Annotated in this window: 124 protein-coding genes, 2 pseudogenes, 2 riboswitches and 1 other annotated feature (1 of these 129 only partly in view); of the genes and pseudogenes, 100 read left to right on the top strand and 26 right to left on the bottom strand. The window is 38.8% G+C overall.

Features of this window, described 5'->3' with window-relative positions; translation table 11 throughout:
• A protein-coding gene (locus NQ540_RS09415) for a DUF7916 family protein (protein WP_005606531.1) crosses the window boundary here: on the top strand, nucleotides 1-595 show its 3' portion. It extends 302 nt beyond the left edge of the window; 595 of the gene's 897 nt are visible here — the last part of the coding sequence; its start codon lies off the left edge, out of view; its stop codon occupies nucleotides 593-595.
• Nucleotides 596-897: 302 nt separating this feature from the next.
• Here NQ540_RS09415 and cbpA read toward each other — a convergent pair whose 3' ends face one another.
• Nucleotides 898-1,536, bottom strand: coding sequence for a cyclic di-AMP binding protein CbpA (cbpA, locus tag NQ540_RS09410; RefSeq protein ID WP_039849006.1), 639 nt, complete (start codon nucleotides 1,534-1,536; stop codon nucleotides 898-900).
• 251 nt (nucleotides 1,537-1,787) lie between these two features.
• Between cbpA and NQ540_RS09405 the strand changes: the two genes are divergently transcribed.
• Both NQ540_RS09405 and NQ540_RS09400 read left to right on the top strand, forming a co-directional pair.
• A complete protein-coding gene (locus NQ540_RS09405) occupies nucleotides 1,788-3,161 on the top strand; it encodes a hemolysin family protein (protein ID WP_005606526.1) in 1,374 nt (457 codons plus the stop codon).
• Between the two features lie 216 nt (nucleotides 3,162-3,377).
• Nucleotides 3,378-4,457 carry a DUF2971 domain-containing protein gene (locus NQ540_RS09400; protein WP_005606525.1) on the top strand — a complete coding sequence of 360 codons (1,080 nt, stop codon included), beginning with the start codon at nucleotides 3,378-3,380 and terminating at the stop codon, nucleotides 4,455-4,457.
• Between the two features lie 30 nt (nucleotides 4,458-4,487).
• On the opposite strand, the gene NQ540_RS09395 is transcribed toward NQ540_RS09400, so the two are convergent.
• A complete protein-coding gene (locus NQ540_RS09395; protein ID WP_005606524.1) occupies nucleotides 4,488-5,012 on the bottom strand; it encodes an ECF transporter S component in 525 nt (174 codons plus the stop codon).
• Nucleotides 5,013-5,015: 3 nt separating this feature from the next.
• Nucleotides 5,016-5,417, bottom strand: a complete 402-nt coding sequence (locus tag NQ540_RS09390; protein ID WP_005606522.1) for a DUF4430 domain-containing protein — start codon at nucleotides 5,415-5,417, stop codon at nucleotides 5,016-5,018.
• Nucleotides 5,418-5,568: 151 nt separating this feature from the next.
• On the opposite strand from NQ540_RS09390, the gene NQ540_RS09385 reads away from it, so the two are divergent.
• The gene (locus tag NQ540_RS09385) at nucleotides 5,569-6,369 is read left to right on the top strand and encodes a formate/nitrite transporter family protein (RefSeq protein WP_005606521.1); all 801 of its coding nucleotides are present in this window, start codon (nucleotides 5,569-5,571) and stop codon (nucleotides 6,367-6,369) included.
• Nucleotides 6,370-6,457: 88 nt separating this feature from the next.
• Here the strand turns inward: NQ540_RS09385 and NQ540_RS09380 are convergent, their stop codons facing one another.
• Both NQ540_RS09380 and NQ540_RS09375 read right to left on the bottom strand, forming a co-directional pair.
• Entirely contained in the window at nucleotides 6,458-7,459 is a 1,002-nt protein-coding gene (locus tag NQ540_RS09380; RefSeq protein WP_005606519.1) for a hypothetical protein, read from the bottom strand.
• Nucleotides 7,460-7,642: 183 nt separating this feature from the next.
• Entirely contained in the window at nucleotides 7,643-8,638 is a 996-nt protein-coding gene (locus tag NQ540_RS09375; protein WP_005606517.1) for a hypothetical protein, read from the bottom strand.
• A gap of 228 nt (nucleotides 8,639-8,866) precedes the next feature.
• Between NQ540_RS09375 and NQ540_RS09370 the strand changes: the two genes are divergently transcribed.
• Nucleotides 8,867-10,486 (top strand): peptide ABC transporter substrate-binding protein, encoded by a 1,620-nt coding sequence (locus NQ540_RS09370; RefSeq protein ID WP_005606514.1) that lies wholly within the window; start codon nucleotides 8,867-8,869, stop codon nucleotides 10,484-10,486.
• A 122-nt stretch (nucleotides 10,487-10,608) separates the two neighbouring features.
• Here NQ540_RS09370 and NQ540_RS09365 read toward each other — a convergent pair whose 3' ends face one another.
• Entirely contained in the window at nucleotides 10,609-11,172 is a 564-nt protein-coding gene (locus NQ540_RS09365; RefSeq protein ID WP_005606512.1) for a GNAT family N-acetyltransferase, read from the bottom strand.
• Nucleotides 11,169-12,017 (bottom strand): AraC family transcriptional regulator, encoded by an 849-nt coding sequence (locus NQ540_RS09360; protein WP_005606510.1) that lies wholly within the window; start codon nucleotides 12,015-12,017, stop codon nucleotides 11,169-11,171. The genes NQ540_RS09365 and NQ540_RS09360 overlap by 4 nt, the downstream gene beginning before the upstream one ends.
• Before the next feature lie 252 nt (nucleotides 12,018-12,269).
• A riboswitch (THF riboswitch) is annotated at nucleotides 12,270-12,367 on the top strand.
• A 67-nt stretch (nucleotides 12,368-12,434) separates the two neighbouring features.
• Here NQ540_RS09360 and NQ540_RS09355 point away from each other — a divergent pair.
• The 39 genes and pseudogenes from NQ540_RS09355 (at nucleotide 12,435) to NQ540_RS09170 (ending at nucleotide 44,437) form a co-directional block, all read left to right on the top strand.
• On the top strand, nucleotides 12,435-12,974 hold the full coding sequence (locus NQ540_RS09355) for a folate family ECF transporter S component (protein ID WP_039849069.1): 540 nt from the start codon (nucleotides 12,435-12,437) through the stop codon (nucleotides 12,972-12,974).
• Between the two features lie 375 nt (nucleotides 12,975-13,349).
• Nucleotides 13,350-13,529, top strand: coding sequence for a 2-hydroxymuconate tautomerase (locus tag NQ540_RS09350; RefSeq protein ID WP_005606505.1), 180 nt, complete (start codon nucleotides 13,350-13,352; stop codon nucleotides 13,527-13,529).
• 325 nt (nucleotides 13,530-13,854) lie between these two features.
• The gene (locus NQ540_RS09345) at nucleotides 13,855-14,511 is read left to right on the top strand and encodes a hypothetical protein (protein WP_005606503.1); all 657 of its coding nucleotides are present in this window, start codon (nucleotides 13,855-13,857) and stop codon (nucleotides 14,509-14,511) included.
• 12 nt (nucleotides 14,512-14,523) lie between these two features.
• A complete protein-coding gene (locus NQ540_RS09340; protein ID WP_005606500.1) occupies nucleotides 14,524-15,726 on the top strand; it encodes a YqiA/YcfP family alpha/beta fold hydrolase in 1,203 nt (400 codons plus the stop codon).
• Nucleotides 15,727-15,734: 8 nt separating this feature from the next.
• Entirely contained in the window at nucleotides 15,735-16,133 is a 399-nt protein-coding gene (locus tag NQ540_RS09335) for a hypothetical protein (protein WP_005606499.1), read from the top strand.
• 16 nt (nucleotides 16,134-16,149) lie between these two features.
• Nucleotides 16,150-16,494: a hypothetical protein gene (locus NQ540_RS09330; protein WP_156780441.1), complete on the top strand. Its 345-nt coding sequence runs from the start codon at nucleotides 16,150-16,152 to the stop codon at nucleotides 16,492-16,494.
• 149 nt (nucleotides 16,495-16,643) lie between these two features.
• Nucleotides 16,644-16,940, top strand: a complete 297-nt coding sequence (locus tag NQ540_RS09325; protein ID WP_039849004.1) for a WXG100 family type VII secretion target — start codon at nucleotides 16,644-16,646, stop codon at nucleotides 16,938-16,940.
• A gap of 76 nt (nucleotides 16,941-17,016) precedes the next feature.
• Entirely contained in the window at nucleotides 17,017-20,250 is a 3,234-nt protein-coding gene (gene esaA / locus NQ540_RS09320; protein WP_005606493.1) for a type VII secretion protein EsaA, read from the top strand.
• A gap of 3 nt (nucleotides 20,251-20,253) precedes the next feature.
• Nucleotides 20,254-20,715 carry a hypothetical protein gene (locus NQ540_RS09315; RefSeq protein ID WP_005606492.1) on the top strand — a complete coding sequence of 154 codons (462 nt, stop codon included), beginning with the start codon at nucleotides 20,254-20,256 and terminating at the stop codon, nucleotides 20,713-20,715.
• Entirely contained in the window at nucleotides 20,708-20,962 is a 255-nt protein-coding gene (locus NQ540_RS09310) for a protein EsaB (RefSeq protein WP_005606491.1), read from the top strand. Before NQ540_RS09315 ends, NQ540_RS09310 begins: the two co-directional genes overlap by 8 nt.
• Nucleotides 20,963-20,979: 17 nt before the next feature.
• Entirely contained in the window at nucleotides 20,980-22,101 is a 1,122-nt protein-coding gene (gene essB / locus NQ540_RS09305; RefSeq protein ID WP_005606489.1) for a type VII secretion protein EssB, read from the top strand.
• A gap of 14 nt (nucleotides 22,102-22,115) precedes the next feature.
• Entirely contained in the window at nucleotides 22,116-26,507 is a 4,392-nt protein-coding gene (gene essC / locus NQ540_RS09300; RefSeq protein ID WP_005606487.1) for a type VII secretion protein EssC, read from the top strand.
• A gap of 13 nt (nucleotides 26,508-26,520) precedes the next feature.
• A complete protein-coding gene (locus tag NQ540_RS09295; protein ID WP_005606486.1) occupies nucleotides 26,521-26,898 on the top strand; it encodes a hypothetical protein in 378 nt (125 codons plus the stop codon).
• 92 nt (nucleotides 26,899-26,990) lie between these two features.
• Nucleotides 26,991-29,288: an SA1320 family protein gene (locus tag NQ540_RS09290; protein WP_156780440.1), complete on the top strand. Its 2,298-nt coding sequence runs from the start codon at nucleotides 26,991-26,993 to the stop codon at nucleotides 29,286-29,288.
• A gap of 473 nt (nucleotides 29,289-29,761) precedes the next feature.
• Entirely contained in the window at nucleotides 29,762-30,091 is a 330-nt protein-coding gene (locus NQ540_RS09285) for a DUF4176 domain-containing protein (protein ID WP_005606483.1), read from the top strand.
• Between the two features lie 3 nt (nucleotides 30,092-30,094).
• Nucleotides 30,095-30,517 (top strand): YwqH-like family protein, encoded by a 423-nt coding sequence (locus tag NQ540_RS09280; RefSeq protein ID WP_005606481.1) that lies wholly within the window; start codon nucleotides 30,095-30,097, stop codon nucleotides 30,515-30,517.
• A 9-nt stretch (nucleotides 30,518-30,526) separates the two neighbouring features.
• Nucleotides 30,527-30,823, top strand: a complete 297-nt coding sequence (locus NQ540_RS09275) for a TIGR04197 family type VII secretion effector (RefSeq protein ID WP_005606480.1) — start codon at nucleotides 30,527-30,529, stop codon at nucleotides 30,821-30,823.
• A gap of 3 nt (nucleotides 30,824-30,826) precedes the next feature.
• Nucleotides 30,827-32,596, top strand: coding sequence for a T7SS effector LXG polymorphic toxin (locus tag NQ540_RS09270; RefSeq protein WP_005606479.1), 1,770 nt, complete (start codon nucleotides 30,827-30,829; stop codon nucleotides 32,594-32,596).
• 14 nt (nucleotides 32,597-32,610) lie between these two features.
• A complete protein-coding gene (locus tag NQ540_RS09265; RefSeq protein WP_223429359.1) occupies nucleotides 32,611-32,901 on the top strand; it encodes an ABC transporter in 291 nt (96 codons plus the stop codon).
• A gap of 204 nt (nucleotides 32,902-33,105) precedes the next feature.
• On the top strand, nucleotides 33,106-33,492 hold the full coding sequence (locus NQ540_RS09260) for a hypothetical protein (RefSeq protein WP_005606474.1): 387 nt from the start codon (nucleotides 33,106-33,108) through the stop codon (nucleotides 33,490-33,492).
• Between the two features lie 153 nt (nucleotides 33,493-33,645).
• Nucleotides 33,646-34,059, top strand: coding sequence for a hypothetical protein (locus tag NQ540_RS09255; RefSeq protein WP_005606473.1), 414 nt, complete (start codon nucleotides 33,646-33,648; stop codon nucleotides 34,057-34,059).
• A 74-nt stretch (nucleotides 34,060-34,133) separates the two neighbouring features.
• Nucleotides 34,134-34,457, top strand: coding sequence for an Imm59 family immunity protein (locus NQ540_RS09250; RefSeq protein WP_005606472.1), 324 nt, complete (start codon nucleotides 34,134-34,136; stop codon nucleotides 34,455-34,457).
• Between the two features lie 27 nt (nucleotides 34,458-34,484).
• A complete protein-coding gene (locus tag NQ540_RS09245) occupies nucleotides 34,485-34,802 on the top strand; it encodes an Imm59 family immunity protein (protein WP_039848999.1) in 318 nt (105 codons plus the stop codon).
• Between the two features lie 63 nt (nucleotides 34,803-34,865).
• Nucleotides 34,866-35,195: an Imm59 family immunity protein gene (locus tag NQ540_RS09240; RefSeq protein WP_005606470.1), complete on the top strand. Its 330-nt coding sequence runs from the start codon at nucleotides 34,866-34,868 to the stop codon at nucleotides 35,193-35,195.
• Nucleotides 35,143-35,439, top strand: a pseudogene (locus tag NQ540_RS09235) (Imm59 family immunity protein); the annotation flags it as partial. The gene NQ540_RS09240 and the pseudogene NQ540_RS09235, both read left to right, overlap by 53 nt.
• Nucleotides 35,440-35,520: 81 nt before the next feature.
• The gene (locus NQ540_RS09735) at nucleotides 35,521-35,931 is read left to right on the top strand and encodes an Imm63 family immunity protein (RefSeq protein WP_039849057.1); all 411 of its coding nucleotides are present in this window, start codon (nucleotides 35,521-35,523) and stop codon (nucleotides 35,929-35,931) included.
• A 77-nt stretch (nucleotides 35,932-36,008) separates the two neighbouring features.
• Nucleotides 36,009-36,338 (top strand): Imm59 family immunity protein, encoded by a 330-nt coding sequence (locus NQ540_RS09230; RefSeq protein ID WP_005606468.1) that lies wholly within the window; start codon nucleotides 36,009-36,011, stop codon nucleotides 36,336-36,338.
• Nucleotides 36,339-36,450: 112 nt separating this feature from the next.
• The gene (locus tag NQ540_RS09225; RefSeq protein ID WP_005606467.1) at nucleotides 36,451-36,825 is read left to right on the top strand and encodes a hypothetical protein; all 375 of its coding nucleotides are present in this window, start codon (nucleotides 36,451-36,453) and stop codon (nucleotides 36,823-36,825) included.
• 110 nt (nucleotides 36,826-36,935) lie between these two features.
• Nucleotides 36,936-37,313 carry a hypothetical protein gene (locus tag NQ540_RS09220; protein ID WP_039848998.1) on the top strand — a complete coding sequence of 126 codons (378 nt, stop codon included), beginning with the start codon at nucleotides 36,936-36,938 and terminating at the stop codon, nucleotides 37,311-37,313.
• Nucleotides 37,314-37,446: 133 nt separating this feature from the next.
• A complete protein-coding gene (gene ifs / locus NQ540_RS09215; RefSeq protein ID WP_005606464.1) occupies nucleotides 37,447-38,334 on the top strand; it encodes an NAD glycohydrolase inhibitor in 888 nt (295 codons plus the stop codon).
• An 88-nt stretch (nucleotides 38,335-38,422) separates the two neighbouring features.
• Nucleotides 38,423-38,824: a hypothetical protein gene (locus tag NQ540_RS09210; protein ID WP_005606463.1), complete on the top strand. Its 402-nt coding sequence runs from the start codon at nucleotides 38,423-38,425 to the stop codon at nucleotides 38,822-38,824.
• Between the two features lie 87 nt (nucleotides 38,825-38,911).
• A complete protein-coding gene (locus tag NQ540_RS09205) occupies nucleotides 38,912-39,289 on the top strand; it encodes a hypothetical protein (protein WP_005606462.1) in 378 nt (125 codons plus the stop codon).
• Nucleotides 39,290-39,417: 128 nt separating this feature from the next.
• On the top strand, nucleotides 39,418-39,651 hold the full coding sequence (locus NQ540_RS09200) for an Imm74 family immunity protein (RefSeq protein WP_005606461.1): 234 nt from the start codon (nucleotides 39,418-39,420) through the stop codon (nucleotides 39,649-39,651).
• 44 nt (nucleotides 39,652-39,695) lie between these two features.
• On the top strand, nucleotides 39,696-40,025 hold the full coding sequence (locus NQ540_RS09195; protein WP_005606460.1) for an Imm59 family immunity protein: 330 nt from the start codon (nucleotides 39,696-39,698) through the stop codon (nucleotides 40,023-40,025).
• 138 nt (nucleotides 40,026-40,163) lie between these two features.
• Nucleotides 40,164-40,508 (top strand): DUF2185 domain-containing protein, encoded by a 345-nt coding sequence (locus NQ540_RS09190; protein WP_005606459.1) that lies wholly within the window; start codon nucleotides 40,164-40,166, stop codon nucleotides 40,506-40,508.
• Nucleotides 40,509-40,536: 28 nt separating this feature from the next.
• Nucleotides 40,537-41,406 carry a hypothetical protein gene (locus NQ540_RS09185; protein WP_005606457.1) on the top strand — a complete coding sequence of 290 codons (870 nt, stop codon included), beginning with the start codon at nucleotides 40,537-40,539 and terminating at the stop codon, nucleotides 41,404-41,406.
• 152 nt (nucleotides 41,407-41,558) lie between these two features.
• Nucleotides 41,559-43,802 (top strand): heavy metal translocating P-type ATPase, encoded by a 2,244-nt coding sequence (locus NQ540_RS09180; RefSeq protein ID WP_005606455.1) that lies wholly within the window; start codon nucleotides 41,559-41,561, stop codon nucleotides 43,800-43,802.
• A gap of 20 nt (nucleotides 43,803-43,822) precedes the next feature.
• On the top strand, nucleotides 43,823-44,020 hold the full coding sequence (locus NQ540_RS09175) for a heavy-metal-associated domain-containing protein (protein WP_039849054.1): 198 nt from the start codon (nucleotides 43,823-43,825) through the stop codon (nucleotides 44,018-44,020).
• A gap of 99 nt (nucleotides 44,021-44,119) precedes the next feature.
• Entirely contained in the window at nucleotides 44,120-44,437 is a 318-nt protein-coding gene (locus tag NQ540_RS09170; protein ID WP_005606452.1) for a heavy metal-binding domain-containing protein, read from the top strand.
• A 455-nt stretch (nucleotides 44,438-44,892) separates the two neighbouring features.
• On the opposite strand, the gene lacD is transcribed toward NQ540_RS09170, so the two are convergent.
• From lacD to pfkB, 7 genes are all read right to left on the bottom strand, one after another.
• Entirely contained in the window at nucleotides 44,893-45,897 is a 1,005-nt protein-coding gene (gene lacD, locus NQ540_RS09165; RefSeq protein ID WP_005606451.1) for a tagatose-bisphosphate aldolase, read from the bottom strand.
• A gap of 62 nt (nucleotides 45,898-45,959) precedes the next feature.
• On the bottom strand, nucleotides 45,960-47,117 hold the full coding sequence (nagA, locus tag NQ540_RS09160) for an N-acetylglucosamine-6-phosphate deacetylase (protein WP_005606450.1): 1,158 nt from the start codon (nucleotides 47,115-47,117) through the stop codon (nucleotides 45,960-45,962).
• A gap of 27 nt (nucleotides 47,118-47,144) precedes the next feature.
• On the bottom strand, nucleotides 47,145-48,311 hold the full coding sequence (gene agaS / locus NQ540_RS09155) for an SIS domain-containing protein (protein WP_005606448.1): 1,167 nt from the start codon (nucleotides 48,309-48,311) through the stop codon (nucleotides 47,145-47,147).
• A gap of 20 nt (nucleotides 48,312-48,331) precedes the next feature.
• Complete coding sequence (locus NQ540_RS09150) at nucleotides 48,332-49,060, bottom strand: GntR family transcriptional regulator (protein WP_039848995.1); 729 nt, start codon at nucleotides 49,058-49,060, stop codon at nucleotides 48,332-48,334.
• 217 nt (nucleotides 49,061-49,277) lie between these two features.
• Complete coding sequence (locus NQ540_RS09145; RefSeq protein WP_005606444.1) at nucleotides 49,278-49,727, bottom strand: PTS sugar transporter subunit IIA; 450 nt, start codon at nucleotides 49,725-49,727, stop codon at nucleotides 49,278-49,280.
• A gap of 34 nt (nucleotides 49,728-49,761) precedes the next feature.
• Complete coding sequence (locus NQ540_RS09140; protein WP_005606442.1) at nucleotides 49,762-51,165, bottom strand: PTS fructose transporter subunit IIC; 1,404 nt, start codon at nucleotides 51,163-51,165, stop codon at nucleotides 49,762-49,764.
• A gap of 20 nt (nucleotides 51,166-51,185) precedes the next feature.
• Complete coding sequence (gene pfkB, locus NQ540_RS09135; RefSeq protein ID WP_039848994.1) at nucleotides 51,186-52,106, bottom strand: 1-phosphofructokinase; 921 nt, start codon at nucleotides 52,104-52,106, stop codon at nucleotides 51,186-51,188.
• 112 nt (nucleotides 52,107-52,218) lie between these two features.
• Here pfkB and NQ540_RS09130 point away from each other — a divergent pair, with 112 nt between their 5' ends.
• Genes NQ540_RS09130 through msrA form a run of 4 tightly spaced genes read left to right on the top strand, consistent with a single transcriptional unit; the run spans nucleotide 52,219 to nucleotide 55,184 of the window.
• Entirely contained in the window at nucleotides 52,219-52,989 is a 771-nt protein-coding gene (locus NQ540_RS09130; RefSeq protein WP_005606438.1) for a MurR/RpiR family transcriptional regulator, read from the top strand.
• Between the two features lie 55 nt (nucleotides 52,990-53,044).
• Nucleotides 53,045-53,722: an L-serine ammonia-lyase, iron-sulfur-dependent subunit beta gene (gene sdaAB / locus NQ540_RS09125; protein ID WP_005606436.1), complete on the top strand. Its 678-nt coding sequence runs from the start codon at nucleotides 53,045-53,047 to the stop codon at nucleotides 53,720-53,722.
• 26 nt (nucleotides 53,723-53,748) lie between these two features.
• Nucleotides 53,749-54,651 (top strand): L-serine ammonia-lyase, iron-sulfur-dependent, subunit alpha, encoded by a 903-nt coding sequence (gene sdaAA, locus NQ540_RS09120; protein WP_005606433.1) that lies wholly within the window; start codon nucleotides 53,749-53,751, stop codon nucleotides 54,649-54,651.
• Nucleotides 54,652-54,662: 11 nt separating this feature from the next.
• Complete coding sequence (gene msrA / locus NQ540_RS09115; RefSeq protein WP_005606431.1) at nucleotides 54,663-55,184, top strand: peptide-methionine (S)-S-oxide reductase MsrA; 522 nt, start codon at nucleotides 54,663-54,665, stop codon at nucleotides 55,182-55,184.
• 48 nt (nucleotides 55,185-55,232) lie between these two features.
• Here msrA and NQ540_RS09110 read toward each other — a convergent pair whose 3' ends face one another.
• A complete protein-coding gene (locus NQ540_RS09110) occupies nucleotides 55,233-56,063 on the bottom strand; it encodes a hypothetical protein (RefSeq protein WP_005606430.1) in 831 nt (276 codons plus the stop codon).
• Between the two features lie 174 nt (nucleotides 56,064-56,237).
• Complete coding sequence (locus tag NQ540_RS09105; RefSeq protein WP_005606428.1) at nucleotides 56,238-57,404, bottom strand: aminotransferase class I/II-fold pyridoxal phosphate-dependent enzyme; 1,167 nt, start codon at nucleotides 57,402-57,404, stop codon at nucleotides 56,238-56,240.
• Nucleotides 57,405-57,662: 258 nt separating this feature from the next.
• On the opposite strand from NQ540_RS09105, the gene mnmE reads away from it, so the two are divergent.
• From mnmE to rsmG, 4 genes are all read left to right on the top strand, one after another.
• Nucleotides 57,663-59,051 (top strand): tRNA uridine-5-carboxymethylaminomethyl(34) synthesis GTPase MnmE, encoded by a 1,389-nt coding sequence (gene mnmE / locus NQ540_RS09100; RefSeq protein WP_005606426.1) that lies wholly within the window; start codon nucleotides 57,663-57,665, stop codon nucleotides 59,049-59,051.
• Nucleotides 59,052-59,353: 302 nt separating this feature from the next.
• A complete protein-coding gene (locus NQ540_RS09095; RefSeq protein ID WP_005606424.1) occupies nucleotides 59,354-59,830 on the top strand; it encodes an NUDIX hydrolase in 477 nt (158 codons plus the stop codon).
• Nucleotides 59,831-59,840: 10 nt separating this feature from the next.
• Nucleotides 59,841-61,739, top strand: coding sequence for a tRNA uridine-5-carboxymethylaminomethyl(34) synthesis enzyme MnmG (gene mnmG, locus NQ540_RS09090; protein WP_039848993.1), 1,899 nt, complete (start codon nucleotides 59,841-59,843; stop codon nucleotides 61,737-61,739).
• A 10-nt stretch (nucleotides 61,740-61,749) separates the two neighbouring features.
• Nucleotides 61,750-62,463, top strand: a complete 714-nt coding sequence (rsmG, locus tag NQ540_RS09085; RefSeq protein WP_005606421.1) for a 16S rRNA (guanine(527)-N(7))-methyltransferase RsmG — start codon at nucleotides 61,750-61,752, stop codon at nucleotides 62,461-62,463.
• Nucleotides 62,464-62,521: 58 nt separating this feature from the next.
• On the opposite strand, the gene NQ540_RS09080 is transcribed toward rsmG, so the two are convergent.
• A complete protein-coding gene (locus NQ540_RS09080; protein WP_005606419.1) occupies nucleotides 62,522-63,523 on the bottom strand; it encodes a nucleoid-associated protein in 1,002 nt (333 codons plus the stop codon).
• Nucleotides 63,524-63,609: 86 nt separating this feature from the next.
• On the opposite strand from NQ540_RS09080, the gene NQ540_RS09075 reads away from it, so the two are divergent.
• From NQ540_RS09075 to NQ540_RS09025, 11 genes and pseudogenes are all read left to right on the top strand, one after another.
• Nucleotides 63,610-64,140: a methylated-DNA--[protein]-cysteine S-methyltransferase gene (locus NQ540_RS09075; protein ID WP_005606417.1), complete on the top strand. Its 531-nt coding sequence runs from the start codon at nucleotides 63,610-63,612 to the stop codon at nucleotides 64,138-64,140.
• Complete coding sequence (locus NQ540_RS09070; RefSeq protein ID WP_005606416.1) at nucleotides 64,130-65,125, top strand: aromatic acid exporter family protein; 996 nt, start codon at nucleotides 64,130-64,132, stop codon at nucleotides 65,123-65,125. The genes NQ540_RS09075 and NQ540_RS09070 overlap by 11 nt, the downstream gene beginning before the upstream one ends.
• A gap of 163 nt (nucleotides 65,126-65,288) precedes the next feature.
• Nucleotides 65,289-65,426, top strand: coding sequence for a helix-turn-helix domain-containing protein (locus NQ540_RS09065; RefSeq protein WP_005606414.1), 138 nt, complete (start codon nucleotides 65,289-65,291; stop codon nucleotides 65,424-65,426).
• Between the two features lie 12 nt (nucleotides 65,427-65,438).
• Nucleotides 65,439-65,849 (top strand): annotated as a pseudogene (locus tag NQ540_RS09060) (sigma-70 family RNA polymerase sigma factor); the annotation flags it as partial.
• 64 nt (nucleotides 65,850-65,913) lie between these two features.
• Nucleotides 65,914-65,958: riboswitch (PreQ1 riboswitch) on the top strand.
• Between the two features lie 5 nt (nucleotides 65,959-65,963).
• Nucleotides 65,964-66,473 (top strand): QueT transporter family protein, encoded by a 510-nt coding sequence (locus NQ540_RS09055; protein WP_005606410.1) that lies wholly within the window; start codon nucleotides 65,964-65,966, stop codon nucleotides 66,471-66,473.
• Between the two features lie 96 nt (nucleotides 66,474-66,569).
• Nucleotides 66,570-67,208 carry an MBL fold metallo-hydrolase gene (locus tag NQ540_RS09050; RefSeq protein WP_005606408.1) on the top strand — a complete coding sequence of 213 codons (639 nt, stop codon included), beginning with the start codon at nucleotides 66,570-66,572 and terminating at the stop codon, nucleotides 67,206-67,208.
• A gap of 11 nt (nucleotides 67,209-67,219) precedes the next feature.
• Nucleotides 67,220-68,002, top strand: coding sequence for a TatD family hydrolase (locus NQ540_RS09045; protein ID WP_039848991.1), 783 nt, complete (start codon nucleotides 67,220-67,222; stop codon nucleotides 68,000-68,002).
• Entirely contained in the window at nucleotides 67,999-68,565 is a 567-nt protein-coding gene (rnmV, locus tag NQ540_RS09040) for a ribonuclease M5 (protein WP_005606405.1), read from the top strand. The genes NQ540_RS09045 and rnmV overlap by 4 nt, the downstream gene beginning before the upstream one ends.
• A complete protein-coding gene (gene rsmA, locus NQ540_RS09035; protein ID WP_005606404.1) occupies nucleotides 68,558-69,427 on the top strand; it encodes a 16S rRNA (adenine(1518)-N(6)/adenine(1519)-N(6))-dimethyltransferase RsmA in 870 nt (289 codons plus the stop codon). The genes rnmV and rsmA overlap by 8 nt, the downstream gene beginning before the upstream one ends.
• A 227-nt stretch (nucleotides 69,428-69,654) precedes the next feature.
• Nucleotides 69,655-69,921 carry a metalloregulator ArsR/SmtB family transcription factor gene (locus NQ540_RS09030; protein WP_005606402.1) on the top strand — a complete coding sequence of 89 codons (267 nt, stop codon included), beginning with the start codon at nucleotides 69,655-69,657 and terminating at the stop codon, nucleotides 69,919-69,921.
• A gap of 1 nt (nucleotide 69,922) precedes the next feature.
• A complete protein-coding gene (locus NQ540_RS09025) occupies nucleotides 69,923-70,576 on the top strand; it encodes an SdpI family protein (protein WP_005606400.1) in 654 nt (217 codons plus the stop codon).
• Between the two features lie 50 nt (nucleotides 70,577-70,626).
• Here the strand turns inward: NQ540_RS09025 and NQ540_RS09020 are convergent, their stop codons facing one another.
• From NQ540_RS09020 to NQ540_RS09010, 3 genes are read right to left on the bottom strand one after another with little or no spacing between them, the layout of a single operon-like run.
• Complete coding sequence (locus NQ540_RS09020) at nucleotides 70,627-70,860, bottom strand: hypothetical protein (RefSeq protein ID WP_005606398.1); 234 nt, start codon at nucleotides 70,858-70,860, stop codon at nucleotides 70,627-70,629.
• A gap of 2 nt (nucleotides 70,861-70,862) precedes the next feature.
• Nucleotides 70,863-71,147, bottom strand: a complete 285-nt coding sequence (locus NQ540_RS09015) for a hypothetical protein (protein WP_005606397.1) — start codon at nucleotides 71,145-71,147, stop codon at nucleotides 70,863-70,865.
• A complete protein-coding gene (locus NQ540_RS09010; protein WP_005606395.1) occupies nucleotides 71,144-71,431 on the bottom strand; it encodes a hypothetical protein in 288 nt (95 codons plus the stop codon). The genes NQ540_RS09015 and NQ540_RS09010 overlap by 4 nt, the downstream gene beginning before the upstream one ends.
• Nucleotides 71,432-72,081: 650 nt before the next feature.
• Between NQ540_RS09010 and cdaA the strand changes: the two genes are divergently transcribed.
• The 8 genes from cdaA to yidD all read left to right on the top strand — a co-directional run bounded on the left by cdaA (nucleotide 72,082) and on the right by yidD (nucleotide 77,569).
• Nucleotides 72,082-72,927, top strand: coding sequence for a diadenylate cyclase CdaA (gene cdaA, locus NQ540_RS09005; RefSeq protein WP_005606392.1), 846 nt, complete (start codon nucleotides 72,082-72,084; stop codon nucleotides 72,925-72,927).
• A complete protein-coding gene (locus NQ540_RS09000) occupies nucleotides 72,920-73,951 on the top strand; it encodes a CdaR family protein (RefSeq protein WP_005606391.1) in 1,032 nt (343 codons plus the stop codon). The genes cdaA and NQ540_RS09000 overlap by 8 nt, the downstream gene beginning before the upstream one ends.
• A 17-nt stretch (nucleotides 73,952-73,968) precedes the next feature.
• The gene (gene glmM / locus NQ540_RS08995; protein WP_005606390.1) at nucleotides 73,969-75,321 is read left to right on the top strand and encodes a phosphoglucosamine mutase; all 1,353 of its coding nucleotides are present in this window, start codon (nucleotides 73,969-73,971) and stop codon (nucleotides 75,319-75,321) included.
• A gap of 136 nt (nucleotides 75,322-75,457) precedes the next feature.
• Nucleotides 75,458-75,727: a 30S ribosomal protein S14 gene (gene rpsN / locus NQ540_RS08990; protein WP_005606389.1), complete on the top strand. Its 270-nt coding sequence runs from the start codon at nucleotides 75,458-75,460 to the stop codon at nucleotides 75,725-75,727.
• Nucleotides 75,728-75,758: 31 nt separating this feature from the next.
• On the top strand, nucleotides 75,759-75,869 hold the full coding sequence (locus NQ540_RS08985) for a putative metal homeostasis protein (RefSeq protein WP_168160678.1): 111 nt from the start codon (nucleotides 75,759-75,761) through the stop codon (nucleotides 75,867-75,869).
• Nucleotides 75,870-76,047: 178 nt separating this feature from the next.
• A complete protein-coding gene (locus NQ540_RS08980) occupies nucleotides 76,048-76,581 on the top strand; it encodes an acyl-CoA thioesterase (protein ID WP_005606388.1) in 534 nt (177 codons plus the stop codon).
• A gap of 79 nt (nucleotides 76,582-76,660) precedes the next feature.
• Nucleotides 76,661-77,269: a TVP38/TMEM64 family protein gene (locus tag NQ540_RS08975; RefSeq protein ID WP_005606387.1), complete on the top strand. Its 609-nt coding sequence runs from the start codon at nucleotides 76,661-76,663 to the stop codon at nucleotides 77,267-77,269.
• A gap of 15 nt (nucleotides 77,270-77,284) precedes the next feature.
• Nucleotides 77,285-77,569 (top strand): membrane protein insertion efficiency factor YidD, encoded by a 285-nt coding sequence (gene yidD, locus NQ540_RS08970; protein WP_005606386.1) that lies wholly within the window; start codon nucleotides 77,285-77,287, stop codon nucleotides 77,567-77,569.
• Between the two features lie 80 nt (nucleotides 77,570-77,649).
• On the opposite strand, the gene larD is transcribed toward yidD, so the two are convergent.
• Genes larD through larA form a run of 4 tightly spaced genes read right to left on the bottom strand, consistent with a single transcriptional unit; the run spans nucleotide 77,650 to nucleotide 81,817 of the window.
• Nucleotides 77,650-78,378 carry a D/L-lactic acid transporter LarD gene (gene larD / locus NQ540_RS08965; protein ID WP_005606384.1) on the bottom strand — a complete coding sequence of 243 codons (729 nt, stop codon included), beginning with the start codon at nucleotides 78,376-78,378 and terminating at the stop codon, nucleotides 77,650-77,652.
• Between the two features lie 13 nt (nucleotides 78,379-78,391).
• Entirely contained in the window at nucleotides 78,392-79,795 is a 1,404-nt protein-coding gene (larC, locus tag NQ540_RS08960; RefSeq protein WP_005606383.1) for a nickel pincer cofactor biosynthesis protein LarC, read from the bottom strand.
• Nucleotides 79,792-80,535 (bottom strand): nickel pincer cofactor biosynthesis protein LarB, encoded by a 744-nt coding sequence (larB, locus tag NQ540_RS08955; protein WP_039848988.1) that lies wholly within the window; start codon nucleotides 80,533-80,535, stop codon nucleotides 79,792-79,794. Before larB ends, larC begins: the two co-directional genes overlap by 4 nt.
• 1 nt (nucleotide 80,536) lies before the next feature.
• Nucleotides 80,537-81,817, bottom strand: a complete 1,281-nt coding sequence (gene larA, locus NQ540_RS08950; protein WP_039848987.1) for a nickel-dependent lactate racemase — start codon at nucleotides 81,815-81,817, stop codon at nucleotides 80,537-80,539.
• A 107-nt stretch (nucleotides 81,818-81,924) separates the two neighbouring features.
• On the opposite strand from larA, the gene NQ540_RS08945 reads away from it, so the two are divergent.
• The 5 genes from NQ540_RS08945 to serS all read left to right on the top strand — a co-directional run bounded on the left by NQ540_RS08945 (nucleotide 81,925) and on the right by serS (nucleotide 87,256).
• Nucleotides 81,925-82,638 (top strand): Crp/Fnr family transcriptional regulator, encoded by a 714-nt coding sequence (locus NQ540_RS08945; protein ID WP_005606380.1) that lies wholly within the window; start codon nucleotides 81,925-81,927, stop codon nucleotides 82,636-82,638.
• Between the two features lie 21 nt (nucleotides 82,639-82,659).
• Complete coding sequence (larE, locus tag NQ540_RS08940) at nucleotides 82,660-83,484, top strand: ATP-dependent sacrificial sulfur transferase LarE (protein ID WP_005606379.1); 825 nt, start codon at nucleotides 82,660-82,662, stop codon at nucleotides 83,482-83,484.
• A complete protein-coding gene (locus NQ540_RS08935) occupies nucleotides 83,484-84,020 on the top strand; it encodes a DUF924 family protein (RefSeq protein WP_005606378.1) in 537 nt (178 codons plus the stop codon). The genes larE and NQ540_RS08935 overlap by 1 nt, the downstream gene beginning before the upstream one ends.
• 238 nt (nucleotides 84,021-84,258) lie before the next feature.
• Complete coding sequence (locus NQ540_RS08930; RefSeq protein WP_005606377.1) at nucleotides 84,259-85,656, top strand: serine hydrolase; 1,398 nt, start codon at nucleotides 84,259-84,261, stop codon at nucleotides 85,654-85,656.
• A gap of 53 nt (nucleotides 85,657-85,709) precedes the next feature.
• Nucleotides 85,710-85,922: a binding site (T-box leader), on the top strand.
• Between the two features lie 56 nt (nucleotides 85,923-85,978).
• Nucleotides 85,979-87,256, top strand: a complete 1,278-nt coding sequence (serS, locus tag NQ540_RS08925; protein ID WP_039848985.1) for a serine--tRNA ligase — start codon at nucleotides 85,979-85,981, stop codon at nucleotides 87,254-87,256.
• A 65-nt stretch (nucleotides 87,257-87,321) separates the two neighbouring features.
• On the opposite strand, the gene NQ540_RS08920 is transcribed toward serS, so the two are convergent.
• A complete protein-coding gene (locus tag NQ540_RS08920; RefSeq protein ID WP_005606375.1) occupies nucleotides 87,322-89,112 on the bottom strand; it encodes a glycerophosphoryl diester phosphodiesterase membrane domain-containing protein in 1,791 nt (596 codons plus the stop codon).
• Between the two features lie 152 nt (nucleotides 89,113-89,264).
• Between NQ540_RS08920 and NQ540_RS08915 the strand changes: the two genes are divergently transcribed.
• The 15 genes from NQ540_RS08915 to NQ540_RS08845 all read left to right on the top strand — a co-directional run bounded on the left by NQ540_RS08915 (nucleotide 89,265) and on the right by NQ540_RS08845 (nucleotide 103,675).
• A complete protein-coding gene (locus tag NQ540_RS08915) occupies nucleotides 89,265-90,272 on the top strand; it encodes a hypothetical protein (RefSeq protein ID WP_005606374.1) in 1,008 nt (335 codons plus the stop codon).
• A gap of 191 nt (nucleotides 90,273-90,463) precedes the next feature.
• A complete protein-coding gene (locus NQ540_RS08910) occupies nucleotides 90,464-91,621 on the top strand; it encodes an ABC transporter substrate-binding protein (RefSeq protein WP_005606373.1) in 1,158 nt (385 codons plus the stop codon).
• 95 nt (nucleotides 91,622-91,716) lie between these two features.
• Complete coding sequence (locus tag NQ540_RS08905) at nucleotides 91,717-92,598, top strand: branched-chain amino acid ABC transporter permease (RefSeq protein ID WP_005606372.1); 882 nt, start codon at nucleotides 91,717-91,719, stop codon at nucleotides 92,596-92,598.
• A gap of 9 nt (nucleotides 92,599-92,607) precedes the next feature.
• Nucleotides 92,608-93,570, top strand: a complete 963-nt coding sequence (locus tag NQ540_RS08900; RefSeq protein ID WP_039848984.1) for a branched-chain amino acid ABC transporter permease — start codon at nucleotides 92,608-92,610, stop codon at nucleotides 93,568-93,570.
• Nucleotides 93,570-94,340, top strand: a complete 771-nt coding sequence (locus NQ540_RS08895) for an ABC transporter ATP-binding protein (protein WP_005606370.1) — start codon at nucleotides 93,570-93,572, stop codon at nucleotides 94,338-94,340. The genes NQ540_RS08900 and NQ540_RS08895 overlap by 1 nt, the downstream gene beginning before the upstream one ends.
• The gene (locus NQ540_RS08890) at nucleotides 94,341-95,045 is read left to right on the top strand and encodes an ABC transporter ATP-binding protein (protein ID WP_005606368.1); all 705 of its coding nucleotides are present in this window, start codon (nucleotides 94,341-94,343) and stop codon (nucleotides 95,043-95,045) included.
• A gap of 2 nt (nucleotides 95,046-95,047) precedes the next feature.
• Nucleotides 95,048-95,689: a CBS and ACT domain-containing protein gene (locus tag NQ540_RS08885; protein WP_005606366.1), complete on the top strand. Its 642-nt coding sequence runs from the start codon at nucleotides 95,048-95,050 to the stop codon at nucleotides 95,687-95,689.
• A 327-nt stretch (nucleotides 95,690-96,016) separates the two neighbouring features.
• Nucleotides 96,017-97,252: a MalY/PatB family protein gene (locus tag NQ540_RS08880; RefSeq protein ID WP_223429360.1), complete on the top strand. Its 1,236-nt coding sequence runs from the start codon at nucleotides 96,017-96,019 to the stop codon at nucleotides 97,250-97,252.
• Nucleotides 97,253-97,262: 10 nt separating this feature from the next.
• Nucleotides 97,263-97,649, top strand: coding sequence for a RidA family protein (locus NQ540_RS08875; protein WP_005606363.1), 387 nt, complete (start codon nucleotides 97,263-97,265; stop codon nucleotides 97,647-97,649).
• 32 nt (nucleotides 97,650-97,681) lie between these two features.
• Nucleotides 97,682-98,116, top strand: coding sequence for a hypothetical protein (locus NQ540_RS08870; RefSeq protein WP_005606359.1), 435 nt, complete (start codon nucleotides 97,682-97,684; stop codon nucleotides 98,114-98,116).
• 84 nt (nucleotides 98,117-98,200) lie between these two features.
• Entirely contained in the window at nucleotides 98,201-99,454 is a 1,254-nt protein-coding gene (locus NQ540_RS08865) for a BaiN/RdsA family NAD(P)/FAD-dependent oxidoreductase (protein WP_039848983.1), read from the top strand.
• Nucleotides 99,455-99,709: 255 nt separating this feature from the next.
• Nucleotides 99,710-100,420, top strand: a complete 711-nt coding sequence (locus NQ540_RS08860; RefSeq protein WP_005606355.1) for a hypothetical protein — start codon at nucleotides 99,710-99,712, stop codon at nucleotides 100,418-100,420.
• Nucleotides 100,421-100,440: 20 nt separating this feature from the next.
• Entirely contained in the window at nucleotides 100,441-101,190 is a 750-nt protein-coding gene (locus NQ540_RS08855) for a DUF4336 domain-containing protein (protein ID WP_005606353.1), read from the top strand.
• 152 nt (nucleotides 101,191-101,342) lie between these two features.
• Nucleotides 101,343-101,621, top strand: coding sequence for a DUF6110 family protein (locus NQ540_RS08850; RefSeq protein ID WP_039848982.1), 279 nt, complete (start codon nucleotides 101,343-101,345; stop codon nucleotides 101,619-101,621).
• Nucleotides 101,622-101,698: 77 nt separating this feature from the next.
• Nucleotides 101,699-103,675, top strand: coding sequence for a heavy metal translocating P-type ATPase (locus NQ540_RS08845; protein WP_259912515.1), 1,977 nt, complete (start codon nucleotides 101,699-101,701; stop codon nucleotides 103,673-103,675).
• Nucleotides 103,676-103,924: 249 nt separating this feature from the next.
• Here the strand turns inward: NQ540_RS08845 and NQ540_RS08840 are convergent, their stop codons facing one another.
• Nucleotides 103,925-104,704: a M15 family metallopeptidase gene (locus tag NQ540_RS08840; RefSeq protein ID WP_005606348.1), complete on the bottom strand. Its 780-nt coding sequence runs from the start codon at nucleotides 104,702-104,704 to the stop codon at nucleotides 103,925-103,927.
• 198 nt (nucleotides 104,705-104,902) lie between these two features.
• Between NQ540_RS08840 and guaB the strand changes: the two genes are divergently transcribed.
• The 9 genes from guaB to NQ540_RS08795 all read left to right on the top strand — a co-directional run bounded on the left by guaB (nucleotide 104,903) and on the right by NQ540_RS08795 (nucleotide 114,848).
• Nucleotides 104,903-106,381, top strand: a complete 1,479-nt coding sequence (gene guaB / locus NQ540_RS08835; protein ID WP_005606346.1) for an IMP dehydrogenase — start codon at nucleotides 104,903-104,905, stop codon at nucleotides 106,379-106,381.
• Nucleotides 106,382-107,477: 1,096 nt separating this feature from the next.
• Entirely contained in the window at nucleotides 107,478-109,286 is a 1,809-nt protein-coding gene (gene glmS, locus NQ540_RS08830; RefSeq protein WP_005606340.1) for a glutamine--fructose-6-phosphate transaminase (isomerizing), read from the top strand.
• Between the two features lie 430 nt (nucleotides 109,287-109,716).
• Nucleotides 109,717-110,916 (top strand): hypothetical protein, encoded by a 1,200-nt coding sequence (locus NQ540_RS08825; RefSeq protein ID WP_005606338.1) that lies wholly within the window; start codon nucleotides 109,717-109,719, stop codon nucleotides 110,914-110,916.
• Between the two features lie 173 nt (nucleotides 110,917-111,089).
• Nucleotides 111,090-111,542, top strand: coding sequence for a low molecular weight protein-tyrosine-phosphatase (locus tag NQ540_RS08820; RefSeq protein WP_223429361.1), 453 nt, complete (start codon nucleotides 111,090-111,092; stop codon nucleotides 111,540-111,542).
• 39 nt (nucleotides 111,543-111,581) lie between these two features.
• On the top strand, nucleotides 111,582-112,877 hold the full coding sequence (locus tag NQ540_RS08815; protein WP_039848981.1) for a hypothetical protein: 1,296 nt from the start codon (nucleotides 111,582-111,584) through the stop codon (nucleotides 112,875-112,877).
• A gap of 4 nt (nucleotides 112,878-112,881) precedes the next feature.
• On the top strand, nucleotides 112,882-113,388 hold the full coding sequence (gene tadA, locus NQ540_RS08810; protein WP_005606331.1) for a tRNA adenosine(34) deaminase TadA: 507 nt from the start codon (nucleotides 112,882-112,884) through the stop codon (nucleotides 113,386-113,388).
• A 115-nt stretch (nucleotides 113,389-113,503) separates the two neighbouring features.
• Entirely contained in the window at nucleotides 113,504-113,770 is a 267-nt protein-coding gene (locus tag NQ540_RS08805; protein ID WP_039848980.1) for a SemiSWEET family transporter, read from the top strand.
• A 189-nt stretch (nucleotides 113,771-113,959) separates the two neighbouring features.
• Entirely contained in the window at nucleotides 113,960-114,505 is a 546-nt protein-coding gene (locus NQ540_RS08800; RefSeq protein ID WP_005606327.1) for a DUF6609 family protein, read from the top strand.
• Nucleotides 114,506-114,722: 217 nt separating this feature from the next.
• Nucleotides 114,723-114,848: a hypothetical protein gene (locus NQ540_RS08795; protein WP_005606325.1), complete on the top strand. Its 126-nt coding sequence runs from the start codon at nucleotides 114,723-114,725 to the stop codon at nucleotides 114,846-114,848.
• The last annotated feature ends 495 nt before the right edge of the window (nucleotides 114,849-115,343 follow it).

Here is a 115,343-nt window from a genome sequence, read left to right as displayed (position 1 = left end):
AGTGGACGAGCATGCCGAAATGTTAGAGTCCAGAATTGAAATTGCCCCCGGAAGAAAATGTACAGCTGAAACAGTATCTAGAGCTGAAAAACTCGGTTTAGATTTTATTTGTTTAACTGGAAATCCTGGTACAGGGGTGACGAATGAAGCTATCGAAAAATGTATTTCGATGGCAAAATCCCATTTTACAGGAATGGTGATTGCTGGAAAGATGCATGGAGCTGGCTCAAAGGAACCCGTTATGAATGAAGAGATTGCGAAGAGATTTATTCAAGCAGGAGCGGATATTCTATTAGTGCCAGCGGTCGGTACTGTACCCGGATTCACGGATGAAGAACTAGTGGCTATCGTTAAAGTGGCTCATGCGAATGATGCACTTGTATTATCTGCGATTGGAACAAGCCAAGAAGGGTCTAGTAAGGAAGTAATCGAACAAATCGCTATCCGTAATAAGGTAGCTGGCGTGGATATTCAACATATTGGCGATGCCGGATACGGTGGTTTAGCAACTGTAGAAAATATTTACGCAATGTCGGTTGCAATTCGAGGGGTTCGTCATACGGTAGCTCGTATGGCACGCTCAGTAATTCGATAATAAAAAAGAAGAGCACACTAGCTTTGAGAGCTGGTGTGCTGGTTTTTTGTAGATGTAATTAGTGAAGTTGAGTTCGCAAAAGCAGAGACTCAAGCCTTTCTCGCTTTGTCCGCACGACTTTACAAGTCGCTTACGGCAAAGCGAGAACCGTCATCGTCTCTGAACGCTTTTGCTCACATCCTGTAGTTGAACTTGCCATCGCAGAAATGGCGTGCGTTTCCCGAAACGTCCGCACTACTCATTCCGAGTCCCTTCCGGCGTTCCGGTCCAACGTTCCATTTCTGAGCGCGATGTCTCGTATCCTAGTTGTTTTGCAAATCCTCCACCTCAGCGACTGAGTAGTCTTTTTTCTCGAGGCCATCGACGATTTGTTGAAGGGTGTCTTTTGAAACACCTGCTGGTAATGTAATCAACAAACGACGTAAGCTTTTATCTTTTTCAGTATCGATAGTCATTACATTTGCGATGGAAGCGTATTTGTTAATCACTTTTGAGATATTTGCAAGAGCCCCTTTTTCACCGCCAGAGATGATCGTTAATACATAAGAACCATTTTTCACGTTCCAAGATTCTTGAAGCATGCCAAGGAGACTGCTGTGTGTCAAGATTCCATAGAAGCGTTGTTGTTTATCTAAAACAGCAATATAAGGTAATTCTTTGATGGTAAAGAATACTTTGAAGAAAGAACTATCTACACTAATAAATTTCGTAGAATTCTTAATGAGATGTGTAACAGGAAGGCTCATATCACCGCCGTTTGCTTTGTGGCGATAAATGTGCATTTTATAAATGTTTCCTCTAAAGAAAGTTTCTGTTTCATCTAATACAGGTACACAACGATATCCTGATTCTTCTAAAATCGTAATGGCTTCTTCTAACGTACAAGATTCCTTCACAACCGTTAGATTCTTTTTTGGAACTACAAGAGATTTTAATAACATATTCATTCCTCCTATATATGTCTTTCTTAATAATAGTACCATTTTTTGAGAGAAATGTAACTAGAAAAGTGAAGAAATGATGAGAAAATGAGAATGGATAGAGAAGAAAAACGATAAAATGAAGATTCTAACATTAAAGAACCATTACAAAATAATACTAAATCTTGATTTTTCACCAAAAACTGATATGATATCTCTATACCATTTTCAATAATGGGTAAAATCTATAGTTAAAAGGGGTTAACAAAATTATGACAGCTGATTCAGATGGGAGTTCGTTGGGAGTCCAGATCTTAATCATTGTATTATTAACTGCATTAAATGCATTTTTTGCTGCAGCGGAGATTGCGTTTGTGTCCATTAATCAAGGAAAAATGGCACAAAGAGCGCAAGAAGGAGACAAAAAAGCGATTAAAGTAATGCGCTTATTAGAGAATTCAGATGAGTTTCTCGCAACGATTCAAGTAGCGATTACATTTGCTGGGTTTTTCTCGAGTGCGTCTGCCGCAACAAGTTTCTCTTCACGAATCCAACCATTATTAGGAAACATTCCTGGAGCAGAAGCGTTAGCATTAGTAATTGTGACGGTTGTTCTATCTTACCTCACTTTAGTGTTTGGGGAATTATATCCAAAACAAGTGGCGTTACAAGTGGCTGAACCCATTGCGTTACATACTGCAGGGATTATTTTGTTTGTCAAAAAGATTTCAAAACCATTCGTATGGATTTTGACGTTCTCAACAGGATTATTAAAACGAATTACACCAATCGAATTTTCGAGGGTGGAGGAAAAATTAACTCGAAGCGAAATGAAGTCTTTACTGGCCAATAGTCGTAACGACGGAGCGATTGATATTTCCGAATTTGCGATGATGCAAGGGGTACTTTCGTTAGATACTAAACTAGCGCGTGAAGTAATGGTGCCTCGTACAGATACATTAATGCTCGATGTGGATGATGACTTAGCGGAGAATTTAGAGACAATCTTGAATTGTTCTTACTCGCGTCTTCCATTATATGAAGAAGATAAAGATACCGTTATCGGTGTGATTCACGTTAAAGATGTTTTCCGAGCAGCCAGAGAGCAAGGATTCGATAATATTGACTTACGTGCCTTGGCGCATGAGCCAGTGTTTGTTCCATCGACGATTTTCGTGGATGATTTATTAGTAGAATTTAGAAAAACACGTCAACATTTGGCGGTATTGAAAGATGAATACGGCGGTGTTGAAGGGATTGTTACATTAGAAGACTTGATTGAAGAAATCGTCGGAGACATTGAAGACGAGTACGATATTGAGGAGAAAGAAGTCGTAGAAATCGATGAAAATAACTCAGAAATTGATGCGGGAATGTCCCTCGATCGTTTCAATCAAATTTATCAAACGTCATTAGAGTCTGATGAGGTGGACACAATGGCGGGTGCGATTATTGAGAAGCTTGGCTACTTCCCAGATGATGAAGAGGTAGTGAAGGTGAGATTCGAAGGGTACATGTTACAACCGACGGAAATCGAGAATGATCGTATTCGTAAAATCCATGTTACTAAGCTTTCTGAAGAAGAACTCGAGCAGATTCTTGCGGAAGATGCCCAGAATGATGACAGCGTTGAAGATGATGAATAATACAAAAGGAGGGGGTAACCCCTCCTTTTTTGTGCTGTAAGTGCTAAAAATAATAAAAGTAGACTTGCGTCTATCTTACAGATTCCTCGGATGTCTTCATAATAGTGATAACGGGGCACCAGATTGAGCCTACGTCTCAATTCCTACCAAGCTTCAAACTGACTTGGTGGGTATATTTAAACAAGAGAGAATAAATGATATACTTTTGATACGGGGGTGATTCGGTTGAAAATTATCTTAAAAGAAGATATTGAATTGTATCGTTATTTAATTGCTAAATTAACCTTTCTTCAGACACATACTCACTATAAGGTGGAAGAGTCCTATCCAGATAGTAATTGTTTTTTGTTGTTGAATACCTTAACTAATAAACAGGAGCTGGTCTCTCTTTTGAAACAACCACAGTTCTCTAAAAAGAATTCACCCGTTATTCCATTAGAGGCTCAAAAAAGAATCTTCATTCAAAATCCAAACGCAAAAGTTCCGAATGGATTTACTGTAGAAAAGGCGGATAAAGTGTTTAATGACGCATTGAATAACAATATTCGATTGGGATTTTTAGCTCCAGAGCAATTGATTAAACAATGTGGAGTTGAGTTTAAAGAGGACGTAACGTTCTACTTCAAAAAAGCGGAACAGAAGATTTTAGAAGAGAAAACCTATTTTGTAAAATACTACGGGAAAGAAACGGTGGAGAAAAATGCCTATCAGGTGGCAGAAGGCAATGTGTCCTTTAGTCATCCTAAGTGGTTTAATGATCCTTTTGATTGTAACTGTTATTATGCAGATGGGAATACGATGATGGATGTTTTTAGAGTTTTCTGCTTTACGCATGCATACGATAATATATTAATGTGGTCCTATTATGCTAATAGTCATGAAGGCTATGCTTTACAATATTCCTACTCTAGCTTGCTCGATAAAATTCAAGGAGTTACTCTTGATGGGTTATGTGTGTATGGGGAAGTCGAATATATCGATCAAAGGCCCAAAACAAGAAGTCACAGTAATCGATTTTCTTTTTCAAATTTGAATTTCTACATCCAAGCAACCTTCGCCAAATTCAAGGAATGGAGTCACGAGAGAGAGTATCGATTTGTATTTATTCTCGATAACCAGGAAGAGGAGGCTACTAAGAGAGAAGCCAAAGAAAAACTGTCTGATTGGGTCGTTCTTCCTAAAGTGGATATTCTTCAAGGATATGCGGGGTGTCAGGCAAAGAAAATCATGAAAGATACTCCTTACCCAATCCGTCAATTGAAAAAAGATATTGTTAATTATCAACTTAAAGGATAGAAAAAAGGAACAGAGGGCACTCTGTTCCTTTTATTTTTTTAGTTTTTCAAATGGATTTAATCGTTCAAAGATAGGAATTAGTAATATCCAAAAAGCAATGTTTCCAAGGGCATGATAAGTATCAAATAGAATTCCGTTGGCATAATAAATCCAGAAATTCAGACCAGGCATTGAAAGTACCCAAATCCCCGAGATGATAAATCCGTATAAATATCCCATCAAACCTGCAAAAATCGGGAAAATAAAGAAGCTTACTTTCGGATAGCGAGCCCTTTTCTTCCACAAAGGGGAGAGTAGGGTCGCACATAGACAAACAATTGAAAAACTGATCATCTGATAAAGAGTCCACGGTCCCATTGAAATGAGCAGATTCGATATTAAAATGGAAAGGATACTGATGGAAACACCGTATCCCCATCCTAATTCTAAGGTCATCCAAATGACGACTACAGTAATCGGTTGAACATTCGGGAAGGCAAGCATCCCGAGTCTACCAATCACGCAAAAAGCCGACATCATTGCAATAAATGCGATTTTTTGAGTCGAGATTTTCATAGATTATTGAAGTTTATTTAATTTCCAGTCGATGACATCTCCAGCTTTGAGGAGAACTTCTTTTGCACCAACAGGACTCATTTGTCCATTTACATCAAATAACCAGTATTTTTGTTCAGATGGAACTTGTTCAACTCCGTTAATAGAAGAGATGAATCCGTCTTTTTCAACGATTTTTAGTTGTGCCTTCATGACATCTAAGAGATTATCTCCCTCTTTAAAAGTGAGCGTAAACGGGCTTCCTTCAATCGCTTGTCCATCTTTTGTAATGTTGAGAGTCACACTTGTAGTTTGGACTGCTGTAGTCGTTTCAACACTTGTCGTCGTTGAGTTCGTATTTGCAGGGGCTTGTCCACATGCGGTTAATAATAAAGCCGCTGTTAAAATTCCAATAATCTTTTTCATAAGAATCTCCTTTATGCTATTTTAATCAGCCCTCATTCTAACAATCTTCATAAAACTTGTAAAGGATTTTTTGCCAAAAACAATAGAAAAGGCTTTGCATTTGTGAAAAAAATGGTATACTGAAGTGTAATTAATTTTTAGGAGGAATGTTATGGAACACACGAGTGAGTTCAATACAAAACTGCATAAAGCATGTCAAAAAAAAGAAGCGCTTTTTGATGAAAGCAAAATGCGCTATGCACTGCGTTCAATGTTTGCAGGAGCATTTTTAACAATGAGTACAGCCGCAGGAGCCCATGCGGCACAAATTATAGCTGGATTAAATCCTGCGTTAAGTAGATTTACTTTTGCATTTATCTTCACTTGGGGATTAGTGTATGTTGTATTTTTAAACGGAGAGTTAGCGACTTCGAACATGATGTTCTTAACAGCTGGAGCGTACCAAAAACATATTAAATGGTCTAAAGCAATTGCTATTTTATTCTATTGTACTTTATTTAATTTAATTGGAGCCATGTTTATAGGAGCGTTATTCGCGAATAGTTCAGCATTTAACGGAATCAATGCAAATGAGTTCATTGCAAAAGTTGCTGAATTGAAATTGTCTCGTTCAAACGAACTGATTTTATTGGAAGGTATTTTAGCAAATGTCTTCGTTAACGTAGCGATTCTTTCATTTATCTTAATCAAGAGTGAAGAAGCTAAATTATGGATTGTCATCTCAGCAATCTTCATGTTTGTTTACTTAGTAAATGAACACGTAGTAGCGAATTTTGCATCGTTCTCTATCGTGAAATTCTCACCAGTTGGAAACTCAATTGATGCTTTAAATTGGCTCAATATTATCCGTCATTGGGCAGTATCATTTGTTGGAAACTGGATCGGTGGAGGAATCTTAATTGGCTTAGCTTATGCATTCTTAAACCGTACAAAAACACCTTATGTAGATTAATTGTAAAGGAAAAGAATCTCCAAATTGATATGTACCCCCTTTACTGGGTAGTCCAGTAAAGGGGGGGTTGAACCAGTAGACCTTTTATTTAGAAAGGTCTCTTTTTATTTTCATATCCTAATAGAACCTCTGGGAATTCTTGGCTTACTGCATAGAAGAATGGTTGTAGTAAGTCATCGGTGTCTTCGCCCACATTCTTAATGAGAAGAGTAGTTTTCTTTCTGCGATAAGATTTATCTGAGGTTAAAATGATTAGTTGTGAAGTACGACTTACCGTTATTCCGTATGATTTTTGTGTGTAGATATAATGGTAAATGCGCTCAGCTTTTGTTAAATCATATACTTGGAAATTTTTGAATGTAGAAATAAGGTGATTTTTGTATAATATGATGCCTAATTGGTTATCTACATAAGTGGCATTTTCTAATACCGTATCCATTGAATAATTCAATTCTGGATAAGCTGCATAAAGTTCACCATAGGCTTTATCTTCTCCTCTACGAGTTGCGTAAGCTGAGTAGAAGAATACAAGACCGAATAACACAGCAATACCTGCTCCAGCCGAAGCATAGAGACGTTCGGTATTCGCTTCATCAGCTGAAACATAGTATTCAGTCTCAGCTAACTGAGAAATAGCTTTATTTTCTTTAATGGTTTCTTTGAACTCTCTCGTGTAGTTCTTAACGGCACCTTCTCCATCCGATTTACGGACTTTAGCGAGAACATAGACTGGATTGTCGACTAAGTCATCTTGTTTAGCTTTAAGTTCGTCAATCAGTTTATCGCCTTCTTTTATCTCAAGGCTTGTATAACCGTAATCTTCGCTATCTTTACGAGTAAACTCGATTAAATATAATTGAGTTCCTCCATCTACATTCGCAATTGGATCCGATAAAAATCCAGTAACTTTAACAGAAGTCGTTGCATTGTCTTTCATAGGACTCACACCGAAGATATTTCCTTGTTTATACAAATTATCTGCAGTTTGGAAGAAATAGAAGAAGCCCACAAGTCCAATAGCGATAAGAAATGAGACAACTCCCAAAACGATTAGTGAAATAATCCCACGAGTATTACGTTTTTCAGTCATAATAATTCTCCTTTTATAGGTATGTATAACAGAAATAATATATCATAAGATAGTTTGAAGTGCAAAGGTTTGTTTAAAGTTTCACTCACTGGAATGAAAGATTATTGGATAAAAAATCCCCCCTTTACTGGAATATCCAGTAAAGGAGGGACATATCAATTTTGCGAGACTTTTTAGTCCCTATTAAAACGGTCTATTTTTTTCGTAACCAACTTCTAAGTTAGGGAACTCTTGGTGAGCTGCAAAGAAGAAAGGTTGTAAGAAGTTATCGGTTTCTTCACCGATATTTACAATTTGAATTTTTGTCTTTTTGTTTCTATAACTTGTATTATCGGTTAAGAATACGATATATGAATCGCGGTTTGTTGTGATTCCATAACGTTTATGGTTGATTTGATAATGATAAATACGATTTGCTTGAGTTAAATCATAAACTTCTAACCCGCTAAGCGTTGTAAAGAAGTGATTTTTATAAATATAAACTCGTGTTTCGTCATCAGCATAAGTTGCGTTTTGTAACATTAAGTCTAAGTTACCATTTAGTTCTGGGTAAGCTGCATACAATTCATCGTAAGCTGCATTTACTTTCTTACGTTTTAGGAAAGCTAATCCAACGAAAAGAAGTCCAGCTGCTGAAAGCCCAATTGCTACATACATGCCACCTTGAGCTGAAGAAGATGATTCAGATGTAGATAGATAGTAAACCGTTTGTGAATTACCAGATAATAAATTATTATCATTCAAAACTTCTGTAAATTTAGAATCGTAGTCTACAATGGCTTTTTTATTACGGAAAGAATCGATGACAGTGACTTTAACTAATTCTGGATTGTTTGGCAAAGTATCATTTTTTGAAATTAAATCAGAAGCTAATTTTGAATCAGCAGGAACTTCAAGTCCGATAATTCCATGCGTATTATCTTCTTTTAAATATTCAATAATATACAGTTTTGATTTTCCACTATCGACCGTAGCCACAGGATTACTAGAAATTTGAGTGACCTTAACTACTTGTGTATCTCCGTCTTCCCTTCGAGCGACATCAAACACTTTCCCTGCTTTTTCTAAGTCTTCTGGAGTAGATTTATTTAAACTGAATAAGACAACACCAGCTAGGGCGATTAAAATGATTCCGAAAATAAGACGCAGCTTAAATCCGTGATTGCGATTTTCTTTCATAAATAAAGTTCCCTTCTTAAATAATATGTTTATAATACATCTATCATAAACTAGATTTTTAGGAAATGCAAGAACGAATATAGGTTCATAAAGGGATGGATTTTGTTCTACGAATGAAAGTTAGAGTTATTTTTTGATATGAGCAGAAAATTTTTTGCTTTCTATTTTCCATGCTATCATGTAGCTATCGTGAAATGCGATGTATTTTACCAATAAAGGAGAATTGTTATGAAAAAATCAACCAAATTATTAATGACAACACTGTTAATTTCGTTAGGTTTGGCTGCATGTGGTGGCAATTCAACTTCGACGACAGCAAATAATCAACAAAGTTTAACGATTACAACATTTGGAGAATTAGCAACATTGGATAGTGCTGACTATGATGATGTGCCAAGTTCAGATATGTTAGGACAAATTTTTGAAGGGTTATATCGTGTCGCAAAAGACAATAAAGTTGAATTAGGAATGGCTGCAGAAGAACCAACTGTGAGCGCGGATGGTCTTGTTTATACATTTAAACTACGTGACGCTAAATGGTCAGACGGTACTCCAGTAACAGCCGGAGATTTTGTATATACGTATCGTAAATTAGTGAATCCAAAAGAAGGGCATGTAGCTCAATCAGCGGATGTGTTCAAAAATGCTAAAAAGATTCGTACGGGAGAATTAGGCGTTGAAGAACTAGGTGTTAAAGCAATCGATGATAAAACACTAGAAATCACCCTTGAAAACCCTGCACCATATTTACCAAAATTATTAACAGGTTCTCGTTTCTTACCACAATCTGAAAAAGTGGCAACTGAAAAAGGAGAAGGGTATGGATCTACTGCAGATTCGATTGTAACGAATGGACCTTTTAAATTAGAAGGCTGGACAGGTTCTGAACTTTCTTGGAAACTTGTTAAAAACGAAGGGTACTGGGATGCTTCAAACGTTGCACTACAAAATGTCACAGTGAATGTGTCAAAAGAAGTCGCAACTTCTGTTCAATTATTTGAAGGAAAACAAGTACAATACACAACGATCAGCGAACAATTCGTGGATCAATATAAAGGGCAACCAACCTACCATGCGGTTCCAAAAGCAACAATGGGATATATGAGTTTCAACGTAGAACGTAAAGTGACAGGAAATAAACATTTCCGTCGTGCAATTGCGATGGCATATGATAAAGCCTCTTTAGTGAATAATGTCATGAAAGATGGTTCCATTGTTTCAAATGGATTAGTTCCAAAAGGATTTGGTGAAAATCCAGAAAGTGGAAAAGACTATGTAGAAGATCGTGGCGACTTACTCAGCTATAATGTAGAAGAAGCTAAAAAAGAACTAGCGTTAGCAAAACAAGAGCTAGGAACGGATACTATTGAAGTAACACTACTAACTTCTGATGCCGGTAGTGCAAAAGTAGTCGGTGAATACTTACAAGCACAAATTCAAAAGAATTTACCAGGTGTGAAATTCAACATTAAATCCGTACCATTGAAAAACCGTTTAGAATTACAAAGAGCGGATGATTTTGATATTTTCTTTGGAACTTGGGCACCAGATTACCAAGATCCAGTGAACTTCTTAGAGCAATACGTTACAGGTGGAGGCATTAACTTCGCAAACTATTCAAGCTCTACTTACGACGAAGCTGTGAATGCAGTGAAAACAAAATATGCAACACAACCAGCTGAACGTTATAAACAAATGATTGCTGCAGAAAAAATCATCATGGATGATGCTATTGTGGCGCCAATCTATCAAGCAAGCCAAAGCTACTTACTTGCTGAAAACGTAGATGGATTTGAAGTTCTTCCATTTGGACGTACAATCAACCTACGACAAGCTTCTGTAAAATAATCATAAAAAATAAGAGACTCGAAATTTCGAGTCTCTTTTCGTTTTGAAAAAGCAAAATGTAACATATAAGTTACAATTTACCAAATTCCTCTTTGAACGATTTCGTCCGAAGAGGGATTTTTTTATAATGTTTTTGTCATATGATAATACGGATGAGCGCTTAAGACACGTTCACTTTCTGGAGTGTAGCCTAGTTTTTCGTATAATTTGTAGGCTTTCGTATTTTCTTTCTCGCAGTTGAGGGCGATTTTTGTAGCCCCTTGCTGGCGCGCTAAGTTCTCTACTTCCACTAATAATTTACGACCAATCCCATGGCGACGATATTCGGGATAGACCGCTAAAATATCAATGTACCATTCTCCTGGCATCGTCTCCTTATCTTCATAGAGTGGGATTTGATGCTCAATGTTGTAAGCCTCGTATAAGCTGTGGAATGGATCATCAATCGTGTCTTCTAAGTGTCCGTGATAGCCGAAGACAGCTCCAGCCACTTTTCCCTCATGGATATAGACCAGGGTTTGGCTCAAACCGTAGCGAAACTGATCGTCGAGCATGGCTTCTTCTAGCATCGCATAGAGCATTTCTGGACTCGTGTGTTCCAGAATCGGCAATTCCATATCTTGCATAATTAATTCGATGAGCGGGATGATTTGACGGCGTTCATCGCGCTTTGGTTTTCGTATCATTGGGACTCCTTTTGATATTTCTCGCGGTAATCCGTTGGGGAAATTCCAGTTATTTTTCTAAATTGTTTTGAAAAGTAAGTTGGTGTTGTAAATCCAACGATGTCAGCCACTTGAGAAATAGAATAATTCGTTGTTCGCAGTAGAATTTTACTTTCTTTGATACGAATGGTCATTAAGTATTCCATTGGAGACATGCCGACTTCTTTTTTAAAACTGTGGGAAATATAGAAGCGGCTTAAGTGGGTCATTGACGCTAATGCTTCTAGCTGAATGCTTTCTCGGTAGTATGTTTTCAAATAATGTTTGATAAAAGCAATATCTTTTGTCGTTTTACTATGAGAACCGACTTCCAAATCAAAATGCTGGTGTCTTAAAATCTTAATCAATAAGATTTCTAACAGATTATGACAAACTAAATCATAACTGAGCGCTTGATTCGTGGCTTCTTGCACCATCGCGTTTAAGTAGCGCAAAATGTCCTTTTGTTCATCTCGTAAATTAAAGAACGAGAAAGGATGGCCACCTTGATCCACAGGTGTTAAATTAGAGAAGGACAGACCTTGGATTCCCACCACAATGTATTCTAGAGGAGAATCGGGTGAAGAAACTTCAGTGTGTTCTACCTGAGGATTAATAATGACAAAATCATTGGCTTTAACCGGAAAACGTTGGTGTTGAATAATAAATTCTCCTTTACCATCAATAACATAGAAAAGTTCAGTAAAGGGATGAGTATGTAGCGTACTATGCCAGTCGCTATCGTATTTGGATTTGGTAATAGACTCTAATCGGAAGGATAAATTTTTAATATCAGACTCTATCATTAAAAAACGTTCGTTACTCATGTTGCATCCTTTCTTTGGCAATCTTACTATTTAATTATACAGATTGTAGAAAACGGTATCAACAATATTTTCGGATTTTATCTTTTTAGAAAATATTTTTTCAGTCAAAACCGTTCAAAAGACGATGAGCATCGATTTTTCAAGCCCTAAAAATAGAGAGGACTTGACGCTAGGACACGAAGAAGGTATCCTTACCAAGAGTAAGAAAGGAGATTCATGGAAAGTAGGAACTAAATTTTCTAGAACCTAAAAATCAGAGTAGACTTTATTGCGTTAAGTGCCCGGAGGATGGAATGTTGCCACTGGGACGAAAATGGAAACATTGCGATAATTTAGTCGCATTCGCTGCATTTAAACAACACTAGAAATAGAAGAAGTTAAATGGAGCAACTCTTTACAATTAAAGGAGATGCTAATATGGAAAATACAAAGAAATATAATAGAAAACAAATACTTGATATTACAGTGATGGCGCTAATCTTGGCCATTCGTCTTGTGATGGAAATGCTGCCAGCAATAAAATTCGGCGTTTACGTACAACTTGGCTTCGGATTCATCGGAGCTGCCATTGCAGGGATCATGCTTGGACCGTGGCGTGCGGCGCTTGTGGGAATCCTAGTCGATATCCTCGGGAACTTCTTCCGCGGAGAGAGTGGACAATTCTTCCTCGGATACACACTTACAGCCCTAGTCGGAGGACTCATCTACGGATACTTCTTATATAAGAGACCACTCAGATGGGAACAAATCTTGATTGCAGTATTACTCGTCACAATCGTCTGTAACCTCGGATTGAATTCACTATGGGTGTATATGATGACAGGCAAAGCCTTCGCCGTCTTCATGCCACTGCGAATCATTAAGAACCTAATTTCATTCCCATTAAACACAGCCATATTAACCGTGCTGTTTTCTAACCAAACCATGAAAACCTTAATAGAAAAATACAGGGTGTGAGGCTTCGCGCCCAGAAATGGAACGTTGGACTCGAACGACGCAAAGGACTCGGTACGAGTCGTGCGTACGTTTGGGGAAACGCACGCCATTTCTGCGAAGCCGAACCCGACTACACAGGATATGAGGGCGAACGCTCAGGACTGAAACACTGGACTGATATGCCGCAAGGGACTCGGAACGAGTCGTGCGGACATATCAGGAAGTGGACGTCAGTCCTGTGAGCCCGAGTTCAACTACACAGGGTGTGATTCGAACCCGACTACACAGGGTGTGAGTCCTTTCCAGCACCACACCTAGTATTCTCTCCCGTTTAGGAGTAAAATAGAGCCAAAGAGCAACTATATTAATTAGTTCAAAGCGAAGGGAGGCACAACCATGCCATTTATTCATGTTGAAATGATCGAAGGAAGAAGCCGTGAACAAAAAGAAGCCCTTGTCAAAGAAGTGACAGAAGTGGTCTCTAAACACACTGGCGCTCCAACAGAACACATTCATATTATTATTCAAGAAATTAAAGCAGAAAACCTTGGCCAAAACGGCAAATTAAGAGGTTAATCAACTTCATAAAAAAATACAGAACAGCTCAAAAGTTAGAACGCTTTTGAGCTGTTTTTATTAGGAAAACTATCGAATGAACAGCAAATGATATAATTTAGCTAACAATAATTTTAATGGTATCTTTGTGATGATGTGAAATGATTACGAGATGAACAGGATATAAAATAGATGAAAAGACAAGGTTGTTGTAGTCTAAATTATATTATTTTTTGGTATCATAAGTCGACAAAATAAAATAGAAACTATTGGTATAATATTGTCTTTTTTTGTAACTATGATAATATTGAAGTAAACTAATAAACTCTTAAAGTGAGGGTTAAAAATGGAAATAAAGAAATTATTGCGTTTCATGATAATGGGAGGGGCAATCTTAATGTTACTTGGGTGTAATACAAGAAATAGTAGAGCATACTTAGAAGACCGAATTGGAGCGGAAGTTAGTCGCGTTTATCCTACTCAGAATTTAGAGGATTTATTTGAACAGTTTCCGAATGGGTTTAAACTTTATCAAGTTTATGATTATAAAGAAAATGAACATAATTATTTAGTGACTGTTGAGATGGACGGAGTAAAAAAAGGAGACCCTATTCGAGGGACTCTTATTTTGCAAGATAGTAATAGCGGAGAAAAATATAAAACTATTGACGTGGAATATCACGATAATGAATTTGTTTTTAATGATGAGAAAGAAGCCCTTAAACTTTGGCCGCAACAAGGATTTTTATTCCAGAAAATTACTTTAAATAAAGATTTTCTATCAACACTGAAACTGAAAGAGAAACACTATAATTCGATGAATGGTTCTTTTGGGATAAATTACGAAGTGAATCTACCAGAAATCAATGAGTATTTATCTTTTCCTACATCCAAGGCTATTGAATTATCTTTTGGAGGAAGTAACTCTAATATAAATTACTATTATTCTGTTGTGGTAGAGGATGAAGAGGGGTATTATTTTAGAGAAACAGTATCTGACTAGAAAGAAGGAACTATGGTGACAGTGGTAAAAACTACAGGAAGTATGATAAGTACATTAGACGCTTCAAATTTATCTTATGAGTTAGAAAGAGTGAGAGTAAAATCTCCAAATTTAACAGAAGTAAGTAAAGTCTTGGCAGCAGCTCAACAAGAGAAGAAAATACCTAGTAATTTAGAATATATTGATGATTTCTATGATGCATACACTGGAACTAGCGGAACAGCGTTTAAGGATAAAAATACGGGGAAAGTTGTTGTTTCGTATACTGGAACTAATCCATCTGGGGATTTTGGAATGGATATTTCAACGGATGTGTATAGTATCGGATTTGGTATAGGATACCACTATGATAATGCTTATACTTTTTATGAAAAGATGGCTGAAAAATATGGAGCAGATAATTTAATTCTTACAGGGCATTCACTAGGAGGAAATGTTGCTCAGAGAGTCGCATTAAAGTATAACGCGAGGATGACAATCGTGTATAATCCAGCTCCATTATATGTAAAGTCAATTGCTCTCAAAGATGATGAAAGAGTAGTGAATAATATTCAAGATATAGAGAAGGAGATGGAGAGTTTTACAGGCCGTGTTCTTCGCATTAATACGGAAGGCGATTTTCTCCAGCATTCGGCTTTAGTGGGTGGAGTTTATTTAGGGGAAAAATTTACCCTAGTAAATTCTGGAGACCATGGCTTAGATTCAATAGTTAACGATTCTGCTCAAGTTGCTGAGTTAGAGAGAATTTTAGCAATCGAATTTGGTATGAGTAGCATTACAGATAAAAAGTTGCAATTTATTCATTCTAGTCGAGAAGGTATATCTGGAGTGACAAAAAGTCAATGGATTTATTTGGATGCACTTCAGGCTCAAGTATTATCTGAGGGGCTTGTGGAAGTTAATAACGCAGCTATAGAATCGTTCAAACAATCTCAAGCAAAAGGAATCCAGGAAGCAAATGAACTATATAAAGAATTATCGAAAGTACCAGCTAATTATAAGTTGTCAGCTGAGGAAATAATGGCTGTGTATTATGAACAAGGCGTTCATTACGACTCCATTGTTGGTGATGTCGAAGAATACAGTAATAAAAAACTACAAACAGCTGTTGAAATTGCAGAAAATTTTGATACGTTAAGAAAGGTAATTAATGATGGTATTGCCGAATTAGTTGAAAAAGATCAAGAGTTATCAACTTTATTTGTTAAAGGATAGAGATAAATATGGATAAAAAGGGGACCTTACAGAGTAGGTTAAGAAAAATTTGTGCTGAAATTGATGAGATAAAAAATGAGGAGAAAAGAGAATTATCTAAAATAGAAGAAAAAACAAGAAGAGTTAATTCTTTCAGAAGAGAACTTGCTAATATGTTAGAACAAAAATATCAGGTTTCAGTACAGGAATTAAAGAATAATGAAGATCAAGTAGTGGATTACGAAAAAATGAGTCAATTATTCCAATTATATTATGAAGCGAATGATGAGAAATTTTATAGAACTCTAAACTCATTAGACAGAGAATCTGAAAAAATCCAACTGGAGTATAAGACAAAGCTTCGAAAGAAATCAGAAGAGATGGAAGATTTACAAATAGAAATTTATAGATTAGAAGATGAGGGATAGAATGGAAATAGGGTCGATGGCAACTCAAGTTTGGGAGACAATCGAAAATGCTTATCAAAATTTGATGAGAGGAGCAGCACAATCTACTAGTGAAATATTGCTTGAAGTGGAAAAATCACTTGAAAGACGGACGATAAGATTGTATTACGTACCTGCAAAAGTGGCGTTACGTGATAGATTAAAATACAAAATAGATAAAGAGTATGTTCAATCTGCAAAGAAAGTATATACCGAGATAGAACATATTAAAAATGTGGTGGATAAGGATATTAAAGGTAATTTTTCAGAAGCAATTCAAAAAAATATTGATCGAGAAAACGAAAGATGGAAAAAGTTATCTGATAGCAATATAACTTTTTAGAGAGTATTTCAAAATAAAGAGAGAAGATATTACTAAAAAATAACGATGATACGCACCATGAAATATTCATTTATATATTGCTAAATATTTATGAATATGCTACTATCGACGTATAAATGTAACAAAAATTTAATTTTAAGGAGTTCAAGATTATGGGACAAATTAGAGTATCACCAGAAACGTTACAAACACGTGCACGTGAATATAATAAAGCTTCAAACGAAGTGAATAGCATCTTATCAAACTTAACTGGTTTACAACAAACATTGGCATCAGAATGGGAAGGTCAAGCTTTCCAAGGTTTTGATCGCCAATTCAATGAACTAAAACCAAAAGTAAGAGAATTTGCTGAATTATTAGAACAAATCAATTTACAATTAGTAAGTGCTGCTCGTGCGATGGAAGAACACGACCAAGCATTATCTCAAAAATTTGGCTTAAATTAATGGATAGACCATCTATCCTTGAAGGTGGGAGAAGATCCCACCTTTTTCTATTTAAAAAATAATAAGGGAGAAGATTATGAAACATAAAAAAGTGTTCCTATTTTCAGGGGTTCTTTTAGTATTAGTATTGTTATTAGCTCTAGCTGGGGTTGTAAAGCCACAAAACACTTCTAGAACATCATCCACTCAAGAACATTCATCTGCAAAAAATGATGTTTCGATAGCAATCGTTAATGAAGACAGTGGGACGACATACAATGGAGACCAAGTGTCGATGGCCAATGTTCTCATTGACTCATTTGCCAAAACAACTCCTTATAAAGTGGAAACTGTTTCTCGCTCAACAGCAGAAAAAGGATTAGAAAACGGTAATTACCAGGTCATGGTGATTATGCCAAGTCATTTTTCTCAAGACGCACTTTCTTTAGAAGAGACCGCACCAAAACGCGCATTGTTTCAATATAAAGTTAATGCGGATAAGCAAGTGTTAGTGAAGCAGGCAGAACAAGCAGTATCTGATTTGAAGCAAGCATTTAATCAGGATATGATTCGAATCTATTTTAGTAGTGTCATTGCTAATTTAAAGACTGCCCAGAATCAGGTAATGGGAGTTGTTAAAAATCAAGGAGATACAGTAAGTCAGTTCGAAGATACTCTTTTGAATCCTTTGACACAGTATTCTCAACAATTCACAGGATTATCCAATTCTTCGAAAAATGCAACAGAAGTAATGGAGAACTTTAATACTGTCATCCAAAATACGAATACTTCTTTTACACAAATTATTTCTGTTAATAAGACTTACGATGAAGAAATCGCTAGAATTAAGCAACTTCAAGATGCTTGGACACAGTCCGTTTTAAAACGTGAAAATGAATTAGCGGTATATGATAAAGGAATTTCTAGTTTGACAGTGAATGATCCTTTAAAGATTATGCAAGATATTAATTCCAAAGATTTACCAAGTTTGAATAATAGCCAAGATTTAACAAAGATTCTAGAAAATTCTAATCAGCTAAATCAACGCTTAAACGATTTTCTTACAGATATCAAAAAGAGAAATGAAGAAATTAGCACTTATTTATCAACTACTTACAAAGAAAAGATTAAACAAGCTGTAGCGGAATCGTTGTCAGATAATAGTAATCAAACGAAAAAGACATTAGGTTTAATGGTATCAGAGCTTCGTAACAATATTGACAAACAAGTCATTTCTAGTGCAAAGCAAATCTCACTTTACGATGATGCTACGATTGACCGGATGGCTTTACCAGAAGCAGATAAGCAATTTTTGAAAAATACTGTTCATTTTGTTCAAAAAGTCAATCCTAGTGCGACCGTTCAAACCAGTCGTAAGGATGAGTTTGTAAATACGAAACAGAATGAAATCAAGAATAAGCCAATCTCTGGAGCAATGACGATTAATGACATCGCTGGGAAAGTGAAAAAAATAGTATTTACTGTGGATAGTCACTATAACTTACAAAGCCTAACAATTGATGGGCAAAATGTTTCATTTACTCAGAATGGGGCATCCGTTGAGGTAACTTCAGGATTCAATCCATCTGCCAAACAATTAAGAGTTGCGTATGAGTTGAAACATAAAAACGAGTCGATTTCGGACGCAGGATGGTTCGCTCCAATTGCTTCGAATGTTAAAGTGATAACAGAAGAATCGATTGCTCACTTGAGTGATGCTCAAAAACAAGCATTGTTGAGCAATGTTTCTAAACTCAATGAAAGTATTAAACAATCCAATAAAGTTATTCAGGCTTTTAATACGTATCAAGAATCTGGAGCAGCAACTCCGCAAAAATTCAACTCATTAAATGCTTTAGATGAAAATAGTGTGACTGTAAATGCTAGCGAACAAGCCATTCAAAGAATCTATTCAGAGAGTGATACGAGAACAGTATTTACGGATTCTAAGCAGTTTTTAGGAGAGCTTTCTTCAGCTGTATTCAATGATGTGAAATCATACCTTGAGTTTGCTGGACAGGTGAAGGCAGTCTATGGGGTTGATTTATATTCCAATAGACAGGCAGATCCAAAACAACCAGCTTCGGATTCTTTATATGCACAGTTAGCGTTAGATAGACTGGATGAAGTGTTAGTTGATTTAGTAACGAATACTCTTACGAATGATGTAAAAGATAAATTAGTAATTCCGTCAGAATTTACAACGGAAACAAGTGCTTTATCAACAGATGTTCAGGCTTTAAAAAATAATATAGACGCCTATCAAAAATTAATGAGGGATGTCAACTCAGAATTAACAAAGGCTGTAGCACAAACTCAAAAAGTTAAAGAAACTCTTGAAAGTAAACCTATTTTTGTAGATTCTGAAAAACGAGATAACACGGATTTAACGAATGTGGGATTAGCGATTAACAAAGATTTAGCTACACTAATGCAGGCTAGTCGTTCGTTAATGGATAACACGAAGAATCATCAGCAAATTGCGACCACTATTCGTCAAGAATATAATCGATTAAATGAAGATGTGAAATCGCTAGAAAATAAAGGAACTGAGTATAAAAATTCCGTAGCAACAATGGATGAAGTGATGGCAAAAGAATATGAATCAAACAGTTCGTTCTTAAAAGAATTTACTCAAGTAATGTCAAATACTCAGTCAGGAAATACGGCTAATACGGTAGTATATGACTATTTGTCACATCCAGTAGATGGTTCAATAGCGGATGTTCGTTCTTCTAGCAATTCTCGTCAACAAACCGATAACAGAACAGGTGTATTAATGGTGCTGATTATTGCTGTAATGACCTTAGCGTTTGTATATATGTTACAACACGGTAATTGGCAAATTCTCGAAACCAACAAGTACCTATCAAATCAGCCTACAGTTAACTTCCTACCGTTAGCGTTGTTAGCGGGTATCGGAGCACTTATCGGACTATTTGTAAGTGTTGTGGTAGGGATGAAGTTGAACCTTCCAGCAGACCAATTATTTGTACTCTGCGGTGTGTCCCTTGTTATTGGTGTAAGTATCATATTTATGCATCATGCACTGATGACATGGTTAAAAGCTTATGGCTTATTAGTAAGTTTAGCTTTTGTTGTAATCTATGTAATTTCACTAGGGCAATTGTTTGATACGTACTATGGTAGTGTTTCGCCACTCTTAACGTATCTCACACCATTTATATCTGCAGAAGAAATGCTGCATACGGTTATTAATCAACAACCTACCTCATGGATTTCAGTTCTTATTATTTCTCTTGTTGGAATTCTAGGATTTGTAGGTAGTATGTTATTTTATAGAAAAAATAATCAAACAATAAAGGAGTAGACAATGAAATTAATCAGTCGAGTGCTATTGTTAACACTTGGCATGATAGTTGTCCTCACGGGCAAAGTTTGGGCAGAAACAGGGTCATTAAAAATTAATGTTGATGTACCTGTCACACCACAAGTAACAGAGAAGACATATTTTGAACAAGACGTTTTGTTAAAACAACTGTTTGATGCCTCTTTGTCTCAAATGATTTCAAAACAACAGGCAGAAGAGTCATTATCTGGAACAGAAGATAAGGCTCTTCTTTTTTTATCGACAAACCCACAAAAATTAAATCCAATAGATACTACTCAATTCTTTCTTACACAGAGCACAGCATCTCCTTCTAAAGGAGTGACATTACGGCCTCCTCAAAAAGAATCTCCGTGGTTTGTGATAGCGTTCATTGGTTTGGGATTTTTGGTTAGTGGTGTATCGGTTTATCAATTTTTGAAGAAAAGGAAAACTCATCATGCGTAATACCTATATTAATATCACATTAAATTTAGAAAAGTTTGCCTATGGGAAATATGATCTTCGAATCCCAGTAGGAATAAGTATGAAGGAATTATTAAATATTGTGAAGGATGCCTATCAGTTAGCGTTTGAGGTGAATACCCCCAGTGTCCGCATTCATGAAAAAGGAATCGTATTAACAGCTTTACAAAGAATTGAAGATGTGAACTATTTACATGACGGAATCCAACTGATTGTTGAAACATTATAGAAAGCGAGCGAACGAAATTGAAAACTCTTGAAGTAACGAAAGAAGAATTTAAAGGCAATATTGCATTGGCTTTAACATTATTAGAAGTGAGCATTCCAGAAGCAGTATCTCTACAAATTGAAGAAACAGAAAGCGCCTATCTGTTTCATGCTGAAACAGATACCGTTCAAGATTACGGTGTAGTATATCAGCTTCCTTTAGAAGAACAACTACGGTATCTAATGAATATTGGTCAATTGTATGAAGCACTAAAAACAAGTGCCTACACGTATTCTTTAACCCCTGATAATCTTGTGTTCACTCAAAATGGGATTGCGAAGCTCATTTTCCGTGGAGTCAAAGGTCAAGTTCCTCCCTATGAAGAAATAACGGAAGCAACTTTCTTAAAACATTATAAATCTATGATTATTTCTGTCTTAGATACAAAAGCAAAGTATGAAGAACTCGCACAAGGCAAACTCGAATTTTATAAAGGACATAAATTTACTGAGAGTATCCTCTCTGCAGAAACCATTGAGGAGGTTGTAAGTTTACTAAATGAGCACTTGGAGTATGAAAAGCAACGTGTGGCAAAAGAAATGGTGCGTGTCCCTCGTAAGAGATTATTCACATGGAAATTAACAGGGATTCTATTTGGGATATTATCGGTAATCTTTGCCAGTCTTTTAGGATATCACATGTTGGTGACTCAACCACAACAGCAAACGATTGCAAATGTACGCTTATCCTTCATCCAAAAAGACTATTCTAAGGTAGTATCTTCTGTTAAAAATATGGATAGTAAAAGCTTATCACCAGAAGACAAATATATCGTTGCGTACTCTGTAATAATGACCGAACCGTTAACGGACGCTCAAAAAACAACGCTAGGGAAAATTACGACTCAAACGAATGAAGACTATCTACGTTATTGGGTTCTTATCGGTCAGAATAAGATTGATGAAGCAATGGATATTGCGAGTTATTTAGATGATCCGCAATTATTAATGTACGGTTTAACGAAGAAAATCGATGATATCCAACGAGATCCAAGTTTAACTTCTGAAAAAAGAACGGAAGAAATTAATCGTTATAAAGGTAAGTTAGAAGAACTCAAGAAACAATATTTACCAGCGCAACAAAAAACGAAAGAAAATTAACACGGAGGAGTAAGATGATTTGTTTAATTAAACTAAAAGATACGATATATGACATTTCACAGGAAAGACCCTACCGTGTAGGTGCTTTTATGAATGATGATATTGTCATTAAAAATCCTTATGCAGATAAACTAACCGTCAAGAATGGACTAGTGACGTATAATCATGAAACGTATTCTTACGGGAAGCATGCAATTTCTTTGAGTGATGACATACATGCAGAATTATTTATGTTTGAATACACGTTACAAACATTAATGACGAACGTGCCTATTACGATTGGATCAGAGGCTATTCATACGGTTCGAATCGAGGAAAGTGATGAGTTATTAATCCGACAAATCCCTACTGGATACGAAGTTGTAACTTCAAAACCTATCTTCTTAAATGGACAAAAAGTGAACGCGTCCATTCATATGAGTGAAGGAGACAGTGTATTTTCATCAAGTGGGTATTTTGTCAAAATGGATGGACAACGTGTTCTCATAGCTAGTATTCATCCTATTGAATCAGAATTAATACAATTGGATTTTGAAGAGAACGGGGAAGATAAATTCAGTGATTTCCACCGGTCCCCTCGTTTCATTTTACGTGAGCCAGATGATGTGGTGAGCATCTTAGCGCCTCCAACTGAGGATAATATGCAGAAGCAATCGCTATTAAAATTAATTATCATGCCACTTGCGATGATTGGGCTTACGGTAGCAACGCATTTTCTTACAGGAAATGGCGGTATGATGATTATGATGATGGGAATGTCGGTGATTACTTTAATCACCTCAGTCCATAGTTTCTTCTCAGACAAAAAACAAAATAAACGTCTGAAAGCGAAAAAGATGGAAAACTATAAAGCGTATTTGAATGAGAAATATAAAGAGCTTTATGACTTATCTAAAGAGCAGGAAGAAGCGTTGAATTATCATTATCCAAGTATGGAGCAGGTCATGGAAATGGCCAAAAATACCGATAGACGTCTCTATGAAAAGACACCTCATCACTTTGATTTTCTAACGTACCGTCTAGGGACAGGACGAATCATTCCAAGTTTTAAAGTCGATTATAAAAAATCTGAGTTAACAGAATACAATGAAGCCATCAGTGAACAAGTAACGGAATTAGTGGCTCATTATCAATTCTTAGAAAATCTACCCATTACCAATGATTTGTTATCGGCTCCTACAGGGTATATCGGCTCTCGTCGAACAGTCATTGAGCAAGTGCAACAAGCGATGATGCAATTGGCTACTTTCCATAGTTACCATGATGTACAATTTGTTCCAGTGTTTCGTGAAGAGGAACTCCCATTGTGGGAATGGAGTCGTTGGTTACCGCATATGAAACTTCAGCAGTTCAATTGCCGTAGTTTTGTATATCATCAACGCAGTCGTGATCAATTGTTAACGTCTCTCTATCAAATGATCAAAGAACGCAAACAAGCGGCTGAACAAGCAGGAAGTAACAAACAACTCACCTTTACTCCTCATTACGTATTCGTGATTACTGATTTGTCTCTGATGCTAGACCATAATATTATGGAGTTTATCAATGAAGATTTATCACACCTTGGAATTAGCTATCTTTTTGTAGAAGATGTGATTGAAAGCCTACCAGAACATGTAAACACTGTTGTGGATTTCAAAGGAAATCGTCAAGGAACATTACGCCTCCATAATGGCGAATATATGGATAAACCATTTGTGACTTTTGAGAAGCTATCCACTGAAGCTAAAGAACAATTTGCAAGAGACTTGGCTCAAGTAACGCATGTTCAAACATTACGAAACGCGATTCCAGATAGTGTCACATTCCTAGAGATGTATGGTGTCGATTCTGTAGAAGCATTAGATATGAACCATCGTTGGGCAACGAATGATACGTACCAAACGATGGCAGTACCATTAGGGCTACGTGGCCGTGATGAATTATTAATGTTGAATTTACATGAAAAAGCGCATGGACCTCACGGGCTAATGGCAGGGACAACAGGTTCCGGGAAATCTGAAACCATACAGTCGTATATTGCTTCGTTAGCGGTGAATTTCCATCCATATGAAGTGGCGTTTCTGTTGATTGACTACAAAGGTGGGGGGATGGCGAACCTGTTTGCAGACCTACCGCACTTAGTTGGAGCGATTACCAATCTAGATGTCGCACAAGCCAATCGTGCCCTAGTGTCTATTCAAGCAGAATTGAAGAAACGTCAACGATTATTTGCAGAATATGATGTAAACCATATTCATCAGTACATGAAATTATTTAAAGAGGGTGTAGCCACTGAGCCAATGCCTCATTTATTCTTGATTTCCGATGAGTTTGCAGAATTGAAAACGAACCAACCGGACTTCATGAAAGAGTTAGTATCTGCAGCGCGTATCGGACGTTCGCTCGGAATTCACTTAATCTTAGCGACTCAAAAACCAAGCGGAGTTGTGGATGACCAAATCTGGTCTAACTCGAAGTTTAAAATTGCCTTGAAAGTACAAGATGTGGCTGATTCGCGTGAAATTATTAAAACGCCAGATGCTGCAGAAATTACACAGACGGGTCGTGGATACTTACAAGTTGGGAATAATGAAATCTATGAATTATTCCAAAGTGCATGGAGTGGAGCCGATTATGAACCAGAAGCGGTACGTTCCACACATCGAGATACGACAGTGTATGCCATTAAAGATAATGGCCAGTATGAAGCAATCAATAAAGACTTAAGTGGATTAGATGATAGTGGCAACCAGAAACGATTACCAACGCAACTCGATGCGGTCGTTCAAGAAGCAAAGCGTGTATTCGAATCGCTACACCTTCCAAAAGTGGCAAGTCCTTGGCTTCCACCGTTAAAAGAGAGAATAGCAGCGGAAGATATCCAAGATATTCAATTTAAACATTATTGGGGAGCCGATAAACACCCTGAGTTTTTATTGGGATATCAAGATATTCCAGAACAACAAGCGCAATTACCGCTGACCGTTGATTTCAACGATTGTGGCCATATTCTGGTTGTTGGAAGCCCAGGTTATGGGAAATCTACCTTTATCCAAAATGCATTGATTGATGTAATGCGTAAAACAACGCCAGAGCAATCGCATATCTATTTATATGATTTCGGAACGAGTGGATTAATTTCTTTAGTAGATTTTCCACATGTGGCAGACTACTTTACAGCAGATGATAATGAGAAAGTGATGAAGTCATTACGACGTCTTCAAAAAGAAGTGAAGTTACGAAAGGCAGCTCTTAGTGAAGCACGTTCAAGTAATATGCAACAATACAACAGAGATGCCGCAACACCATTCCCTTCACTATTTATTGCAATCGATAGTTTTGATGGAGTGAGTGACGCTACTTTCAGCGAAGCCTTTAACGAAACCGTTAATATTCTAGCGCGTGAGGGAGCCTCTCTAGGAATCTATCTCATCACAACGATGTCTCGTTTCAATGCTATGCGTGTTCAATTACAAGCAAACTTTAAAACAAAAATTGCGCTTTACTTATTCGAACAGAGCGATGTTACAAGTATTGTTGGTCGTACAGACCAAGTGCTTTTGGATATCCGTGGGCGCGGATTAATGAAGCAAGATACAGTCGTTTCATTCCAAGTGTGTGTGCCGTATGCTGTGGAAGATAATTCATCCATGATTCAGCAAGTGAAAGCAGAAGTGCAAGAAATGTCACATTATTGGACAGGTGCATTACCACAGCCAATTCCAATGTTGCCAGAAGTGGTGACACCAGAAATGGTGGAAGCTCAAGTAGACCGAGCAGAACGAAACCATCAAATATTACTCGGGTTAACGAGAGAAATGGTCGAAGTGGCTGCATTTACATTAGATAAAGCCATCTCCTTAGTTAGCGATAATGTTCGAAGTGTTACTCAGTTCTACAAAGTATTAGCTTACCAGTTGAAACAATATACGACTCCTGTTCAAGTTGTGATTGTGGATCCATTAGGATTAGTACCATTAGATCAATTTAAGGAAGCGCATCGTTTCAGTGATACACTGAGCGCTAAAGAAGGAATGAATATCATCTTAGACAACTTGAAGGAACGGATGACGCAACCTGGCGAGTATACGCAATCACTCATTATCATTCCAGACATCCAAACCCTTGGACAAAGTCTCAACATTACAGAAAATCAGTTCAAAGAGCTTCTGTTAGAAGGGCCTAAGTACGGCATTACACCAGTATTTGTGGGGAACTATAAAGACTTAATGACGAATTACTCTACGCTTGTCACCTTACACAGACAATTGGCGACACAGGTGTTCATGGGAATGCGTATCAGCGACCAAGAATATGTTCGCTTCCCGTATATCTCAAACGAAAAATCTCCACGTCCAAACGAAGGCTATATTGTTGATGCAGAAGGTTATGAATTTGTACAATTAATGAGTATAGAAGAATAAAGGAGGCGGAAGGATGAAGAAGGTATTAAAGTTAGTTGCTATTTTGTTTAGTACATTTCTAATTGTTGGTTGTTCAAAACCTAAGATTACGAAAGAACAACAAGATAATATTGCTACTCGAATTTATAGAAACTACGATATCCAAGAAATCGAGTTCTTGAGTTTTACAAAAAATGAGAGCACAGGTAGTTATCGTTTGAAAATAAAGATTAATAATGATGAGAATATTGTAACATCGTTTCTAATAGAAAAGTTAGACTTTCTCGATAAGAGTGAAGGGGAACTAGTGTTAGGACCTATTCAAAAGCTTGGTCAGTTAAAAAGAACAGAATATTATACTGGAAATGTTGATATATCTAATATAAATGTTAAATACTTAGGTGAACAATAATGTTAACGGAAAAACAAAATAGATTTATTTCAGATATAGTTTATGAGCTTGATTATCTTAAAAACGGGAAGAACGAGGATCTTAATCCAGGAATGATACGCCCTTTCAATGTCGAGGATAAAAGTGTAGGTAGTTATAAAATATTAAAAATCGAAGATAACCAAGAAAATGGGATGCAGGCGATGGCGGTCGCACCCATTGGGGCTGATGGAAAACCAGATTATTCTCAAATAACCATCACGTATGCGGGAACTAATGCTGATGATATTAGAGATAAAGTAACTGATTTAAAGATGATAGGTTATGGTAATACCGATAGGATGGCTTATATAGATTCAAATCATAGAGGTAGAGTGGTTGAAATGCAATCAGCCGCTGCTCTTCGTTTTGCAGAAGAGGTTCGTAAGCAATTTCGTAATTCACAAATTGCTACAACAGGTCACTCACTAGGAGAAGCTTTAGCAATCTATGTCGCATTAAAAAACGGATGGGACAATATGGGCTCTCATGGTCCAGATATCCATAATATGATAAGTCCTGAAGAACTCGCGTATATGAGAGCTCATCCAGAACAATTTAAGAACTACCGAGGCAACTATGATTATATCGGTGGGATTACGGGAAATGCGACAGTTACGGGGATACATCTGGACTATGGATTTGATTCGTATACACATAATTTAACGTATTGGCAATTCGATCAGTTTCAACAAATCGTTTATGGTAATGGAGATGTTGTCTGGGGGTCTGCAAAGAAAGATATTGACATTGATGGAGATGGCATAGTCGATTTTCATGTTAAAGGAATTGATCCTAAACCCAGGGATTTACTAAGCACGGATGAAAACTGGATTAGTAGCGGAGATAAGATTCAAGTAAATCCAGAATTATTACGTATTCTAAAAACAAATATAACTAATCGGCTAGAAGATATGGCTTATATCGTGAAGATTCTAGAGGCAAGTAGAAATAAGAACGATAAGATAGGAAAAAATTTTAACGAACGAAAAGAAGAAATTTCCGAATCTATTAAATCAGTTTTTAAAGAAGCTGGGCTTCCATATGTATTGTTTAAACTTCATGATACAGTTGGAGTTGTCATGAAAAACCGTCAAATTTTGAATGATGCTACGTACACAGCAAAACTAGATAAAACGAGATTTTATTCTAATCAAGAAGCGCTTGTAAACGGCTTGCCAATTCAGTATGGACGATACAATACAGATTTGTACAGGTTGAAGTTATCTTGTGGGGAGTTGGCGAAGAAAATTCATCATGAGAGAATTGAGGGAGTTTCCTCTATCGCAGGTGATAGCACGCCAACTTTGATGAAATCCTGGGAAGTAATTGAAGAAGAAACTAAAAAATTACTCAAAGATAGTGTAACGATTTTTGAAGGAGAAGGTCTTCGCGAAGGGAAGCTCGATGGAATCAGGGAATCATTAACAGTTGTGTTAGAAGTCATTTCTAAGAATACTACTGAAATCACATTAGAGATTATGAATATAATTGAATTCGTCAATGGTGTAGCAGAGAATTTTGAACAAATTGATAAGTGGTTAGGTCAACATCTAGAAGAGGGAAGTGTTTCTCCTAGATTAGGAATAGGAACAGTTCCAGCTAACTATAAGGCATATCTTGAGCGACATGGAATTTTTGATGATGTAAAAGATGTGCTCCAAGCTTTTGATAAACAAGTAGAAAAGCGCAGTTCAGAATATGCGAAGAAAGTTGAAAATGCATATAGCAATTCACTAAATAAACTCATAAGTGGACTCCAAGCGATTATGTCGGAAAAGAGTAGATTGAAGGAATTAGTGACTAAGATTAGTTCTGATTTTACCGAGAGTATATTTGTTCGAGAAATTAAAGATAATTACAATCTGTTAGGTGATTTGACGGTAAAACCAAGTGCTTCTCCTGAGACTTATTGGGGAAAATTAGAACAACTGTATCCAGCTAGAACAAAAGAGAGTGTTCAAGGACTACAATCACATATCATTCCTGCGATGGAGCGTATAGAACACGTTATCTGGCAAATTCGAGATGTTAAAAATTCGATGGCGCTTCTTGAACCTCAATTGAAACCCATTATTGAAGAGGGTGTTTACCGTGCCTTTGATTTGGATGAGATTGTGAAAGGTCAGAAGCTGGTGGCTGCTATTGCGAATAGACTTGGGCAAGAGTTAAATCATGTGATTCAAGTGATGGAGGCAGAGGGGATGCAAGCTAGTGCAATTTCTACATTGAAAGCGAAACTATCCCAAACACATCAACTGATTAGATACTATGTACGATTTGTGAATGACTGTTTCGGAGATAATGAATATAGTGAATACGTAGCCTCAAGCGCGGGTCCAAATACTGAAGCGACTTTTACTTTAAATTAGCAAAACTAATTACGAGGAAGGAATTAAGCGATATGTTTAATTCCTTCTTTTTTTTATTTATCAAGAGCTGATTAGAACCGTAACGATAGCTTTTATTTGGTTTTGGAATTAACCAAAAATGCAAATGTATCATTTTTGATACAAAAATTGTAATTAAAAACTTTTTTAAGATAAAGTGCTTTTTATAGAGATTTATTAGGGGGCAAAAAGCGGTAGTCTTATTAAGTATATAATTAAACAAAATCAGTCAATTGAGGAAGAACTATATTAATACGATTTACAACAAATATATGATGTTATACTTAAGTATATTGTAAATCTAAGAGATAAGATTATTTCAATGAATTATTTTTGTGTATTTTGAGAATTATAGCAGGGAATACGGATGAATTAGTGAATGTGCTTATGCTATAATAAAGAAAATTATGCAAAGTAATAATAAAAAAGTTTGTTATATTCAGGGAGGTTAAAGAATGTCAGAAGTTAAAATGTTACCGTTAGGAAGTATCGTGATTCTCAAGGGGAATACGAAAAAAATGATGATTATTGCTCGTGTCATCGGCCTTCCTGTAAAAGGGGAAGTATATCGTTTTGATTACGGTGCTTGCTTGTATCCAGAAGGAATGGTTGGAGATAGCTTAATTTATTTCAATCAAGAGGATATTCTTAAAGTAGTTCAAGAAGGATACACCGATGATGATAATGAAATCATGTTAGAGAATATCGAAGTGATGTTGCAAGAAACAGATATTCCAAAAGGAAATGTTTCAGAATTAAAAGAATCTAACGGCATTGGAGGATAATTTATGGGGAAAATTGACTACCGCGAAATTGAGGACCTTCAAGGCCAAGTCAGCTCCCATTATAATAGTATATCCGAAGCCTCGGCGACGATTAGTGCTATTGATGCCAAGTTAGCAAAACTCCGTTCGGCAAAGAAGTCAGTAGGAAATATCCAAAGTGAAATTCATGAGATTAAGATTTCAGTTATGGGTAAAGATGACCAACCGGAATGGAAAGGGCAACGAAAAGAGAACTTTGTGCACCAATGGGAGGATTTCAGGCAGGATTTTAGTGCTTACCAAAGAGAATTGGATGCATTTTACGATTCTATTTGCGATGAAATTACGCGGTTAGAAAATCAAAAAATTAATCAACAAAGTCTGATCGGTTGGTTCCAAGCGCAGATTAATACGATTGGAAATTATATTGAAAAACTATTGCATTAGGGAGGAAAAATGATGTACGGAACGATTCAACTATCTCAAGTTGTATTTGGGATGCATGTGAGTAGTCTCTCGGGTGCGAAGAATAGTTTAATGAGTGTCCAAAAACCTAAGATTGAGAAGACGTCAACTTCACAAGTGTTAAATCTGTATCAGGAGCAGTTTGACCAGTTATATCAATTGGTGTCGACTTATGGTGCGTTGCTAGAAGCAGACATAACACAGGTAGCAGAAACTGGAAAAGAGTTAGATAAAACAGATCAATTATTAGGTCATACTTTATTTTCAGGGTTGAAATTAGGAGGATGATAAATGAGTTATCACGTAAAATTTAACGATATTACCTCCATGCATGGCCAAACGAATCAAACCATCCAACAATGGGGCGCGTCAATAACAAACTTAAGCAAAGCGGTTGAAGGATTTGCGGGGAATAGTAGTCTCCAGGGGAAAGCGATGACGAGTGCGCAAACCTATATGAGAGAAGTTCATGGAACACTTCTTCAAACTTTTCTCCAACTAATGAATGACTATTCTACGAGTTTGTTACTGTATAAAGATGGCTATTATCAAATCGACACTCATAACCATGCGGAATTGCCAGAGAATATCTATAAGGGGCTTCATTCAGACCTAGGAAAGTCTAAGCAGCGATTCGAACACCAGTTGGAGCAGTTAACAGCTGCCAAACTGAGAGTCGCAGGGTTAGTGAATTACCAAGGAACTAGTCATACAAAGACGAAATTCACATATGAGAAGCTGATGAAAGATATTAAGCATCTAGACGAATCCATTACGCAGTATGAAGAGATGCATGCTCGCCAAGATTTGCAGGCGTTTAAGGAATTACTAGATGCAACGAAAAGCTTGTTAGCGGAACATTCTAGTAGAAATCGTAGTCTTGAAAGTTATCAATCGGGTGCCTTTGGAAAACTACCCTCTGTCCAACGGTTTATGGTAGCCTATGAACAAGTGACAGCCCAACTAAATGATCGTATGGGCATTATTCAAGCAGCTCTTGAACGTGATCAAGTGCGCATGGAGGCACTTCATGCCGAAGAACGAACCAAGCAAGGGCTTATGAATCTCGTCTTTGGCGTTTTAACGATCATTGCGGGTGCGAGTGCTCTAGTAATGTCGGGTGGGACTATGTTGCCAATTGTAACCTCAGCTTTTAAGTATGGAGCAATGGCTTTGTCCATGTATGGGGCTTCAAATTCTATCGAAGCTGGACAGAATATTTATTATGGATTGTCTGGCGACGGAAAATCCGTTGCGGTAAATCCGATTCGAGATACACTTTTTTTAGGAAATGGTGAGTTATACCACAGTTTGGGGCAAATTTTCAGTCTTACAACAGGGGTGTTCATACCAATTGCGCAGACAAAAAGTATTGCCCAAGGAATCTCTCAGTTCTTCTGGGGGACAGTCGGAAGTATAGCAACGGGTCAAGCAGCCTATCATGGTACAAAGCTTCTCGGTGGAAGCGAAGAAACCGCACAACTGATGAACTTATTGGGGAACTTTGTTGGAGGATACGCAGTCTCTAAAGCCGTTAAGAACTTTAGTTTGAATGGAAAGACTGTGCCAAAAGTTGAAATAGTTGAATTTGAAAAAAAATTTCAGTCAAAATATGTAGATATAGATGGATATGAATATAATTCCTTTACAAACCCTGGCCCTTTATCAGAGTTAAAAACAACGCCAAATAGAAATTTTTACGGGGGGAGATATAATAAGATTGAATTCTTAGAAGACACTATATTGTATAGAGCCGGAAATAATCAAAATGCTTTAGGGCAATGGTTTACTAAAGATGCACCTGTGTCTAGGGCGCAGGTTAGGATTGATACGGCTGTGAAAGATATATGGCTCAAAAGAGATGGTTCCTACAGCGGGCAATCCGCCATTGATAAAGTTTATAAAATTTTGATTCCTAAAGGAACAATAGGTTTTGAGGGACCCGTGGGGAATCAAGGAGGAGTCTATCAAGGGGGGCTTAGTAAACAGCAAATATTTATTAATACGCCGTGGAAAATAGATGGTGTGAAAGTTTTAGATTCATGGATAATTACTCATTAAGGAGGAGAAATATTTTGAAAAATGTTAAGAATGCAATTGACAACTTATTACTAATAATTAAAAAATATCAATTGGGAGATATTAGACCTCAGGTGGAAACTTTGAAGTATTTAAGAGAAATTTTAAATAATGACGAAATACAAAGTACAAGAGAAAAGTTGAACCTATATAAATCTTTGTTTCCACCACATGGTGGCCTGTCAGATCTTTACTATTGGCATAATGATTTTCAGATAAGAAAGAAAGTGAATGATGATATATCTATTTTGGAGGAAATAATTGCTGATTATTTATTGGAACGATAAATAATTAAGATAAGAGATAGAATAAAAATAAATTTAGCTGTTTTCACTCTCACATCAGATGTATTGCTAGCAATTGTACAGATAGAATGTATTGCCCAAGGATTAAGGCAATTTACATGAAGATTTGTCGGAGGTGTAGCAACTGGTCAAGCAGCCTATCACGGAACAAAACTTCTCGGTGGAAACGAAGACACCGCACAGTTGATGAACTTATTAGGGAACTTTGTAGGTGGATACGCAGTTTCTAAAGCCGTTAAGAACTTTAGTTTGAATGGAAAGACTGTGCCAAAACTTTCAATAACCGAGAGGCAAGTTCAAGATCCTGAGTTGATGAAATCACCAATAAAAACGGTTTATGATGTAGTTGATGTCCCAAATAATCACATGTTTGGGATAAAATCTAAAACATATGGTTATTATGTAGGATTAATTGGTTTTCTAATTAATTTAAATAGTTATGGAATCTCTCTTTATAAAAAACGGTGTGGATATAGTGATATAACAGATTGGGACAGCTACTTAAAAGAGATCATGGCAGAGATTGAATTGCGTATCCTGGATGAGTATTTGAAAGCAAAGGGATGGCTGTAGAGATTAAAATACAATAATTGATGATACCACTGGGTTACCAGTGGTATTTTTGTGTATTAATTTTGAAAAAATACCGAATTTATTTTCATGAATATGGTATGATAAAAGTGCAGAAAAGTTAAATCTTATAACGAAAAAGGTAGGGGTGGGGAAATGAAGAAAAAACTAGCAATCATAGGAACCGTTACGCTGTTAGGTGTAGGCGCAGTAGTGTTAAGTAATCAAGAGTGGCGTACGAATACAATCTTTGCGACCGCAAAAGATAAGCAGTTAGCATGGTTGAAGGAACGTGAAAAACAAATCGTAGCATGGGTACAGGTGAAACATCCCAAAATTAAGTCTATACAATTTGATTGGAACACAATGACAGTTGAGCCTATTAGCAATGGAGTATCTACTGTAGGTTATAATTTATCAGTGGAAGGAAAGTTTAATGAGGATTCAAAAACAGTCATTTTTATCGATTTTAACTTAACCAAATCTGACGATATTCCAAGTATGTCTAAGATTAGAATGAATCAACCACCTAGTATAGAGAAGAGCAAAGGTTTATATATATATGAGTAATTCGAAATGGTTTAACAATAAAAGGTAGGGATGGCTGTAGAGTAGGGTGTGACTCTTAAAGGAGAAAAGTAACGATGGATCATAGAGAACAACAATTGGAACTTTTATCAGAGATTAAAGAACGGGGTCTTGAAAGCCTATCTTATGTGTTGTTTGATGAACATAGTAGTCAGCCGTATGCTTTTCATCTCTTTTATGACAACAATAAATACAAGATTAATACGCGGGATGAAAGGTCATATGTCATAGGGAATACCGTTGAATTTGATTCTTTTTCAAATGCAAAACAATATTTTATAGATAAGTTAGAAAGATTTGTTGAAGTGACTTTAAAAGGAAGAAAGTTAGGTTTCAAACCACCGTATCCTTCACCACTATGGGATACGCCGGAACAATAATTGTCGCTAACAAAAAGAGGAATAGAGATGGATATGGATATTTTAAAGCAGGAAATAGAAATATTAATTAGAAAGAATAACTTTCAAACGTTGAGATATGAGTTGTTTAATGAGCAGAGCAATCTTCCATGGGCGACACATCTATTTTATAGGGATAACAAGTTTATGATAAATAATAGAGATGAACGCTCATATGTTGTTGGAGTAACTTGGGAATACGATACTATTAATGAAGCTATAGACAAATTCATGAGTATACTAAAACAAACAATTGACGCTGAACATTTAGCATCAGAACTAGGATTTTCTCATCCATATTCGTCACCACTTTGGGAGGAGGATTAAAAATGATGTATCCCGCAGGACAAAGAGGACTGCAAAGTTAGGGTTCTTGAGAGAGGTAAAATAATGGTAAATTTAGATAAAGAGAAACAAGAACTAATAGAAGAAATTAAATTATTGGGATATGAAAGTTTGAGATATTGTATTTTCAATGATCATAGACCAGGTGAATGGGAAGTTCGAATTGAGTTTGATTCTACTAGTGAACATTATTTTGTTTACGCTACAATGGATCGAGCAAGTTATAACAAAAAATTGGAATTTGATAATTTTGAGGATGCAAAAAATAAATTTATAGAAAAACTAGACCTCACTGTGAAAATAAATAGAGCTGCTATAAAAAATGGAGAAGTTCCTGAATACTCCTCTCCATTATGGGAGAAAATCGATGATTGATATTGAGAACATGAAATATATAGTTGAACAAGAAATAAATAAACGTCATTTCGAGAGCTTACATTACGTTTTATTCGACGAAAACAAACGATTACCATGGGCATTTCACTTATTCTATAGAGATGGTAAATTTATGATTAATGGTCGAGATGATAGATCATATGTTATGGGGAATACGATAGAGTTTACTAGTTTTGAAGATGCAAAAATAGCTTTTTTGGAAAAATTAGAACATTTTATAAAATCTAATCAATTCAGAGTAAAGATAGGGAAAACCCCGGATTATTCCTCCCCCCTCTGGGATGAAAAAGAGGATCACCAGAAGATGAGAGACGAAACCGAGGTAAAAATAATGCAGTTAAAGCAAGAATTAATGGAATTACTATTAAAAATAGGGGAGACAAATCTTAATCAGTCGGATTTATTTACAGAAGAAAAACCATCTCTATTCTTACCGGAAGGGCGTACTATTTATTTAGAGGGCGATTATTACTACATTGTTGGTGTCGAACGTGGCAAAATAAATTCTGAGATAAAATTTGATAATAAGGAAGATATTCTTTATTATCTTTTGCAATCATATGTTACTAGAATTGCATCAAAAAATGCATGGACTAATGCTAATGGAGATTTTGACCGTTATAATACCCTTTTTCAAGAAGAACAAATTCGCTTATTTAGTATAATTAATCCTAAGTATGGAGAGAGAAGAAGGAAGGAAATAGACATAATTTAAATTGAAAGGAAAAATAAAGAATTTTAGAGTATATAAAAGTAGGAAATGTTGGAGATGTTCTACGTGGGGATAAAATAATGAGTAATTTAGAATTACAGAAAAAGGATCTTCTAAAGGAAATTGAGAAATTAGGTTACTCAAGTTTAAGATATTCAATATTTTCAGAGGAAAAACCTGGAGAATGGGAAGTCGTCATTGGATATAATCAAGTAGAAAATTTATATTTTGTATACGGAACAATGGATAGAGGAAGTGTTAATGGAAAGCATGTTTATCATACATTCCAAGAAGCAAAAACAAAATTTTTAGATTTTTTAGCAGATATAGTTATTATTAATCGATACTATGTCAAGGAAGGAATGCCGGTTAACTATCTATCCCCCCTCTGGGATGATGTCACAGATTAACAAATAACTCCTTCCTTTTATGATGGAATAAATATTGAAATCATTTTAAATTCTGAGGGGAAATTATTACTGCTTATCCACAAAAATAGAATAAATTTAAAGGTACTTATAAATGAAACGAAACTATATTGTAAAAGTAACTAAAAATAGTCAGAAATTTTTGCTAGTAAAATTCGATAGCTCTAGTTGTCAATCTCTATCAAGTTTTTTAAATTCTGAAGTCCATAATTTTTATCTGGATGTTCGAGAAGCTTTGGAGAATGTAATTTCTGGGAATATGGAAGAATATGCTTTTGATGGTAATTTGTTAGGGATCGAAATTGGAAAAGAAATAACAGAAGTTTACTTTCAATTTGAGGAAGAAATATTAGGCGTTCCATGCTTTATTCCTACAAATGAACTTTATAAATTGGTTTTAGAGTGGAAAGAAATGGAAGAAAAAATGCACAGAGGGGAAGATATTTTTCCGCTAATGATAGAGGATTGAAGATGAATAAACAGATTGATGTATTTAGACTCTGAGAAAAAGATTATTTCAGCACATCCTAGCAAATAATAGATAAAACATTGAATTATAAGATGGGAAAGGGGAGAAAAATGATTAAAAGAGCATACGATATATTCAAATATCAAAATAATAGCATTAGCTTAATGATAAGTTTTTTTGATCCCTATTATCAAACCTTATGTGAATTTTTTGATACAGAAGTCAATAATTTTTACCCTCATATTTATAAAGAATTAGAGGCGGTTGTTACTGGTCAAAAAGAAGCGTCTGATTTTGGCGGTAATATGCTGAATATTGATATCGGTAAAGAGGAAACAGAAGTATACTATCAAATGGATGATGAAAGTCTTGGGGAACCTTGCTTTATTTCAACTGACGAACTATATAAATTAGTCATTGAATGGAAAGAAATGGAAGATAGAATGTACAGAGGGGAAGATATTTTTCCTCTTACCCTAGAGGATTGAATACGATGACTTTCTATCTGCGATTGAACGTCAAGGCTATTATGAAATCAAAAATCCACGTGTCTATAAGCCTGGCACTAATGAAACTTATGAAATTAAAGGAATTTTTAGAATTAACCAATGGAGTAAATAAATGAAAAAATTTGAAATACCAGAGCCTAAAGAATATGAATCTTTTGTTAATTTTTATCGTGATACGATGAGAGAAGGGAAAGAGGAGGAAGCTTTTTTAGGCACAAATCCAAAATATCGTATATGGCAAAGGGATTCTTATGAACTTGATAGCACAGACATTTTAGTATTGATGGAATATTGCTTATATCCTCTGTATATGGAAGGTGATAGGGAAATAGCGCGCAGAACCTTTGATATCTTGAAAGAGTTTAGTTTATCTAATGATTTAATGAGATTAAAGAAAGTAACGAAATATATTTCTATTCAAAGTAGATGGGTAAAGAAATATACAAGCCTTCCCTTTGTTATTGAAACAGATGAATTGGTAAGAAATATTATAGAAAGCATTTCAAAATTATCAGATGAGCAGAAACGTACTTATACCTATGAAAGACTCTGTAATGTATTAGACCATAGTCCATTATACAGACAGTGTGACGAAGAAAAGGTAGAGAAGATTCTTAAGGAATTCAAGGAAAAATACTACAATCCCCCTAAGGTAGTAGAAACCATTAAAACAGTTGAGGAAATTGTACTAGACGTTACGAGTATCGATGCGATGGGTGTTTCTGATGACCATTTGGAGTTATTGTTGATTGATGAGAATAAATGGATAGAATCTCTGGAAGAAGAACACTTGTTGAAGCTTCAAGAAAAACTCAACAACTATATCTACTTCCTCGAAAGAAAGCAGTATGTGGCACGATATGGCGATAGCTTTGACAAAAAAGTTATCCATATTACTTTTCAATATTCTCCATCTGATAATGGGCTAGCCTTTCTTGCAGCAGTTCAGAAGGTATTACAACCGACGGATATGAGCTTGAAGGTAGAATTACCAGAGTGATAAAGAGAGCGAAAGACGCTCTCTTTTTTTATGTTATAATAAGACTATATTTATAAAAAGATTATTTCAGCTTTCCAAATGGAATAAAATGAATTTAGAGGTAAGATTAATGAAGAGAGTATATTCAATTTTGGTTTTTGGAAATGAAGAAAATGATGTAATGTTAGTTTTGAAATTTACAGATCAAAAATTTCAATCGTTGTCAGACTTTTTAAATTCTGAGGTTCATAATTTTTATCTGCATGTTCGAGAAGCTTTGGAGAATGTAATTACTGGGAAGATGAAAGAGTATGCTTTTGATGGTAATATGTTGGGAATCGAAATTGGAAAAGAAATAACAGAAGTTTACTTCCAATTTGAGGAAGAAATATTGGGCGCTCCATGCTTTATTCCTACAAATGAACTTTATAAATTAGTTTTAGAGTGGAAAGAAATGGAAGATAGAATGCACAGAGGGGAAGATATTTTTCCTCTTACCCTAGAGGATTGAAGATGAATAAACAGAATGATGTATTTAGACTCTGAGAAAAAGATTATTTCAGCTTTTCCTAGCAGTGAATAGAAAGGGACGTAACAAATGTTAAAAAGACGATATAGAATATTTAAATATCCTGACGGTGATATTAGATTATCAATAAAATTTTTGGATGAAAAATATCAAACTTTAGGCGAGTTTTTTATCGTTGAGGTTAATGATTTTTACCCTGATATTTATCAAGAATTAGAGGCGGTTGTTACTGGTCAAAAAGAAGCATCTGATTTTGGCGGTAATATGCTGAATATTGATATAGGGAAAGAGGAAACAGAAGTATACTATCAAATGGATGATGAAAGTCTTGGGGAACCTTGCTTTATTTCAACTGATGAACTGTACAAACTAGTCATTGAGTGGAAAGAAATAGAAGAAAAAATGTACAGTGGGGAAGATGTTTTTCCGCTAATGATAGAGGGTTGAGATGGATTAGAGAGCTTCTATCAGAGATACAGCGAACTACCAAGATTGAAGGCCAATCCAAATGTTACTAAGGTTACAACAATAGATCCTAAAACAGGGGTAGAAAAAATTATATTCGAGAGGTAGAAATGAAAATTACAGGAACAAGATCAACAATTACTTTTGATTTAGAGAATGGTTTCCTCTTAAAAGCACAAGGAGAATTGCTGAACAATAAAAAATTTGTTGTTTATAAAGATAGTATGACACAATGGGAGCCCCCTCATGAGAATCTTCCGATAACTCAAAGAGAAATAGAAAATATTATTAATACAGCTAAAAAAATGGAGAGCAATCAAACGATTCAATTAGACTTTGTATAATTATGTTGTATTCTAAGAGGAATGAATCTCAATAAGGTGAAAAGATGAAAAAGATGGAATTACTTAGAGAAAATATTCTGAACGAAATTAAAGAATTAGGTTATGAAAGTTTACGATACTCGGTTTTTAATGAGCATGGTCTCTCAGAATGGGAAACGCGAATTGAGTTCAATAATGAAACTGAAAAATATGAGGTATATCTAACAAGGGATCGAGCTGGGAAAGGAAAGATTTTTGAGTATACCGATTTTAAAGAAGCAAAAGAAAAATTTATGGAGTTATTAGAACATACTGTTTCAAGAAACAAGTACTATATTTCCAATGGTTGGGCTCCACAATATTCATCCCCCCTCTGGGATGATGCCACAGAATAACAAATAGATTCTTCCTTAGAAAAAGAGAATAGACTGAGGTAAGTAAACTAGATTAATTTTTTATTTAAAAAGTATATGGAATTTTCAACATGGTTTTTACACCAATATTGTTAATTCTTAATTTAATGGAGGAGTACAATGATTAATAATAGTGATTTTGGTGGTTTTATTGTTTCGAATAATATTCTTGAGGGTAAGCCGATTCGATATACTTTTCGTGATCAATCTTCAATCCCTCAATTAAACGGATGGAATCTATTATCCATTGAAGATGATGAAGAGTATCTTTCAGATGCAGCCAATTTCAAAATTCTAGGAGCCGATTCAATTTATGAAATTGCCCCAGTAATGCTTGAGATTTTCGAAGCACCGTATGGGACAGATTTATGTTGGCTATATGAAGAGGGTGTTCATGTTGGCTTTTACGATTTAATCGAAGAGAGAGAAACTACGATAGAAGAAATTTTATCTTCAGCAAAATAGAGGGTTTTCATGTTGGAGGAATTTAGATTTGTATACAGGAGTAACGATTTATTTTAATAAAGATCTAGGGTATATTTTGGGAGCCCATTCAAAGCAAGAGGAGACGAATGCGCCAATTATTGTGCCGCCAGTTTTACGCGTTGAAAAAGGCTGTACGGATCAAAGAATCATTGAAAGTATTACTGCAGCACTAGAGATTTCTAAGAAAACACCTCTTTACACAGGCGATTTATATGAATTTTGGACAGAATTGGGATGCAAGACTTTTAAAGCTTTTAGCCAAAAGTTCACTTCTGTCAAAATCTTTTTACGTGGTGATGTATGTAGAGTGCAAGGTTTGAAGTTGGCAACGAAAACAGGTGGATATGTAGCAGATAAAGAGGCCGTGTTCGAATGTCCCGTCACAGAACTTCATGCACATCTTTCCGAAATAAAGAGACTGTTATCTGTTGAAGAAGTACTGCCGAGTGCGGCACAGTTTTTGACACTTTCTGGAGCTAAGGTGACTTATGCGCCATTGACTGATGGATATAACGATTTAGGAGATGGCCATACGGATGCGTATCGCCTCTTTGCAGATACTCGTAATAAAAATAACGTTCTATCATTCATGATTGATAGTGGGTATGCAAGCTTTAGTAAAGCAGATATCCAGTCGGCGTTTACGAAATATTATGGCGAACTGTTGGAGTTTCATGTTGAAAAATTTACAGATCGTCTCTACCTCTATAAAATTTCAGCAAAGACAAGGGATTGGATTATTGTTTCCTATCTTTTTAAAGAGCACGATGAGTTATTAGAAGTCTTGTATCAAATAGAGTTAAACACATCTCAAGAAGAATTCAGTAGAGTTCAACGAGATTTTGAGCAATTAGTGAGCTCTATCAGAATCAATTAAATAGATTATACCGAGACTCAAGTCAGCAGAATTGCTGTTGGCTTGAGTTTTTTATTCAAAAAAAAGTTTTTGAGCTTCCTTGTTGACATTTGTAAATTACAGTTGTAAACTAACAATGCAAACGACAAACGTAAACGAAAGTGGTGAAAGTAATGAGCAAACAAAAAGAATACATTATCGAAGGAATGAGTTGTGCTTCATGTGCCATGACGGTAGAAAACGCCGTTAGCAAAATTCCAGGCGTTGATAAAGCCAGCGTCAACTTGGCAACCGAGATCATGACTGTTGAAGCAAACGATAGCGTGACCCCTGAAGACATCGCCAAAGTGGTTGATGGTGTGGGATATAGCGCTCGTCCTCGTGACAAATCAGTGGAAGAAGAACTCGAAGAAAAGAACGAAAAGAAAGAAGCGCACTTAAGAGAAATGAAGCGAAACCTAACCATTTCAGCGATTTTCACCGTGCCACTTCTCTTTATCGCAATGGCCGATATGGTTGGAATTCCAATGCCAGCCTTTCTAAGCCCAATGCAAAGTCCAGTTAGCTACGCGTTGATTCAATTGGCGCTCGTTCTCCCAATTCTCTGGGTCGGACGTCGTTTCTTCGTGGATGGATTTAAGGCCTTATCCAAAGGACATCCGAACATGGACAGCTTAGTCGCACTTGGCACAAGCGCTGCGTTCCTTTATAGCCTTTACGGAACGTACCATGTATTAGAAGGCCATGCGCATTTTGCGATGAACCTTTACTACGAATCAGCCGGCGTTATTTTAACCTTAATCACTCTTGGAAAATACTTCGAAGCCGTGTCAAAAGGAAAAACATCCATGGCGATTCAAACGCTCGTAGGACTCGCTCCTAAAATGGCGACTGTTTTACGAGACGGACAAGAAGTAGAAGTTCCTGTAGAAGAAGTGCAAGTGGGCGACCTCATTCGTGTCAAACCGGGTGAAAAAGTTCCAGTCGATGGCGTCGTGGCAGAAGGAAACTCAACCGTTGATGAATCGATGTTAACAGGGGAAAGTATTCCAGTATCCAAAGCAGTTGGCGATGAAGTGATTGGGGCAAGTTTAAATAAAACAGGTTCCTTCATTCTTAAAGCAACAAAAATCGGGAAAGACACAGCCCTTTCTCAAATCATTCAGTTAGTCGAACAAGCACAAGGATCAAAAGCGCCGATCGCAAAACTGGCCGACAAGGTTTCAGGCGTATTCGTTCCAATCGTAATCGCCTTGGCTCTTGTTTCTGGACTTGCTTGGTATTTCCTTGGACAAGAATCATGGGTGTTTGCCCTCACGATTACCATCTCAGTCCTCGTTATCGCCTGCCCATGTGCGTTAGGACTTGCGACACCTACCGCTATCATGGTTGGGACTGGTAAAGGGGCCGAAAATGGAATCCTTCTTAAGAGTGGGGAAGCGTTGGAAGAAGCCAACCACGTGAATATGGTTGTTTTCGATAAAACAGGAACTATCACAAACGGAACTCCTGTTGTCACAGATGTAGTTACTGCCGATCATACCGATGCAGATGCGATCGTTCGCCTAGCTGCGAGCCTTGAAGTAGCGTCAGAACACCCTCTTGGTGAAGCGATTGTTGCCAAAGCCAAAGAACAAGGGGCCGCATTTGATGAAGTGACGAACTTCGAAGCCATCCCTGGTTTCGGGATTAAAGGCCATGTTGGTGAAACACTCGTCTTCCTTGGCAATGAAAAATGGATGCGCGAAAATGGTCTTGCCGATGCTAAGATGAATGAAAAAGCGAACCGTTTTGCCGAACAAGGAAAAACACCGCTCTATATCGGATATAACAATGCTGTACAAGGCTTGATTGTTGTTGCGGACACTGTAAAAGAAAGCAGCGCGCGTGCTATTCAAACCCTACATGAAATGGGCATTCAAGTAGCCATGATGACAGGGGACCACGAACGAACTGCACAAGCAATTGCCACTGAAGTGGGGATTGACCGCGTATTTAGTGAAGTTTTACCGCAAGATAAGGCGAATTATGTCTCAAAATTGCAAGAAGAAGGCTATATTGTGGCGATGGTGGGAGATGGTATCAATGATGCTCCAGCTCTTGCACAAGCGCAAGTTGGTATCGCAATCGGTACCGGAACAGACGTAGCCATCGAATCTGCGGACGCCGTCTTAATGAAGAGCGACTTGATGGATGTACCAGCGATGTTAAAACTCAGCCGTGCAACCATCCGTAATATTAAAGAAAATCTATTTTGGGCATTTGCCTACAACGTTATCGGAATTCCATTTGCGATGGGGGTTCTTCACCTCTTTGGCGGACCACTCCTCAACCCAATGATTGCCGGAGCCGCAATGAGCTTCAGTTCCGTATCCGTTGTCCTCAACGCCCTTAGATTAAAACGCTGGAAAGCATAACTTTAAAGGAGAGATTTATGATGAAAAAAGAATATAATTTAGAAGGAATCAAATGCGCAGGATGTGCCAACACAGTGAAAGAACGTTTCTCAAGCGTCCCAGGCGTGACAAACGTTGAAGTCAGCTTAGAAAACAAAGTAGCTACAGTCGAAGGCGACGCAAGCGTTGACGCATTACAAGCATCCCTCGAAGGTACAAAATACAGCATTCAAAAGTAAAAAAATTCAGACCGCTTGAATGATATATCGGACCATTCTCCTATAGATTTTTTATCACAAGTGCAGTAATATGAAGATAGAACAAAAGGAGGAATTTCTATGATTATTACTACAACGCAAACGGTCGAAGGGTATCAAATTGTTGAGTATAAATGGATTGTTTTTGGTGAAGTGGTAGCAGGTGTTGATGCTATAAAAGATATCGCAGCTGGACTAAGAAATTTCTTTGGAGGCCGCTCTAGAGCTTATGAAGGAGAACTTTCAGAAGCCAGAGAAGAAGCACTACAAGAAATGGAAGAAAGAGCTACAAAAATCGGAGCGAATGCTGTAGTAGGCGTGAAAATGGACTATGAGTATATGGATGGCATGATTATGGTCACCTGTAGCGGAACCGCAGTCGTTATTGAAGAATTATAAAAATTAAGAAAGCTAGGCAGATAGCCTAGCTTTCTTTTTTGTTGTTCCTGTTTCATCTCATGGTTAGTAGAAGTAAAAAAGTAGAGCGTTGCTTACAACACCCAGTGTGGTTTCGATGATTCTACACCGGTCTAAGTGCCTGCTTCGTCTATCACCCTTCCTCTACAATCCATGGTTAGAAGAAGTAAAAGAAGTAGAGCGTTGCTTACAACACCCAGTGTGGTTTCGAAGAACCTTGCGGATTCTATAGTAATAGTGATGGGAGTTTGCATTAAAATGAATTAGGGGACGTAGGAATAACATTCCGTACGTCCCCTTTGAGGCTTTAAAGGCCGAGAGACTTTAGACTCGAGCCGGTGCCTCATCACTATTAATATGAAGATATCCGCAAGGATTTAAAGAAACCACAGCGGACATCAGGTGTTTAAGAGCAACGCTCTTTACTTATAAGGTAATTATTTTACTTCTGCACGATTTAACCATGGAGTTGCAGTTTCATCTAGAACAACGTTAAGGTCCTCGATGTTCTTACGTCCTTGGTTTGCCAACCACGCACGACCAGCTTCTTCCCCTTCAGTCGCAAACACAGCTACAGAATCTTTCCATGTTGCACGACCACATAACACACCATTGAAAGTAGAACCAGCTTCTTTAGCAAAGCGTAGAGTTTCTTGGAATAATTCAGCAGAAACACCAGCGCTTAAGAAGATGAATGGTAAGTGAGTGATTTCAGATTGTTCTTTGAATAAACGTAATGCTTCTTCACGAGTATAAACAGGTTCAACGCCTTCTTTAGTGAAGCCTTCTACGAAGTTCATGTTTACTGGAACTTCCACTTTTAATACATCAACGTTGTAACGTGGGTCAGAGAAGACTTTCATTGCGTCGTTTACTTTATGAGGTTTTACTTTAGCGTATGCAGCTGATTTCACATCATCGTCACTTGCTTCGTAAGAAACGATTTCTAAGAAGAATGGAATATCTTCTGCCACACATTCGCTACCTACACGTTCTACCCATGCATGTTTGATGTCGTTGATGGCTGGATCTTCGTCAATATCATAGTATAAAAGAACTTTTACAGCGTCAGCGCCTAATTCTTTAATACGTTTTGCAGACCAGATTGGAAGTAAGTCTGGTAAGCGGCCGATTTCAGTTGCGTCGTAACCAGTTTTTTCGTAAGAGATTAAAAGTCCGCAGTCTTCGTGGCGTAATTTTGCAGCTGGAAGACCATATTCTGGGTCTAAAAGAATTGAAGAAGAGTATTTTGTTAATTCTTCAGAAATTAATTCTTTGAAGCGGATGATGCCTTCGTCCCCTTTTACATTTGGGTTTCCTGCAGCAATCATTTTTTTCAATGAACCACGTTGGTCAATCGCTAAAGCACCGATGACATGGTTTTTGTTGGAAAGTTTTACTAAGTGATCATATTTTCCTTTTGTTAATACTAATTTTGACATAATAACACTCCTTAAGTTATGGATTGGGGCACTCTCACGCCTCGTACTCACTGTTTTTTTGATTATTTTGCTTCGAAATAAGGCTTACCATCTAAGTAAGTCGCTTTGAGTTGTAACTCATCGTCTAATACGATGAAGTCTGCTGCGTACCCTGGGTCGATGCGTCCGCAAACGTCGTCAATACCGACTGATTTTGCAGGAACAAGGCTGGCCATTGTAATAGCTTCGTGTGGAGTCGCAATGCCCCATTTCACAACGTTTTGAACCCCTTGGATAAGTTCCAAAATACTTCCGGCAAGGCTACCGCCGTCTTTTAATCGAGCCGTACCGTCTTTTACGATAACAGGGAATTCTCCAAGCATTGATTCGCATTCTCCCATTCCACCCGCACGCATGCAGTCTGTAATAAGGGCTACATGGTCGTGGCCGCAACATTTCATTACGATACTTGCGCTCACTGGATGTACGTGGTGACCATCACAGATTAGTTCGTCGAATACGTTTGGCAATGTGAGTGCCGCACCGACAACACCTGGTTCGCGGTGATGTAAGCCGCGCATTCCGTTGTATGTGTGAACGAAGATGTTCGCACCAGCTTCAACAGCGTTTTTACAATCTTCGTAAGTACCATCTGTATGTGCAAGAGCTACATAGATGTCTTTTGTTTTCGCGTGTTTGATGAAATCAACGGCACCGTCACGTTCTGGCGCAATCGCGATTTTCTTCACCCAACCGCCAGCGCGTTCTTGCCATTCATCCAAGATTTCAGATTTAGGGTCGCCCATGTATTTAGGGTTTTGCGCGCCTTTGTATTTTTCACAGAAGAATGGACCTTCTAAGAAAATTCCTCTGATTTTAGCCCCGCCAAGCGTTGTGGCGTTATCGCCGACTGTTTGGCAAACATCCGCTAATAATTCGCGAGATGCGGTTAGGGTTGTTGGTAAGTAAGAAGTAACCCCGCATGAAGGAAGTCCTTCTGAAATGGTACGAAGAGCTTCTACGTCATTATCCATGACGTCGGCGCCTTTGAATCCGTGAATATGTGTATCCACAAGACCTGGGGCAATTTGATAGTTGCCGTAGTCGATAATCTTAGCGCCGCTTTCTGGTTTTTCTGTTTGGAAGGCTCCGAAAGTTCCGTTGTCCAAGATTGGTAAGTATCCTGGACCTTTCACTTTGTCTTCAAAATAAAATGCTTTGGCATAAATATAAGTTGTCATAGGATCATCTCTTTTCAATAAAGTTATTTATGCTTCTAATGGGTGAATCGTTACACCTTTAACGACACGGTTAACAGTGCCTGTTGGTGAAGGAGTGTCTGGTTTGTTTCCAACTTTGATAGAAGAAAGTAGAGAAACGGTTTGGCCAAATACTGCATATGGAAGTGCAAGGTAAGCATCTGGAACGAAACGATATTCTTTATCAAAGCTGAAAGATAGACCTTCAAAGTCGCTCTCTGCATCCACTCCAACCGCAAGAACAAGGCGTGCGATTTGGTCGCCGTGTAATTCGTTTAAGATATCGATATCGTATTGACGAGTATAGTCGTCGTTTGATACGAATACGAAGGCTAGAGAAGAGCTGTTTACAAATGATTTAGGACCGTGACGGAATCCCATTGAAGAATCGAAGGCTGTCGCAATTTGACCAGCAGTCAATTCAAGAATCTTCAATTGAACTTCGCGAGCAAGTCCGCTTAGAGAACCAGAACCTAAGTAAATCACACGGTTGTAGTCTAAGTTCACGTAATGTTGAATCACGTCTTCACGTTCTAGAACGCTTGTCCCCATTTGACGGATAGCTTTCACGAAACCTTCTTTTTCTTCAAGTGAGTGAGCTTCGTCGAATACAAGAAGCGCTGTAAGAGTCATACATGTGAAGCTTCCTGTCATCGCAAAACCAGCGTCGTTAGAGCGATCTGGCATCATTAAGAGTAAGTTATTTGTATCGTCTTTAGCAGCAATGGCTAATTTTCCTTCTGGCGCACAAGTAATCGTGATTTGATAGAAGTCGCGCACGATTTGTTGGCCAAGTTGCACACTTGCAAGACTTTCTGGTGAGTTACCGCTACGTGCAAATGAAACAAGCACTGTAGGAATTTCTGCTTTGAAGTAGTCATGTGGATTACTTACAAGGTTTGTTGTTCCGACAGATTGGAAATCAAAACGATCTTCATTTCCTGTACGTTTTAAGTAAGGAAGAATCGTATCTCCCACATATTGTGATGTACCCGCACCTGCGAAAATCACGCGAAGGCGACCTTCAGGTAAGTTGTTTAAGAAAGCACTAATGCGTTCTAAGTTTGTTTTGTAGTAATCAAAAGCTTCTTTCCACAATTCTGGTTGTTGGCGAATTTCGCGCGTTGTAATTTCTGCAGATAAAGCTTCTAATTGACTGGTTGAAAATTGAAACATAATACCCCTCCAAAATTTTTTTATTGATTTGTTCGATAGTGTCTTACCTTGTAGAAGAATTGATCGCTTCTAGCTACACTAATGGTGTATTCAATGATGCGATTTTCGTGATTCAATGTCGTTCGTCTAAACCTTAAGCAAGCTCCATGTGGATCCACATCCAGCGCTTCAGCTTCTTCCGCACTTAAAATACTTGCGGAAAATTCTTCGTCAGCATAGTGGATTTGCTGATTGAACTTACTTGCAAACACATCGTATAAAGAATGACCTTCTAGAAGTGTTTTTGTTAACCCTTTAAAAACATCGTAAGGTAAAAATGTGGTTTCCTTCATAAGTGGAATTCCGTCTGCATACCGAATGCGTTTCAATCGAAATAGCTTATCACCCGCTTCAATCCCAATTAATGGGGCGATAAATTCATCGGCTTCATAACAGTCCAGAGAAGTAATTTTTGTCGTAGGGACTTTACCGAGTTCCTTCATCTGTTCTGTAAAACTATATCCTTCTAGTAAGTTTTGACGTTCTTTCCACTGATTTGAGATGAACGTCCCTTTGCCATGGCGTTTATAAATAAACCCAAGTGTCTCCAATTCTTTTAGCGCTGTTCTAACAGTGGTTCGACTCACATTGTATACTTTCGTAATTTCTCTTTCTGAAAGCATCTTTTCGTGCGCTTTCCCCTTTGTTTTAATGAAATCCATTAATGCTATACTTAGCGTTGAATAAAGAGGAGAGGGTTTAGCAACCATATTGAACCCTCCTTTCAAAAACATTCTACAACTGGTCACTACCAGTTAACTTTATTGTAAGAGTTTTTATCGGTTTCGTCAATAGAATTGGAGGAAAAAGAATGATAGTCTCCAGAAAAAATGAAAGCAACTCCCAAAATTCACTTATAAGTGAATTTTGGAAAAGGAGTAAAAAAGAGAGAATAGTCATCGTTATTCTCTCCCATATTATTGGAGACTAAGCTCCTAAATGACTATTTAATACCTCTTCAAGTTGTTCAGCAGTTTTAGCGCTTAATAAAGCTTCTTTCACATCAGCTTTCATTAACATCCGAGCTACGGTTGCTAGTAGTTTCAGATGGGTTGTTCCAGCTTCTCCGTCAGGAATTAGTAGACTAAAGATAAATAAAGTAGGGTTCCCATCCATACTATTCCAATCGATTCCTTCATTAAGTCGTACAATCACGATTTTCGGAGTCGTGATGGCACTTGATTTTGCATGTGGAATTGCGAATCCGTCCATCATTCCTGTTGTTCCTTGTTGTTCACGTTCTACAAGTCCGTTGTACACGGCATTTTCGTCTGCTGAAACGCCTAGTGCCACCGCTTTTTGTGCAATGAAGTGAAAGACTTCTTCTTGAGAAGTAAGATTTTCATTTAAGAAAATAGCTTCTTTACTAATTAACATTTCAAACCTCCTAAGTTTTTAAAACGATTGCCTATTATTCAGAAAGTGGTTTACGAGTGGCTCCAAGAACAACACCACCGATAACAGAACCAATCGCAATCGCTAATACCCATAAAAATGGATGTGTCACAACTGGTAATACTAGGAATCCACCGTGAGGAGCAGGGACTTGTACGCCGAAAAGGTAAGTTAAAATTGCGGCGATTGAAGAACCTAACATCATTGAAGGCATCGCGCGAAGGGGATCTTTTGCAACGAAAGGAATAGCCCCTTCAGTAATGTGTGTTGAACCTAAGATGAAGTTAACTAAACCAGCATTACGTTCGTTTGTGTCAAAACGGTTTTTGAATAATAATACGGCAACGGTTGTGATTAGTGGAGGAGCAATACATGCTGCAGAAACCCCAGCCATGAATGCAGTATTTCCTTCGCCAAGAAGAACGGTACCTGTAACGTATGCAGCTTTATTCACGGGACCACCCATATCAAAGGCACACATACATCCAATTACAAGACCAAGAAGAATAGGGTTTGAATCTTGGAATCCTTTTAAGAAGTCCATTAGTGATTGGTTGATATCTGCCATTGGACTAACAATAACACTCATAAATAGTCCGGTGATTAAAACACCCAATAGTGGATATAAGAAAATAGCTTTTAAACCGTCCAAGGCTTTTGGTAATGCTTTAAATAATTTTTCTAAAAGAACGACTAAGTACCCCGCGAAGAAACCACCGATGATACCGCCGAGGAATCCTGCGCCACCGTTACTTGCCATTAAACCAGCAACAAAACCACTCACTAAAGCGGGGCGATTTCCGATACTTTGTGCAATGTAGGCTGCTAGAACGGGAGTCATCAAGCCCATTGCTAAGCCACCAATTTCTTTTAATTGTGCAGAAAAGGCATTGTAAGTTTCATGATTTGGATCGAATGAGTATATTCCGAATACCGCAAATGAAATCGCGATGAGCACCCCACCACCAACGACGAATGGAAGCATATGTGAAACACCATTCATCAAATGTTTGTAGATTTCACGACCAATAGAGCTCTTACCAACGTTAGAAGATTGTGGAGCTTCTGAAGCTTCAACAACTGCATCGTCAGAGTGGTATTTCACAACGCCTTCTCCGCGAAGAGCTTGTGCCACTAATTCATCGGCATTTTTAATTCCTTGTCCTACTGAAACGTCGATAATTTTTTTGTTGACGAAACGTTGTGCTTGAACGTCCTTATCAGCAGCAATAATGACGGCTTTTGCGTTTGCGATTTCTTCAGGAGTAAGTTCATTTTCAACGCCGATTTGACCGTGTGTTTCAACTTTAATCGTTACACCTGCTTTTTTAGCAGCTTGTTCAAGAGCTTCTTGTGCCATATAAGTGTGTGCAATCCCTGTCGGACACCCAGTGGCAGCGATAATATCATATTTTGTCATTGTTTTTCCTCCTTTGTGTGCTATGAAATGCGTTTGATTTGTTGCATTAATGTAGGAACGTCTGAAAAATCTGTCAACCCAGGTCTAAATGCGGTTGAACTACCTGCAGCCACAGCTTTGATCAAAGCTTCTTCATTTGATAAACCTAATAATTGGCTTCCGACAAATGTAGCTAAAAGAGTATCGCCGGCACAGGCAGTATTTACAACTTCTCCTTTTGGAGCTGTTACATGGATTGTTTCTGTTGGCGTGAATAGAATTGCTCCCTTTTCGCCTAAGGAAACTAATACATTTTCGGCGCCTTTTTCGAGTAGTTTTTGACCACAGTCTTTAATTTCTTCAAGACTCGGATTTATCAAACCAAACCATTCAGCCAATTCTTCGTCGTTGGGTTTGATAAGATAGGGTCGGTATTTTAAAAGGTCGGGTACAAAGTCGGCAGAAGTATCAAGGATTAACTTAAACCCTCTAAGTTGAGAGGTCTTTGCAATTTTTTCATAAGTCGTATAGGTAATGCCTTCCGGATGACTGCCAGATACAAATAAAAAGTCCTCCGTATTCATATTCTCTATTATTTTGAGTAGTGCTTCTTCTTGGGGTTGGCTTACACTAGGACCTTGATTTACGAGTTTAAACTCTTCACTCGTTGACACTACTTGAGTAAATACATTGATTCGAGTAATTCCGTCTACATTAACGAACTGTGTTTGGATGCCTTCCTTATGTAGCTCGTCTTCGATGAATTGACCAGTAAAACCTGCTTTAAAACCTAATGCTGTGTTGTTCATCCCGAGTTTTTTTAGGATAAAGCTGACATTTACTCCTTTTCCGTTTGGGATGTAAACGGCCTCTTGCGTTCGGTTTACTTCAGAAGGCAACATTTGCAAGGTTTTAATAAACAAATCGATGGCTAGATTCATCGTACAAGTATAAATCATCATTTCACCTCCCATTATGATTTTTTGTTATACTTATTATTACATACAGCATACTGTAAATGTTTTCTAAAATGAGGTTAACATTTGTAAAACTTTACAAAATGGAGGGGTTCACATGTTCAACACGAAAGGCTTAACAAACACTGAAAAATATCTACTTGCCTATATTGAAGAACATATAGAAGAGATGCCTTCTATTTCAATTGTAAAGTTAAGCGAACGAGCAAATGTTTCAACTGCGTCCATTGTGCGAACAATGAGAAAGCTCGGATATGATGGATTTACGAGTTTTAAACATGATTTGAAGAAGCAATATCGATTTGCAAATGAAAATTTATCAACTTTCAAAAGTTTAGAGGTTGTGGATCAAAAGATTCGAGCCGTTGTAGTAAAAAATGAGCAAGAGGTCCGACGAACGATTGAGCAATTGGATAGCAGAGCAATAGAAGATGCTGTTCAAGCAATTTTTGGGGCACAACGCGTCTACTTATTCTCTCGAGGACTGAGTGAAATGATTGCCAGTGAAATGGAGATAAAATTCCATTTATTGGAACGGACGTGCGAACAATATGTAGACCCCAATATTATAAAGACAATTAGCCATCGATTAAATGCGCAAGATGTGGCGATTATTATATCTCTGAATGGACATACAGAAGAATTAGTCGAAGCGGCCAAAGTGTGTCAACAAAATGAAGTTCCTATCGTTTTAGTAACCGCTAATGGTGCGAGTCCTCTAGCAAAATTAAGTGATATTACTTTTGTTGGATATAAATCAGAAAGCTCGTACTTCCCAGATTATGAAGTTCGTTCGCGCTTGCCACTACAAGTGATTAGTCGAATATTGTTAGATGCTTATGCTATAAGGGTTGCCGGCCAAAAATAATTTACATTACAGGCGGATACTGATACGATAGTAAAGCAAAGAAAGGAGCGCCGACATGGAAAGTAATAAAGTACAAAATTATAAGAGTTGTTTTGATATTATTGGTCCGATTATGGTGGGCCCTTCTTCTTCACATACTGCGGGGGCGATTGCGATTGGTGCTCTTGCGAGACAATTATTCGGTGGAACGCCAAAGAATGTGCGTTGCGACTATTATGAGTCATTTGCTGAAACCCATAAGGGACATGGGACAGATTTTGCGATTATTAGTGGAATCTTAGGCTTTGCAACAGATGACGAGCGTGTGCCTCGAGCGGTTGAAATCGCTAAAGAAGAAGGAGTTCAAATCGAGTTTGTCGAGCGCAAAGAAATGAGTCCAGTCAATCATGCCAATACGGCAGATTTAACCTTGAGTGACGAGAAACGTACGATCCGCCTCATTGGAACTTCTGTTGGTGGCGGAGCGGTGGAAGTGAAGGTTATTGAGGTCGATGGCTTTAAGATGGAGCTTTCAGGCCCACTTCCAATATTGCTCGAAGTGGTATCTCTTGGTGAAATGCCAAAAGTATATCAACTATTACAAGAGCATGGGGTAACCATTTCGAAACAAAGAGTAGAAATGGCTGAAAATCGCCAAATGATTGGATATGAATTAGCGGATTTATTATCACCAGAATTCAAACAACAAATACAAACATTAAGACAAACGCATACGATTTATCTGTTTGCGTAATGAGATGATGAGGAAGGAAGTTTGCAATGTTTTCAACCATTAAAGAATTGGTAGCATTAGCAACAGAACAAAAGAAACCCATTTCTGAAATTATGATTGAACAGGAAATGGCCATGACCCAGCAAAGTCGTGAGTACATCTGGGAAAAAATGGAAAAAAACTTACAAACGATGAAGAATGCCGTTGAACGAAGCGTCGAAGGAGAAGGAGTCTTTTCTCCAACGGGACTAACCGGTGGCGATGCGTTGAAGATGAAGAAATATCGTGAACGTGGAAAGACATTATCAGGCGATAGTGTCCTAGCAGGTGTGCAATATGCCCTAGGAACAAATGAAGTCAATGCCGCAATGGGTTTGGTCTGTGCGACACCTACCGCTGGAGCCAGTGGAACTTTGCCAGGAGTTGTGTTTTCAATTGCAGATACAATGAACTTAAACCATGAACAACAAGTGCGTTTTCTCTTTACGTCTGCAGCCTTTGGGATGGTTGTTGCCAATAACGCAATGATTTCTGGAGCGATGGGCGGATGCCAAGCGGAAGTTGGAAGTGCCAGTGCGATGGCCGCAGCTGCAGCCGTTGAAGCGGCAGGAGGAACACCGCAAGAGAGTTCAGAAGCCTTTGCGACAGCACTTGGGAATTTATTAGGACTTGTTTGTGACCCTGTAGCGGGGTTGGTAGAAGTGCCCTGCGTGAAGCGAAATGCCATTGGTGCAGGAAACGCATTGATTGCTGCGGATATGGCGCTTGCGGGGATCACAAATGTGATTCCAGCGGATGAAACGATTGAAGCGATGCGCAGTATCGGGGTAAGAATGCCACGAGAATTGCGTGAAACCGGAATTGGCGGAACAGCAGGAACTAGAACGGGCGTCGCTATTAAGATGAGAATTTTCGGGGAAGATGTTTCATTGAACCCGGAACAAGAGTAGGAGGAGCACATATGGCAAAAGAAATTGCAACATTTGCAGGAGGCTGTTTCTGGTGCATGGTGAAACCATTTGATAGCCAACCAGGAATCGAGTCTGTAATCTCAGGATACACAGGCGGACACAAAGAAAATCCAACGTACAAGGAAGTTTGTAGCGGAACAACAGGACATACGGAGGCCGTGCAAATCACGTTTGACCCAGAAGTATTTCCATACGAAAAACTCGTAGAAGTTTACTGGCAACAAACGGACCCAACGGATGCAATGGGACAATTCGTGGACCGTGGAGATTCATATAGACCGGTGATTTTCTATCATTCGCAGGAACAAAAGAAGATTGCGGAGGCTTCTAAAGCGGCTCTGCAAGCAAGTGGTCGATTCAAAAAAGACATCGTGACAAAAATTGAGCCTGCGAGTACGTTTTATCCAGCAGAAGAATATCATCAAGATTTCTACAAGAAGGATCCAGAACATTACAAACGTTACCGCGGACTTTCAGGTCGCGACACTTTTATCAATAGTAATTGGAAATAAGAAAAAGAACTAAATTATCATATATGATAATTTTAGTTCTTTTATTGTTTATTCTACCTCAGTGTATTCACCGTCGATAATGGCTTCATCAGATTCCAAGTACTCTTTAAAGTCATCGGATAGATCATTGATAGAGACCTCATCTTCAATAAATTCACCTTTTAATAATTTTTCGAAGGTATTTGCTAAGCGCTCTGCGGAAGGTTTGAACGTGTAATAAGTCAATCCTCCTGAGAACACGCCCCCTATGATTGGAATGACCTTTGTAACGGTCTTGCCGACAGACATCTTCGTAATCTTCCATCCAAGAAAGGCACCAACCTTCTTCATAATCGGGTACCACATTGTTTTGGTAAGGGCCGTTGTAACGACTTTTTTACCTACTTTTTCTGCGATATTTTTCGAAACTTTGGTAATCAAAGCAGCAGCTCCACCTGCACCAAGCATGATTCCTAAATAGCCGATCATCCGGGCTTTTGCTTCTTCTGGTAATTCGTCAAATTCACCTGTAAATAGCTCATCTTCCCCAAAAAGATAAGCCAATTGTTGTGCTAAATTGAGTGAAAATCCAAAGTACTGAACGATATCTGCTCCTCCAGATAGAGTTGCTGTAATCGGATTTGAAGGCAACCCAGCAACGAAAGAGGTGAATGCCGTTTTCTTCGTAGTGTTATTGATAATTTTCGTAGCTCTTTTTCTTAAAGCTTCTGGTGTAAAAACGGATTGAGGTCCACTTTTTAAAATGACATCTAAATACTCGCTCCCCTTAAATTCCTGTCTAAGAAATTCTTCGCGACTCACCTTTACGAAAGGTAGTTTTGTCGTTTTTGATAATGTTGTTAGTAACAACTGATTGAAATCATCTGATTTATTACCCATTAGTTTTCCCAACTTTCTTTTTTTATCTTATTTGCCCATATTCTATCAAAAAGAATTATTGGTTACAATATTCTGTTGAGGACTTAAACATACAAACGATATAGTTTATAAGCTATATCGTTTAAAGCTGGAAGGCGAAAAAGACCATATATGGTCTTTTTCGCCTTCCAAATGTTAGATGTTTGCTAAGTAAGTGGTTAAACGAGCAACGACTTCTTTTAAGTTTTCCATTGAAGCAGCGTAACTGAAACGAACATAACTTTCGCCACCAGGTCCGAAAGATACCCCTGGAATCAGCGCTACTTTTGCTTTTGGAGCAAGGTCACGAACGAAAGCCCATGAGTCTGTACCGCATTTAGCAGGAATTTTTGCGAATAAGTAGAACGCCCCATCAGGACTTGCCACTTCGAAGCCAAGTTTCTTCAATTCCGCAGCCAGGTAGTCACGACGCTCGCTATATTCAACCATCATTTTCGCACAGTCATCTTGGCCATGTAACATCGCTGCAAGCGCTCCGTATTGCGCAAAGCTTGTTGGAGCTGTCACCATGTATTGGTGTGTTTTTACGACTTCGTTCATGAAGTGTGTTGGCCCTAAGATAAATCCGATACGCCATCCTGTCATTGCGTGTGATTTTGATAAACCAGTGATGACAATGGTTTGTTCCGGTAAGATGTTTGCAAGAGAGTAGTGAGTCTTGTCGTATGTTAATTCCGCATACACTTCATCACACAGCGCCCATAGTTGGTGCTCTTTAATCACTTCAGCTAAATCTTCTAATTGTTCTTTAGAATATGTTACGCCTGTTGGATTACTTGGGTATACAAGAACAACTGCTTTGAAGTTTTTATCTGGGTTTGCTTCGATGGTTTCGCGTAATTTATCCGCTGTTAATACGAAGCCGTCTTCACTTGTATCTACTGTAATGAAGTTCCCTTGGTTCACCAATGTGATTGGCAAGTATAGCGGGAAGACGGGTGTTGGCACGATCACTGTGTCGCCAGGGTTTAAGATGGCTTGTAAGCTAGCGTTAATCCCTTCCGTTGCCCCAATCGTTGTAATGACTTGGTCTCCTGTGTAATTGAAATTAAATTTCTTGTTGTAATACTCAGCCGCAGCTTGTCGTAATTCAGGAATCCCTGAGTTTGGTGTGTAGTGTGAATGATTGTCTTTAATCGCTTGGATAGCCGCTTCTTTAATATGTTCAGGTGTGTCAAAATTTGGCTCTCCAAGAGTTAATTTGATAATGCCAGGAATTGTAGAAACTTCTGCGTCGAATTGACGAATATCAGAAACTGCAATGCCTTCTACGATTTTGTTAAATGGATGTTCTACGGTCATAGGAATCCTCCTTTAAATTCATAGTTTGATTGTAGCTTGTTTTGTAAAGGAGTGCAATGACGAGTATAAAATTTAGAAATAAAAATACAACTCGCTCAGAAAAAAATCTAAGATTGGCTTTCTGTCTATGAATTCTACATAAAATAGTGTATAATCTCTTTGAGAATATCGGTTAGCAGTCAAAGTGCGAGCCACCCTAGAAATGAAGGGGTGGAGTGTGCACTTTTTTTGTGCAATAAAACGAAAGTGAGGGACAGTATGCAGACAGAATTTGATACGATTGCGGCGATTTCAACGGCACCTGGCGAAGGGGCGATCGGGATTGTCCGTATCAGTGGAGAGGATGCAATTCGCATTGCCGATGAAGTGTATCGATTGAAAGAAAAACGATTAAATGAACAACCCAGTCATACGATTCACTATGGGCATATCGTGGATCCAAAGAACGATGAAGTCATTGATGAAGTGATGGTGACGGTACTTCGCGCGCCAAAGACTTTTACGCGTGAGGACGTTGTGGAAATCAACTGTCACGGTGGGATTGTGGCGATTAACCGCATCTTGCAACTCGTTCTTCGCAGGGGAGCACGCTTAGCAGAGCCTGGTGAGTTTACAAAACGCGCCTTCTTGAATGGGCGAATTGACCTCTCACAAGCAGAAGCCGTGATGGATTTGATTCGTGCCAAAACAGATAAGTCGATGCAAATGGCAATGCGCCAACTTGATGGAGAACTCTCAAAGTTAATTCAGAATTTACGACAAGAAATCTTAAACACATTAGCGCAAGTCGAAGTAAATATCGACTATCCAGAGTATGATGATGTGGAAGAGATGACCTTGCAACTGTTGCGCGAGAAGACGCAGCAAGTCTCACAAGGCATTCGCGCATTGCTAAACACGGCAAGCCAAGGAAAAATTTTGCGTGACGGATTGAAGGCAGCGATTGTTGGACGTCCAAACGTAGGAAAATCGAGTCTATTGAACGTGTTATTACGCGAGGAAAAAGCCATCGTAACGGATATCGCAGGAACGACTCGTGACACGATTGAAGAGTATGTGAATGTTCGAGGAGTGCCACTCCAACTGATTGATACGGCGGGAATTCGTGAAACGGATGACGTTGTTGAACGTATCGGGGTGGAACGAAGCCGTAAAGCATTAAACGAAGCGGATTTCGTGCTCTTAATTTTAAATCAAAGCGAAGAGTTGAGGGATGAAGACCTCCGCTTATTAGAACAAACGAAAGACTTTAAACGTATTATTTTATTAAACAAAACAGACTTACCAACAAAAATTGATATGGATAAGGTCAAAGAATTTGCAACAGACAGCGAAATTGTCACAACGTCAATGCTGAAGAAAGAAGGCATCGACCAATTGGAAGAAAAGATTGCTGATTACTTCTTCCAAGGGCAAATGAATGAGCGCGACGCTACGTACTTATCGAACACGCGTCATATTGCGCTTCTTGAAAAGGCAGAACAAGCGCTGCAAGAAGTGGCGAACGGGGTCGACATGGGCATGCCTGTTGATTTAATCCAGATTGATTTTACCCGCGCTTGGGATCTCTTGGGCGAAATCACAGGTGATACGGTTCAAGACGAGCTGTTAACACAATTGTTCAGCCAGTTCTGTTTAGGAAAATAAGAGCTAAAACTTCAATTCTTTACGGATATCTTCATAGTAGCTGTAATGGCTGTACCGGTGGAAGCCTGTTGTCTTCCTACCTATCGAGCCTCAAAGATTCTCTAAAAATCAATTTTAAGAGAATCTAATTCGCATCGATTACAATCGCCATTACTGCTACTATAGAATCCGTAAGAATTTCCGTTTTCTCTCTTTCATTAAGAGAGAACAAATGAACGAGTGAACGCTCCTCGTTCGATTACTGTGATGTTCCCAAGGATCGGGCGCATCGATAGAAACGAAAGGTACAAGGAGGAAAGCTGATGACGAAGCTAGCGACAATCTGCTATATCGATAATGGCAAAGAATTTTTACTGTTATTACGCAACAAAAAGCCAAACGATGTCCATGAGGGCAAGTATATTGGCGTTGGTGGAAAGCTTGAAGCAGCAGAAACTCCAGAAGAATGTGCCGTGCGTGAAATTTTTGAAGAAACAGGACTAACGGCTACAAAGATGGAGATGAAAGGAATCATCACCTTCCCAGAATTCACCCCAGGACACGATTGGTATACGTATGTTTTTCGTGTGACGGAGTTTTCAGGAGAGCTGATTGATTCGCCAGAAGGGACGCTGGAATGGGTTCCTTACGATGAAGTCCTCCAGAAACCGTCTTGGGAAGGGGACCGCATTTTCCTAGAGTGGATTTTAGGAAACGAACCGTTCTTTTCTGCGAAGTTTAATTATGAAGCAGGCGAATATGTTAGTCACAATGTAGAATTTTATGGAGAAAGAAAGTAAAGGAGAGACTATGGTAACAACTTACGAAGCTGGAAATTATGATGTAGTGGTCGTCGGTGCAGGACATGCCGGCAGTGAAGCGGCGCTAGCGAGTGCACGTATGGGCGCAAAAACATTATTACTGACAATGAACTTAGAAATGGTGGCCTTCATGCCATGTAACCCATCTGTAGGCGGACCTGCCAAAGGGGTTGTGGTGCGTGAAATCGACGCTCTTGGAGGCGAAATGGGTCGCAACATCGATAAAACGTATATTCAAATGCGTATGCTGAACACTGGGAAAGGACCTGCTGTACGTGCCTTACGTGCGCAAGCGGATAAGCATTTATACGCGCAAGAAATGAAGAAGACAATCGAGAAGCAAGAAAACTTGGATTTACGCCAAGGGATTGCGGAAGAATTGATTGTCGAAGACGGCGTATGTAAAGGGGTTATCACGAATACAGGTGCCATTTACCGTTCAAAAGCGGTAGTCTTAACGGCTGGAACTTCTTCTCGTGGTCAAATTATTATCGGAGAATTGAAATACTCATCCGGTGCCAATAACTCACAGCCATCGATTAAATTATCAGAGAACTTACTCGAATTAGGCTTCGAGTTAGCGCGTTTCAAAACAGGAACTCCGCCACGTATCAAGGGCTCATCGATTGATTATAGTAAAACAGAAATTCAACCAGGGGACGACACGCCAAACTTATTCAGTTTCACTTCAAAAGACGAAGACTACCGCTACGACCAAATTCCTTGCTGGTTAACGTATACGAACGAACAAACGCATGAAACGATTCGTGAGAACTTACACCGTGCACCGATGTTTACAGGGATTGTTGAAGGAGTCGGCGCGCGTTACTGTCCATCGATTGAAGATAAAATCGTTCGTTTCAGCGACAAGCCTCGTCACCAAATTTTCCTAGAGCCAGAAGGGGAAAATACGGAAGAAGTGTATATTCAAGGGTTGTCAACTTCTCTTCCAGAAGACGTGCAAATCAAGATGATTCGTAGCGTGGAAGGGTTGGAAAATGCGGAGATGATGCGTACGGGTTACGCCATTGAGTACGATGTGGTCGTGCCGCACCAATTGAAAAATACTTTTGAAACAAAACTTGTCCAAAACTTATTCACTGCCGGGCAAATGAACGGAACGAGTGGATACGAAGAAGCAGCAGGGCAAGGGCTTTACGCAGGGATTAATGCCGTGCGTAAGATTCGTGGAGAAGAGCCATTTATTCTTGGCCGAAGCGACGCGTATATCGGCGTATTGGTGGACGACTTGGTTACAAAAGGAACGACAGAACCATACCGTCTATTGACCTCTCGTGCCGAATATCGTCTCTTACTTCGTCATGACAATGCCGATTTACGTTTGACAGAAAAAGGACGCGAACTTGGATTGATTGACGACGATCGCTATGCCGAGTTCCAAGCAAAACAAGAAGCGATTGAAGCCGAAATCAAACGGATGCAATCGATTCGCTTGAAGCCGACCACTGAATTACAAGCGTTCTTGGCCGAAAAAGGATCTGCAGAATTGAAAGACGGCATCCTTCTAAGCGACTTGTTGAAACGTCCAGAATTAAGCTATGACGAATTAGTAGGCTTTGCCGGAGAAGCGGTGGAAGTCTCTCGTGAAGTGAAAGAACAAGTAGAAATCTCGATTAAATACGAAGGTTATATTGCAAAAGCGATTGAAAAAGTTGAGAAATTGAAACGCATGGAAGCTAAACGTATTCCTGCCAATATCGACTATGATGCGATTAATGGCCTTGCAACAGAAGCGCGTCAACGGTTGAAATTAATTCAACCAGAAACGATTGCGCAAGCGAGCCGTATTAGTGGGGTGAACCCAGCCGACGTATCGATCTTGATGGTCTATATCGAACAAGGCAAAATCGCTAAAGTGCAAGAATAAGGAGGCGCGTATGAAACCAGAAGAATTTTATCAGAGACTCCAAGAAATACATGGGATTACACTATCGGACGAGCAAAAGAAGCAGTTCGACCAATATTTCCATCTATTAGTGGAATGGAATGAAAAGATGAATTTGACGGCGATTACGGATGAAGAGGGCGTGTACTTGAAGCATTTCTACGATTCATTGGCGCTTGGATTCCATCATGAATTGACCGACCAAACGCTTTGCGACGTTGGGGCGGGTGCAGGATTTCCAAGTATTCCGCTGAAAATCGTCTTCCCAGACTTGAAAGTGACGATTGTGGATTCGTTGAATAAACGTATTACATTCTTGAATACATTAGTGGAGACGCTTGGGTTAAAAGACGTGCAATGTTTCCATGACCGTGCTGAAACCTTTGGGCAAAACAAAGATTTCCGTGCATCGTTTGATGTGGTGACTGCTCGTGCCGTTGCTAAACTCAGTGTACTGAGCGAATTTTGCATGCCACTCGTGAAAAAGCATGGGTATTTCCTCGCATTAAAAGCGGCGCATACAGAAGTTGAGCTGGAAGAAGCGAAAAAAGCGATTGCGATTCTTGGCGGGAAAGTAGAAGGGGATGTCTCTTTCGACTTGCCATATGAAGGCGGAAACCGTCATGTTGTCACGATTTTAAAGACGAAGGAAACGCCAAATAAATATCTTAGAAAACCGGGGCTTCCATTGAAGAAGCCGTTATAAACGAAAACCTCCTAGAATTTTTCTAGGAGGTTTCTTGTTTTACATTAGATAGATGGTGTTACGCATTAAATTTATTTAAGATACTTTCGATGTTTTTAATCAGTACTGAAACAGATCCGTCTGGATTGTTAATGAATTCGACCATTTCCTTGTTTTCGTAGATTTCACTTGGAATGGTAATTTCGATGCCGTTGTCGAGTTTGAATTTTTGCTTGCTATATTTGCGTTCGTATTTTGGCACGTTCGTTACGGCGATTTTTTCTGGAACGCGTTCTTCGGTGATGGCCAACTGTGCAGCTTCACGTGCGAGCGGTTTTTCCTCGAATACCTTGTCGAAGATGGCTGCGGCATCGATTTCGTCCTGTTCTTCAAGCTGGTGGAAGATGGCTTGTTGCGTTGTTGCCAGTGCTTTGTACGGTTCCTCGTCGTGTTTTTTCGCGATATGAGTGACCGTTTTTTTGATTTCCTTGATTTGTTCTTTCGTTGTGACAGGGACCGTAATTTCTAAGAATTTTTCAGAGAAATAGGCAGTTTTTTGGCCTTCCATCACTACTTTTTTCTCGATTAAGTGGTAGTTTCCGTTTGATAAATCTACGATGAAAGCTTCCGAAGGTTTTTGCGTCGCGTTTGGCAAAATAGCGTGATTTTGTAAAATCGTATTGCTAACAGCTTCACCTTCATAATCGACAAAGTGAGTGACTTTTGAACTGTAATCGAGGCGAATCATTCCAAAGAGTGTGCCGCCTGTATCGCTTGTTCCTGTAAAGAATAAGTAGTCCGCTGGTCCGATTTCTTCTGCTGGAGCAATAAGCGCAAAGAGCTTATCGGCTAACTGTTGCGTCTTTTCTAAGAAAGAGATGCCTTCGTCTACCAGATATCCAAGAAGTGGTTCGCTAGAAGCTAATTGACCGATATGCGGGTCGACTTTTTTGATTTTATCCACGAGTTTTGTAATGTATTCAATGAGAAATGGATCGCCCAGTTGCAGCGGGGCCTGTGATAAGAGTAAGTTTCCTGAATTTTTATCTAAAATATGTAAAACGGCTTCGTTAATGAGCATGAAAGTGCTCCTTTCCTATTTCATTCGATAGAAAATATTATATAATAGAAAAATAGATTTGTAATGAGAAATGAGGAGAATTTGCCATGACGGTTTTGACGAAGATAGATACACCACTAGGGGTGATGATTGCTGCAAGTGATAAGGTGGCATTAACCGGTTTGTGGTTTGAAGGGCAAAAATATGAGTGTGCCTTTGTGAAAAATCCAGAATGGGATGATTCTTTAGCGCTGTGGGATTCTGTAAAAACATGGATTAATCAGTATTATCATGAGAAAACTCCAGGAACTCCTTTGTTTTCGATTGCTTATGAAGGAGGAACTCCTTTTCAACAAAGTGTTTGGAATACATTGCTAGAAATTCCGTTTGGAGAAGTATGGACTTATAATGAAGTTACTCACCGTGTCAGCGAGAAGATAGGTAGAAAAACCTCTCCTCGTGCTGTCGCAAACGCTATTGGGAAAAATCCAATTGCGCTTCTCGTCCCATGTCATAGAGTCGTTGCGACAACAGGAAAATTAACAGGATTTGCGGGAGGATTGAATAGAAAAACTACCCTTCTACAGTTGGAAGGGCATCAAATACAAGGAGATACAGTGATCCATAATGAAGCTTAAAATAATGAAGGTGATTGTTTCGGCATTTTCTGCCTTAATGATTGCACAAGCATTCAATTTATCGACCCCCTCTGCAGCTGCCATTATTGCGATTTTAAGTGTAATGGATACAAAGAAAATCTCTTTAGCGGCCACGAGTCAACGATTAGCTGCAGCCCTATTGGCACTTTTTGTCGGTGGAATTGTCTTTTGGATTTTTGGTTTCGATGCAATGAGTTTTGGAATTTACTTATTATGTTATATTCCGATGGCTTATATATTAAAAGTAGAAATTGGAGTCGCACCAAGTACGGTGTTAGTCATTCATCTTTGGACGCAGCAACAATTAACGTTCTCCCTGTTTGTGAATGAAATGCTTCTTGTGACGATTGGAGCGGGTGTTGCCATTTTATTCAACTGGTATATGCCATCGTACCGCGAACATATTATTGACATTCGTGAAGAAATTGAATCAAAAATGAGAGAAGTTCTATTGAAAATGTCTGGATTTTTATCCGTTGGAAATGGAAAAAATGATGGCGAAGTTCTTCAAATTGTGAAAGAAAAATTGAAAGCGGCTAGAGAATATGTTCGCTTAGAATCAGAGAACCATCTAACAAGTGAAATCACCTACGATGAACAGTATTTTGAAATGCGACGTGATCAAACAAAGTTATTAGAAATTATGGCGGTCAATTTAAATGAATTTCGCTGGGATGGGGAAGAAATGGCCATCTTGTCTGAAATGTTTAAACAGACGGCAGAGCAATTAGCAGAACAGAATACAGCGAGTCAACTCATTGATGAGATTGAAGCCATGTTAGAACATTTTCGAGAAAGACCTTTGCCGCAAACAAGACGCGAATTTGAAAAAAGAGCGCAATTATATCAATTATTAAGAGACTTGAAACGATTCGTACAGCTGAAAGTCGATTTCTATCAAACGTATGGTGTGCATTATTTCAAGAGAAAAGAGAAGAGTAGAAATTCTACCAAAAGCAATTAAGAAGGTTAGGAAATAATCCTATCTTTTATTTTCAAGAAGAAAAATGAATTTAATTCTTAAGAAGTCTTGGTTTTATCCGATAAAACTAGGGCTTTTTATGTTTGTTAATCAATATACTGAAGTGGAGAAGGAATGAGGGAGGAATTTATAGGGAGGTTATTTTATGGAAAAGAAAGAGTTGTCGGAAGTAGTTCACTTAGCTAAAGAAAATAATGAGGAGGCCATCACCGAGTTATTAAAGAGGTTTGAGCCTTTAATTGCCAGTATGAATCATCATTATTTCTTTCATGAGATGGATTAAGAAGATTTTGCTCAAGAAGCTAGAGTCATGATGTTACGAGCATTAGATAAATATAATGAAGACCATGCTGTTTCATTTGCAGGTTATTATCAACGGTGCCTAAAAAATTTAGCAGTGGAGTGTTTGAGAAGGGAGCATCGACAAAGAGTAGTTCCTCATAATCTTCTAATCCACGGGGATAAAGGGGAGCTAGCGTTGATGTCAGCTTCCGTAGAATCTTGCGAGAAACAAGTATTTTTACATGAGGATGCGGAGGAATACTTCCATCACTTATCTCGCTTTGAAAGAGAAGTGTTTCTAGGGGTGTTAGACGGACAGACGTTTGAAGAGATGGCGGATTACTTCGATAAGTCGGTTACCTCTGTAAAAGGGGCTCACAAACGGTGTAAGAAGAAATTCAAAGAACAAATTTGTAGAGGATAAAGAAATTCAACTTAAGACTACCAATCTTACGCTGTTTATAGTACAATAGCACATGGCGTTTTTTGCCGATGAGGTTCGAAACCATCCCTCAATAAAAAACTAGGAGGCAGTAACATGCAAAATAAAAAATCAAAATTGATTGTGATTAACGCAATCATCGCAGCGCTTTATGTGGTCGTTACATCATTAACAGCATTTATGGCATTCGGAGATGTTCAATTTCGTATTGCGGAAATGTTGAACCACTTATTCGCTTTTGACAAAAAATACGGAATCGGTGTGGTTGCCGGGGTATTACTTGTCAACTCAGTATTTATGTCAGCGTCTGGTCTAGGTTTGTATGACTTAGTATTCGGATTAGGACATACAATTGCTTCATTCGCTATCAGCGCACTTTTCTTCAAATCAGTGAAAGACGTTAAAACACGTATGTTTGTTTTAGCAGGTGTCTTCAGTGTGATGATTTTCTTAGTAGCGATTGAATTGAACTTAGCATTAGGTTTACCATTCTGGTTAAGCTACGCGCAAACATTCTTTGGTGAAATCGTCGTATTATTAGCGGGTATTCCGTTGATGACGGCATTAAACAAAGCCATCGATTTGAAAAAATTAATCAATGATTAATCAACAGACGTCTGGGCTCTATGCTTGGGCGTTTTTTGATTGCAAGAACCCACTATTTTATGTAGAGTTAAGAGGAGACCTAAAGGAGGAATATAAATGGAGTTATTAAGCATTCCAGTAGGGCGTTTAGAAGAAAATGTCTACTTTTTAATTGATGAGAATAAAGAAACCGTGATTTTTGACCCAGGCGCACAAGCCGAGGATATTAAACAATTAATTAAAGAAGAAGGGTTGAAGCCAGTAGCGATTGTATTAACACATGCACACGGAGACCATATCGGTGCAGTAGATGCACTTCGTGAAGAATACAATATTCCAATGTATATGAATGAGTTGGAAAAAGTATTTTTACACGATCCTGAATTGAACCGTTCATATTACTCCGGAGAAAATATTACCACTAAGCCAGCGGATGGTTATTTCCCTAAAAAAATGGGCAAATGGAAAGTTGGAAGTTTTGAACCGGAATTAGCGCATATTCCAGGGCACTCACCTGGTGGAACCATCTTTATTTTCAGAGAAAATGGATTTGTTATCGGTGGGGACGTGATGTTTAAAGGAAGCGTTGGACGTAGTGATTTCCCATATGGAAGCCACAAAGAGTTAATGGAAGGGATCCACAAATACTTATTGCCATTACCTGCTGAAACAGTGATTTTCCCAGGGCATGGGGAGCCAACAACGCTAAAAGATGAAATTGCGACAAACCCATTCTTAAATGGGGCAACAAGATAAGAGGCGAAATGATGATTTTTGATACGCATACGCATTTAAATGTATCTGCGTTTACAGGAGAAGAAAAAGAGGTTATCGCGCGTGCAAAGGAACTCGCCGTAACGCGTTTTGCGGTGGTGGGATTTGATACGGATACAATTACGCGAAGTCTTGAATTGAGTGAAGAATTCAAAGAAGTAGTTTCAATTATCGGATGGCATCCAACTGAAGCCTATCAATACAATAAAGAAATAGAAAGTTGGTTACAAGAACGTTTGACGCATCCGCAAGTGGTCGCAATGGGGGAAATGGGGTTGGATTACTATTGGAAAGATTCAACGCCCGAGGAACAAGACAAGGTGTTCCGTCGCCAAATCGCGATTGCCAAAGAAATGAAATTGCCGATTGTGATTCATAACCGCGATGCGACAGAAGATTGCTACAAGATTCTAAAAGAAGAAGGCATTCAAGACATCGGAGGCATTATGCATAGTTATAATGGCGACGTGGAATTTATGAAGCGTTTCTTGGACTTAGGCATGCATATTTCCTTTAGCGGTGTGACGACCTTCAAAAATGCACCGCAAGTTCGTGAGTGTGCAAAATTAGTCCCATTCGACCGTATGTTAGTGGAAACCGACGCACCGTATTTAGCCCCTGTGCCATACCGTGGAAAGAGAAACGAACCCGGCTATACGCGCTACGTGGTTGAAACGATTGCCAAAGAACGCGCCCTTGCTTGGGAAGAAGTGGCCCATCAAACAACACAAAATGCCATCAAGCTATTCCGCATGGAAGAAAGAGGCTTGCTATGAATCCAGTCATTGTTGTAGAAGGGCGAGATGATACAAGACGCTTGAGAGAAATCTATCCGGATATCGAAACGATTGAAACGAATGGCTCAGCGATTGACGAAGAAACGATTGCACTCATTCAAAAGGCACTTCAAACGCGTGAAGTGATTGTGTTTACGGACCCAGATTATCCTGGGACTCGCATTCGAAACATTATTCAAGAGCACGTACCTGGTGTAAAGCATGCTTTTATCGAACGTGCAGAAGCCGTCAGAAAGGACAATCATAAGAGTCTAGGGGTGGAACACGCGAGTACCGAAGCGATTCAGCGAGCACTCGAATCGGTGCATGAGATTTCAACAGTAACGGGAGAACCAGTGATTTCGCAGGCAACCCTGATGGCGCTTGGGTTTGTCGGACGACCAGATTCAGCAACAAGACGTCAAGCGGTGGCGGATTTTCTAAAAATTGGCCATACGAATGGAAAACAGTTCGCGAAAAGATTACAATTATTTGGTATTACAGAAGAACAATTAAGGACGGCACTTGAGGCTGTCTTAGAAAATGAGGACAAACATGAATGAAATAAAGGATATCGCGACGCCGAAAAGAACGCGCGAGATTATGGAACGTCATGGGCTAACAGTGAAGAAGAGTCTAGGGCAAAATTTCCTAATTGAACCGAATATTTTAACGCGTATGCTAGAAGTGGCGGGAGTCGACAAAACGACAAACGTCATTGAAATCGGACCAGGGATTGGTGCGTTGACCGAACGTCTAGCAAGAGAAGCCAAACAAGTGCTGGCGTTTGAAATCGATGGCCGTTTGTTGCCAGTGCTCGATGAAACATTGGCTCCATACGATAACGTAACGGTGGTTCATAGCGACATCTTGGACGTCGACTTGGAGCAAGTCATCGGAGAGCATTTCGACATTAATGAGCCGTTATTAGTCGTGGCCAACTTGCCGTACTATATTACAACGCCAATCATTATGAATTTATTGGAATCGAAATTACCAATCGATGGTTTTGCGATGATGATGCAAAAAGAAGTGGCGCAACGAATGACGGCTGAGCCAAATTCGAAGGCGTATGGATCGCTCACGATTGCGATTCAATATTTCTGCGAAGCAAGCATCGGATTTATCGTGCCGAAGACGGTCTTCAATCCAGCTCCAAATGTGGATTCTGCGATTCTAGTGTTAAAACGTCGGGAAAAACCACTCGTGGAAGTAAAAGACGAAGCGAAATTCTTCGCGCTCGTGAAAAACAGTTTCGTGCAACGCCGTAAAACGCTATGGAATAATTTAGCTAAAGCCTACGTTGGAAATAGCCATACAAAAGAAAGCTTAGCTGCTGCATTAGAAGTAGCAGGTATCGACCCAACTAGACGTGCAGAAACACTGACAATTGAAGAGTTCGCACGCTTAAGTGACGCACTTTAGTGGCAGATACACTCTCAGGAGAAGAACAAGTTTAAAAAGATGATACCGAAGGAACTTACGGATTGGTTTATTACCGCGATGATAAACCAATCCATAAGAAATCATAGGTATCATCTTTCTTTTACACGAAAATCTATTAAAAAATATTTTAAATAGGTGTTGCATTTTACATCCCTCAGGAGTATAATCTACTTAAAGATAAATTTAAATAGAAAGAAGTTGAGGAGATGGCTGTTAATGAAGTAATGTCTGCTCTTTCGGACGAAACGCGCCGTCAAATTTTAGAAATTCTGCGTAAAGGGAAGACCAATACAGGTGATTTAGCGGAGTTAATTGGGATGACGCCGCAAGCTTTGTCTTATCATCTTAGAAAATTAAAACAAGCAGATTTAATCTACGAAACACGTTATAAAAACTTTATTTATTATGAATTGAATTTGACCGTACTGGATGAAGCGATTGTATGGATCAATCAAATTATTGGGGGAAAATAACATGGAACAAGTAAAACAAATAAAAAAATATACTTATATTGCATTGATGTTCGCACCACTCGTTGTGGCTCTAGTGGTGGTGTGGTTCTTACCGGAGACCATTGTATCTAATTTCGACTTTTCTGGAAATGTTACCGGCACCGCCAATCGATTTACGATTTTAATATATCCGGTGATTGTGGCCATTGTTGGATTTATCATTCGTATTGCTAGCACTTCTCCTAAATTAACAGGGGGGAATGTGAAAACCGCTCGTTCTATTAGTTGGTTAGTTCTGCTATTGCTGAATGTTGTTGCTTATTTTCAATTTTGGTTGTTTTTAAATGGAGTGACGATTGGGACACAAATAGGACGTTTTTTGACATTCATCCTTGGGATTTTCTTTATCCTGATTGGAAATCTCTTTCCTAAGATTAAAGACAATACAAAATACTTTGGATTCCGTGCGTCATGGCTAAAAAATAATGATGTAGCTTTCCGAAAAACACAACGATTCTTTGGTTTTGCTTCTATTATTGCTGGAATATTAATGATTTTAACAGCAATCTTTATGGTAAATAATATTGCAATTTTGGTAGCTACGATGATTCTAGTAGTGGTGGTAGCAGTGACTGGTGGGTATTCTTACTACATTGCAAATGTTGAGGAAGCATAAAAGAAAATAAGCGTTCATCTTGAAAGGGATGAACGCTTATTTATTTTATTCTAGTCTAGGCCTTCTGGAAGTATGACTGTAATATCTTTTTCATGCATTTCAAAGTCGGTAGCCCATCGGCAGTTAAATTTTATAGTGTCAGTTTGCTCGTTATAAGTGAGCAAGCCAATCGTATTTAACGAACTCTTGTGACAAAGCAATAGTTTTTTATGACTAACATCCATTACTGTGTCGATATTAGGTGAAATATGAATAGAATAAGTTCCTAATTTTATTGTCTCCATTTTTACTCCTCCATTAAATCAATATAATCACGATTCAGATTCAGAAAAGAGTATTCTTCTTGTTTTAACGGAATTATTTGAATGATATCTTCCGCAATTCTTACTTTCATCAAACCGAGATTCGTGAAGTGTAATTGTTTGGTTTCTGGGCAGATGTATATACGTGCGGTGCTGTGATAAGTAGGTGGGCTTAATAACATTAGTTCTTCGTTTTCTTGATGAATCACTTCAAAAGAAAGAGGAATTTGAAGTGTATAATCTCCAATGAAAAATTTTTGGAATGTCATTCTATCCCTCCTGAATGATTAATGAGTCCTTCAAAATTAGGATGAAGGATGTATTGAAATTCATCAGGAAAGGCTATCTCAACGAAAATTTGATTTTCGTTAATAGTGTAAGATGCGTTACCACCATTTATAATATCACAGCTGTCTGCGTCAGAGTTATTTAGGATAAATAAGTAAGTTTGAAGGGTACAAGAAGATATAATCTTTAACCCTTCTGGTAACTGAAACCCAAGTAAACCTGTGCCTAGATGCACTGTATAATTTCCTAGAGTAAAAACTGACATAGTTGACCTCCTGTTACGGCCTTAGGTAATTTCCATACATATCATTCTAGAGAGTATCTGCGATTAATGAGTAAGAAGATAGTAAATGGTAGTTCCTACAAAATAGGTGAGCAATCCTAAAACTCCAGCAATAATATATCCCTTACGATCGTCTTTCATTATAAATTCCTCCTGTCACATTTCTCATCACGGAAAAAATTTTTTATTGTAGCTGGTCATTCAATTAGTTTGTTGAATCCCTGTTCTCAAAAATAATATTTTTTGTTAACTATAAGCGTTCGAGAAGTCAAAAAATTTATAGTTATACTTCGGCTTTGGAAAGAAAGGGGCTAAACAAACTAAAAAACATGATTAAGAAAAATAGTAAAAACATAATTTTTGATATATTCAACTCCTAAATAGTATTTTTGAGAAGATTGCTACACTTAAGTCCTCCTTCTGTAACAATTGTTATTTTATAGTGATCATCTCATTGCCAGTTTAACAAATGTAAATGTTTTTGTAAACGTTTTAATTTTTGGTTTTGTATGAATATTTACGAGCGTATTAATTTGTTTTAATTGTTTTAATAATAATCGTGCACTTTTTAGTTTAGGGGCTATCTGTGCTATAATAGAAAGGTACATATTGGTGGAAGAGAGGTTAACTTTATGCAAATAAATTGGAATAGTTTATTTTCATGGGGGAGTTTTCGCAATCTGATTGATATTTTGATTGTTTGGTACATTCTCTATAATATTTTAGTGATTATTAAAGGAACAAGGGCAATTCATTTAATGAAAGGAATTGCGGCAATTGCTGCAATGAAGTTTATTAGTTTTTTCCTTGGGCTAACTACTTTAGACTGGATTATGAACTTCGTGATTCAGTGGGGGGTTGTGGCTGCATTGATTGTGTTCCAACCAGAGATTCGCCGCGGATTAGAACATATTGGACGTTCGAATTTCTTCTCACGTAAATATGAAAGTGCCAATGAAGCAGAAATCATGATTAATGAGTTGAATACAGCCATTCAATATATGGCAAAACGAAGAATTGGAGCTTTAATTTCGATTGAACAAGGGAATTCTCTAGAAGAATTTATTAATACCGGGATTCCGATTCACTCTGAGATTTCTAATCAATTGATTACGAATATTTTTATTCCAAATACACCATTACATGATGGGGCAATGATTATTCGTGATTATCATATTGCTGCAGCGGCTTGCTATTTACCGCTATCTGAGAATATGATGATTCCAAAAGAATTAGGAACACGTCACCGTGCTGCGATTGGTCTAAGTGAAGTGAGTGATGCGATTACGATTATCATCTCTGAAGAAACGGGGAAAGTGAGTGTAGCGATTCGAGAAAAATTACATCGAGAACTTTCTTCTGAAGAATTAGTTCAAGTTTTGTCACAACATTTAGTGGTAGAAGGACACGACGAGAAGGATCCAGCAGTCGTTCGTTGGATACGTGCGCTCTTTAAAGGGGGTCGTTCGAATGGCTAATTGGATGAATAAAAAATCATTTCTCATGTTGATGTCTTTAGTACTAAGTATCTTTCTATTTATTTTAGCTAAAGACGCTAATTCCGGATTACGTTCCAGCACTTTAAATCCACAATCAAGTTCAAACACGATTACAAATGTGCCAATTTATGTGGATATCAACAGTGAAGAATACTCGGTAACAGGATTACCAGACTCTGTTGCTTTACGTCTTGAAGGGCCAAGCAGTTTGATTTTAAGCACATCTAGCAATGGTTCGTACAAAGTGACTACGCCAAATTTAACAGAGTTAGGGGAAGGAAAGCATACAATTTCTCTTTCAGTATCAGGACTTCCAACTGGAGTAACAGGTATTGTTTCACCAGAAAGTGTTGAAATTACCATCGAGAAGAAGAATGCTAAAGAGTTTCCTGTTAATGTAACGGTCGATTCTTCAAGTATTGGCAATGGCTATCAAGTTGGAGATGGCTTGACCTCTCCAGGAACAGTTACAGTCAAAGCTGCGGATTCGATTTTAAATCAAGTGGAAAAAGTAGTCGCAAAAGTTACGATTCCTGAAGGAACAAAATCAGACTATACGACTACAGCACAACTACAAGCTTTGGATGCCACAGGAAAACCTGTTGCGGTGAAAATTGAGCCAGAACGTGTACAAGTTCGAGTGCCAATTTCTTCTAGCTCCAAAACAGTCCCTCTTGTCTTTACGACAACTGGTGGCACTTCACGTTATTCATATTCATTGAATTCTACTACTAAGCAAGTTACAATCTTAGGAGCTCAATCGATTTTAAATCAAATTACAGCTATTCCAGTAGTGGTAGATGTGAGCAACGTGACTCAAACCACGAAAAAAACAGTAACATTAACACTACCATCTGGTGTCAATAGTATTACCCCAGAAGCAGTTGAGGTCACTATTACGGTGGTAGATCATGGTATTTTGGATTCACGAGAAACAACTAAAGAGTCCGAAACAACACAAGAGCAAACAACGACACAAGAACAGACAACACAAGCCAGATAAGGCTAAAGGAGAAATTTATGGGCAAATATTTTGGAACAGATGGTGTTCGTGGCGTAGCTAACGCAGAATTAACACCAGAATTAGCATTTAAACTAGGCCGTTATGGCGGTTATGTATTATTACAACAAGCAGAAGGAAATGCACATCCACGAGTATTAGTGGGGCGTGACACTCGTATTTCTGGTCAATTATTAGAGCATGCTTTAATCGCTGGATTACTCTCTGTAGGGATTGAAGTAATGCAACTTGGAGTGATTCCTACTCCAGGGGTAGCTTATTTAACACGAGTACAAGGCGCTGTAGCTGGGGTTATGATTTCAGCATCCCACAATCCTGCTCAAGATAATGGAATTAAATTCTTCGGGGGAGATGGATTTAAACTAACAGATGAAACAGAAGCGCAAATCGAAGCATTATTAGATGCCGAAGAAGACACATTACCACGTCCTTCTACAGACGCATTAGGAACAGTAGATGAATACTTAGAAGGAACATTGAAATACAGCCAATTCCTACAAAATACGGTAGATTCTCTATCAGGAATGAAAGTCGCTTTAGACGGCGCAAACGGAGCCACAGCTTCCATGTTAACGCGTTTATTCGCTGACTTAGACACAGACTTCCACACAATGGGTGACAAACCAAACGGCGTGAACATTAACGATGGCGTAGGGTCAACACATCCAGAAGCCTTAGTGGAGTTCGTAAAAGAAACAGGAGCAGATATCGGTTTGAGTTTTGACGGAGACGGAGACCGCTGTATCGCAGTTGATGAAAATGGAACAATCGTTGATGGTGATAAAATCATGTTCATCCTTGGTAAACACTTCAAGAACCAAGGGACTTTAAGCAAAGATACGATCGTATCAACCGTTATGAGTAACCTAGGATTCCATAAAGCGGTAGAAGCTGAAGGAATGGTTGCTCTTCAAACAGCAGTTGGTGACCGTTACGTGGTTGAAGAAATGCGCAAAAACAACTACAACTTTGGTGGGGAACAATCAGGACATATCATTATCCTTGATTTAAACACTACAGGTGACGGATTACTTTCAGGAATTCAATTAATGAATGTTATGAAACAAACTGGCAAATCATTAAGCGAATTAGCCAGTGAAGTACCAACATACCCACAAGAATTAGTAAACATTCGTGTGAGCGATAAAAATGGAGTAATGGAAGTTCCAGCGATTAAAGAAGTCATCGATGCTGTAGAGGCTGAGATGGATGGAAACGGACGTGTGCTTGTTCGTCCAAGTGGTACTGAGCCGCTTGTTCGTGTCATGGTTGAAGCACCAACAGATGAACTCGTTCACGACTACGTAACACGTATTGCTGACGTTGTTCGTAAAGAAGTTGGGATTGACTAATTTTAAATAAATACGATTTGAAGGAGAGCTTTGAAAAAGGCTCTCTTTTTTTATTGGGATAAACCACTTGATTTTAAAGGAAACAATTGATACAATGTAAAACGTAACAATTACGATTTAGAAAGAAGAGAAGAAAATGGCAAAGAAATCTAAAATTGCAAAGTATGAAAAACAAAAAGCGCTCATCGAACGTTACGCTGAAGAACGTTATACCCTAAAGCAAGCTGGAGACATTGACGGGCTAAGAAAACTGCCTAAAAATTCAAATCCGAACCGATTGAAGTTTCGTGATCAAACGGATGGCCGTCCAAGAGGATATATGCGTAAATTTGGCTTGTCACGTATTAAATTCAGAGAATTAGCGCATATAGGACTAATTCCTGGTATTAAAAAAGCAAGTTGGTAAACTACGAGAGAAGCAATAGGAGGTGTATGTTATGAAACAAGATTTAGCAACAGCATATCGACAAATGAAGAGCCCAAATATCAAAACAAGAAAGAGAGCATTGAAACTGATTCACGAAGCCAAACGCGCAAAGAAAAAATAACAGGGATTACCGGACTCACACTGTGGGTCTTTTTTTCTACGTACAGCTCGAACCGGTGCAACGTTACCGCTATTATAATTCAATCCGAAGGATTCTCCAAAACACAATTTGAGTGTCTTTGAACGCATTTTAGTTTCGTGTTAGAATGAAACAGTAAACTATCCAAGGAGCTAAACAAATGAGTACAAAAACATGTAGCCAAACTCGTGCGATTCAAGCACGTAGAATTTTCCCATTCGATGTGAATATGCATAATACTTTATTCGGAGGGAATCTAACACGAATTATTGATGACTGTGCATCGATTACGGTCTCTCGTCATTGCCGTCGTCTTGCGGTAACAGCATCGGTGGACGCGATGAACTATTTAAAACCACTTCCATTAGGGCATTCTGTCTGCGTAGAAACGTATATCTCAGGAACAGGGAAGAAGAGTATGGAAGTTTTCTGTAAAGTGGTCGGAGAAGATGTGTTAAACGGCGAACGCTATTTAGCGGCGACAAGCTTTTGGACATTTGTGGCACTTCCTCGTGAAGGAGAAACAGATTTTATGGTAGATGCTATCGTTCCAGAAACAGATGAAGAGAAGTTCATCTGCAGTGGCTACGAAGAACGTCGTAAGGCACGTCTAGAGCAACTAGGACGCCAAGAAGCATTAATGGATCATATTACCGTTGTAAAACCGTGGAACCTAGAGAATCACGAATCTTAAGCAAAACGTAAGAAACTTTCGAAGGATTTTTTAAGTTTCTCTGTTATAATGCAACTATCAATAGTTTAAGGAGTTCATTGTGGATACATCAAAAGCAATCGAATTAAATCGTAAAATTATACGAATCGTGACCGTTATCGGGATTATTTTAACCATTATTTTAGGATGGCTAGTCGCAAAAAATGATTATTTTGCGATAGACGGACCGTTCCGTGAAAGCATTGCCCACTCAGGTTGGGTAGGAATTTTGATTTTTATCCTGATTCAAATTACGCAAGTGGTTTACCCGATTATTCCTGGTGGCCTAACGTGTGTGATTGGACATATTGTATTTGGGCCGTTCTACGGATGGGTGTATAATTTTGTGGGAATCATGATTGGTTCTTGTATCAACTTCTGGTTAGCTCGTCGCTACGGTGAGACGTTGGCGAAGGCGTTCGTGGATGATGATACGTACAATAAATACATCGGTTATTTGGACAAAGGAAAGCATTTCGAGCGCTTCTTCTTTGGTGCGCTGGTTCTTCCTGGATTCCCAGATGATTTCCTATGTATGGTGGCAGGCCTCAGTCATATGACCTTTAAGAAATTCGTGGCCATTTGTTTAATCGCAAAACCAGTGACATTATACGTTTATACAGTAATTGCAGCAGAAGGAGTAGAAGCCTTCTTCAGATTCATTAATTAAGAAAGCAGTATAGAGATGAAAAAAATCATGATTGCACTCGTGCGTGGATATCAAAAGTGGATCTCTCCCTTATTCCCGCCTTCATGTATCTACAGACCAACCTGCTCGAGCTATACGATTCAGGCGGTTGAAAAGCATGGAGCGCTGAAAGGCGTATTGATGGGGTGCGGACGCATTTGCCGATGCCATCCATTTATTCGCGGTGGCCAAGATCCCGTTCCAGACTATTTCACGCTAAGACGAAACAAGGATTACCGTAAGAAAATTATCGATGCAAGTAAACACAACACAGCTGACTAGAAATAGTCGGCTGTTTTTTGAGACAAAATGAAAAAGGCACAAGAGAATTTCTCTTGTGCATTTCTTTTTATAATTGGATTTTACATAAAGTAACCTAAGTAGTAACGAACGAAGAATGCAGCACAAACAGCACCAACGAAGGGAGCAGTACCAGGTACTAATAATCCATATTGCCAGTCGTTATTCACTTTGTTTTTGATTGGTAATAATTGGTAAGCAAGACGAGGTCCTAAGTCACGAGCTTGGTTCATCGCGAATCCAGTTGTACCTCCAAGACCCATACCGACAGCCCATACGATTAAACCAACCACAATTGGTAATAATTCTTTGTTTACATTTTCAGTTGCTAAGATAGCTGTTAAGAAAATGAAAGTTGCAAATGCTTCGACGAAGTAGTTACGTGGTAAGTTACGGCAATTAGGGTTGGTTGAGAAGATGTTACGGATTGCAACGCCATCAACAAGTCCTTCAGAAGCTGTGAAGTGGTCTGCGTACATGAACCATACGATTACCGCACCAACAAATGCGCCTAAGAATTCAGCGCTGGCAATTGGAATGAATTGTTCTGCAGGAAGTACTCCTAAAACCACTTTAGCAAGCGCCATAGCAGGGTTGATACTTACACCACCGAAGATGAATAAAGCAACAGTGATACCGAATGCCCATGTTGTGATGGCGAATAAGTGACCTGATCCAGCGTATTTTGTTTTCTTCAAAACGTCATCACAGTGTACGCCGACCCCGAAGATAATCATGAGGGCAGTTCCCATAAATTCTGATAATAATAAATGCATAAATGTTTGATCCATTGGTTGATTCTCCTTAATGTATTTCTTTTATTAATTGTTGATAGACGGCTTGAATCGATAATCCTGTTTCGTGGGCGATTTTGGCGCAGTCTTCATATTCTAATGTTGATTTTGTAAAAGTACCGTATTTGTTTTTCTTTACCTTCACCGCTCCGAGGCTCGTTTGTTGCGTCTGGAAAGTGCGGGTCATGACTTTACGTTGGACGTTTTGATAACGAAAGCCAATGGTTGAAGTTTGCTTAAATAAAATGGCTGTAAACCGTTCGAGGTCTCCTTCTTGGATGAGAAGTGTGAGATGTGTTGCCGGACGGTTTTTCTTTGTGTAAACGGGAGTGTAATGCACATCTAGCGCGCCTTCTTCTAATAAAAGGCTCATGATGTAGCCAAGTTCCTCACCGCTTTGGTCATCGATAGTTGTATCGATTTGAATGATTTCATCGTTATTAGAAGTCACGACTTGATGAGAATGTGTGCTTTTCTCTAAGAGTGTTCCGCGTAACGCGTTGAATTTACCCGTGTCACGTTTCCCAAAACCATAACCGACTTTTGTAGCAGTTAGGTTTGAAGGTTGTGCAAATACTGGGCGGATGGCCTTAAAGAGAGCGAGGCCGGTTGGTGTCACAAGCTCTGTATGAATGTCAAAGTCTTGTGAGAATGGAATGGCAGTTTGGAGTCTTAACTGCATTACAGCAGGTACTGGTACAGGCATGACTCCGTGTGCAACGGTAATTGTTCCGCTACCTTCTGTGACAGCAGTGCTGTAAACCGTATCGATGTCGAGTGTTTCCCACAAAATGAAGAAGCTCATGATGTCGATGATAGAGTCTGTTGCGCCAACCTCATGGAAGTGAATTTCCTCCACAGGCATTTGGTGTACGTTCGCTTCCGCTTGTGCGATGTCACGGAATACTTCCAAACTTTTTTCTTTTACAAAGTCACTGACACCACTTGAAAGAATAATCGTTTCGATTTCTTTCAACCCACGAACTTCTCCGTGATGGTGATGATGACTATGTGTATGCTTATGAGAATGACCGTCGTGAGTATGTTCGTGGTCATGATGATGATGATCGTGTGGCTGTGAATGTTCATGCGTGTGTGCATGTGTGTGTTCTTCGTGCGCATGTGAATGAGCATGTTCATGTGTATGTTCGTGCTCATGGTGATGGTCATGATGGTGATGGTCAAAGTCACCAGCGATGCCATGGTCTTTTTCACCATGTTCCATATGCACATCGAAGTCTGTTCCCCAAATACTGCTTTTCGCGATGCGGTCTACATGAAGATGGTAACCGTCGAGCGAAATGGTCGTAAGGGCTTCTTCTAGATGCTTGCGGTCGGCTCCTAAATCGAGTAGAAGAGCATTTAGCATATCACCGCTCAGCCCAGAAAATGGTTCTAAATATAATGTGCTCATGCGAGTCCTCCTCGAATGTTGTTAATCATGCTTGCTGAATAGGCTGCGCCAAAGCCGTTGTCGATGTTTACGACAGTAACGCCGCTTGCACAAGAAGTCAGCATGCTGAGTAAAGTCGTCACGCCTTGAAGATTCGTTCCGTATCCGATGCTGGTTGGAACGGCAATTACAGGAACGTCTACTAACCCACCGACAACACTCACAAGAGCACCTTCCATACCGGCGATGACAATCACGACGCTAGCGCCTTGGATGTCTTCGAGACGATTGAAGAGGCGGTGAATACCTGCAACTCCGACGTCGTAAATACGTTTGACGTGATTTCCGAATGTCTCCGCAGTGACAGCCGCTTCTTCGGCAACAGGAATGTCGCTTGTACCCGCTGTAACGACTGCGATGTAGTGTTCATGTTTGGGTGCGATTGGGTTAAGGACGAAGGTACGTCCGAGAGGTTCATAGACGCCCTCAGGGAAAGCCTGTGACAGAGCTTCACCTTTTTCAGCGTTCACGCGTGTCGCAAGAATGGCTGTTTTATGTTCATTCATTGCACGGATGATGCCAATTAATTGCTCAATGTTTTTTCCTTCACCATAGATGATTTCTGGAAATCCATTGCGCTTTTGGCGAGAAAGATCAATGGCTGCGTACCCAATGTCTTCAATCCCTTTCAGAAGGGTGGACGCTTCTTCAACTGAGAGGCGTCCATCTTTAACTTGTTGTAGGATTTCTTCTTGTTTCATATTATTTATCTTCGACGATGACAGATAATCCATCGCGGATAACTGTTACTTTTGCGTCTGCTCCTTGAAGTTCGAAGGCACGTGCAAGAGCTTCGTCAAATGTTTTCGCTAATTCCATATGCATGTTTGTAATAAGACTTGGTTCAACTAAGTCAGATACAAAGATTACATGGTGGTGCACTAGGATACGCGCTAAGATTTGAGAAGTCCATTGGTCTGGAACTGTTTCAAGTCTTGGAGTGTTAATTGCTTGGTCTAAGAAATCTTTAGGGTCTTTAACATCTGCTAAGTTACGGTAGAAACCTTCACCACCGTGACCATCTTGACATCCAGCAACCATGATAATCACGCCGCCTTCTTTGTTTGTTGCTTCGGCAGCAGTCATCCCTTTAACAGCTTGATAGATGTTTTGGTCTAGTGGAAAACCACCATTTGTTGAAACGGCGATATCACAAGGGATTTTAGTTACATGCGCTAATTCACGAACGAATTCGCAACCCACTTTATGAGCTTCAACCATATCTCCGGCAAATGAACCGATGATATGTTTTTCACCATCTAATACAACATTTACGATGAAGGCTAAATTTGCAGTACGTGCTGCGTATAACATATCTTCGTGGATTGGGTTATGGTCTAAGTTACCAGTACGTGATTTGTCTGAGTCGATAAAGTCACCACTGTGGTTTGCCATAATTGTTTTATAGGAAGCAACACCAGGAAGAACTGATTTACGTCCGCCAGAGAATCCAGCGAAGAAGTGGCTTTCGATAAATCCTTCAGCAATTAGTAAGTCTGCTTCAGCAGCGATACGGTTGATGATGCAGTCACCACCTGAAGGAAGTTGACCGATTTTAACCATGTCTTCGTCGTTTGTAGAAATGTGCATTACGATTTCTTCATTGTCCACGATTTCTTGACCGTATTTGTTAATTAACTCTTCGCGAGTTGAAGGACGGTGGAAACCAGTCGCAACTAAAATACGGATACGAGCGTCAGGGTTCACGCTACGGATACGACGTAAAATGATAGGGGTAATGATATGTGAAGGGACTGGACGTGTATGGTCAGAACTGATTAATACGATATCTTTTTTACCTTTTGCTAATTCTTCTAATGTTTGGCTACCAATTGGGTTATCCATTGATTTTTCCACTGTTTCTTGTTCAGAAAGTGGGTTGTGGTAGTTTTCCGCTTTCGATTCAAGTAATCCTGCAAAGTTTTTGTCAGGAATTACAGCAGTAATTGTCTTTTTGTCGTAAGGTAGTTTAATTTCAACCATGATAACATCTCCTTTAATTTGTTTGTCGATTATAAGTATACTCAAATAACGCACAGCAGAAGTCTCAAAGGTTAGTAACATTTGTTAACGTATATTTTCGTGGTAAGATGATAATAGTGTGTATAGGAAATTGTCTTAGAGGAGTGTTCAATTTGAACAGTGAAAAATATTTAATCGATTTTTTAGAAAAAGAAAATACCCCTATTATAAAGAAGAAAAAACACATGTACCTGGCATACCGTGGATTGGAGCAGGCCTATACTTATGTACTGATTGATGGAGTAGTGAAGACTAGTATCATTATGAAAGATGGCCGAGAGTTCAATTTAGAGTACGTTACGCCCGTGGATATCGTTTCACTTGTTCGTGATGAGGTTTCTAACTATACATCAGCACCTTTTAACGTACGCATTGAGAGTGACGAGGCAACTTTCTACCGTATTCCACGCATTAAATTCTGGGAATATGTAAGAGATGATAAACACTTACAAGATTATATTCGGGAATATTACCGGAATAAATTGTCTGAAACCATTGAATCATTGCAATATATGACGATGAATGGGAAGAAAGGGGCGGTCTGTTCCTTCCTATATAAATTGATGAATCAATTTGGCGTGGAAGTAGAGGATGGAATTCTTATCGATTTTAACGTTACGAACGAAGATATTGCTGGCTTTTGTGGAATCTCCACTCGTAATAGCGTAAACCGCATTATTCATGATTTAAAAGAAGAAGGCGTCGTTGAAATTCATAATCAGAAATTACTGATTTTAGATAAAGCATACTTGGAAGAATTTACAGGTCGAGAAAGCTTTTAGGATAGAAAGAAGGAACAAATAATGGATGAAAAAGAAGCACGATTACGCGAATTGTTAAAAGAAGTGGGAAAAATTGTAGTACCTTATTCTGGAGGAATCGATAGTAGCTATTTATTGAAGATTGCAGTGGATACTCTAGGACGTGACAATGTGATTGCGGCAGTCGTGAACTCGGAATTGTTTTCTGACCGAGAGTTTAGTGAAGCAATCGATTTAGGAACAGAAATGGGTGCTCGTGTATTAGGGCTTGAAATGGAAGAGTTATCCGATCCGCACATTGCTTCAAACACTCCGAATAGTTGGTATTACAGTAAGAAAATGCTCTATCAAACCATCAAAAAGAATGTAGAAGGAGAAGGATTTACTGTTCTTTCAGATGGATTAATTATGGACGACATCAACGATTATCGTCCCGGTGTGAAGGCGCGTAATGAGGAAGGCGTGCGTAGTCTCTTACAAGAAGCTGGATTATATAAATCAGAAATTCGTGAATTAGCCAAACGTGCAGGAGTGACGAACTGGAATAAGACTCCTTCTTGCAGTTTAGCTTCTCGTTTTCCATATGGAACTCGCATTACTCCTGAAAAAGTAGAAGCGGTGTTTAAGGCGGAAGAATATTTTGCAAAACGTGGATTTGAACCAGTGCGTGTTCGAGTGCATCAAGATTTGGCTCGTATTGAAGTAGGGACAGACCAAATTGAAAAATTAGTTAAAAACCACGAAGAGATTAATCAGATGATGCAAGAGTTAGGCTTCTTATTTGTAACGGTCGATTTGCAAGGCTATAAATACGGAAGAATGAACGATCAGCTAGATGAAAAAACGAAGAAAGAAGCGATTGGATAATGATTGTTTCGCCCCAAGAAGTATTAGAGTTCTGGTTTAAAGAATGTGAAGCTTCAGATTGGTTTAAAAAATCGGAGGAGTTTGATGCAGAAATTCGAACGAGATTTCTTCCCACTTATGAGGCTATCGTTTCAGGCGAAACGGTTCACTGGCGCAAGACCTCGCGAGGTCGTCTAGCCGAAATAATTGTTCTGGATCAATTCTCAAGAAATATGTTTCGTGAGGATGCAAAAGCGTTCTCTGCGGATTCTTTAGCCTTAATGCTTGCCCAGGAAGCTTTGCCTTATTGGAAGGAATTGACGGTGGACGAGCAAGGATTTCTTGTGATGCCTTTCATGCATTCAGAGTCTCTTTGGATTCATGATTGGGCTGCAAAATGGTTTGACGAACCTGGATTAGAACGTCGAAAAAAATATGAAATGGCTCATCGTGCGATTATTGAACAATTTGGTAGATATCCTCATCGAAATCAAATTTTAGGAAGAAAATCAACAATAGAAGAAGAACAATTTCTCGAAAAACATAAAGGGTTTTAAAGAAAACACAACAAGAAAAAAACACTTTTCTTTTTGTGTTTTTTTCTTGTTAAAAGATGGAAGGGCATCCATTGTTGATGTGGATACATTAATATTTTTTCCTCGAACAGCAAGCGAATATGAGATTAAAAATAAGCGCAATTTTGTAATAAAAGATTAATCAGATTACCATTGTTTTTCCTTTATTTTTTCGGTAACATGAGTAAGCAGATTTGAGAGATTTAGGAGATATAAAAACATGAAAGGTCCTCGTAAATGGATGAAAAAATTCGTGTGTGCCCTTAGCATTTTTGCTATGAGTGCTACGAGTTTTACTCCAGTTATTTATGCGCAAGATGCCGCAAAAGAAAAAGAAGAAGCAGCTGCGATTCAAGATGTACAAAGCTACATTGCAATCGAGCAAACGAGCGGAAAAATTTTGATGCAAAACAATCAAGATGAAGTTCGTGGAATTGCTTCAATGAGTAAAATGATTTCACAATATTTAATTTTAGAATCGATTAAAAAAGGAGAAATCACTTGGGAAACAAAGATCCCAATTAGTGCCAGAGCCAATCAATTAAGTGCCAATTATAATTTATCCAATGTGCCACTATGGCCAAATGAAAAATATACAATCAAAGAACTCTTTGATGCGATCTCAATCTATTCAGCCAACGCAGCAACTCTTGCAATTGCCGAATACATTGGTGGTTCCGAAGCGAATTGGATTGAACGGATGAAAGCAAAATTAAACGAGTGGGGCATTAAGGACGCGACAATTATTAATGTAACAGGATTACCGAATAAATACGGTGGCAGCGAAAAAAATCCAGCTTTTGGAGACGAAGACGAAAATAGTATGTCTGCTCGTTCGGTTGCGATTATTGCTAAAAATTTAGTGAATGATTTCCCCGAGATTTTGAAGATTTCATCAATTCCAACCCAAACTTTCCGTCCAAATGGATCAGGAACGACTAAAATGGATAACTTCAATTACTTACTTCCAGGGCTCTTATTTGAGTATGAAGGGGTAACAGGATTGAAGACAGGAACGAGTGAATCCGGTGGAGCTTCAATTACGACAACAGCAACAAGAAATGGATTTTCTGTGATTGTGGTAAGCATGGGTTCTAAAGAGCCACTAAACCGATTTAAAGTCACCAGACATCTTTTAGATGAACTGTTCAAAAAGTATGAAGGACTTATTGTCGGTTCTCCAGGGAAATCCGTTCAAAATTTAGCGCCGATTCCTCTGGAAGGTGGAACGGAAGAAACACTGAGCGTTGACTATGGAAAACCTTTTGTTGCAGCCGTTCCAAAAGGGACAGCCCTTAGCCAAATTAAAATAGGCTTTATTCCGTTAGATGAGTTGAAAACAGAAGATGGAAAAGTAAAAGCGCCTGTTCAAGCAGGACAAACGGTCGGAACATTGACCTTTGAAATGCCAGGTGAAAATCTAGGATATGTAGATGGTAAGGATCACGGAACAGTAGAAGCATTAGCTGCTTACGATGTGGAGCAATCGAATGTGGTCACAGAAAGTGTCCGTGGAGCAAAAGGTTTTGTTGGACAAGTTGTTCAAAAAGTTCAAAACTTCTTTGGAAATGTATGGAGCGAAATTCAAAATGTATTTACGCCAACAGCCTCTAAATAAAAATACAGTAAAAGGCTTGCACTTTTTGCTTAGGGCGTGTACAATCTTAGACAAATGATACAGTATGAATAGTACCTGCGATCCTTTAGTAGAGAGCTAGTGGTTGGTGAAAACTAGCAAAGAGAGACCAGCGAATCCACATACGGTGCGAGAGCGAAAACATTGATTAAGCTATCCGGAGAAAACCGTTATCTCACAAATGAGCGCAATGGCAACATTGAAACCGGGTGGTACCGCGAAGACAATTACTCTACTTCGTCCCTAAGACTAGAAATAGTCGGGGGCGGAGTATTTTTTTATACAGAAAATGGAGGGAAAACATATGTTAGATATGAAACGCATTCGTGAAAATTTTGAAGAAGTGGCAACAGCTCTAGAAAACCGCGGTGTAGACCGTGCGACAGTAGAAGAGTTACGCAACTTGGATGAAGAACGTCGTGCACTCATCACGAAAACAGAACAATTAAAACAATACCGTAATACAGTGACGGAAGAGATTTCTCTTCTTAAACGAAATAAGGAAGATGCTAGTGCTAAAATCGCTGAAATGAAACAAGTCGGTGAAGACATCAAAGAAACAGATGTTTTATTAGCAGAAGTGGAAGAAAAAGTAGAATACATCGCATCTCGCTTACCAAACACAGCTGCAGAAGGTGTACCAGTAGGGGCAGATGAAACAGAAAACGTAGAAGTTCGTCGTGAAGGAACTCCACGCGTATTCGACTTCGAACCAAAACCTCACTGGGAAGTAGCAGAAGCGCTAGATATTTTAGACTTCGAACGTGGAGCTAAAGTATCAGGAAGCCGTTTCTTATACTACAAAGGCCTTGGAGCTCGCTTAGAACGTGCCATCTACAACTACATGCTTGATTTACACGTGGAAAAACATGGCTACACAGAAATGATCACACCATACATGGTAAATGAACAATCAATGTACGGAACAGGTCAATTCCCTAAATTCAAAGAAGATGTGTTCCAATTAACAGACGAACGCAACTTAACATTAATCCCAACAGCGGAAGTGCCATTAACAAACTACTACGCAAACGAAATTTTAGACGAAGCGCAATTACCGATTTACTTCACTGCGCTTAGCCCATCTTTCCGTTCTGAAGCAGGTAGCGCCGGTCGTGACACTCGTGGTTTAATTCGTCTTCACCAATTTAATAAGGTAGAAATGGTGAAATTCGCGAAACCAGAAGATTCATTTGATGAATTAGAAAAAATGACAGACAACGCGGAAGATGTACTGCGCGGATTAGGATTACCATTCCGTACGATTGTGTTATGTACAGGAGACATGGGATTCTCAGCAGCGAAAACATACGATGTAGAAGTGTGGATTCCAGCGCAAGATACGTACCGTGAAATCAGTTCTTGCTCAAACTGCGTGGACTTCCAAGCGCGTCGTGCGAAAATTCGTTTCCGTCGTGAAGATAGTGGCAAGATTGAATTAGTGCATACATTAAATGGATCAGGACTTGCAGTTGGACGTACAGTTGCTGCTATTCTTGAAAATTACCAAAATGAAGATGGTAGTGTGACGATTCCAGAAGCGCTTGTACCATACATGGGCGGCGTTACAAAAATTGGATAAATCATCCGCTTTGAAATAGAGAAGAGCCGCTGTGGAAACTCCACAGCGGCTCTTGTTTTTGTCATTTATTTACTGAACACTAAAGTAATTCCGAGGGCTCGTAAAAACTGATCCATCAACGTATTATTCTTTTTAAAATCATCTTTGAAATCCTTCACAAGTTGGACTTCATCAGTAATAATCCCATTCACAGGACTGTTCAAATATTTTTGAATGACATCTTCACTATTGATGGTCCAAACATAGACTTCATGTCCTTGTTGTTGCGCATTTAGAACAAGCAATTCTTGATAAGAAAAGTCTTCTATGACGAAGAAATCCACTTTTGGATTGCCAAACCCTCCGAATTGGAAGGGAATGACATAACCCGTATTTATTTCTGGAGCTTTTTCTTCCAGTTCTTCCATCACTTTCAAATCAAGGGACATCACTTTATTAGAAGAATCGATACCTAACTCTTTATATTTTTGGATAAAGAGATCTACATAATTTTCAGGTTCGCCTCCATGGGGTTTTAATTCAATGATGAGAGGGATGTTCAAATCTTTAGCTTCTCGGTAAAACTCCTCGAAGGTCGGGATATGGCTAGCAAATCCCGATTGATAAATCGGTAATCCCCTCACTTCATCCAAGGTCATATCTTGAACCCGTTTATTCAGACGAGCGAGTCGTTTTAAATTGTAATCATGCATCACCACAAATTGATGATCTTTGGTAAGGAGGATATCCATTTCTACCATGGTAGCTCCTGCCTCTTTTGCAGCCTTAATTCCTTCAAGGGAATTTTCGACTGCCTTTGAAGTATATCCACGATGGCCGATAATTGCTTGGTCAGGCATGGCGTCTTTGGCATAGGTTGATAGCGTTGTAGAGGCCGCATTTCCAATCACAAAAATGAGAGCAACGGCTGTGACGATTTTTCTCTTATGTTTCACTTCAGGAAGATGTTGATATAAATGAAGGGAAACGAGTTTTCGCTTGTGAATCACTTTTGTCATGACGATAAATGTAGCCATTTTCGTATAAATGATAATGAACTCTTGAATAAGTTTGGCAATCGTGAGGACACTGCTGAGTAGAAAAACATTATCTCCTTCAGGGTTGATAAGAGATACCAAAGCAACACTTAAAAAGGAAATAGCCACAACAAAGATGAATAAAACAGCCTCAACGACACCAACGATAAAGAGGAGTCTCCACGTATTCCCTTTTGTAATCTTCCAACTTTGTAGAATATTTTTAGTAAAAGGTTGATCTGTCAGGATTTGTAGTGGAATTGCAAAGGAACTTCTAGCGTGAAAGTAAAGGAGCAATACAATTAAAATCGTGTAGATTATGACGCCACTCCCAGTTTTGGTGATTTCTCCCGTTATGAAACTAGGAATATAAATGTTTTTGGAAATAAAGGTTAAATCTCCTAAATTGATAATCGGAAGAAGCGTTATAAAATAGAGTAAAAATGCAATAAAATGTCCGTTTAGCAGTTGCTTTAATTCAATAAAGGCATTTTTAACACTGGTTCGCCATGAAAAATGTGTTTTTCGAATCGTTCCATAGATCATAAAAATTAGAATCGAGAACTCTAAAAATAAAATAAAAGCAAACGCGAGTAAGTACATAAGGATGAAAGGGATCATCCAAGGGTTTAATAAAACATGTTTAAAATTTGAAAAGGTTAGATTGGCTTGACCTGCAAAAAAGAGCATTCCTTTAAAAATTAGAGATAATAATCCAAATCCAAAGACGGAGATAAATAGCTGTAGGAATAAGGAATTGCGTAAATACATCCAACTATGCTTGGTTAAATTGCTGAAGGTAAAGCGAATCGTTTTCCAGACTGGAATCTTGGTTTTCATGGTGCCTCCAATAAATTTCTTTCTATCAACATAGCATGAACAAAAGCTTCTATCAAGTTGAAATCCGGAATCTTAATAAGATTGACACTTATTAAGGCGATTTAATATAATAAAACATATTTAAGATTTTTTTATACTTTAGGAGGACTAAAATGAAAAAGAAGTTATTAACATTTTTATGCTTAATGGCAACGGTTGTATTAGCTGCCTGTGGATTTAAAAAAGTAGATGCCGGAAACTACCTTAAAACGTCTTTTAGTGGCGTTGATACAAAAGGACGTATTACGTATCAATTCAATACAGAGGAGTTAATCACCGCTTTCTTAGTAGAAAATCCTAAAGCAGACGCCAAAACAGAATCAGAATTAAAAGCGGCTATTGCTGAAGTTAAAATATCTCCAAGCAAGACTGAAAATTTATCAAATGATGAAGAAGTTACTTTAACGTTTGCGAATACAAAGAATCTAGAAAAATTTGTGACAATTCCTTCAGAGAAAAAAGTGAAAGTAACGGGATTAACAGCTGTTAAGAAACTAAATTCTGAAGAATTAGCAAAATTAGTGTCTTTAGAAGCAACAGGTTTCAACAAAAAAGGAAAAGCGAAAGTTCGCATAAACGACCCTCGTGTAGCTTCCATTCGTTTTGTAGTTGAAAATGATGGTCAATTAGAAAATGGAAAAGATGCTAAAATTAAAATTGACGGAAACTTCGATAAAGTTTTAGAATCAAATGGTTATATTTTAGAAGGCGATGGAAGCTTCACTCTTCCAGTAAAAGGCTTAAAAACAGTTGCTGACAAATTTGAGGATGCAAAAAACAAAGATGAAGTTGTTAAAAAATTAAAAGAAGAAATCAACAAAAAGTACACAGATGCGACCATTACTTTTGATAAAACTTATTATCGTGGTTTATCAAGCGGTGTAGGTGAAAGTGGATATGGCGACGGTTTAATCGAAGGAAACGGAAATCTTGTAATGCTTGTTCGAGTAGAGTATAAATATGCTGGCAAACGTACGCTTGCAATTGGTCTTTCAAACTTAGTAACGAATGCAGAAGGAAATATTGAATTGAAAGATGCTCAGCTAGTGGATAAATATTTTGATGATTTTGCAACTGCTGCTCAAAAATTAGAAGCAATTGGATATACAGAAGTAAAATAAGATAAGATAAGATAAGAGATGTTAGGAGAGACTGCCTTATGTAAAGGCGGTCTCTTTTTCTGTAAACAAAAGCACTTTTTTCATTTTTATGAAAAAATTTTTATAAATGAATAGAAAATAGTTGCGAGAATTGTCAGAATATTATATACTACTCTCATCTTAGAAATTTAAAGTATGAAAAGAGGGATCTTATGAAATTAAAACAATTCACATTAGGAGCTGTGGTTGCAGCCATTTTAGCAGGTTGTGGAAGTGCAGCAGATAGCAACACAGTCAAAATCGGAGGAAACTTCGAATTAACAGGGAACGTAGCAACTTACGGAACTTCAATGAACAATGCAGCACAATTAGCGGTTGAGCAAAAAGGGAAGTTACTTGATAAGGAATTAAAATACGTTTCATATGACAACAAATCAGATAAGACAGAAGTAGCTTCTGTTGCGAAAAAATTAGCTTCTGAAAAAGTAGTCGGGGTTGTTGGACCAGCAACTACAGGGGATGCAGCAGTATCAATCCCTGTAAATGAACAAGCTAAAATCCCAACAGTATTCCCAGCAACAACAGGAGACGGTGTAACATTGAAAAACGCTGGAGATGCATCTTCAGTATATGAATACATCTACCGTGTATGTTTCTCTGACAGCTACCAAGGGGTTGTAGGAGCAAACTTCGTTAACAAGAAATTCGGAAAAGCTAAAGTAGCCATCTTACAAGATACAGGTAATGACTACTCTAAAGGTTTAGCAGATGCCTTTGAAAAAACTTATACTGATAGCAAAATCGGTGGGTCAGTTGTAGCTCGTGAATACTATCAAACAAAAGATACAGACTTCCAAGCGGTATTAACAACATTGAAATCTAAAGACTTCGATGTATTATACGTACCTGGTTACTATGAAGAAGTTGGTCTAATCATCAAACAAGCTCGTGAAATGGGAATCACTCAACCAATCGTTGGTGGAGACGGTCTTGCAAGTGACAAGTTAGCAGCATTAGCTGGAAACAGTTCAAACCTTTCAAACGTTTACTACACATCTCACTTCTCAACATTGAGTAAAGATAGTGATGTTCAAGAGTTTGTAAAAGCATATAAAGAAAAATTTGGTACAAACCCAGATACTTTCGCAGCTTTAAGTTATGACGCAACTCAATTATTAATGAAAGCTATTGAGACTGCTGGTTCAACAGATCCACAAGCAATCACAAAAGCTTTAGCAGAAACAAAAGAATTTGATGGTGTAACAGGTACATTCTCAATGGGTGCTGACCACACACCAGTGAAATCAGCGGTTGTAATCGAGTTCCAAAATGGACAAGAAGTAAGTGCTCAAGAGTACTCTGCTGAGTAATGATAAGGATATTAATATATTGAAGAGAGGCACGGAGAGTTTCTTCCGCCTCTCTTTTCCACTAAATAGAGGATAGAAATGAAAGGAGAAAATATATGGAGTTGTTAATTCAACAATTGGTAAACGGGCTCGCAGTCGGAAGTATTTATGCCTTAATTGCGCTCGGGTATACCATGGTTTATGGGACGATTAAACTGATTAACTTCGCACATGGTGATGTGTACATGATGGGGGCATTCATTGGTTACTTTGCGGTAATGGTTTTGAAATTGAATATTTTCCTAGCCTTATTATTAGCCATGGTAGCATGTGCCGTTTTAGGAGTGGTGATTGAACGTGTCGCGTATAAGCCGCTTCGTAAATCAACTCGTGTGGCTGCATTAATTACAGCCATCGGGGTTTCTTATTTGTTAGAAAATGTGATGAGTTATTTCTTTGGGGCGGAATCACGTCCATTCCCTTCAGACTTTGGAACAGAAACATTCACCTTATTCGGAGATATTTCTGTGAATGGAAAACAAATCCTGATTTTTGGGATTACAATTTTATTAATGGCTTTATTACAATTTATCGTTCGTTATACAAAAATGGGGAAAGCCATGCGTGCCGTTGCTGTTGATGAACAAGCCGCTCAATTAATGGGGATTGACGTAGATGGAGTGATTTCATTTACGTTCGCGCTTGGTTCAGCACTTGCGGGGATTGCAGGTGTCCTTGTTGGGATTTACTACAATACGATTTCTACAACAATGGGAATTACAGTTGGATTGAAAGCCTTCGTAGCAGCTGTACTTGGGGGTATCGGAAGTATCCCTGGAGCGATGGTCGGTGGCTATCTCATCGGTCTATTAGAAACAATGGTAAGCTTCTTCGGATATTCCCCATATCGTGACGGAGTGGTTTATCTTCTATTATTTATTATTTTAATCGTATTACCAGCTGGATTGTTTGGTAAAAATGTCAGAGAGAAAGTGTAGGTGAAGAAGATGCAAAGATTTCATAAAAAGAATATTCGTTGGACATTGTTCGCATTAGGAATGTACGCACTTCTTTTCGTACTTGTACAAACAGGAGTAATCAACTTCTACTACGAAAGTACCTTCATTAATATCATGATTAATATCATCTATGCTGTTGGATTGAACCTCATCCTTGGGGTTGCCGGACAGTTCTCACTTGGACATGCAGGATTTATCGCCATTGGTTCTTATAGTGGAGCTATTCTTGGAAAAATGATCAATGGGCTTCCTGGACTATTTGCTGGAATGGCAGTTGGGGTTGTTATTTCAGTTATCGTGGCATTTCTTGTTGGATTACCAACGCTTCGTTTAAAGGGAGACTACCTTGCGATTGCGACTCTAGGGGTTGCTGAAATTATTCGTGTAGCCGTGACCAATATGAAAATCACAAATGGGGCTGCCGGAATCAGTGGGATTCCTTTAACCAATACATGGACGATTACTTATATTTTCTTAGTGGTAACAACGATTTTAATCTTAAATTACACTTTCAGTAGTGCCGGCCGTGCAACTTATGGGGTGTTACAAGACGAAATCGCAGCTGAGTCCATGGGGGTTCAAGTGACGAAGTATAAAATCTTAGCTTTCGTATTAGGAGCAGCCACTGCAAGTATCGGTGGAACTCTTTCTGCGACAACGCTAGGAGCAGTAACACCTGGTGACTTCACGTTCATGAAATCCATCGATGTATTAATTATTGTCGTATTCGGAGGAATTGGAAGTTTCACTGGTTCATTTGTAGCAGCAGTATTGCTTGGCATTATCAACCTTGTCCTACAACCATTTGGACAATTACGGATGATCATCTATGCAGTAGCGTTAATTTTAATTATGATCTTCCGTCCGGGTGGATTACTTGGAACATGGGAATTCAAACTAGGGAACTTGAAGTTTTCTAAGAAAAAAGAGGCAAAGGAGAGTGGGAAGTAATGTTATTAGAAGTAAATGGACTAACTAAAAACTTTGGTGGACTTTCCGCGGTATCTAATGTTTCTATGAAAGTAAACAAGGGAGAACTTATCGGACTCATCGGGCCAAATGGTGCTGGGAAAACGACTTTCTTCAACTTGTTAACAGGGGTGTATGAGCCAACAGAAGGAACAGTGAGTTTAGAAGTAGACGGACAGTTGAAAAACTTAAACGGGCTTCCTCCATATAAACGCACCACTCTTGGAATGGCACGTACTTTCCAAAATATTCGTCTCTTTAAAGATATAACGGTACTAGAGAATGTAATGATTGCGATGCACTCGCACTCAAGTGACTCATTATTCTCAACCTTATTCCGTACGAAAAAATACTATGATACAGAAGCAAAAATGCGCGAAGAAGCGATTGAGTTGCTAAAGATTTTTGAGTTGGATACACTTAAAGAGGAAAAGGCGAAAAACTTAGCTTACGGACAACAACGTGAGCTTGAGATCGTTCGTGCGTTAGCGACAAAACCAAAAATCTTATTCTTGGATGAGCCAGCAGCGGGGATGAACCCTCAAGAGACGGCTCAATTAACAGAACTAATTGCGAAAATTCAAAAAGAATTTGATTTGACAGTGGTGTTAATCGAACACGATATGTCACTTGTGATGAAAATTTGCCAACGCATTTACGTGTTGGAATATGGAAGACTTCTTGCAGAAGGAACTCCAGAAGAAATTAAACAAAATCCTGCAGTGATTAAAGCGTACTTAGGAGGTGAGTAGATGTTAGAAGTTAAAAATTTATCAGTTCATTACGGAATGATTCAAGCCGTACGTAATGTTGATTTTAAGGTGAATGAAGGCGAAATCGTGTCTCTAATCGGGGCAAACGGTGCTGGAAAATCAACTATCTTGAAGACTTTATCGGGACTCATTCATCCTTCAGAAGGCGAAATCGTATACTTAGGTGAGAACATCGCTTCAACATCTGCGAAGAAAATCGTTGAGAAAGGACTCGTGCAAGTGCCAGAAGGACGTCACGTATTCCCAGGATTAACGGTAAAAGAAAACCTTGAACTAGGGGCATTTCTACGCAAGGATAAAGAAGCGATTCAAAAAGATATGGAAGACGTCTTCGAGCGTTTCCCAATCTTGAAAGAACGTAAAGACCAAGATGCGCAAACACTCTCTGGTGGGGAGCAACAAATGTTAGCAATGGGGCGTGCGTTAATGAGTCGTCCAAAACTATTATTGTTGGATGAACCGTCAATGGGGTTAGCACCGATTTTTATCCGTGAGATTTTCAAAATCATTCAAGAAATCCAAAAGACAGGGACAACGGTTTTACTCATCGAGCAAAATGCGAAAATGGCCTTATCGATTTCAAATCGTGCGTATGTACTCGAAACTGGATCAGTGGTATTAAGCGGTACAGGACAAGAGTTGTTAGAAAGTGATGAAATTCAGAAAGCATATCTAGGAGGGTAATCATGGAAGTTAAAGATTATATGTCAACCAACGTCATTACAGTAACGCCTGAAACGACGGTTATGAAAGCTCTAGACTTAATGAAGGAACACGACATTCACCGCTTGCCAGTTGTAGAAGATGGCAAGTTAGTTGGCTTACTCACAGAAGAACTTGTTGCGGGGCATTCACCTTCAATGGCAACAAGCCTATCGATGCATGAGCTGAACTATTTATTGAATAAGACTACAGCAAGCGAAATTATGCAAAAGCAAGTCTTAACCGTGAAGGCTCATACATTATTAGAAGAAGCTGCGTCCCTTATGCGTCAACAAAAGGTCGGCGTACTGCCAGTAGTAGATGCACGTGGCCACGTGGAAGGAATTATTACTGATAAAGATATTTTTGATGCGTTTATCGAAATTTCTGGATACAACACACCGGGTTCTCGTTTATTCATTGAAATCAATGAAGATAAACCAGGTCCTCTGGAAGAAATTTCGGATGTGTTGCGTGAAAACAACGTGAACGTTTCGACGATTTCGGTATATCACCGTGATGGGAAAGTGCAAGTGGTGCTTCATGTGGATTCAACGAATCCGGATGAAGTGGCGGACTTTATCGCGCAAAAAGGCTATCGCGTGATTTCAGCGATGAAGAAATAGGTTAAAGGGTTAAAGCGTTGCTTTAAAATCCTTGGACATCTTCATAGTTATAGAAACAACTGCACCGGACTGAGCCTTGGTCTCAGGCCTTGCGAAAGTCAAAGAGCTCCAAAGAGATTCTCGCTATGGAGCTCTAATTCTTTTCGCATGCGACCGTTATTTCTATGACTATAGAGTCCAAGGATTTTTTTGCAACGTTAACCTAGGATGTTTTTCTTCACCAAGAATTACGCTTTTTATGAAAAAACTTGCACCGGACTGAGTCTTCGGCGGGCGTTGAGTGGATGCGGGGGACGGTGTATAATGAAAGTGAGATTCTAGGAGGTTATGCGGATGAAATATGATTTTACGACAGAATTTGATCGACATGGAATGGACGCTCTGGCGGTGGATGGGCTAGGGTTGATTCCAGGAAAGTCGCCAGATAGACCGAAGAAAGGTTTCGATGTGATTCCGATGTGGATTGCGGACATGAGTTTCCCAACCGTGCCAACGGTGATTTCGGCGATGCAAAAACGATTGGAACATCCGATTTTCGGGTACTTTATACCTTCTAAAGTGTACTACGAAAGCATTATTCAGTGGCATGCGCGCCACCATCAAGTGACAGGATTAACGCGTAAACATATTGGTCATGAAAATGGCGTGCTTGGAGGAGTCGTATCGACTTTAACATCGTACGCTGCGCCTGGGGATGCTGTGTTAGTGCATAGTCCAACCTATGTCGGCTTTACGCAGTCGTTAAATGATAATGGCTTGAAGGCTGTGCATAGCCCGCTTGTGAAAGACGAAAAGGGCGTTTACCGTATGGACTTTGAGGATATGGAACAAAAAATCAAAGCACATAAGATTCATGTGGCGATTTTCTGTTCTCCGCATAACCCAAGTGGTCGTGTATGGGAGAAAGAAGAAATTGAACGCGCGATGGAGATTTACCGCAAGTACGATGTGATTGTCGTGTCGGATGAAATTTGGTCCGATATTATTTTTAAAGGCCACAAACATATTCCAACACAATCGATTTCAGAAGATGCGAAGAATCGCACCGTGGCCATGTATGCGCCAAGTAAGACGTTTAACCTGGCAGGACTCGTGGGAAGTTATCATGTGATTTACAATGATGCTTTAAGAGACCGTGTCGAGTCAAAAGGGATGAAGCCGCATTATAACGCGATGAATGTGATGTCAATGCATGCTTTAATCGGGGCGTATCAAGAAGAAGGATATGAGTGGCTGGAAGAGTTGCGTGAAGTGATCGAGAAGAATGCGGACTACGCGTGCGACTTTATTCACCGTGAATTGGACGGCGTAGAAGTCACAAAACCTGAAGGCACGTATATGCTTTTTATCGACTGTTCACCGTTCTTAAAAAAACACAATCTGACGCTGGAGCAGCTCGAAAAACGTGGCTGGGATGTCGGCGTGGCTTGGCAAGATGGCAAGATGTTCTTCGGCGAAGGCTGTATCCGTATCAACCTCGCATTGCCGTATGCGCGTCTTGTAGAAGCGTTTGACCGTATGAAAACATATGTATTCGTGGACACTGTGCCACCATTAGACTAGGAGGATTTCCATGACAAAGAAAGTAATTCAAACAGAACAGGCTCCAAAAGCAATCGGGCCTTACTCACAAGGAGTAGCCTATAAAGGAGAAACGATTGTCGTCTCTGGACAGTTGCCAATCGTTCCTGAAACAGGGGAATTCGCAGGAAGTGATATTGTGAGCCAAACGCATCAATCATTGAAAAATATCCGTGCGATTTTAAAAGAAGCAGGGGTAGGAATGGATGCGGTCGTATCGACAACGGTGCTACTAGCGGATATCAACGACTTTGCACAAATGAATGGAGTGTATGGAGAGTATTTTTCTTCTCCTTATCCAGCACGGATGGCATTTCAAGCAGCGGCCCTACCTAAAAATGCCCTAGTGGAAATCCAAGTGACGGCTGTAAAAGCATAAGCGATGTTTGATAGATAAGAAGGAGGAGTTGTATGGATCGTAAAAATTTAGCTCGTTTTTGTGGGATTGTTGGGGTTGGTTCTGGAGTGTTGTTCTGGTTAGCGCCCATTGTCGCATTAAAACTATCTTTTGTGAACACAGTAGATGTTTCCTCACAGTTCTTTTGGATTTTGTTGATGCTGAATTTAATCGTTATTTATTTTGGAATCAAAGGGTTTCAAACCTTTAAAGGAGATTCGAGAATCAAAAACGGAGTGCGGATTTTCTATTTAGTCGCAGGTATTCTGATTTTTATGCCGACGCTGCAACGAATTTTGCCAGCCATTCCCGTTTTCCAAATCATCCTTACAATTCTTTACTGGATGAGTTTCGGAACTTTAGAGATTCTTCCGTATTTTGCAGGAGGAAGTCTATTAATCGTCTGTGGGGCGTTCTATTTAGCTTCACTGAAAGAATGGAAAGAGTAAGTGGAAAAGGTCTAGAGAGTTTCTCTAGGCTTTTTTATTTTGCATGCTTTATAATAGTTGGGACAACTAGAATTGGAGGCAAGTATGAAAGTTATTGTAATCGGTGGTGGAACGAGTGGATTAATGGCTTCAGTCAGTGCAGCGATGCATGGCGCTGAAGTGGTCTTATTGGAGAAAAACCCAACTTTAGGGAAAAAATTATTGCACACAGGAGGGACACGTTGTAATGTTACCAATCGACGTTCTCCTGAGGAAATCGTGAAACATATTCCGGGGAATGGACGCTTTTTATATAGTGCCTTTTCTCAATTTGACAATCAAGATATTATTCAATTTTTCGAATCGCGTGGAGTTCGTTTGAAGGAAGAAGATCATGGGCGCATGTTTCCTGTGACAGATTCTGCCAAGACGATTTTGGAGACCTTTATTCAGGAAATCAAGAAGCTAGGCGTGCAAGTGCGTACGAATGTGAAAGTGAAGACCATTCGTGTAAACGAGGGAGCCGTACGAGTGGTAGAACTTGATAATGGGGAACAACTGCAGGCCGATGCGGTGATTTTGGCGACCGGTGGGAAATCGTATCCGAAGACAGGTTCGACTGGAGATGGATATGGAATTGCCCGTGTTGCAGGCCATACGATTACGCCTCTTTTTGCGACAGAAGTTCCCTTGACAAGTAGCGAAGAATTTATTCAAAAAGGAGAGCTTCGTGCGCTATCCTTACGAAATGTTGCACTCAGTGTCCTCAATGGGAAAGGGAAAGCGGTTGTTACGCATCAGATGGATATGATTTTCACCCACTTTGGTATCAGCGGACCAGCAGTGTTACGTTGTTCAAGCTTTGTGCATCAGGTACAAGAAAAGGAAAATAAGAAAGAAGTCGTAATGAGTTTAAATGCATTACCAGACTTCAGTGCTTCAGAACTAGATGCGAAGTTGAAAGGTTTTGTGGAGGAAGCGCCTCTAAAATCGATTAAAAACCACCTGAAGGGGCTACTTCCTGAACGATATGTAGAATTTTTACTAGAAAAAGTCGGGATTGATGACCAAATGGCGGTAAGTCGCTTGACAGAGGCTAACTGGATTGCTGTCAAAGAAGGGCTGACGAATTTCCGTTTTACGGTGAATGGATCTCTCCCGATTGAGAAAGGCTTTGTAACTGGCGGAGGAGTGCATCTAAAAGAGGTGAATCCGAAAAGTTTGCAATCGAAATTAACACAAGGTTTGTATTTCTGTGGGGAACTGCTAGATATTCATGGTTATACAGGTGGATATAATATCACCGCTGCTTTTGTGACAGGTTATGTGGCGGGCATGCACGCAGCTTTTGGCGATTAAATTTCTCTATTTATAGCAAAAATTGTCATAATTTATTCATAAAATTTGAGTATAGTTTTTCTATTCCCAAATAAGATTTATTTACTAATAGTAAATAAAACTCTATCCTTTTTTCCTCTCATCTATGGTGAGAGGTTTTTTTATGAAAAAAATGAAGAGATAAGTTAGAGAAAGTATTAGATTTTCTAAAAAAAGACTGTTTAGAAGAGGCTTTTATGCTAAAATGAACCTATCTGAATTTTTGAGGAGTTTGTAATGGCTGAAAAGAAATTAATGGAGAAAGTGTTGCATCAAGTGGTGCGGACATTTCCAAAAGTAAATATGCCGATGGAATACGTTCCCTATCCAATTCCATACCCACCGCTAGCCAAGAGTCGCTTTGAAATTTTTGTGCATGTGGCAGAGCGCGGAAATGGACCTCTTGGACATGTCGATTTATGTATTGATGGCTATGTCTATTCGTACGGGAACTATGATGAGAGAGATTTGAAATTAGGCGGCTGGATAGCAGAAGGAGTGCTCATCAAAGCACCGCGTGAAGAGTATATGCTATTTTGTAAGAACCATTATCAAAAAGCATTACATATTTATTCAATTGCGGTCACTTCTGAGCAAATGGATGCCATTCATGCATACTTAGAAAAAATATTAGCGCCGACAAAGACATGGGAGCCGACGAGTGAAGCCATTTACTATAATCCAACTTTCGATCGTTTTGAAGAAATGTATGTGTACTTCATGGCACAACAGATGGATACCGTTTTTTATAAATTCAATCGTTCTAAATTCATGACCTATAATGGCTGGACTAGAAATTGTTTGAGTTTTGCCGACCACACCGCAAAAGTGCTGCATGAAAAAACATTGCGTGCTAAAAATATGGTCTTCCCGGCCCAATATCATAAACGTCTTCAAAAACTTTTGAAGAAAAATTCGCCGCTGATTATTCATTATGAGGTCTACTAATCACCAGAGGAGAATCTGATATGACATGTTCTGTGAAAGTATATGAACCACTATATACATTAAAAGCAATTGGTGAAGATATTTGGATTGTCGATGGAAACATTGTCGAAATGCACTTCAAACTGACTCAAGTGCCCTTTAGCACGCGGATGACAGTGGTACGATTAAGCAATCGCGACTTGTGGATCCATTCTCCGATTCATTTAACACAAGAGTTGAAAAGTCAAATCGAAGCTCTGGGAAATGTGGCACACATAGTAGCTCCCAATAAATTGCATTATGTCTATATGGAAGAGTGGAGCCAAACGTATCCGACTGCAAAAGTGTGGGCAACAAAAGGGCTGGAGAAAATTTTGGAAGAATCAAAGGGTATCCAGACCTACACCGTACTAGATAAAACCGTTGCTATTAGTTGGCAATCAGAAATAGATTATCTCCCGTTTGAAGGAAGTACACTCATCGAGGAGTCTGTATTCTTCCACCAAAAGAGTCGTACATTAATTTTAACAGATTTGATTGAGAATATTGAACTTTCGGAAGAGTGCTCTTGTTGGCACCGTTTATTATTCAAAATAGGAGATAATACTTACCCCAATGGCCATACACCAAGAGATTTAAGAATGACCTTTTTGTTTCACAAAGAAATAGCTAGAAAGTGTTATCAAAGAATCAAAGGTTGGAAGCCATTGAATGTTCTTTTTGCGCATGGGAAGTGCTTTATAGGAAATGCAGAGGAAAAGTTACCTCAAGCATTCTTTTGGTTAGAATAAGCTACCTTGTTTTTTTACAAGGTAGCTTTTATTTAGAAAGTCAAAGAGACTAATAGAATCTTAAACTTTTAATTATTGAAAGAAGGGGATTAAATCCGTATACTATAGTTAGAATTGAATAATTCTAATTAGAAAAAATGGAGGTAATCATAATGATTAAAGAACTTGTAAGTTTAGGAAAATTTGCTAAAAAATCAGGTGTATTTGCGGGAGGAGTTTTATTTGGATCGTTAGGATTAAAACTATTAGCGAGCAAAGAAGCAAAACATGTATATGCTAAAGCAGTCGCTACTTCTTATAAATTAAAAGATGGTATTGACGCAACCGTTTCTACTGTAAAACAACATGCAGATGATGTCTTAGAAGAAGCAAAAGACTTATATGCTGAAGAAAAAAATGCACAATTAGTAGTAGAAACTAGTGAAAAATAATGAAGTTTATTATTAAGCATCAATCGAACTCTAGAGTGCGACTAGAGCTCCCTTTTACCTGTCCGTATTCGGTACAAATGTATTTAGAGGAATTAGCTTGCACAGTTCCTGGTATTGAAAAGTTGCACTTTTATAAAGATTTAAAGCATGTAGGAGTGTATTTTTCTCAAGGGAAAGATCAACAGGTTCAAAGTTTTTTATCTTTGATTCAAATGGAGAAAGTAATTGAAAAACAAAACGAAGTCGAGTGGCTAGTCCCTTCTTCGCCATATGATATTATTTCAACGCATCTCTATAGAAGAATGCTTTCAAAAGTCCTTCTTCCAACACCTCTTCGTGTGGGATGGATACTTCTGAAAATGGTGAAGTTTGGAAAGGCTGCTTTCCAATCAATTTGTGAGAAAAAACTTTCTATGAGTTTACTCGATTTTGTGGCTATAGCGACTTCTGCAGCGATGGGAGACCATAAAACTGCTGATATGATTATGTTCTTATTGAATTTAGGAGACGATTTAGATGACTGGTCCCAAAAGAAATCCATTGAAGAACTTGAAAAGAATTTAACGAATAATATTTACGAGATATGGATTGAAAAAGAGGGCGAGCGCTTCAAGAAAATGAGTAATCATGTTGAAGTAGGAGATATCTTCGTTGCAACAGAAGGTCAAGAAATATACTTTGACGGAAGAGTTGTCAATGGAAGAGGATACTTAAATGAAAGCTCATTAACAGGCGAGTCATTCCCAGTCGCCAAAAAACAAGGGGATATGGTCTACGCTAATACAGTTGTAGAGCATGGCGAACTACTAGTAGAAGTGACGAATAAGCAACAAAACTTACGCTTGCAGCAAATTGTTCAACTTATCAAATCTAGTGAATTCCATCAATCGAAACAACAAAAGCAATTAATGGAAAAAGCGGATGGATTAGTGAAATATAATTTCATAGGGATGGCGTTGACGTATCTATTCACACGCTCAGTCTCTAAAGCACTCACTTTCCTATTAGTAGATTATTCATGTGCGTTAAAATTATCTTCACCAGCTACATATTTAACAGCCATTAAAGCAGCTTCTAATCAGGGGATTGTCATTAAAGGATCTAACTCTTTAGATGAATATGCGCAAGTCGATACTTTTGTTTTTGATAAGACAGGAACATTGACAACTGGTATTCCAAAGATTCAGCGAATTATTTCCTATGAGGGTTATGATGATGCGGAAGTTTTACGAATTGCAGCTTGTTTGGAAGAACATATTTATCATCCAATTGCGACTGCTGTTGTTAAGAAAGCAGAAGATGAGGGAATTGAACATGAAGAAATGCATGGGAAATTAACTCACGTAGCTTCAAAAGGAATTGTATCTTCCATCGACGGAAAAAGAGTGGTCATTGGTAGTCTAGAATTACTAGAAGAAGAACAAACTTTTATTTCGGAACAACAGAAGAAAGTCATAGAAGAATATAGTCAAATGTTTAATTTGCTCTATCTAAGTTACGATGGAAAATTAATTGCTATTTTTCTTATTGATACACCGCTACGCCCAGAGGCTATTGAATTATTGCATGAATTAAAGGAAAAAGGTAAGCAGATAGTTCTTCTTACCGGAGATACACAAAAACGGACGGAAACGATTTGTTCTCTCATTTCTTTTGATAAGGTCTACACTCAAGTAAAACCTGAACAAAAGCATCAAGTTATTCAGCAATTGAAAGATCAAGGCCATCATGTGTTGATGATTGGAGACGGAATTAATGATTCTGCCGCACTTTCTTTAGCAAATGTAGGGGTTGTGATGGCTGGAGCTTCAGATATCGCTCGCCAAGCGAGTGATATATTATTTTTAAATGAACAGTTGACAGGACTACATGTGTTAGATACGATTACGGATCAATTGAATCATCAATTGGATTTGAATTTAAAAAATACAGTAGGAATTAATACTTTCTTGATGGGGTTAGGGCTAATCGATGTGTTATCTCCAAGTGTTTTGGCAGTATTGCATAATGTGACAACCACTTTTATTATTGGAAAGAGTTTGACATATATTTAAAAATAAAAGCAAGGTGAATTCACCTTGCTTTTTTATTTTTGTTTCAACTGATTACAAATTATGAAGTGTATTAAAAGAATCTACCTTGGAAACAAGTTAGCTGTTTCCATCTAATTAGTGATTTTGTTGATTTTTTTATTACCATTTCTATACAAGCAATTACGGCAAAAAAAATTAAATGTTGGTAATTTAACGATGCTTGCGTTGGTTTGGTCCAGTGGTCGATTTCTAAGCGCGAAGACTCACATCCTATTTGTACCCGCCACCTTCTACTCCGTAGTATTCTTCAAGGGAGAGGCCGGAGTTATAGATGTCTGTTGCTTTGTCGCCGACATAGCGTAAATGCCAGGCTTCGGCTTGGTATCCAGTGATGGCTTCTTTTCCAGCTTGGAATCGGATAATAAATCCATACTCATGAGCGTGGGTGTGGAGCCAGTCGATGGCATCCTTATTTTCTTCACCGTCTAATAAATTTCCTGTTGTATCTAAGAGATCAAAGGCTAGTCCGGTTTGATGTTCGCTGTAGCCAGGTCTTGCAGAATACGTATCCGCAGCCTCTTTGCCTTCACGAGCGACATAATTGTTATAGAGTTGTTCTTGATATTCATAAGAGCGATATCCGCTGTAAACATCACTGATTGGATATTCCAGTTCTTGCATTTTTTGAATGAGTTTCTTCACTTGTGCCCCAGCGGTAGGATCTTCTCCCGGAGCGTAAGTCGAAGGAAGAGCGTGTTTCTTATTGACAACCATCTGATAGCCTAAAGAGACATCCGCCATCCCACTTTCTTGAGCGGATTGTTGTTTTTCTGTCGCTATGTCCTTAGTAGAGGATTCTTCAGAGGAAGCCTCTGTGCTAGAAGAAGTCGTTTTTCCAGTTGTCGTTGTACTAGTAGTCGTGGTATTTGTTGTTTGCGTAGAGGTTGATGGAGAGGCCGTAGTTTCACTCGGATTGTTTTTATTTGAGCAACCAAGAAGAACTAGGCTCAGTACAACCGCCGATAACAGTTGTTTTTTCACGCGAATCATCCTTTCCTTGTTACTTATAGTGTAGCACAATCTGTGGAGGGTGAGAGGGAAATTTTTAAAAAATTAATGTTTCTAAAAATGCGAACAATGAAATGTAAAACTTTTGTGAATGATGATAAATACTGTGAAAAAGCTTGCATTTTGCCAAAAAAATGGTATATTATTCGTTAATAAATTTAATCACTGGAGGTTTGTGCGATGTCAAAATGGGAAACAAAATTTCAAAAAGAAGGGTACACATTTGACGATGTTTTATTAATTCCAGCAGAGAGTCATGTATTGCCGAATGACGTTGATTTGCGTGTGCAATTAGCGAAAAATATTCGTTTAAATATCCCTTTAATCAGTGCCAGCATGGATACGGTCACAGATGCGACGATGGCGATTGCGATTGCGCGCCAAGGAGGTCTTGGGGTCATCCATAAAAACATGTCGATTGCCGAGCAGGCGGAAGAAGTGCACAAAGTAAAACGATCAGAGAGTGGCGTTATCATTAATCCATTTTTCTTAACTCCATCCCATAAAGTACAAGATGCGGAAGACCTCATGGCAAAATACCGTATTAGCGGTGTTCCAATCGTTGATGACTTAGAAACACGTCACCTCGTTGGGATTTTGACAAACCGTGACTTACGATTCATTTCAGATTATTCCATTTTAATTGACGAAGTAATGACAAAAGAGCACCTTGTAACGGCTCCAGTTGGAACATCCCTCAAAGATGCAGAAGCCATTCTTCAAAAACATAAAATTGAAAAATTACCTTTAGTTGATGACAAAGGTTGCTTAGCGGGCTTAATCACCATCAAAGACATCGAAAAAGTCATCGAATTCCCGAACTCTGCTAAAGATGAACATGGCCGTCTATTAGTAGCGGCTGCAGTGGGTATTACTTCGGATACATTTGAACGTGCAACAGCGCTACTAGATGCGGGTGCAGATGCCATCGTTATTGATACAGCTCACGGACATAGCGCCGGAGTGATTCGTAAAATCAAAGAAATCCGTGAAACTTTCCCAGAAGCTACATTAATTGCTGGAAATGTGGCGACAGCTGAAGGAACTCGCGCCTTATTTGAAACAGGTGTCGACGTGGTTAAAGTCGGAATTGGACCTGGTTCCATCTGTACAACCCGTGTTGTTGCCGGTGTCGGGGTTCCGCAAATCACAGCGATTTATGATGCCGCAACAGTGGCTAAAGAATTTGGAAAAGCGATTATTGCAGACGGTGGCATTAAGTACTCAGGAGATATCGCCAAAGCCATCGCAGCGGGTGGACATGCGGTGATGTTAGGAAGCATGCTTGCCGGAACCGATGAATCTCCAGGGGAATTTGAAATCTTCCAAGGACGTCGCTTCAAGACATACCGTGGAATGGGAAGTCTAGCGGCGATGGAAAATGGTTCAGGGGACCGTTACTTCCAAGCAAAAAACGAAGCCAACAAACGCGTGCCAGAAGGAATCGAAGGACGCGTTGCTTACAAAGGGTCTGCAGCGGATATTATCTTCCAAATGGTCGGCGGACTTCGCTCTGGTATGGGGTATGTGGGGGCGCGTAATTTAGAAGAGCTTCGCGAGAATACTCAGTTTGTGCGTATGAGTGGTGCGGGGCTAAGAGAAAGCCATCCGCATGATGTTCAGATCACTAAAGAAGCACCAAACTATTCAATTTCATAAAATAAATTAAACGCGATTTTTGAAAATCCTTACGGATTTACTTCATAAAAACAATAACAAGGCACCGGTTCGAGCCTATGGTCTCTCACCTCTAAAGCCTCAAAGACGGAGTAAGGAATGAATTCCTAACTCCGTCTTATTCGTTTTAGTGCACTTCCTGTTATTGTTATTATGAAATCCGTAAGTTTCAAAAATCGCTTCTTTTATGAAAAGGATAGTTTTTAAGGGATGGAAGATAACATCATTTGCTCTCAAAAAAGGGGATTCCCGAAGGTTTTTGGATATCTTCATAATAGCGATAATAGCTGTACCGGACTGAGCCTAAGGTCTCAGTTCCTCTCGACTCTCAAACTGCCTCTAGGGAATAAAATCCCCAGAGGCAGTAATTCGTTTCGAGTACACTCGCTATTATTGCTATTATAGAATCCAAACCTTGGTTAATAGCTTTTTTTAATTGAAATAGTTCAGATAGAAAGGAAAAGAACATCATGTGTGCATTTCACCACATACGACAAACTGGTATTCTCTTTGAGAGTCAGGGAGGGGAAAGGATGTTATGTGTGCTTTTCACCACCAACGACAAAGGGGTAGTCTTTTTGAAGGAGAGAGGGATAGGACAGGGTGTGTGCTTCTGAACTAAAAATACAAAAGTTTCGGAATGGAGATGGAGCTTTAATAGGGAAGAGTTAAGAAATGTTGATGAAGTGGTACTTAGAGGGTTAGTGCCAAAAAACGTTATAACTGTGCGGTTTTAGTTCGATTGCTGTTGAAGTTTGGTCTTTAAAATATTAGGAAAAAGGAAAATTAGTTGTTTTTTTAGTGGGTCATCGGTTATGATGAACTTGTTTCTGAAAATTTATGAAAAGCTTTGGAAGGAAGCGACAAGGATAGCGCCAGGCCTGTTTTAAAAAACGGGTGACGAGGAATGAGTTTATCGAAATACTCGGCGGATGACTCAAGGCAGTGCAGTCTACAGCTACATACAAACCATTTTGTAAGGAAATGACAAAATTGATAGCACGCACCAGAAACATAATCAAAAATTACAGAAGTAGGAGGCGCCGAGAGGGACCTCTTATTAAAGGAGTTAAACATTATGTGTGGAATCGTAGGATGTATTGGACATGGAAAAATCCAAACAGTAGTATTAAACGGATTAGAAAAGCTTGAGTATCGTGGATATGACTCAGCAGGATTATTTATTATGGATGAAGATGGATCAACACAATTAGTGAAACGTGTGGGTCGTATTCAAAATCTTCGTGATGCAGTGGATGAAGAAATTCCAGCATTTGCAGGGATTGGGCATACTCGTTGGGCAACACACGGACCAGCGACAGAAAACAACGCTCACCCTCATCAATCTCAATCAGGTCGTTTCACATTAGTGCACAACGGCGTTATTGAAAACTATGACGAATTGAAAAAAGAATTCTTAAGCCATGTGGACTTCAAGTCTCAAACAGATACAGAAGTTGCAGTAAACTTAGTAGAATACTTTGCAGAAAAAGAAAACTTGTCAGGAAAAGAAGCGTTCCGCCGCGCATTACAAGAAATCCGTGGATCATTTGCTTTCGGGTTATTAGACAGTGAAAAACCAGGCGTTCTTTATGCCGCAAAACATAAGAGCCCATTATTAGTTGGGGTTGGCGAAGGCTTCAACGTGATCTGTTCAGACGCAATGGCAACCATCGCTGAAACAGACCGTTATATCGAAATCAAAGACGAAGAGTTAATCACTTTAACTGCAGACTCAGTAGAAATCGAAACAATCGACGGCAAACCAGTAGAACGTGCGCCATTCGTTGCAGAATTAGATGCAGACGATTTAGAAAAAGGGGCTTACGCTCACTACATGTTGAAAGAAATGGATGAACAACCAGCCGTATTACGTAAAATCATCCAAAACTACCAAGACGAAAATGGTCAATTACAAGTCGATAAAGAAATCCAAGATAGCATTTTAGCAAGCGACCGCATTTACGTGATTGCCTGCGGAACAAGCTATCATGCAGGATGGGTTGGAAAAGCTTTAGTCGAACAACTTGCTGGAATTCCAGTAGAAGTTCACTTAGCAAGCGAATTTGCATACCACCAACCATTATTATCACAAAAACCATTCTTCATTTTCTTATCACAAAGTGGAGAAACAGCGGACAGCCGTCAAGCGTTAGTAAAAGTGAACGAGCAAAACTTCCCATCATTAACAATCACAAACGTGAAAGGCTCAACTCTTTCTCGTGAAGCAAGCTATACTTTACTATTACACGCAGGTCCTGAAATTGCCGTAGCTTCAACAAAAGCTTACACAGCACAAATCGCAGTAATGGCGGTTTTAGCAGACGCATTACGCGCTTCTAAAGGCTTAGTGGCTCCATTTGATATGAAGCATGAATTAGGTGTCGTTGCCGCTTCAATCGAGAGCGTATTATCAGACAAACAAGCCGTTCAAGACTTAGTTCAAGAGCGCTTATTAGAAACGCGCAATGCTTTCTACATCGGTCGTCACTTAGACTACTATGTAGCGATGGAAGCAGCGTTGAAATTAAAAGAAATCTCATACGTGCAAACAGAGAGCTTTGCCGCAGGGGAATTAAAACACGGAACAATCGCCCTAATCGAAGAAGGCACTCCAGTCATCGCATTATTAAGTGAACCCGTTGTAGCGAGCCACACTCGCGGAAATATCCAAGAAGTGAAAGCTCGTGGTGCTGTCGTAACAACAATCGCGATGGAAGGCGTTGAACAAGAAGGCGACGATATCATCGTTCCAGCGGTGCCAATCCTACTTGCACCAATCGTATCTGTAGTGGTAACGCAATTAATCGCGTACTACACTTCTCTAGGGAAAGGTTTAGACGTGGATAAACCGCGTAACCTTGCCAAGTCAGTTACAGTAGAATAGAAAAAGTGGTGGACGGCTGTCCACCACTTTTTGTTTTCGAAGGATGCAAAATTCATTTGAAAAAAGAGGTACAAAGCCAAAGGGCTTACGAATAAACTCCAGACCGAAGGAATGTCTCTATAGTTGCTACAATAAGGGCACCGGACTGAGCCCAAGGTCTCAGTTCCTACCAAGCTTCAAACTGACTCTAGGAAATAAATTTCCAGAGTCAGTATTTCACATTGGTTGCACCTCCTTATTGTTGCCACTATAGAATTCCTTGGTCTTCCGTTTATTCTACGCCTTTGGACCTTATTTCAAATGGATTTTGCTTCATCCGAAAGAAAGGGAGAGAGAAAAAGAAAATCAAAAAAACGATTGAAACGTTTACATTTTTTCGTATATAATTATTTTGATTTAGAAATGAGTGTTTTAATTTGGAGGGATAAATTTGGATGTAGAAAAAGAAGAATTAAATTTCACAAAATTGGATTATAGAATTTCTCATTTGACACATGATCAAATATGGGAACTGATTCAAGAGTATTATGCAGGAGAAAAGGTTGCAGACTTAATAAAGAAATACAGGATTAAAGTAAGTGTTTCTCATCTGTTTGCCTTATTTCCACCTGTAAATAGTGAGATAATTTGTCCATATTGCAATGTACCAATGCTTAGTCCGTGGCAATCAAAGAATTCACCTTCACTTCTTAGTTTCAATGAAACTTATTGTATCCAATGTAAACATAAGAATTCTAGTTTGTGTAATTGCAAAAATTGTAAAGAAATGAAAAAAATTAAAGAAATTAAAGAAAAAGAAAGATTACTTGAAGAAAAAAGAGCATTTATATTAAATAATGTAAAGTTTTCTGGGCAAAAACTAATTCCTGAAAAAGAGTTAAGCCTAAAAGACAGGTTATATTTAGCGGTTATTTTAAGAAGTTCTTTATCAGAGAATAATGAATATATCGGACCTTTAGAGGAGAAGAAAAAAACACTAGCTCCATCAGAGGCCTTTGAAGCAGAAATTATAAAACATTTGATTGATGGTCGGATTATAGGTATACACGGTATGTCGAATATACACGCTTTTGAAGTGGATTATACTAAAAAAAGTATTCATTTTGATATTTATAAGGTTTGTTATTCAATTAATATTGAAGCCGAAGATTTAGATTATGGTGCAATGATAAAAAGGTTGCTATATCCAGATTTTAGTGGCGAGGATGGAGTTCTACAGTTTTGTTATGAAATGTGGAAAAGAATTGCGCTAGAGGAATGTTTGGAATACCTATTATTTCAAATGAGACGAGTAGGATATTCGTTTAATCCAGGTGATAAAACTATATCGGTATTTGAAAATTTACTGGAACATTTTTCAGTTTCTCAAATATACTCATTAATATATAGTGCAGTAGGAAAGAGTACGCAAAGATATCAATCAAAAGAAATTACTAAACGACATGCTCAAAATTCTGTGATTTCATGTTGTGAATATTATGGGCAAAAAGCATTGGCAGAAGATTGGGTGGTCAAAGGGTATTCTAGAATTAGAGAATTGCCAGAGACTACGATTAGTTTTGTTTTATTTACTTCTATCATGCAAGAATCAGGAATAGGTTTTTCTGAAAAACCAACATTAGATTTTTAAAGATTACAGACAAGATTACGGAAAATCCGCAAGGATTTGGAGTAATCTTGTTTTTCTTTTACAGAGTTTATGAGAGCAGTTGATTTCGTTCGAGCACCACACAGACATTTTTTTGCGAAGGGGTTGGCTCGTCTGTTACAATGAAGGGAAAGAATGGAAAGCGAGGGAAGCGCGTGAAGGTAGTATTTGTTTGCCTAGGAAACATTTGTCGTTCTCCGATGGCAGAAGCGGTATTTAGAAAAATGGTTCGTGAAGAAGGATTGGAAGATAAAATTACGATAGATTCCGCGGCGACAAGTACGTGGGAGCATGGAAATCCAGTTCACCACGGTACTCGTAAGAAACTCGAGGAGAATGGTATTTCCGCAAAAGGGCTTGTGTCACGGACGTTGGATGAAACAGATTTGGATGCGGACTACATTCTTGGAATGGATGCGTCGAATGTGCGTAATATCCATAGCTTTGTCGATGGGAAAACGGATGCTACGGTAGGACGACTCCTAGAAGTGGCTGGGATTCAGCGTGATATTGCCGATCCGTGGTATACCGGAGACTTTGAAGCAACGTACCGCGATGTCACGCTCGGATGCCAGGTGCTCCTAGAACAATTAAAAAACGAATTATAGTGTAGATTTTAGGAATTAATGACGAGAGAGGGGATCCATTTGAAGAAAATTAGTGACTTAGGCATCACAGGAAAAAAGCTTCTTTTGGAAGGGGCCGGCTTTCTTGTTGTTGGGGTTTTACTTCTTTACTTTGGGCCGAGCTTTCCGGAATTGATGCTACGTCTATTTCTGCTATTTTTAGCATGTCGTGAGTTGTGGAATCTGCTGTTCCGGTGGTTTAGTAAGGCGGCTGCCAAAGATCCGCTGTGGATGAATGCAGGCAAATTAGTGCTCTATACCTACTTGGCGGGAAATCAGTTTTTTCTATCCCTTCCAATCAGTATTGTCAGTATATTGATGGGGCTCAATGAAGTCATGAACGCCGGCATTAGCGGAGTGACGTACTATATTTACCGTAAAGACGGGATTCATCCGCGTCTTCGTTTACTTTGGGATACGATTTGGCTGTCTGTTGTCGGGATAGCTACGTTAATCGCTCTTGGAGGCAACGGTAAATTGCAAATGTTCTTCCTCTCCCTTTATTTGATTGGGCACGGGATTAGCAATCTTCGGGATGGATGGTTCTTTGAGGCAGAAGTCGGGAAGAAAGTGTTGCGCCGGCATTTTCGTCAAGGGCTACCGCTTGTGTTAGCCGCGATTATTCCGCGAGTGACTTTGCAAAAAATCAATGATGCCCTCGAGCTGAATGAAGGCGAAACAGCTTCGGAAATTTACGACCGTGCGAAAGAAAATGCAGAGCCAAACTTAGAAATGTTTATTCACGTCACCAAAGACGGATTTGGGGCAATCGGGCATGTCGATATTTGTTATAAGGGACGCATTACTTCCTACGGGAACTACGATACGAATTCGGAGCGCCTGTTTGGAACGATGGGGGATGGGGTGCTTTTCAGTGCCGACCGTGAAAAATACATCGAATTTTGTAAACGCGAAAATCATAAGACTTTACTCGGCTATGGACTGGCCTTGTCACCAGAACAACTGGAAGCCATCGATGAAGAAATTGAAAAACTCATGTCGCTTACAGTGCCGTGGGACCCACCACAAACTGTGAAACCAGCGCATCCAGGAATCGATAAAGTCGAACCAATGTATGCGTACAAGTTAAAACAAGAAGCGGACGCGAAATTGTATAAGTTCGTCTCTTCAAAATTCAAGACGTATTTTGTGATGAGTACAAACTGCGTGTTACTAGCAGATACGATTGTCGGAAAAGCAGGAACGGATATTTTAAGCGCCCGAGGGTTTATTTCCCCAGGGACGTATCAAGACTACTTAGATAAGGAGTTTGAGAGACCGCACAGCCTAGTTGTGACTAAGCGCGTCTATCAGTAAGAATATGGAACTTCAGGAAAAAGAATTCTTTATGAGGGAAGCGTTGAAGGAAGCGCAGAAAGCTTATGACCAAGAAGAGGTGCCAATCGGGGCGGTTGTCGTCCTGAATGGTGAAATCATCGGTCGTGGCCACAACTTACGCGAGAAGGAACAAGACGCCACCCTTCACGCTGAAATCAAAGCGATTCGCCAGGCAAACCAGCACCTTGGAAGCTGGCGACTCGAAGACTGTGAACTCTTCGTCACATTGGAACCTTGTCCGATGTGCAGTGGAGCGATGATTCTCGCGCGGATGAAGAAAGTGGTATTTGGAGCCTTCGACCCAAAAGCAGGGACGGCTGGTACCTTTATGAATCTGCTCCAAGATAGCCGGTTTAATCATCAAGTCGAAGTGGAACAAGGCATTTTGGAAGATGAATGTAAGGAAATTTTGCAGCAATTCTTCAAAGGTCTTCGTGAACGCAATAAAAAACGAAAACAAGAAGCCAAACAAGCACAGCAATCCGAGTAGGAGCTGTGCTTGTTTTCTCTTAATAAAAACTTAAAGTTGTAACCGATTGAATATGCTTGAAAATTGTTTTCATTTTATATATTATTTTACATAATTTATGAAAGGAGCAGATTGTATGAAATTATCAGAAAAACAAACGCAAGTATTAGGTTGGATTGCGACTTGTATGTCCGTTGCGATGTATGTTGCGTATATCCCTCAAATTATGAACAACTTAGCTGGGAATAAAGGGGACTTCATTCAACCACTCGTTGCCGCATTGAACTGCTCATTATGGGTGTACTATGGACTCTTCAAACCCAACCGTGATATTCCGTTAGCAGCTGCAAACGCACCAGGAATCTTCTTCGGTCTAGCATCTGCTTTAACTGCATTATTTTAATTTCTAAAACCAGGCACAGCTTTACTTATGAGGTTGTGCTGTTTTTTAATTTTCCGCAGTTCCCTCAAAATCAACAGAGCATGAATTTAGTGATTTAAAACAATAAAGTGCGACGTTTGAATTCTCATTTTCACAGGAGTAGAATAGAAAATGTTGTTAAAAGTTTCAAAGTGAACTGGAGGAATATGGATGTCATTTTTAGGTTATAACAAAGGAGAAACATTAGAATTCAACTACAAAAAAGCGTGTGGCTTATGGCTTATTGCGGTCGCATTCGTGATTGCACTCGCGACGGTTGTAGGTGGAGAACAAATCATTAATATGCAGGTCTTCAGCATCGGCTATGTGGTGAGTTTCTTTTCCATCAATCTGAATAAAAAAGTCCTTCATAAGTTTTCGGACGGACCTTCAACGCCTTTCCAACGAAAAGTATCGTTATACTCAGTGATTCTTTTATTCATTTTACTTGTACTCTTAGGAGGACCATTCTTCGAATCAGAAAACTGGAGACTCATCTGGTTAGGTGCACTTCTTGCAACAGGGATCCATTTCTTCCCATACTACTTCGTCCATGGAAAATCAATGATCTTCCTAGGATTGGCATGCGTGATCAATGCAGCGGTCGGATACCTTTCTCCTCAAAGCTCCCTCGTGACCATCGCCTATATCGATGCTTTTATTAAATTAGCCTTTGGACTTTACCTATTCTTCTTATCCAAACCATCCAAAGCATAAATTATTTTAGAGAACAAGCAGCAAATCAATCTGGTTTGCTGTTTTTTATATGGTTGATTTCTTCGGAACACATTACTGCTATTATAGAATTCGCAGTTCCTTTGAAATCGACACAACCATGACTTTAGTCATATAAAGCAATGACAAAAGTGCCTGTTGCAAGGCTCCTTAAAATGCTTTAATAAATATAACGAAAAGCAAGTAAGGAGAGTTCAACATGGAAAAACCAAAACAAAAAGAAAATTCTCAATTAGCCAAACAATTATTTACGCTAGCCATAGTGGTAAACGTGTTAGCCTTAATCCTTCGAATAGGGCTGAAATTATATACAGGCGAATCATGACTAAGTGTATTCGATGGGAATCTGTTGTGGACGTTACTCCCATTGATGTTATTTTTCGATGAAAGAGAAGAAACAAAAAAAGCCAACCATCAGTAAGCACAAGTGAATAAACTAGATAGTTTTTCCTTCGGGAGGGACTATCTTTTTTAGTGTCTCTTTTGCCATCCCTCGGCACGGTTTTATTTTAGAAAACCAAGCAAATTCACTTGAAAAAGAAATGAAAATAGAGAGGCAAAAAACTCCATCGTTTGCGCTAGGGAGCAGCCTATTTATTTCTTCACGTTGATTTCGAAGAAGCTTGCGGATTTTATAATCGTAGTAACGGGGAAGTGCATTAAATGCGAATTAGGAGGTGTAGGAATTCATTCCGTACACCTCCTTTGAGGCTTTAAAGGTGAGAGACTCAAGGAGGCTCGATCCGGTGCCCCGTAACAGCGATTATAAAAATAATCCGCAAGCATTCGAAGAAATCAACCCCCGAAGGGTGTGCTTTTA

It is taken from the genome of Granulicatella adiacens ATCC 49175 (genome assembly GCF_025150565.1).
Classification (GTDB): domain Bacteria; phylum Bacillota; class Bacilli; order Lactobacillales; family Aerococcaceae; genus Granulicatella; species Granulicatella adiacens.
The sequence above is the reverse complement of the archived record's forward strand: the minus strand, read 5'-3'. Positions and strand labels throughout refer to the sequence as shown.

Bases quoted from the DNA above. Each gene is read 5' to 3' on its own strand.
- NQ540_RS09365 (WP_005606512.1), bottom strand. From the start codon at position 11,172: ATGATACGAAAACCAAAGCGCGATGAACGCCGTCAAATCATCCCGCTC.
- NQ540_RS09735 (WP_039849057.1), top strand. From the start codon at position 35,521: ATGAGAGACGAAACCGAGGTAAAAATAATGCAGTTAAAGCAAGAATTA.
- NQ540_RS09390 (WP_005606522.1), bottom strand. From the start codon at position 5,417: ATGAAAAAGATTATTGGAATTTTAACAGCGGCTTTATTATTAACCGCA.
- NQ540_RS09370 (WP_005606514.1), top strand. From the start codon at position 8,867: ATGAAAAAATCAACCAAATTATTAATGACAACACTGTTAATTTCGTTA.
- NQ540_RS09130 (WP_005606438.1), top strand. From the start codon at position 52,219: ATGTTCAACACGAAAGGCTTAACAAACACTGAAAAATATCTACTTGCC.
- NQ540_RS09015 (WP_005606397.1), bottom strand. From the start codon at position 71,147: ATGACATTCCAAAAATTTTTCATTGGAGATTATACACTTCAAATTCCT.
- agaS (WP_005606448.1), bottom strand. From the start codon at position 48,311: ATGTTTCAATTTTCAACCAGTCAATTAGAAGCTTTATCTGCAGAAATT.
- NQ540_RS09315 (WP_005606492.1), top strand. From the start codon at position 20,254: ATGAAATTAATCAGTCGAGTGCTATTGTTAACACTTGGCATGATAGTT.
- NQ540_RS09105 (WP_005606428.1), bottom strand. From the start codon at position 57,404: ATGACCGTAGAACATCCATTTAACAAAATCGTAGAAGGCATTGCAGTT.
- rsmA (WP_005606404.1), top strand. From the start codon at position 68,558: ATGAATGAAATAAAGGATATCGCGACGCCGAAAAGAACGCGCGAGATT.
- NQ540_RS08905 (WP_005606372.1), top strand. From the start codon at position 91,717: ATGGAGTTGTTAATTCAACAATTGGTAAACGGGCTCGCAGTCGGAAGT.
- larE (WP_005606379.1), top strand. From the start codon at position 82,660: ATGGATGAAAAAGAAGCACGATTACGCGAATTGTTAAAAGAAGTGGGA.
- NQ540_RS09240 (WP_005606470.1), top strand. From the start codon at position 34,866: ATGGTAAATTTAGATAAAGAGAAACAAGAACTAATAGAAGAAATTAAA.
- NQ540_RS09020 (WP_005606398.1), bottom strand. From the start codon at position 70,860: ATGGAGACAATAAAATTAGGAACTTATTCTATTCATATTTCACCTAAT.
- NQ540_RS09275 (WP_005606480.1), top strand. From the start codon at position 30,527: ATGATGTACGGAACGATTCAACTATCTCAAGTTGTATTTGGGATGCAT.
- NQ540_RS09000 (WP_005606391.1), top strand. From the start codon at position 72,920: ATGGCTAATTGGATGAATAAAAAATCATTTCTCATGTTGATGTCTTTA.
- serS (WP_039848985.1), top strand. From the start codon at position 85,979: ATGTTAGATATGAAACGCATTCGTGAAAATTTTGAAGAAGTGGCAACA.
- sdaAA (WP_005606433.1), top strand. From the start codon at position 53,749: ATGTTTTCAACCATTAAAGAATTGGTAGCATTAGCAACAGAACAAAAG.
- NQ540_RS08980 (WP_005606388.1), top strand. From the start codon at position 76,048: ATGAGTACAAAAACATGTAGCCAAACTCGTGCGATTCAAGCACGTAGA.
- larC (WP_005606383.1), bottom strand. From the start codon at position 79,795: ATGAGCACATTATATTTAGAACCATTTTCTGGGCTGAGCGGTGATATG.
- NQ540_RS09260 (WP_005606474.1), top strand. From the start codon at position 33,106: ATGAACTTATTAGGGAACTTTGTAGGTGGATACGCAGTTTCTAAAGCC.
- NQ540_RS08880 (WP_223429360.1), top strand. From the start codon at position 96,017: ATGCGGATGAAATATGATTTTACGACAGAATTTGATCGACATGGAATG.
- NQ540_RS08805 (WP_039848980.1), top strand. From the start codon at position 113,504: ATGAAATTATCAGAAAAACAAACGCAAGTATTAGGTTGGATTGCGACT.
- NQ540_RS08860 (WP_005606355.1), top strand. From the start codon at position 99,710: ATGGCTGAAAAGAAATTAATGGAGAAAGTGTTGCATCAAGTGGTGCGG.
- NQ540_RS08895 (WP_005606370.1), top strand. From the start codon at position 93,570: ATGTTATTAGAAGTAAATGGACTAACTAAAAACTTTGGTGGACTTTCC.
- NQ540_RS09340 (WP_005606500.1), top strand. From the start codon at position 14,524: ATGGTGACAGTGGTAAAAACTACAGGAAGTATGATAAGTACATTAGAC.
- NQ540_RS09140 (WP_005606442.1), bottom strand. From the start codon at position 51,165: ATGACAAAATATGATATTATCGCTGCCACTGGGTGTCCGACAGGGATT.
- NQ540_RS09350 (WP_005606505.1), top strand. From the start codon at position 13,350: ATGCCATTTATTCATGTTGAAATGATCGAAGGAAGAAGCCGTGAACAA.
- essC (WP_005606487.1), top strand. From the start codon at position 22,116: ATGATTTGTTTAATTAAACTAAAAGATACGATATATGACATTTCACAG.
- NQ540_RS09045 (WP_039848991.1), top strand. From the start codon at position 67,220: ATGATTTTTGATACGCATACGCATTTAAATGTATCTGCGTTTACAGGA.
- NQ540_RS08930 (WP_005606377.1), top strand. From the start codon at position 84,259: ATGAAAGGTCCTCGTAAATGGATGAAAAAATTCGTGTGTGCCCTTAGC.
- NQ540_RS08870 (WP_005606359.1), top strand. From the start codon at position 97,682: ATGGATCGTAAAAATTTAGCTCGTTTTTGTGGGATTGTTGGGGTTGGT.
- NQ540_RS09395 (WP_005606524.1), bottom strand. From the start codon at position 5,012: ATGAAAATCTCGACTCAAAAAATCGCATTTATTGCAATGATGTCGGCT.
- NQ540_RS09065 (WP_005606414.1), top strand. From the start codon at position 65,289: ATGGAAAAGAAAGAGTTGTCGGAAGTAGTTCACTTAGCTAAAGAAAAT.
- NQ540_RS08840 (WP_005606348.1), bottom strand. From the start codon at position 104,704: ATGATTCGCGTGAAAAAACAACTGTTATCGGCGGTTGTACTGAGCCTA.
- pfkB (WP_039848994.1), bottom strand. From the start codon at position 52,106: ATGATGATTTATACTTGTACGATGAATCTAGCCATCGATTTGTTTATT.
- NQ540_RS08800 (WP_005606327.1), top strand. From the start codon at position 113,960: ATGTCATTTTTAGGTTATAACAAAGGAGAAACATTAGAATTCAACTAC.
- NQ540_RS09030 (WP_005606402.1), top strand. From the start codon at position 69,655: ATGGCTGTTAATGAAGTAATGTCTGCTCTTTCGGACGAAACGCGCCGT.
- NQ540_RS09355 (WP_039849069.1), top strand. From the start codon at position 12,435: ATGGAAAATACAAAGAAATATAATAGAAAACAAATACTTGATATTACA.
- NQ540_RS09195 (WP_005606460.1), top strand. From the start codon at position 39,696: ATGAAAAAGATGGAATTACTTAGAGAAAATATTCTGAACGAAATTAAA.
- cdaA (WP_005606392.1), top strand. From the start codon at position 72,082: ATGCAAATAAATTGGAATAGTTTATTTTCATGGGGGAGTTTTCGCAAT.
- NQ540_RS09150 (WP_039848995.1), bottom strand. From the start codon at position 49,060: ATGGTTGCTAAACCCTCTCCTCTTTATTCAACGCTAAGTATAGCATTA.
- tadA (WP_005606331.1), top strand. From the start codon at position 112,882: ATGGAACTTCAGGAAAAAGAATTCTTTATGAGGGAAGCGTTGAAGGAA.
- NQ540_RS09310 (WP_005606491.1), top strand. From the start codon at position 20,708: ATGCGTAATACCTATATTAATATCACATTAAATTTAGAAAAGTTTGCC.
- larA (WP_039848987.1), bottom strand. From the start codon at position 81,817: ATGGTTGAAATTAAACTACCTTACGACAAAAAGACAATTACTGCTGTA.
- NQ540_RS08900 (WP_039848984.1), top strand. From the start codon at position 92,608: ATGCAAAGATTTCATAAAAAGAATATTCGTTGGACATTGTTCGCATTA.
- NQ540_RS09010 (WP_005606395.1), bottom strand. From the start codon at position 71,431: ATGTCAGTTTTTACTCTAGGAAATTATACAGTGCATCTAGGCACAGGT.
- NQ540_RS08795 (WP_005606325.1), top strand. From the start codon at position 114,723: ATGGAAAAACCAAAACAAAAAGAAAATTCTCAATTAGCCAAACAATTA.
- NQ540_RS09270 (WP_005606479.1), top strand. From the start codon at position 30,827: ATGAGTTATCACGTAAAATTTAACGATATTACCTCCATGCATGGCCAA.
- NQ540_RS08855 (WP_005606353.1), top strand. From the start codon at position 100,441: ATGACATGTTCTGTGAAAGTATATGAACCACTATATACATTAAAAGCA.
- larB (WP_039848988.1), bottom strand. From the start codon at position 80,535: ATGAAACAAGAAGAAATCCTACAACAAGTTAAAGATGGACGCCTCTCA.
- NQ540_RS09080 (WP_005606419.1), bottom strand. From the start codon at position 63,523: ATGCTCATTAACGAAGCCGTTTTACATATTTTAGATAAAAATTCAGGA.
- NQ540_RS09250 (WP_005606472.1), top strand. From the start codon at position 34,134: ATGGATCATAGAGAACAACAATTGGAACTTTTATCAGAGATTAAAGAA.
- mnmE (WP_005606426.1), top strand. From the start codon at position 57,663: ATGCAGACAGAATTTGATACGATTGCGGCGATTTCAACGGCACCTGGC.
- NQ540_RS09255 (WP_005606473.1), top strand. From the start codon at position 33,646: ATGAAGAAAAAACTAGCAATCATAGGAACCGTTACGCTGTTAGGTGTA.
- NQ540_RS08845 (WP_259912515.1), top strand. From the start codon at position 101,699: ATGTATTTAGAGGAATTAGCTTGCACAGTTCCTGGTATTGAAAAGTTG.
- NQ540_RS08935 (WP_005606378.1), top strand. From the start codon at position 83,484: ATGATTGTTTCGCCCCAAGAAGTATTAGAGTTCTGGTTTAAAGAATGT.
- NQ540_RS08910 (WP_005606373.1), top strand. From the start codon at position 90,464: ATGAAATTAAAACAATTCACATTAGGAGCTGTGGTTGCAGCCATTTTA.
- rsmG (WP_005606421.1), top strand. From the start codon at position 61,750: ATGAAACCAGAAGAATTTTATCAGAGACTCCAAGAAATACATGGGATT.
- NQ540_RS08865 (WP_039848983.1), top strand. From the start codon at position 98,201: ATGAAAGTTATTGTAATCGGTGGTGGAACGAGTGGATTAATGGCTTCA.
- NQ540_RS08915 (WP_005606374.1), top strand. From the start codon at position 89,265: ATGAAAAAGAAGTTATTAACATTTTTATGCTTAATGGCAACGGTTGTA.
- NQ540_RS09175 (WP_039849054.1), top strand. From the start codon at position 43,823: ATGAAAAAAGAATATAATTTAGAAGGAATCAAATGCGCAGGATGTGCC.
- NQ540_RS09050 (WP_005606408.1), top strand. From the start codon at position 66,570: ATGGAGTTATTAAGCATTCCAGTAGGGCGTTTAGAAGAAAATGTCTAC.
- NQ540_RS09095 (WP_005606424.1), top strand. From the start codon at position 59,354: ATGACGAAGCTAGCGACAATCTGCTATATCGATAATGGCAAAGAATTT.
- ifs (WP_005606464.1), top strand. From the start codon at position 37,447: ATGAAAAAATTTGAAATACCAGAGCCTAAAGAATATGAATCTTTTGTT.
- rpsN (WP_005606389.1), top strand. From the start codon at position 75,458: ATGGCAAAGAAATCTAAAATTGCAAAGTATGAAAAACAAAAAGCGCTC.
- msrA (WP_005606431.1), top strand. From the start codon at position 54,663: ATGGCAAAAGAAATTGCAACATTTGCAGGAGGCTGTTTCTGGTGCATG.
- NQ540_RS09025 (WP_005606400.1), top strand. From the start codon at position 69,923: ATGGAACAAGTAAAACAAATAAAAAAATATACTTATATTGCATTGATG.
- NQ540_RS09190 (WP_005606459.1), top strand. From the start codon at position 40,164: ATGATTAATAATAGTGATTTTGGTGGTTTTATTGTTTCGAATAATATT.
- NQ540_RS08920 (WP_005606375.1), bottom strand. From the start codon at position 89,112: ATGAAAACCAAGATTCCAGTCTGGAAAACGATTCGCTTTACCTTCAGC.
- guaB (WP_005606346.1), top strand. From the start codon at position 104,903: ATGTCAAAATGGGAAACAAAATTTCAAAAAGAAGGGTACACATTTGAC.
- esaA (WP_005606493.1), top strand. From the start codon at position 17,017: ATGAAACATAAAAAAGTGTTCCTATTTTCAGGGGTTCTTTTAGTATTA.
- NQ540_RS08850 (WP_039848982.1), top strand. From the start codon at position 101,343: ATGATTAAAGAACTTGTAAGTTTAGGAAAATTTGCTAAAAAATCAGGT.
- NQ540_RS09145 (WP_005606444.1), bottom strand. From the start codon at position 49,727: ATGTTAATTAGTAAAGAAGCTATTTTCTTAAATGAAAATCTTACTTCT.
- NQ540_RS09405 (WP_005606526.1), top strand. From the start codon at position 1,788: ATGACAGCTGATTCAGATGGGAGTTCGTTGGGAGTCCAGATCTTAATC.
- NQ540_RS09335 (WP_005606499.1), top strand. From the start codon at position 15,735: ATGGATAAAAAGGGGACCTTACAGAGTAGGTTAAGAAAAATTTGTGCT.
- NQ540_RS09210 (WP_005606463.1), top strand. From the start codon at position 38,423: ATGAATTTAGAGGTAAGATTAATGAAGAGAGTATATTCAATTTTGGTT.
- NQ540_RS08885 (WP_005606366.1), top strand. From the start codon at position 95,048: ATGGAAGTTAAAGATTATATGTCAACCAACGTCATTACAGTAACGCCT.
- NQ540_RS09180 (WP_005606455.1), top strand. From the start codon at position 41,559: ATGAGCAAACAAAAAGAATACATTATCGAAGGAATGAGTTGTGCTTCA.
- lacD (WP_005606451.1), bottom strand. From the start codon at position 45,897: ATGTCAAAATTAGTATTAACAAAAGGAAAATATGATCACTTAGTAAAA.
- yidD (WP_005606386.1), top strand. From the start codon at position 77,285: ATGAAAAAAATCATGATTGCACTCGTGCGTGGATATCAAAAGTGGATC.
- sdaAB (WP_005606436.1), top strand. From the start codon at position 53,045: ATGGAAAGTAATAAAGTACAAAATTATAAGAGTTGTTTTGATATTATT.
- NQ540_RS09375 (WP_005606517.1), bottom strand. From the start codon at position 8,638: ATGAAAGAAAATCGCAATCACGGATTTAAGCTGCGTCTTATTTTCGGA.
- NQ540_RS09070 (WP_005606416.1), top strand. From the start codon at position 64,130: ATGAAGCTTAAAATAATGAAGGTGATTGTTTCGGCATTTTCTGCCTTA.
- NQ540_RS09170 (WP_005606452.1), top strand. From the start codon at position 44,120: ATGATTATTACTACAACGCAAACGGTCGAAGGGTATCAAATTGTTGAG.
- NQ540_RS09290 (WP_156780440.1), top strand. From the start codon at position 26,991: ATGATACGCCCTTTCAATGTCGAGGATAAAAGTGTAGGTAGTTATAAA.
- NQ540_RS09280 (WP_005606481.1), top strand. From the start codon at position 30,095: ATGGGGAAAATTGACTACCGCGAAATTGAGGACCTTCAAGGCCAAGTC.
- NQ540_RS08985 (WP_168160678.1), top strand. From the start codon at position 75,759: ATGAAACAAGATTTAGCAACAGCATATCGACAAATGAAGAGCCCAAAT.
- glmM (WP_005606390.1), top strand. From the start codon at position 73,969: ATGGGCAAATATTTTGGAACAGATGGTGTTCGTGGCGTAGCTAACGCA.
- glmS (WP_005606340.1), top strand. From the start codon at position 107,478: ATGTGTGGAATCGTAGGATGTATTGGACATGGAAAAATCCAAACAGTA.
- NQ540_RS09330 (WP_156780441.1), top strand. From the start codon at position 16,150: ATGGCAACTCAAGTTTGGGAGACAATCGAAAATGCTTATCAAAATTTG.
- NQ540_RS09055 (WP_005606410.1), top strand. From the start codon at position 65,964: ATGCAAAATAAAAAATCAAAATTGATTGTGATTAACGCAATCATCGCA.
- NQ540_RS09245 (WP_039848999.1), top strand. From the start codon at position 34,485: ATGGATATGGATATTTTAAAGCAGGAAATAGAAATATTAATTAGAAAG.
- rnmV (WP_005606405.1), top strand. From the start codon at position 67,999: ATGAATCCAGTCATTGTTGTAGAAGGGCGAGATGATACAAGACGCTTG.
- NQ540_RS08890 (WP_005606368.1), top strand. From the start codon at position 94,341: ATGTTAGAAGTTAAAAATTTATCAGTTCATTACGGAATGATTCAAGCC.
- NQ540_RS09225 (WP_005606467.1), top strand. From the start codon at position 36,451: ATGAAACGAAACTATATTGTAAAAGTAACTAAAAATAGTCAGAAATTT.
- NQ540_RS09205 (WP_005606462.1), top strand. From the start codon at position 38,912: ATGTTAAAAAGACGATATAGAATATTTAAATATCCTGACGGTGATATT.
- NQ540_RS08875 (WP_005606363.1), top strand. From the start codon at position 97,263: ATGACAAAGAAAGTAATTCAAACAGAACAGGCTCCAAAAGCAATCGGG.
- NQ540_RS09285 (WP_005606483.1), top strand. From the start codon at position 29,762: ATGTCAGAAGTTAAAATGTTACCGTTAGGAAGTATCGTGATTCTCAAG.
- NQ540_RS09230 (WP_005606468.1), top strand. From the start codon at position 36,009: ATGAGTAATTTAGAATTACAGAAAAAGGATCTTCTAAAGGAAATTGAG.
- nagA (WP_005606450.1), bottom strand. From the start codon at position 47,117: ATGACAACTTATATTTATGCCAAAGCATTTTATTTTGAAGACAAAGTG.
- mnmG (WP_039848993.1), top strand. From the start codon at position 59,841: ATGGTAACAACTTACGAAGCTGGAAATTATGATGTAGTGGTCGTCGGT.
- NQ540_RS09110 (WP_005606430.1), bottom strand. From the start codon at position 56,063: ATGGGTAATAAATCAGATGATTTCAATCAGTTGTTACTAACAACATTA.
- NQ540_RS09220 (WP_039848998.1), top strand. From the start codon at position 36,936: ATGATTAAAAGAGCATACGATATATTCAAATATCAAAATAATAGCATT.
- NQ540_RS09385 (WP_005606521.1), top strand. From the start codon at position 5,569: ATGGAACACACGAGTGAGTTCAATACAAAACTGCATAAAGCATGTCAA.
- NQ540_RS09075 (WP_005606417.1), top strand. From the start codon at position 63,610: ATGACGGTTTTGACGAAGATAGATACACCACTAGGGGTGATGATTGCT.
- NQ540_RS09345 (WP_005606503.1), top strand. From the start codon at position 13,855: ATGGAAATAAAGAAATTATTGCGTTTCATGATAATGGGAGGGGCAATC.
- NQ540_RS09200 (WP_005606461.1), top strand. From the start codon at position 39,418: ATGAAAATTACAGGAACAAGATCAACAATTACTTTTGATTTAGAGAAT.
- NQ540_RS09360 (WP_005606510.1), bottom strand. From the start codon at position 12,017: ATGAGTAACGAACGTTTTTTAATGATAGAGTCTGATATTAAAAATTTA.
- NQ540_RS08945 (WP_005606380.1), top strand. From the start codon at position 81,925: ATGATAATAGTGTGTATAGGAAATTGTCTTAGAGGAGTGTTCAATTTG.
- cbpA (WP_039849006.1), bottom strand. From the start codon at position 1,536: ATGTTATTAAAATCTCTTGTAGTTCCAAAAAAGAATCTAACGGTTGTG.
- larD (WP_005606384.1), bottom strand. From the start codon at position 78,378: ATGGATCAAACATTTATGCATTTATTATTATCAGAATTTATGGGAACT.
- NQ540_RS09295 (WP_005606486.1), top strand. From the start codon at position 26,521: ATGAAGAAGGTATTAAAGTTAGTTGCTATTTTGTTTAGTACATTTCTA.
- NQ540_RS09380 (WP_005606519.1), bottom strand. From the start codon at position 7,459: ATGACTGAAAAACGTAATACTCGTGGGATTATTTCACTAATCGTTTTG.